Raw genomic sequence first — 115,343 nt, 5'->3', positions numbered from 1 at the left:
TCATCATAAAGCGGTCTAATTCAGCCTCTGGCAGTGGATACGTCCCCTCTTGATCTAATGGGTTTTGAGTCGCTAATACCATAAACGGTGAATCAATAGATAATGACTCCCCATCAATGGTGATTTGTTGCTCTTGCATCACCTCAAGAAGGGCTGATTGCGTTTTTGCGGGTGCACGGTTGATTTCATCAGCCAGTAAAATATTAGTAAATGCTGGGCCTTTTTTGATATTAAATTCACCTGATTTCATATCATACAAACTATGACCAACAACATCTGAAGGCATCAAATCCGGTGTAAACTGCACTCGCGAAAAATCTACATTTAAGCTTTTTGCTAATGCTCTAACCAGTAGCGTTTTGCCAAGCCCTGGAACCCCTTCAAGTAACACATGACCACCCGCAAAGAGTACCGTAAGCACATCTTCAACAATGGCATCTTGACCGACTAACACACGCGAAATGTTATGCTTTACTTGTTTTACTGCATCAGCTGCCTCAACTAAGCTCATGCGATTAGTGTCTAATTCCGTGCTCATAAGGCATTCCTTAATTGTTTAAATCGTTTTATATATTCTGTTCGTTGTTCTTTTGACTCAGGCAACTTGCTCGCAAGCAACTCTGCCACCTGTTGTTTTTCAAAATGAGTTAAATTAGCGATGATCTGCGCCTGTTTTTCAGCACTGAGCATTTTAAAATTAGGTACTCGCGACTCAACTTTGGCGTAAAAATCTTTTTCTAGAGCAGTAAATAACACGGCTTCGTGACCATGCTCAGAATAAAAGTTTGCTACTGCTCGAATATGCTGATTAAAGCTGGTTTTTACATCGAAGTCAGGAGCATAAGAGCGGCCGATGCGACTACTGATGTGCCATACTGCAAGCACAATTAATAACAGCAACGTCACCACACATTGCCAGCTCCAGTGCCATAATTTGGCAAACCAATTTGGGTAAGTCAGGTAAGGGACATAGGTTACTTTTTTAGCCCCTTTACTTAACCAAAGTAATAAGCTGCCATGATCAAGGTGGCGAAGTCGGTAATTAGTAAAAGGTAACAGCGATGGCATCACAATGACCCGACCTTGACCAAACGCAAAGTCACACATCAAGGTGTCGCCGTTATCATTATTGGTATTCACACCGGGGCAGTTTTCAATAAAAAAGGCACGGCTTAGCTCAAGGTCAAGCTGAGTGTTTTCATCAATTGAGAGCGTACTATTTTTATGCCCCTCTTTGAGCATTGCAAAATCATATTCAAAGACATCTTCTTGGCTTTCTACATTAATACCAAGCTGACTAAAAAATACGGTGCTATCAATTGCCAGCTCATCACGTTGCCTGTTTAATACATAAATCAAGCGTCCGCCTTCAGCGACCCAATCAGCCAGCTGTACATCTAACAGGTAAGAATCAGCAAGCACTGCCTCATCCAAAATTAAGATACTTTGCGGGTCTATGTTTAACTCATCACTTTGTGCTTGCTCTGCCAAGCGCTTGTTTTTATTCCAATCGATACCATTGGCTTTAAGTAGCCGTTGAGCCATCGTAAAGTTATCTTTTGCGACATCACTATGAAAGCCAATCTCTATTTCTTTTTTCTGCCAATCTAAAGAGGCAATACCCGCAATAACAAATAAGCTAAACAATACGAGCGCCGCAATAAGCACAACCTTAAGCTTCATGGGCTTGCTCCTTAGTCTCTGCTGTCATAGCTGTAATTTGCTCAATCAGCTCGATAAAGTCGATATCAGGGGTTTTATGGCCCCAAGCGACCGTGACCCACGCAGAAAATAAGCGAGCAAAAATTGCTTGCCCTTGATTTGGCACCCTAGCATCAATTGCACGTTTACATTCGCGCTCAGTCATCGAGCGGTGTAAGCGCACTTCATGTCGTTGCTGCGCCCAACTCAGCGCATGATGAAGCAAATACGCCAGCGCCAAGCGGTGCTGCCCTTGCTCAAAACACTGCTTTGCAGCAGCAATTAAATCAGTAGGTAAATCCTTACTTTTAATTTCTGCAAATAAGGTTGGGATCACTGGCTGTTCATTCACTTTACTGCGCTCAGGCAAGCTTAAGTTGGCAAAAAAGCCACGTTTTTGCATCAGGTAATACACTAGCCAAATAACTAATAAGCCGACCAATACCCAAACTAACACGCCAAACACTTCACCAATGGCAGTAAATACATCGATAAGCCAAGACCAGTCACTATCTGATGAACTCGCTTTTGCTTCGATATTTGGCACCCACGTAGTCTCAGTTTCGATGACATTAGGCTCATTATAAAGAGCAGTAACTTGCTCTTTTACCGCTTGCTTATCGATTTGCTCTGCATAGCTTGTTGATGGTTGCAGCGTAAATGTTGTCAGCAGAAGAAGTGCTACAGCACTGACTACGCCTGCAAGACGGGTGCGAATATTTTTAAATGCCAGCTCGATATCCCAGCCCTCTAGTTCAACTCGGCGGTGTAAATATGCAAGGAAACCGCCAGTAACAAAAAGCGGCGCCACTAATGAAATACTGAAGATATAAATAAAGTTAAACGCTATCTCAACCCAGATTGGCGCTTCAAAAATTTGGTACATGGCTTCTTGTGCAGAGAATGAATGGGGCACAAGTGCAATTGTCAGTGCAGATATTCCCATCAATAAGATAAACTCAAAATGTACACAAAACAGCATCCACAATGTCTGCTTAGGCTTAGTTGAAGCAAACAACACCTGCTTACGTTTGGTTTTGCGTTCACCTGATAGTCGTTCAAGTTGCTCTACGGGGGCTAAAAATGCTCTATTAGGGCTGAGCCTAAAAACGGTTAAATGCGCAAGCATATCAGTCATTTTTAACTGCTTGAGTAACTTTAAGCTACTCATTATGCTGGCTGGCTGATTGAAAACCGCTTTTGACATGTAATCAAGTAATGGTCGCTCAAATACAGGTTTAAGCCACCAAACAACAAAGCCGCCTATGCCCCAGTTTACTAGAAAACCAACAATTAAAAATACGGGCACGGCCATCATCAAATACAAAGAGACCAATGCGACAGCATGCTGCTTAACTAGCAACACTGTTAAATCAAAGGTTTCGTAAGCACTGCGCTTGCGAGGATTGAAGCTAAGACGATTAAGCTCCATAGCGCATTCCCCTGTACAAGCGAAAAATGACATAAGCCCAACAACCGCTGCCAACTAAATATTTAATTTCGTTAGCAATATCACGGGGTGACCAAAATGCTTCGATAAAAGCGGCGATGACTAACATTAAAAATGCGCCAACAATCAGTGGAAGTGCTTTTTGTGCAGCCTGTTTCATCGCATATGCGCGAGTATACTGCCCAGGATTTAACAAGCCGTAACCTATTTGACACCCGGCCGCTGAGGCAATGATGATAGCGGTTAACTCAAATGAGCCATGGGTTATTACAAATGAAAAAAACGGCCCTTCAAACCCAACATTGACAATGTGAGCTGCAACGGCACCAAAATAAAAACTATTGAACAACAGGAAAAAAGCTGCGCCAACGCAGAACAGTACGCCACCTGCAAACATCTGAAATGCAATGCCAATGTTATTGTAGATATAGACCCCGAACATCATTAGATCTTGTGATGCGCCACGCTCAGCCGATTGAACGCTACCACTAGGGTTATACATTTGTTCGATATTAAGCACTGTCCCTTGCCCTAAAAATGTATAAGCGGCATCAGGGTCAATTGTCACCCAAATAAAAGCAACTAAGGCCAATCCCCAAAATGCCAATAAGTTAATGCCAAGCATTAAACGATTTTCATACAGTGCACGTGGAAATGCCGTGCGGGCCACATGCCATATTTCAGAAAATTGATTGCTTCGAGATAAATAAAGGCGCTTTTGTCCTAATTGCACCAGCCTGTTTATTTGCTCAATCAACACTGGGCTGTATTGACGACTTTGCGCAATGGCTAAATCATTACAGACTTTGCGATACAAGTTAGGGAAATTAACAGGTAAAGACTTTGCACTATTTTGCTCGCAAAGCGCTTCAAACTCATCCCAACTGACACTATTTGATTTTACAAATTGAGTTTGCTTCATTGCTTACCCTCCTGATGCGGGTAATCGTTATCGTGTTGAACTTGACCTGCAAAGTGGCGTGCGTAACTAACAAGCTGCGCCTCAATCTCATGCTCTGCGGCAGAAAAAGGAGTAGCTAAAATAGCTGCCAACTCACGGCGCCTTGCATCAGATAGTTCATCATGACGCTCTGCAAAAGCAAGCACCGCTAATTGCTCTTCGGTGGTTAAGCTAATGGTAGGAATATGCACTTCTCCTTGTGATAATTCAGGTCGCGTTGCTAACTCATCATCATAAATGACCATAGTGCCTGCAGCCCAATCACCAATGCGTTTAAAACGGTTGTTAAACAACATAACCACAAGGCCTAAGAAATAGCCTATAGGTAGCATATCGGCTGGACGTAGTAAGTTACGCACTACAATTTGCGAAAAGCTCGCTGGTAAGCCATTGTCTTGCACAACACGGATTTTAAGGCGTTTTTTACCCGGCGTTTGGCCACTTTCCATTTCAAACAGGATGTTATAGCCCCATGAAATTAAAAAGTAAGCAATTAAGATAAGCCCCTGCCCTGCATCACCAAAGAAGGCCAATACAGTACCAACAGCAAGTAGAACCAAACTACGGATAATAAAATCGATAATGTAGGCATAGCTTCTGGCAACAACGCCAGCGGGAGTAATGGCGATATCAACGCCTTCAGGGAGTTTGATGTATTCTCTGTTTTCCAATCCGTGGTTCAACATTAATCTACTACTGATAATTATTATTGTTTTCGTAAGCCGATAATAATGCGCGTTTTTCGTTCCTTTTTCAATGAATTTTGTAATGAGCGAGTTACTAATAAAGCAAAAAACCGGCAAAAAACCGGTTCTCTAATGGACCACAGAGTTATTTTTCTGCGCGTCCCATAAATTTTTGTTCAACGGTGTTGATACGAATACGGTCACCTGTTGAAATATGCTCAGGAACTTGAATCGTTAAACCCGTTGTTAAACGTGCTGGCTTTGAACGTGCACTTGCTGAAGCGCCTTTGATTGAAGGGTCTGTTTCTTCAACAACAAGCTCAACACTTGATGGTAAATCTAAGCCAACTGGTGAGCCATCAATCACAATCACGTGAAGGCCTTGAGTTTCTTCATTAACGAATAAAATCTCTTCGCTGATCGCTTCTTTATTAAGGTTATATGGCGTGTAGTCTTCATTATCCATGAAAACATACTCTTCACCATCAATGTAAGAGAACATTGCTTCGCGACGAATGAGATCAGCAAGCTTTAACATATCGCTGTCTTTAAATGTTTCATCAACTTTACCGCCTGTTACCACATCGTATAAACGCATGCGGTATAAACTGCCACCAGCACGACCTTGTGGTACAGAACGTTGAATATCTTTAACTACTAAAACACGGCCGTTATGCTCGATAGCGGCGCCTTTTTTAACTTCACTTGCCTTAGGCATGGGTGTATTCCTATCGTTTTTTGATGACAGAAATTTACCACGTAATAGCTTTTGTTCAATAAAAATTTACAGTTTAATCTCAGAGCCTTTATTTATATTATTTTTCAGCAAATTATAACGATAGTTGTCTCCAAACTACGAAAAAGCTGCTATGTTTATAACTACGAAAAATGACTTCAAGGATTGGATCATGAATCAACACACAGTACACGAGTATTTAATGAAAAAGCCATTGGTGATGATCACCCAACCATTTGGCCAAGATGTCGACGTTTACAAGGTGAATCATAAAATGTTTGCTACCCTTGCCGAGGGCAAAGAAGGTCAAACTGACGATGAGGGAAACCTTGTATGGTGGCTAAATCTGAAATGCGATCCAGATGAAGCCCAAGCACTGCGTGATATTTTCCCGTCGGTGATCCCGGGTTATCACATGAACAAACGTTTATGGAATACGGTTATTTTAGATGGCACCGTACCACAGGGAGAGATTGAACGAATGATTGATAATTCGTTTGATTTAGTGGTTGCGAATATGCCAGAAAAAGACAGAAAAGCAATTGAGCTTCATCTGTAAAATTGCGCACTGATCACGCTCTGTGATCAGTGCAACTTAAATGAAAATGATGATCGGTATACAAAACACCGCCAATAGCATACGCATCTAGTTGCTTATCGACTAACTGAAAACCACATTTCTCAAGTACTTTTTCTGAACCGATATTACCCTCGGTGACAACCGCTTTAAATTCACGCACAGCATGCTCTGATTTGGCGTAATCAAGCACCGCTTGCAAAGACTCTGTGGCATAGCCACGACCATGAAAGTTAGGCAGTAGCAAATAACCAACTTCTTGACTATCTGGCACTGTTGATGAAGTAAACCCCGTCACACCCACCTCTTTACCCGTACTGGTTTCAACAATAACTAAACAAAGTGGTGAATTCGAATTTGGCTGCCAAGGCTTTAAACGCTCATTAAACTTTGCTCGTAGTTGCGCCTCTGAGGGCTTATCGAAGCACTTCTCTATCACTTGAGCATCATTATGCAAAGTATAAAACAGCGGCCAGTCATCGGCATTTAACAGCCTTAATGTTAATCGCGCAGTGGTGAGAGTCATGGTGATTAATCGCTTTGTAAATAAACCTAGTTATAACAAACTGATTTCGTGAGTTAAATACCACTTATGGCCAATATAGAAGAAAAGCCCACATTTTTTAGACTTAACTTAGTTATACTTCAAAGCCAAAATGACTCCCGTCCGGGAGCTCAACATCAAGTCTTAAGGTACCCCCAGCAGCTTCAACATAGCGCTTTAATGATGATAATCTAACGTCACGACCTGGTTTCTCCATGTCAGATATCGTTGGCTGCTTGACGCCAAGCTCTTTCGCCATCTCACCTTGTGTTAGTTTCATATGTTCACGAAGCTCTGCTAAATGAATATTAAGAAGCATATCTGACGCCGCTTTCTTAGCTTTGGCTACCACTTCTGGTTTTTCATTCGCCAATAACTTTTCCAGTGTTCTAGCCATTATATTTACCTCTTTTCTAACTTATCTAGGTGAGCCGAATATTCACTATCAGCTATCGGGATCATTTGCTCATAAAACCTTTTTTCATTTGAGTTTTTATTACCCGCACAGAGAACAATCGCTTTTCGATTTGTATCAAAAGCAAAAAAAGCACGTATCGGAATCCCTTTACTTTGAATCCTTAGCTCCTTCATATTACTAAAACAAGAACCATACACTGTATCTGCATAAGGTCTTGCTAGCATAGGACCTCGCTCCTGAAGAACCAATAAACACGCAAGTACATTAGTTCGGTCTGTGTCATCTAAGGCGTCAAACCAATTATCGAACCTGTCGGTTGTTTCAACTAACCACATATGAGTCCTCCTTGACCATAGATTTAAATCTATATAGATAATAACATATAGTCAAGATTTAATCCGCTCAACTTCTAACCAAGTTCGAACCAATAAAAAAGCCCCACTCAATGTGAGCAGGGCTTTTAAAATTAACTAATTTAAAGAATTAGCTTTTAGTCGTTTCTGTATCAGCATCTTCTGACGCTTGCTCGTCTTCAACCACCTCTTTGGTTAATTCAACCGGATCGACAGGAGCAGCTTCAACTACTTCAGGCTCTTCGCTTTCTGCTTGGTAAAAACGATCACCCTTTTCAGCCATTGCTTTTAACGTATCGCAAGGTGTGAAAATTGGGTTGTAGTTAGCAAAAGTCGCCATTTCTGAGCTCACTTTTGCTGCACCCAGTTTATCCATATAGCTAAATGGACCGCCTAAGAATGGTGGGAAACCAATACCAAAAATAGCACCAATATCACCATCACGCGGGCTTGCAATAATGCCATCATCTAAACAGCGCACCGCTTCATTTAGCATTTGCGCAACACAACGTTTAGCAATTTCGCTCTTGTTTAAACGAGGTGATGGCGTAACACCAAGTAGCTCGTAAACTGACTCATCCACTTTTTTATCTTTCTTGTCGTAAAGATAAAAACCACGGCCAGTCTTACGACCTAAACGCTTAGAATCGATTAAGCGATTAAAAGCGTCAGGTGCTTTAAAACGCTCGCCCAATTCTTTTTCAAGGATTGGCGCAATTTTAGAACCGATATCAATCCCTACTTCATCAAGTAACGCTAAAGGCCCAACAGGGAAACCAAACTCAACCAATGCTTGGTCAATCTTTTCAATTGGCTCACCTGCAAGCAGTAAATTAGCCGCTTCATTGACATAAGGCGCTAAGATGCGGTTTACATAGAAACCAGCCATGTCTTTAACCACAATCGGTGTTTTACCTTGCTTACGGGCAAAGTTAACAACGCGTGCGATAGTTTCTTCAGACGTACCAGCGTGTGGAATGATCTCAACAAGTGGCATTTTCTCAACAGGTGAGAAGTAATGCAGACCAATTACATTTTCTGGGCGCGCTGCATCTGCAGCAATTTGTGCAATTGGTAATGATGAGGTATTACTTGCAAAAATCGTGTTGTCTTGGCATTCACGTTCTACATCAGCCACCATACCTTGCTTTAAAGCAAGATCTTCAAACACCGCTTCGATAACGATATCAATGTGTTTAAAGCCGCTGTAATCGGTAGTACCGGTAATGCGGTTCATGGTTTGCTGTAGATCAGCTTTAGATAAAATACGACGCTTTTGCTTTTTATCTAAAATCTTATAGCTGTAGTTCATTGCATTGCTAATGCCCTTTTCAGCCACATCTTTAATGCGCACTGGAACACCCGCTTTTACAGCACTAACATGGGCAATACCCGCGCCCATGAGGCCGCCACCTAAAACTGCCGCTTTAGCGATTGCTGGTGCATCATCATTACGCCACTCTTTTTTCATTTCGGTGGTTGCAAAGAAAATACCGCGTAATGCTTTTGACTCATCACTCATTACCAGCGTGGCAAAACCTTCAGCTTCAGTTTTGTATGCTTTTAACTGATCAAGTTCAACACTTGCACGAACCGCTTTAATAATGGCTAAAGGTGCTGGGTAATGACCGCCTGTTTTCTTCAGCACGTTTTCTTGTGCTTTTTTGAAAATAATATTGCGGCCAAATGGGTTCGACTCAAGTAATTGGCTTAAACGATCTAACTTAGGTTTAGTAACCTTCGCCTTACCTTTAAGAGCAAACTCTTTAGCAACATCTAGCAATACGCTATGTGGTACACAGTCATTTACTAAGCCTGTTTTCTTCGCTTGCTTAGCACGCACTTGCTTACCTGTAAGCATCCACTCAAGTGCTTTTTGCAGGCCAACTAATTTTGGTAAACGTTGAGTACCACCACCGCCAGGCAATAAGCCTAACTGGACTTCTGGCAAACCGAGCTTAGTGATATCGCTGTCTGAACACACGCGATAATCACACGCTAAAGCAAACTCTAAACCGCCACCCAATGCAGCACCATGAATAGCACTTACTGTTGGGAAAGGCAGTTTTTTCATATCAAAAAATGCTTGCTGACACATTTCGCTTAACGCTAATGCATCTTCACGGCTATTGGCGCTATCAAGCATTTTAATATCAGCACCGGCGATAAAGTTATCGCTTTTACCACTGATAAATACCATTCCTTTTACTGCTTGCGCTTGTGCGTCTTTGAGTAAGGTTTTTAAATCTTCTGCAAAACTGCTGCGCAGGGTGTTCATTTTCTCACCCGGCACATCAATGGTTACAACGGCTACGCCGTCATCAGCCACTGATAAACTAAATACTGAATCTGTCATTACGCACTCTCCAATACAAAGGCTGCGCCTAAGCCACCCGCTGCACACGCAGTAGTAAGCGCTAAGCCGCCACCGCGACGATTAAGTTCATGTAAGCTTTGCGTGATCAGGCGCGCACCTGTTGCCGCAAATGGGTGACCGTATGCAAGTGAGCCACCTAATACATTGAACTTGTCCATGTTTATTTCGCCGATCGCTTTGCTGCGACCTAGCTTTTCTTGTGCAAATTTATCTGACGCAAACATCTTCATATTAGCCAGTGTTTGCGCTGCAAATGCTTCATGCATTTCGATTAAATCTAAATCAGCTAATGTGATACCAGCTCTATCTAGGGCAATTGGCGTTGAATGCGCCGGACCCATTAGCATATCTTCATGTACACCAATTGCTGAGAAAGCAAAACTGCGTACATAACCTAGAATGTCGTAACCCAATGCTTTGGCTTTACTCTCACTCATCATTAATACCGCAGCCGCCCCATCAGTTAATGGCGTTGCGTTAGCTGCGGTAACTGAGCCGTGTTGACGGTCAAACACTGGTTTTAATTTCGCGTAGCCTTCAACTGTTGAGTTATGACGAATGTTATTGTCTTGCTCAATAAAGCTCTTATAAGGTGCTACATGGGCAGTCATTACTTCGTCTTTCAGTTTACCATCTGCCCACGCTTGGCTTGCAAGGGTGTGTGAACGATGCGCTAAAGCATCTTGATCTTCGCGGCTGATGCTGTGCGTTTTCGCCATTTGCTCTGCTGTTTGACCCATAGATAAACCAGTAGAGTACTCAGCGACCGCAGGCGGAACCGGAAGTAAATCTTTTAAACGTAGTTTAGAGAAAATCTTTAATCGCTGGCCAAGCGTACGTGCCTTGTTTAAATCAACAAGGCTACCGGCTAATTTTTTACTAACACCAATTGGTAATACAGATGATGAGTCAGCACCACCGGCGATACCTACTTGCACTGAACCTGCCATAATTGACTCGGCTACGTTAGCAATGGCTTGAAAACTTGTTGCACACGCACGCGAAACAGAATAAGCATCAACAGAAACAGGCATACCCGTACCTAATACGATTTCACGGGCAATATTTGGCGCTTCTGGCATTTGCACTACTTGTCCAAATACAAGTTGGTCAATTTCAGATTTATCAAAGTTAAGTCGTTCAAGCATTTCGTTGACAACTAACTTACCCATATCAAGGGCTGGTACATGATGGAATGCTGTGGCTTGCTTCGCGAATGGCGTTCGCAGGCCGCTAACGATAGCGATACGATCGCCTTTTGCTGTTTTAAGTATATTTTGCTCAGACATTTATGCTCTCCCGCTGACAGGTCTGACCTGTTTGTTTTTCCTGATTCTAAAACAACCCGTGTACGAATGCCAATAGTAAGTTTTCAACCATAGGCTTTTTTCGGCCTATTTACAAAAAAACACCGTATTTATATGGTAGGCTAAAAATCCTTAAAAAATAACGAACTATTTGAGGATTTTGTGTCTAACACTTGTGTTATAACTTTTGAATCCTTATAACTTGTTAATAGCGCCCACCACGGTACCGCGCAAATAATTTATCGGTACTGAATATAACGCATTGGCGCATAACAAAAACAATTTTTGACTCACGCTTTTAGGACAGTCTTTTTATTATGGCAGTTAACGCATTTTCACAATTAAAATCATATCTAGACACGCAAATTATCGGCCAACCACAATTAACTCAAGCACTGTTAATCGCAATTTTGGCAGATGGCCACTTATTAGTTGAAGGCCCTCCGGGTCTTGCGAAAACGCGTGCTGTCAATGCCTTAGCAAAAGGCGTTGAAGGCAGTTTCCAACGTGTACAATTTACCCCAGACTTATTACCTGCAGATGTAACTGGTACTGATATTTATCGCCAGCAAACCAGTGAGTTCGTATTTGAAAAGGGTCCGTTATTTCATAACCTAATTTTGGCAGATGAAATAAACCGTGCTCCTGCTAAAGTGCAATCAGCCCTACTAGAAGCCATGGCTGAACGCCAAGTAACGGTAGGTAAAAACACCTATCCACTGTCTGATCTATTTATGGTTATGGCAACCCAAAACCCGCTAGAGCAAGAAGGCACTTACCCTCTGCCAGAAGCTCAGCTTGACCGCTTCTTATTGCATTTGAGCATTGATTACCCGGGTGCTGAACACGAATTAGATATCCTACGCCTAACCCGTGGCGAGGCTATTTCTGACAAGCAAGCAACGACACAACAAATTAGTCAAAGTGAGTTATTTGCTGCCCGTAAAGCCATATTAGGTTTGTATTTAGCTGAGCCGCTTGAGAAATACCTAGTACAGTTAATTGTTGCCACTCGTGAAGCAGCTGAGCTTGATGAGCAACTTGGTCGCTGGATTGAATATGGCGCAAGCCCACGTGCAACCATTGCCCTTGATAAGTGTGCCCGCGCGCATGCTTGGCTTGAAGGTCGTGACTTTGTTGCCCCAGATGATATTCAAGCAGTGCTGCATAATGTATTGCGTCACCGTATTATCTTAAGTTACGAAGCACAGGCCGATGGCATCAGTAAAGACGATGTGATCAGCCGTATTTTAGAATTGGTGGCAGTGCCATAAGCTATGTCGAGCCAATTTGATCCAGCGGCGTGGTTAGCAGCGAGTCATAGTCAAGGCGTCAATTTATCACTCAAAGAGTTGATGTATTACAAAGCCAAAGCTCGTTTGCTAGAACTTGCGCCCAAAGTAAAAATCAAAAACAGCTTGGCTGGGCAATACCTTGCGCCTCACAAGGGGCGTGGTATGGAGTTTGCCGAGGTGCGCCATTACCAAGCCGGTGATGACATACGCTCTATCGACTGGCGTGTTACTGCACGGTCTGGCGAAACCCACACTAAGCTGTTTCAAGAAGAAAAAGAACGCCCTGTTTTTGTCTTTACCGACTTTTCTAACTCGATGCTGTTTGGCTCAAAGTTACTGTTGAAGTCAGTGCAAGCAGCGCACATCAGCGCACTGGTTGCTTGGTCGGCGTGTCAACGAGGTGATCGCATCGGTGGTTTGGTGTTTAATCAGCAAGGCCATCACGAATTAAAACCGACCTCTCGAGAAAAAGCCGTGTTAAAGCTGTGTCACAACTTATGTGATATTCACAGCCAAGCTCTGACTAATATCGATCAAACAGCCACCAGCTTATTTAGCGAAAACCTTAAACGTCTTAATCATTTAGCAAAACCAGGAAGCTTGGTTTATATCGTTTCTGATTTTAGTGCCCTTGATGAAGCCAGCTTCAAACAACTTGAAATGCTGAGCAGGCACTGTGAATTGATTGGCTGCCATATTAGCGATCCGTTCGAGCACCAGCTACCTGCTTTTAAACAAACGGTGACCGTGTCTGCGAATGGCCAAGAGCTTGCGTTACCGCTAATGGATAAGCAATTTCGCGAGCGCTTTGCTAAGTCTGCCGAAGCGTCGTTTTCTAATAGATTAAAACGCTTACAAAAATCTGGGCTTAGTTTAATTTCATTCAGTGCAGCCACGCCTCTTGAGCTGCAATTAGTGAGAAAGTAACAATGCAAAAAAATCCGCTAGATGGCTTACATGATGTCATTGCACCGACCGAGGTTGCATGGTGGCCACTTGCTCCAATTTGGTGGCTGATCATCGCCTTAGTTGGTTCGTTATTAATTATCGGCTTAGTGCTTTTATATAAAAACCAGCAGTTTAAAAAAGCCAAAAAACAAGCCATTAAATTAAGTAAAACCCTTAGTGATGATAATGCGCAAGAGCTGCACATTATTTTAAAACGCTTAACTCGTCATTATTACAGCAGTCAGCTTGCTTCTCAGCCTTTGGCTAAGTGGTCAGAAAGTTTATCTAAACTCAGTGGCGACAACTTTAGTTACGACGAACTAATGCCGCTTTATCAACAACAAAGTAATAATGCTGAGCTCGGGGCTAAATTACGCAGTGCTATTAGCAACTTTAAACTCAAGGAGCCAATTAATGTTTGAGTTTAGTTGGCCATGGTGTTTTGTGCTTTTACCTCTGCCTTGGTTATTAAGCCGCTTTATGCCGTTAAAGCAGCAAGGGCAGTTACGTTTACGTATTCCTGGCTTTGCTAAGCTTGGCTTAAATAATCAAGCAGTACAGCAACATAGCCGCAAAGTCTCATTGCTCGAGTGGCTAGTATGGGTTCTATTGGTTGTCGCTATTGCAAACCCAACTTGGCTTGATGAACCTATCACGCTGCCTAATGAAGGCCGCGATATTATGCTGGCGGTGGATTTATCTGGCTCGATGACAGAGCAAGATATGGCCTATCAGAATCAATATGTTGATAGGCTTACCATGGTAAAAGCTGTACTCAGTGATTTTATCGAGCAGCGTCAAGGTGACCGCCTTGGTCTTATCTTATTTGGGGATACCGCATTTTTACAAACCCCCCTTACCCGTGATGTTAAAACGGTGAGCCAAATGCTCAGCGAAGCGCAAATTGGCCTAGTAGGTAGAGCAACAGCCATTGGTGATGCGTTAGGTTTATCCGTAAAACGTTTTGCTAATAAAGATGAAAGTAACCGTATAGTTGTACTATTAACCGATGGTCAAAACACCGCCGGTAACCTTGATCCTGAAGATGCCCTGCTGTTAGCCCGCGAAGAAGGCATTAAGGTATATACCATAGGTGTTGGCTCTGATAACCCTCGTGGTTTCAGCATATTTAATGTGGGTGGGATGAGAGGCGGTAACTTAGATGAAAGCCTACTCACGCGTATTGCCGAGCAAACCGGCGGCTTATACTTTAGAGCAAAAGATGTGGCTGGCTTACAGCAAATTTATCAAGAGCTCGATAAGCTTGAGCCAATTAGTAGCGATGAACAAACGTTCCGCCCACAAATTTCATTGTTTTATATTCCACTGCTTGTGGCGCTAGGCTTAATAAGCATAGCAATGCTCGTCAGTTTTATTCGCCAATTTAAGCAGGAGAGCTAGTATGGATTTTGAATTTATTCGCCCTGCCCTACTTTGGTTATTAATTCCCGCGCTGATTATTTTTAGTGTGCTGTTGGTACGCAACAAAAAAAGCGCCCCCGCTGATTTAATTGCGCCCCATTTGGCGCAGTTTGTAATGAGCGACAATCATAAAAAACAAAGCCAACCGCTTTGGCTAGTTGCTGTATTTACTCTTTTAGCCATCGTTTTTGCAGCAGGTCCAAGCTTTGAAAAGGAACAAGTTCCGGTGTTTCAAGCAAAGAATGCGCGGGTCATTGTGATGGATATGTCGTACTCCATGTTCAGTAACGACATCGCACCAAGCCGATTAGTGCAGGCTAGATTTAAAGCACTTGATATGATTGAGCTTTTCAAAGAAGGTGATACGGCATTAGTGGCTTATGCAGGCTCTGCATTTACTATTTCACCGCTAACTAATGATGCTAGCACTTTGGCTAACCTTATCCCAAGCCTAAGCCCTGATATCATGCCTAGCAAAGGTTCGAATGTTATTGAAGGCCTAGAAAAAGCAGACGATTTACTTAAACAAGCCGGCTATTTAGATGGTGATATTATTTTAGTCACCGATGGGGTTGATAGCCTAGATCAAGAAGATATTAGCCGCTTTACCGCTCAGTCTAGTTATCGTTTAAATGTCTATGGCGTCGGCACAGAGCAAGGTGCGCCAATTAAGCTACCAGAAGGTGGCTTTTTAAAAGATATGCAAGGACAGATTGTGATTCCGACGCTTAATGTTAGCCGCTTAAGTTCGCTTGCGCGCAACAGCGGTGGCAAATTCGCACTGTATCAAACCAGTAATCAGGATATTCAAACATTTGCCCCCACTGCCAATGCAGAAGTACTCAAAGATGAGAAACAAAGCCAAGCATTATGGCGAGTTGATGCAGGTATTTACGGCCTGATTATTTTATTGCCGTTAGCGCTCTTTTTAATTCGCCGTAGCAGCTTAGTGTTTGGCTTTTTGTTTGTTATGCTTCTACCTCAGCAACAGGTTTACGCTGCTGAGTTACCAGACGTATTTAAAAACCAAGACCAACGTGCTCTTGATGCCTATCAGCAAAATCAATTTGAACAAGCCGCCCAAGCACAAAACACACAACTTAAAGGCGCAGCTCTTTATCAGCAAGGTAATTACCAAGCTGCTATGGATGCGTTTAGTGAAGATAAATCTGCAACGGGTTTGTATAACTACGGAAATGCCCTTGCTAAGGCCGGTGAGCTAGAGCAAGCCATAGAAGCGTATAAGCAAGCCCAACAGCTTAAAAATGACTTCACTGAGGCAAAAGAAAACCAAGCCCTCGTTGAACAGTTATTGCAGCAGCAAGAGCAACAACAGCAGCAACAAGATCAACAGCAAAACAATGATCAACAAAACTCTGATGGTCAGCAAGATAACCAACAAAAGCAACAGGGTGAAAATTCACAGCAAGGTGAAAACTCTGAGCAGAGTGAGCAGCAAGATGGCCAACAACCTTCAGAGCAAGGTGAGCAATCAGATCAAAAAGGTGAGCAAAGCGAGTCTAATAGTGACCAGCAAAACAAACCTGAAATGGAATCTGAAAAAGACACGTCGTCACAATCTGGAGAACAACAGCCAGAGCAAGCTCCTGAGCAACAAGAGGCCCAGCCACAGCCATCGCAAAGCGATGAACAAGCTAAACAGCAAGCAGAGCAACAGGCTATGCAAGCACAAGCTGCTGAACTGACCAATGAAGAGAAAGAAAAAGCCCAGCAACTTAACCAGCTGCTGCGTAAAGTTCCCGATGATCCAGCGATCTTATTAAGAAATAAAATGCAATTAGAAGCACAAAAACGAAACTACCAACGTCGTCCACGAGGAGCCGAAAAATCATGGTAATGCGATTATTATGTTGTTTATTGCTAATCGCGGCAGCGCCGCTTTGGGCTGCCACCCAGTTACAGGCAAGTGTTGATAAAAATCCTGTCCTTGCCGGTGAGTTTTTTGTTTTAACCATCTCAGCAGACGATTCTATTAACAGCGAACAACCAGACACTTCGGTGCTATTAAAAGACTTTGTTGTAGGGCCAACCAGTGTCAGCTCACGTACTAATATTATTAATGGTGAAATCAGTAAGCAAACTAACTGGTCTGTAAAGCTGATGACCCGCAAAGAAGGCACTTATACCATCCCTGCCTTTACTGTTGCCGGTGTCAGTTCAAAACCGATTGAGCTAACGGTGGCTAAGCGCAGTCAAACCTCAGAACAAAATAAAGAAGCCTTCATAAAAACAAGCATCAAGCCAACTAGCTTATACGTGCAAGAAGCCGGTGTTTATACGGTTAAATTGTATTTAGACAACAACAAAGAATTGCTGGATGGCAACTTAACTACGCCAGAAATGGAAAACGCTGAGCTAACCCCAATTAACAAACAATCTGAAGACTATGAGTTAATTGATGGCAAACGCTATTTAGTGATCACTCGCGAGTACTTAGTGCAGCCACAAAAAAGTGGTGTAAATACTATTACGGCACCTGTGTTTAATGGCCGTATTCGTCAAAACTATCGCCAAATGGCTGTCTCAGCGATGGGCGAAGATGTTGATGTTGAAATCAAGCCAATCCCAGATAACTACACAGGTGCATGGCTACCAAGCGAACTGGTTAACCTTGATGAGCAATGGCAACCAAAAGACGACACCGTTGAAGTTGGCACCCCTATCACTCGCACCATTACTTTAACTGCATTGGGGGTTACTAAAGAGCAACTTCCTGATATCGATATGCCACAGGTGCAAGGCTTTAGAAGCTACCCTGATGAAAAAGAGAGTAACCATCTGGTACGTGATGGCCGTGTTATTTCTCAGCAAACAGCTTCTTATGCTTTATTACCGCAAACACCGGGCACTTACACATTGCCTGAAATAAAGCTGCCTTGGTTTAATACTAAAATCAATCGTATTAGCTATGCGACCATACCTGCTCGTACATTAACCGTTGTGCCAAGTACAAACCCACTCACACCCACAGCTCCTGCTATCGCGGAGCCACAAACCGCAAGCTCTAATGAACTGGGTGATGCGCCAACTAATATGCAAACGGTCACAAAAGTCACGACCCCTATGTGGCTTATTATCGTGGCAGTGGTCGGCTATGGACTTTGGCTAATCACCTTAGTGCTTTACTTTAATAAAAAGCGTCCTCAGCAACCGACAGCTGAGCCATTACCTACCAGTGGTTCATCAGCATCGTTAAATGAGCTTAAGCAGTTTGCAAAACAAAACAATAACTCTGGGTTTTATAACGCATTGAACCACTACGCAAAACAACAGACTGGTAAAAATGCTGCGGCCATCGAGTGTTTACTAGCATCACTGAAAAACACACAACTTAATGATGAAATTGCTAAATTACGCACTAAACTTTATAGTTCAGCAGATGAACAGGTTGATTTAAGTTTAATCGTCAGCTTGCTAAGCCAAGCCGCAAAGCAAACTAAATCAACAAGTAATGACACTGAATTAAAGAGTCTTTATGATTAACTATTAACCTAAATAGTTGAAAATAAACGGCTAATCTTGAGTTAGCCGTTTTTTTAAGAAAAAAATAATAATCTCAGAAAGTTTTTTTCTGATAGGCAGGTCTTAGTTACTATGACAGAAAAACAAAAGCGATATGAAGCGCTGGTTCATGTCTACCACAGTGAGCTTTTTCGCTTTGCGTATTGGTTGTGTCGTGATCAGAACATTGCTGAAGACTTAGTGCAGGAAACCTTCCTGAGGGCTTGGCGTGCCTTGGATTCACTGCAAGATCAACAAGCAGTTAAACCTTGGCTGTTGACTATTTTGCGCCGCGAGAATGCACGCCGCTTTGAACGTAAACAATTTGATTACGCCGATGTTGAAAACGACACCCTTGTAGATGAACAAAGTTCAACCCTTGATGCTGAAATGGAACAAACAGTGATTCAACGACAAATAGGAAAGTTATCACAAGAATATCGAGAACCATTGCTGCTGCAAGTGGTAATGGGTTGCTCTGGCGATGAAATCGCCGAGATCCTCGATTTAAATAAAAATACTGTCATGACACGACTTTTTCGTGCCAGAAACCAGCTTAAAGAGGCTTTAAGCAGTGATGATGACCAACTTAGAGGAGCATCAAATTAATGGATGAACTCGAGTTTCGCCGCCGCATCCTCGCCGAGCCAAGCACTATTGATAAGGAACTTGAAGCGTTTGCCGAGCAGGACACAGATAAACAGGCGTTTATTGATGATGTACGTGCCTTTGACGATGAACTAAGCAAAGCACTTAACATCCCCGTGCCTGAAAATTTAGCACAGCGAATTATTGATAATACATATAGTTCTGAAGAAGAAAGCGCTGAGCAACCGCTAGACACCATTGTTGAGGCTAAGTCGCGCTTTGCCTTTAATCGACTGTATTTAGCCGCTGCAGCGTCATTTTTAGTGGCAATTAGTGTGTTTTTTGTCAGTAACAAACAACATACGTTATACAGTGTGGGTGAGCATGCCTTTGCGCACCTTTACCATGAAATTGGCTCGCTAGATAAACATGAAGCAATAGATCTTGCTTCGGTAAACGAAAAGTTTGCCACCATTGGCGGTCACTTAGATGAGCTACCAGGTAAAGTAACCTATTTAATGTTTTGTGATTTTCAGGGTAAAAAAGGCCTACACTTGGTATTTGAGTCAGATTTTGGCCCAATGACGGTATTCATTGTGCCTTCTGACGAGCAACCATTTGGCACCGGCTCTGATGATTTCAATGATGAGCGTTTCGCAGGCCACATCAACCGAGGCGATCGGGCTGATACTATCTTAATCGCGAGTATTGGTGCGCCACTTGATAGCTACAATAACATGATCAATGACGCCATTCGCTGGCTGCACTAATACCTACTCGTAGTAACACATATTACAGGCATAAAAAAACCGCAGTCACTGCGGTTTTTTTATCGCTATAAAGCCGATTATTTACAAACGTCTGCTACTGCATTTGCAAAGTAATCAATGTTTGCATCACTGATACCAGCTACGTTTACACGGCTAGAACCAACAATGTAGATTGAATACTCTTTTTGTAAGCGCTCGATTTGCTCTTTATTAATACCTAAGAATGAGAACATACCATTTTGACGGTCAATAAATGAGAAGTCTTGCTCAATGCCTTTCGCAGCTAAGCTTTCTTTGATTAAAGTGCGCAAACCATTAATACGATTACGCATTTCATCAAGCTCGTCATGCCACATTTGCGTCAGCTCAGTGCTACCTAAAATCGTGCTAACAATATCAGCACCATGCGCAGGCGGCATTGAATAGATGCTACGTACAACACTTAATAATACAGAGTTAGAGATATCAGCAGTCGCTGCATCTTTAGCAATGATTGAACATGCACCGATACGCTCGCGGTATAGACCGAAGTTTTTCGAACAAGAAGAACAGATGATTAGCTCATCTACCGCTGCTGCTAATTTACGAAGACCCGCTGCGTCTTCTTCAAGGCTTGAACCAAAACCTTGGTAAGCAATATCAACCAGTGGCGTGAAACCAACTTCAACAGCAAGATCTGCAACTGTGCTCCATTGCTCAGCATTTAAATCCATACCGCTTGGGTTGTGACAACATGCGTGGAATAACACCACATCACCTTTAGGCACTTGCTTAAGGGTATTAATCATGTCATCAAATAAAAGGTCTTTATTTTCGTAATCGTAGTAAGGGTATTCTTTTACTGTTAAGCCCGCCGCTTCAAATAAGCTGATGTGGTTTGCCCACGTTGGCGTAGTTACCCATACTGTCGCATCTTTGTTGCAACGTTTGATGAATTCAGCTGCAACACGTAATGCACCTGTACCACCTGGTGCTTGTGCAGTGCGAACACGATTAGCTAAAAGTGCTGGATGCTCACCCAGTAATAAGTTTTCCATTTTTTGGCAGTAATCTAGGTTACCTGCCAAGCCAATGTACGATTTACTGGTTTCGTTTTCTAAACGAAACGCTTCCGCTTTTTTAACCGCTTTTAATACCGGCGTATTGCCTTGCTCATCCTTATAAACACCTACACCCAAATCGATTTTCTTTGGGTTTGTATCTTGTTTAAAGGCCGCCATTAGGCCAAGAATAGGATCTGTTGGTAATGGTTTTAATTCTGAGAACATTGACTATCTCTTTTTATAGGGGTTAGCGTTGCCACTAGCTTAACATAAAAACCCAGCCTGATTACTAGTTAAATTAGACCAAGAGTTGAGGAATTTTAATACAACAAGCCACAAGTAATGCAAGGGTTTGCTGATCAAAGAAATCATTATTAAATGCTTCCGCATCTATAATACCTAAGCATTCATTTTTGTCTGATAACAGCGGTAGACAGGTCTCTGCTTTCACTTTAGGGTCGCAAGTATAATACTCTCCACCTTGGGCAAGATAATCAGCAACGTTATTGATCACACGACCTTGCTTAGAAAGTGCCACTTGAACATTATTACTAGCTTTAGAAAACGCTTCAGTAAGTGGGAATAATGGACGACTCGGTGCTCCGTGATATACCAATTTTAATAACTGAGAGCCTTCGTCAGTATTGGTTGCTTGGTAAATACCAAACCAATCAACGTGAGTCTGGGCAACGACAAAATCGATGATTTGCTGAAGCTTGGCCAGCTTTTCAGTATTGGTAGCATCCTCTGCAACATAGTCGTTTAATTTGAATGGTTCATCTTGTAAGTAACCAAATAAACTACACGCACCACCCTCGCCTAGCTCAGGAATTTGGTATTCCCAGCGCACTGCAGGTAAAGCTGACTGTGCAAGGTAATGTTCAAGGTTTGATAATTGATCAACAACCAAGCTTTCTGGTAAATCAAGTTGAGCAGTCGATAAGTAGTTAGAAATCATTTAGCCATCCAAACATCTATAATGCCGAGATGATAACATGCGATTTTACTGTGAGCTAGTACTGCTTGCTGTTAATTGATAATAAATTTCGACCTGATTGCCAGCACTATTAAATGTGACGCCAGTCGCAATTTCGCTCAGCAAACATAAACCTCTGCCATGCTCTCGCACTAAGTTTTGTTGCTCAGAATCTTGTTTGTTAAATCCATGTCCCGAGTCACAAATTGTAAAATACAAAGCATACTCTTCAGGGCTATAGCGGATATCAATGATAATTAATGCATCGGTTAAATTAGCTAATGCTTTTTCTCGTTGTTGATAATAAATTAAAAAACCTTCGTCATGATTTTTCACATCAGAGTCTAGTCCTAAAACACCATGATCAAGCGCATTATTATAAGCCTCAGATAAGATAAGAAAAATATTGGCTCGGTGAGCGTTTAAACCTGGTACCCGACTGATTACATTAACAACCTCTAAAACAGGATCAGTGCTTTTAATCTGCTTTGAATTTAAGCTTAAAGAGAAGTTAAATGGCAATTCAGAATAAGGTTCTACCATTTGTTCAGGTTCAGGCACCGGCAAACAATTTAACAACACTAAACTTAAATCGTCTTGCTGCTCGTTACCTTGTGCAAAACGCTTAACTCTTTCGAGCACTTGATGACAGGAAATGTTATCTCTAGAGGCAAGCACATCTTTAAACCGTTTTTCTCCAAAATAAACTTCTCTTGGATTAATCGTTTCAATAATTCCGTCAGTCGCCATAACGATTCGTGATGTAGTTTCAACCTCTGTATGGATCAAAGCGCGTTCAAATTCATCATCCTCTAAAATTCCCAACGCCATATGTTGAGATTCTAATGTACGAATTATATTTCCCTGCTGATCGATGATATAGGTGTCTGGCAGGCCACCTAACCATGCAGAAACACTTTTACCTGTATTGCTAAGCTCTAGAATAGTTGCCGCACAAAACATATGCCCAGGTAATAACTTCGCCAATACTGAGTTAATCTCAGCTGCAATGTCACTTACCGACATGCCCTTACTTACCATCGTATAAAAGACTCTAGATGCCGGTAATGCACCAACAGCAGCAGCTAAGCCATGACCAGTAAAGTCTCCTAGCATACAATACAAGCTGCCAATTGGACTTTGCCCAACCAAAAACATGTCGCCATTAAACATAGCGGCAGGCGATAAATGAAAATCTAAATGGGTAGGGAATGACTGTTGGTTTTCAAGCGCGTTATTAAAAATGTGCTCGACAATTTCATGCTCACGTTCTACTTGATTTTGATGGTACTCAAGTTGTAAATTCTGCTCTCTTGCTTTTTGACTTAGGTTGCGAATGCGGCTGTGTGCTTTAATTTTCGCATTTAAGATTACCTCTTGGAATGGCTTGTGTAAAAAGTCATCCCCACCGACCGCTAAGCAGCGTTCAAAACTTGCTTCGTCTTCTAAAGAGGTTATAAAAATAATAGGTAAGTAAACTTGGCTGTAGCGCTCTTTTATAATTGCAGCTGTTTCAAAGCCGTCCATTACTGGCATAATGACATCAAGCAGTACGATGTCTATCTTTTGTTCATCAAGAAGACTTAAAGCAACAAGTCCATTTTCGGCAGTGAAAACTCGGTAGCCTTGTTGCTCTAACATCACAGTTAATAAACGACGATTTAGCTCTAAATCATCGACTACCAATATATTAAGCATCAATCGATATCAAATTTTTTATCAAAACGAGATATTTGTAAGATTTTCTTTAATTGAGGCTGACAGTTACTTATTTGTATTGTATCAACTTTGCCCGTTAGGTTTTTTTTCATATTGAGCAACATACCTAATGCTGAACTGTCCATATAATCAGTTTCTCTAAGGTCAATAACGACTTTATTGATATTGCTGTTTAAGTCGGCGTATGCCTGACGAAAAGATTGCACCAAATTAAAATCAAACTTTCCTTTTATCTGTACGGTTAAAATAGCGCCATCAGCAGATGTACTGCGCGTCAAACTCATAATAAACTCCTATTTAACAAATCTTTCCGAAGACTTATCTAAATATAACTGCTTAGAACAAATAAGCCAAAAAATAAAACACTTAGGATTAAATTTGTTATCATTTATCTAAGCTTCTACAACGAGATCCACTATGAGCGAAAATAATCTAGTTTACTCAACTTCTACAGGGCGCATTGAACAACCCAAAGAAAGTAAACCTGCACAAAGTAAAATGTTTAAAGATGGTTTTTTACGAATCGAACGCCAAACAAAAGGTCGAAAAGGTAAAGGTGTGATGTTAGTGGTTGGTATTGATAGCCAACAACATGACTTAAAAAAATTAGCCAAAACCATTAAAAGTAAGATGGGTCAAGGCGGTGCAGTAAAAGAGGGTATCATCGAAGTTCAAGGTGATGACAGAGATAAGCTAAAAGCGATTCTCGAAGCGCTGAAATTCAGAGTAAAAATAGCAGGGGGTTAACTTCCCCCCTACTTTATTAATCATTCTTGATTAAATCTAGTGACTGTAAATGCTCATATAACTTAGGTAATTCAGCCTCACTCACAGGCGGACTGAAGTAATACCCTTGCACAACAAAGCAGTTATTATTTTGTAAAAACTCAATTTGCTCTTTAGTTTCGACCCCTTCAGCAACAACGTTAAGCTTAAGTTTTTGTGCCATTGCGATAATCGCAGCAGTGATCTCCATATCATTACTGTCTTCAGGGATATCTTTCACAAAAGAGCGGTCAACTTTTAAAATATCGACTGGGAAGCGTTTCAAATAACTCAGTGACGAGTATCCGGTACCAAAATCATCAATTGAAATTGAAACGCCAAGTGCTTTTAGTTGATGCAGTTGTAAGATCGCCGCCTCAACATGTCCCATTAACATACTTTCAGTCAATTCTAAGTGAATGCGTTTTGGTTCAACACCTGTTTGCTTGATGATTTTATCAAGCGTCGACACCAAATTAGCATCTTTAAATTGACGTGCTGATAAGTTGATTGAAATATTATTTTTTAAGTCTTGGCTTGCTAAACGTGCAGCAAACTCACACGCTTCTTGCAATATCCACGCTCCAAGCTCAACAATCAAACCTGTAGCTTCAGCAATAGGAATGAATTTAGTTGGCGGTATCATGCCTTCATTTGGATGGAACCACCGTATGAGTGCTTCATAGCCAACAACTTGATTCTTGCGACAATCTACTTGTGGCTGATAGTAAACCTGGAACTGCCCCTCACGAATACCTGTACGTAACTCATTTTCAATAAACAAGCGTTCATTGGCAGCAGCATTAAGCTCTTGGCTATAAAAGTGGTAAGTATTACGCCCTTTCGCTTTTGCTTCATACATAGCAAGGTCAGCATGCTTCAGTAGCTGATCTTCCTCTTGGCTATCAAATGGTGCCATCGTGATACCAATACTGGCACTAATTATCACTTCATTGTTACCTAGTTTGATAGGCTCATTAAGAGTACGTTGAATGGTATTCGCCACTTCCATGGCGTGAGTTTGATGCTCAATACCACTTAACAGGACTGCGAACTCATCACCACCTAAACGTGCAATGGTATCTTCGGTGCGTAAACGCTTTTTCAAACGATTAGCAACTTCAACCAATAACTGATCGCCCGCATCATGACCTAGCGTATCGTTGATACGTTTAAATTCATCTAAGTCAAAGTAAAATAAAGCAAATGCATAATGACCACGTTCAGCAAGTGCCATAGACTTGCGTAGCTGCATTCTAAAGAAAGTTCGGTTTGCAAGCCCTGTTAATGTATCAAAATAGGCAAGCTGTTCCATTTTTCGCTGACTTTCTTTCACAAACGAAATATCTTGAGCTGAAGCCACGTAACTGGTGATTTCCCCCCCTTCTTCGCGGATTGGAGAAATACTCAATGAAACCCATACAGATTGACGCTCATTACCCTGTAATAAAGTATCTCCTCGCCAGTAGTTACGGCTACGTAGGTCGATATCAATATCGTCAACTAAAATCGCCATTTCTTGAGAGATAATATTCATCAATGGTGAGCCAATAAAGTGGCGTTCCTCGAAACCCGTCATCTCAACCATTTTCGGGTTCACGTATTTGATTTCAAAGTCTTGATTAGTGATCACAACGCCAGTGCCTGAGAAGGCAACCGCTTTGGATAATCGGTTCGCTGCTTTTTCAGCTATTTCTTTTTCGCTAATGCGCTGATTTAGACCATCGATTAATTTACGAATTTCTATTGCCATGTCTCTAAAAGAGCCATTAAGCGTGCCTATTTCGTCTTTGTTCACTTTAGGAAATTCAGTTTGAAATTGCCCTTTGCCAAAACTAACAACCGCATTTACCAAAGAGTGAATACGACGCAGTACTAATTGATAAAGTGCTTGATGCAATAACAAAGCAACTAAAATAGCGTACAGGATAAACAAGCCAAAGAACTTTACTTTTAGCTCTTCAAGCGCAGAAAGTGCCGACGAGCGCTTTTTATAAATACCAATATACCAATTAAGGTTCTCGACTTTGCGGATATTGATAATATGGGTTTCACCATCTTGTACAAATGAATTTGCAGACTCTGGTAATTTTAAGCGAATGGTTTCAGACACTAATTTTTGTAGATCAGGATTAACAAAATCTTCAGTCAGCAACTTTTTACCTTCACGGCCATATTGCTCAAGCGTTGTTTTATCTAAATCAGGATGAGCTAAGAGCTGACCTTTCGCATCAAACACTAATAAATGTTGCTCACGATCGCCAATAGGCAGCTGTGCCAATAAGGTTTCAAGAGCAATATCACTACCAGTGACACCAAAAAATTCGTTATCAAGATAGATTGGCACAAGCACGCTTACTACCCACTTATGCCAAATAGTATCGTAATACACCTTTGACCATACAGCTTCTCGGCTCGGGTTTGTTGCAGCTTGTGCGTAATTAAATGTCTCGCCTTTGGTAAAGTCAAAATCGCCCGGTACATTGAGCGCCCAATTAGGTGGAGCAATACGTATAAAGTTATCTTTAGTGATTAAATAAAAATTAAAAAAGTCTTGGATAAGCGTTGGTGAGACAATTTTCCATAGCGACTCAGAATCGTTAATCAGCTGCTTATAAAAATTAGAGTACTGGTCTTGTGGAATAAATGAAGCTGATAAACCATCCTCAGAAGTGCTGCGAATACTGCCATCAACTGCAAACTTTATATCTGCGCTGCGGTTATTTTGTAGATGTGACTCATTATGCAGTAGCTGACTACTAACGACATTGTTAGCTTGCTCTGCAATATTTATTTTGGTGTTAATTAAGCGATTGAATTGACGACTCAAGCGTTCACTCGAATGCTTTAAAAGTTCGTGCTCTTCAAAAACAAGCTGTTTTTCTTCTGATTTAAGCATTAAAGCTGCAGCGCAAATACCTGCAATTAAACAAATAGCAGAGATTAACAGCGACAATTTCATACTTAATGAATTCACCCCAAACCGGGATGGCGGTCGTCGATACACCACAGGACTACCTTATTAATAATTGTTATTATTTATTATGCAAAAACAAATATACCAGATTCATTTTTAGATTTATAAATTTTTTATGAAGATTAATGAAATTTCTGAGGAATCTTTCGCTTTGTCCAAAATAGCATGTTTATGCAGTTGACTTTACATAGAAGTATTTTTACATTAGTCCAATGAAACAAAATATCTCTCGCACTTTTTTTTCTTTTTTTAGCTTCTTTAGATAGAGGAGGCTTAACTGTTTGCGAGATAATTTCACCGAATAGCTAAAGCCTCCCTCTTGGGAGGCTTTTTTGTTTGTGCACTGTTTTGGAATGAGGAAACCAACATGAGCATTGATACATTAAATGCGTTACGACACGATATAAATGAAATCGACTCCGACTTACTTGTGTTACTGGCTAAAAGACGCCGTATAAGCCACAGCGTAGTCGAATATAAAATAGCCAATAACAAACCAATTCGTGATGAAGCTCGCGAACAAGCACTACTGGAAAAACTAATCAGTTATGGTAAGTCATTAGGTCTTGACGCTTACTACATTAATAATGTGTTTCAAACTATTCTTGAAGACTCAGTTTTAAACCAGCAAGCCATGCTGCAAAAGAACCTCAACCCAGAAGCTATGAGCGAAAGCCATCGTGTTGCGTATTTGGGTGGGCAAGGCTCATATAGCCAACTAGCCTGCCATAAATATTTTAGCCGCCGCCCTGGCAAAGTGATTGAAATGGGTTGCTCTAGCTTTGAACAGATCACTGGTAAAGTTGAAAGTGGACAGGCTGATTTTGGCTTACTGCCAATTGAAAACACCAGCTCAGGAAGTATCAATGAAGTATTCGACTTATTACAACACGCACAAGTATCAATTGTAGGTGAAGTAACCCATAGCGTTGAGCACTGTTTATTAGCAATGCCAGGTACTGAGCTATCTCATATCAATAAAATTTTTGCTCATCCACAACCTTTTGCTCAATGTAGCCGTTTCATTCAAGGCCTAGGTGACATTCAACATGAAACCTGTGATTCAACCTTCCACGCATTGCAATCTGCGGTTGAAACAGCAAATAGCGCCGCTATCGGCTCAGCTCAAGCTGGCAAAAATGTTGGTTTAGAAGTAATTAAGTCAGGCCTTGCAAACCAAAGCGAAAACCACAGCCGCTTTATTGTTGTCGCCCGTAAGCCGCTACAAGTATCGAAACAAATTCCGACCAAAACCAGTTTAATCATGGCGACTAAACAACAAGCAGGTTCATTGGCTGATGCTTTAATGATTTTTAAACATCACCAAATTAACCTAGTAAAACTAGAATCTCGCCCCGTACCAGGAAATCCGTGGGAAGAAGTGTTTTATGTTGACCTCGAAGCAAACCTTGATGACTTACATGTTAAGCAAGCGCTTGAAGAGCTGAAAGAACACACTCAGTACACACGTGTATTAGGCTGTTACCAAAGTGAGTCTTTGCAGGCTGTTAGTGTGTAATAGCCTGCCTAGATATGACTAATGAAAAGGAGTCTGTCGACTCCTTTTTCGTATAATTTCATCTTAGATACTTGCACCCATAGCCCTGTCTAAGCATAATCTTGAAAACAATTTGAAATTGGATCTTTCATGAATTGGTTAGCAGAATTAGCAACTAAAAGAACACCTTGGTTATTACTAGCGTTTATTTCACTCGCATTTGAAGTCACAGCATTGTTTTTTCAATACAACATGGGACTTGAGCCATGCATCATGTGTATTTATCAGCGCACCGCTGTTTTAGGCTTACTTGCAGCGGGTGTGATTGGTGCGATTAACCCAAAAAGTATGGTTGTTCGCTTAGTCGCATTTGCCACTTGGGGTATCTCAGCAATTTGGGGTTACTTTCTTGCTAAAGAACACATTGCAATGCAAAACAATACCGACCCGTTTGCATTTAGCTGTGCATTTGAACCTAACTTCCCAAGTTTTATGCCTTTGCATGAATGGATCCCTAGCTTCTTTGCTGCCACTGGTGATTGTGGCAATATCGATTGGCAGTTTGCTTCAATGAGCATGCCGGCATGGATGGAAGTGATTTTTGCAGCATTTTCAGTGGTATTTGTGGCTGTTTTAGTTAGCCGATTAGTGAGCAAAAAGTCGCTATAATGATTTATTTTTTTACTAGCCAAATCCCTACTTTAAAAAACTTTAAAGTAAGGCAACGCCAACAGATTATTGCTCTTGCTTTAGCTCATTTAAGCCCGAGCAAAAAGATCATTTTATCGGTATGTAAACTTGCCTTTTTAGCGCCATTATTTTTAGGTTTAGCTTACTTTGAAGGGTGGATGCTTATTCCTTGGTTGCTGTTAGCAGGTTTAAGTTACCCTCTTATCACAACACCTATCGAAAACATGTTCGCGTTAGCGCATTTAGACAAGGCTATCAATGAATTTAAACAGGGCGAATAACGCCCTGTATAGGTGATAACCTGCTATTTATAGTGTAATTTTCCCCTCAAGTTTAGCGAATAGCTTATCACCAATTCCTTTTACTTCTTTTAATTGTTCTAGCGACTTAAACGAGCCTTGCTTGGTGCGATGCTCGACAATCGCTTTCGCTTTTGATTCACCAATACCCGGTAATTGAGTTAGCTGCTCAATGCTGGCTTTGTTTATACTGAGCTTTTGCATTTTAACTTGTGTTGCTTTGGTTGGTGTTTCGGCTGATACCTGTGTAGCAGGTAGTAATGCAAGAGTAGCGGCAAGTAAAATACTTGATAGTAATTTCATAATTTCCTCCATGACGCCCTTGTTTGGACTGATAGTTAGCGATTACCCAACACTCACTCCATCGCTTGTGTTTAACTTTGGGTAACATTTTAAATAAAGCTAATACACAAAGTATTGTCAAATTTACTAAATAAAAATTTTCTCAAGTTACTTGCAAAGTAAGGCTCGAAGCATTACTGTATATAAAAACAGTAACCTTAGCAGCGATTTTACGCTGCAATGCCAGGCTTAAATGCAGGAGAAATCATGGCTGTTGTTGTTAAATATGTTGTAGAAAGAAACGGAGTCGAGCGCATGACGTTTACTACTAAGAAAGAAGCTGATGCGTATGACAAAATGCTCGACATTGCTGAGTCATTAGAACTTATGCTTGAAAAAGTTGATGTACCATTAAGCGAGCAACAAATTGAGTCACTGGCGCTTGAAATGGCAAAAGAAAAAGACCAATTTATGGCGGTACTTAAAGGTGCAAAAGACGCGCCAGCTAAACCTAAAAAAGCAAAGTCAGACGATAACGTTGCTGATATAAAAGAAAAAGCGGCAAGCTAAACGCAAATTTAGATCATAAAAAAGGGCAACATCCGTTGCCCTTTTTTGTGTTTAATCAAAAACTACAGTGACGATTCAACTTCATCAAATAAATCTGTAATTTCTTTTTTTGGCTCAGCCGTCATAAGGCTAACAACAACTATGGCTATTGTTGATAAAATAAAGCCAGGGACAATCTCATAAATGATTGCACTTAATGCTTGGCCATCAATAGTAATTGGCGCGTATATCCAAAACAGCACTGTTGCTGCACCAACAACCATGCCACTAATAGCCCCTTGTAAGTTCATGCGTTTCCAGTAAAGGCTCAGTAGCACCAGTGGACCAAATGCTGCACCGAAACCAGCCCATGCATTACTTACTAAGTCTAAAATAGAGCTATTACGGTCATAAGCTAGGTAAATAGCAAATAAGGCAACTAAGATAACACTAATACGACCAACTAAAACCAGCTCTTTTTGAGATGCACTACGGTTTAAGTAAATTTTGTAGAAATCCTCAGTTAGAGAGCTTGAACACACTAACAACTGTGATGAGATAGTACTCATAATTGCCGCTAAAATTGCTGCCAATAAGAAACCGGCAATTAAAGGATGGAAGATAAGCTCAGACAACACTAAGAAAATAGTTTCTTTATCATCAATAGGCATTTGGTTTTCAAGCATATAAGCAGCACCAAATAGACCAGTTAGCACAGCACCAATTGCTGATAGCGTCATCCACGACATACCCACACGACGCATGGTTGGCATATCTTTCACTGAACGTACAGACATAAAACGCACAATAATATGTGGCTGACCAAAATAACCAAGGCCCCATGCCATTGCTGAAATAATCGCTATAGTCGAACCACCTGCAAACCAATCCATCATATTAAGTGCATGAATTTCTGATTCTTTTGGTGAGCTTAATAATAAGTCATAGCGTGCATTGGCAAGTGTATCCATAACTGGCTGATCAAGCATGGTAAACGTCGCAATTGGCACAGCCAGCAGCGAGATAAACATGATACAACCTTGTACAAAGTCAGTCAGGCTCACGGCTAAGAAGCCACCAAACAAGGTATATAACACGACGACACCTGTTGTGATGTATAGACCCATTTCGTAGCTCATATTAAATGAGTTTTCGAACAACTTACCACCTGCAACAACACCTGATGAGGTATATAAAGTAAAGAAAACAATGATTACAATCGCAGAGATAACACGCAGAATATTCTTATTATCATCAAAGCGGTTTGCGAAGTAATCAGGAATGGTGATTGAGTCATTCGCCTTTTCTGTGTAAACACGCAAGCGAGGCGCGACTAAGAAGTAGTTAGCCCAAGCACCGAGTACTAGACCAATGGCAATCCAAACCTTACTTAAACCAAACAAGTACATTGCACCTGGTAGGCCCATTAGCAGCCAACCACTCATGTCAGATGCGCCAGCTGAAAGCGCAGCAACACTTGGTGATAAATTACGACCACCTAGCATATAGCCTGATACATCGTCGGTAGATTGCTTATAAGCATATAGCCCAATCCCCAACATGACGATGAAGTACAATGCTAACGAAATTATCATTCCTGTTTCCAAATTAGCCTCCAAAAGTTGTTTAATGTTGGCTTTTAATCCGAATAATGACTCGCAAGTTATTTAATTTAAAGACATTATTGGGGTAAAAACCTATATCACCCACGACTATATCATGCTTACCCCCCTTAACTCCAATCAAGCAGATAAATGACAAAGCTCAATTTTTCAACTTTTATCTAACATTTTTCTTATATTTAATCGCAAGTTATAGAATTTATCTGCAAATTATCCTAGTCTTTAATTCTTAATAAAATAATAACTTTTCCTCGCAAATGAACATTTAGCTAATGCTATTTCAGGCACAATGCAATATATTGCGAGAAGTAAATGAATTAACAGATGTGGACATGTTTGGACTATGTATTTTTACGCTGCACGCCAACCTATTTTAGACAGGGATAAAAAACTAATTGGCTACGAGCTTTTATTTCGAGATGGCGTAGACAACGTTTTTCCTGATATTGATGGCGATGAAGCAACGTCACGACTTATTGAAGGCAGCCAATTTAATTTTGGTTTAGAGGATTTAACGGATAACAAACCTGCTTATATCAACTTTACTCTAGAAACCTTGCAAAAGGGTTATCCACTTTTACTTGGTAAAGAGCAGGTGGTAGTAGAGATATTAGAAACAATCCAACCAGGTAAACGCCTACTGGCATTAGTTAAAGATCTAAAAGAAAAAGGCTATATACTTGCACTTGATGATTACATTCACCAACCTGTATGGCGACACTTTTATCCTTACATCGATATTATTAAGATTGACTTTCTAACTTGTGATGTAGACTCAATAAAAGCGATCATCGAGGCTATTAAGCCGTATCCACACATAAAGTTGCTTGCTGAGAAAGTTGAAACATACGAAAAGTATCAGCTTGCCCTAGAAATGGGCTTTAGCTACTTCCAAGGGTTTTTCTTTTCAAAACCTGAGATGGTACAAAGCAAAACTTTGCCGCCATCAGAGATGGCTCTTGCCGAGCTTCTATATGAAACATCGAGTATTGATCTAAACCTCAGAAAAATCACTGAGGTGTTTGAACGTGACGTTAACTTATCTTATAAGTTGCTACGCTACTCAAACTCAGCGGCCTTTAAACGTCGCGCTGAAATCAGCACAATTAAACAAGCGCTTATTGTATTAGGAAGTGAAGAAATTAAACGTTTCTTATCACTTTTATTTGCAGCGCAAGTCGCAGCAGATAAGCCAGCCGAACTAATTCGCCTTTCATTGACCCGTGCTCGGTTTGCTGAATTATTGGCAATCAGCCACGGCAAAATGCGAGATACTGGTATGGCATTTTTAACGGGTATGATGTCGTTAATGGATGCAATCCTCGACGAAGATATGCCAAGTGTAATGAACAAGTTACCGCTGACTATTGAAATTAAAGATGCGCTACTCAAAGATGAAGGCTTATTAGCAACGTATTTAAAGCTGGTAAAATTTTATGAGCAAGCAAATTGGGAAAAAGCGAAAGAAATCCAACAACAACTTGGACTTAAACCTGAAGAAGTACCGGACGCTTACCATGATGCATTAAGTTGGTCTAATGACCAGATGAGTGTGTTTGGGGACTGATGAATACCCATCCCTTAACGATATAAAAATGCCAGCAATTGCTGGCATTTTTATTTAACACTTTTAAAGATTTTCTAAGAAGTCTTCGTCAAAGTCATCTGGTTCTTTTTCTAGTGGCGGATTACCATCATGTAGCTCATATAATTGACGCTGGAAGTAGATATCCTTCATGAAGATATAAGGGTCTAGCGACTCATTTAATAGGCTCTCTTGTGGCATTAATGAAGCACGGGCTTCAACCGCTTTAAGTGCAAACACTAATATTGTTTGAGGTGTTGTTAGTGTTATTTCAGGTAATACGAAATTATCAACAACATCACCAGTTAAGTTTCGTGCGGTACTTGGTCCCATACCAGGGATCATCAAGTAAGCACCATCACCCACTCCCCATACACCAAGAGTTTGGCCAAAATCTTCATCGACAATTTCTAAGCCCAGCGATGAAGCAACATCAAAAAAACCGAGTAGACCTACTGTAGAGTTCACTAAAAAGCGCGCTAAGCTAATACCCATATTACCAGGCTTACCCTGCAGACCAGCATTGACCATATCCGTTGGTGCGGTGATGTTATCGGTAAAATTAACAATGCTACGTCTTACCGGTGTTGGCGTTACTGTAACGTAGCCAACAGCTGCTGGGCGAAGAATATAGGCGTCAAGCACGTCCATATTAAAATCATACATAGGACGGTTAAACGACTGTAACGGATCTCGCTCATCCGCTTTTTCTTCGGGTATTTGTGCGCATCCTGCAAGCACTACAAAAAAGATAAAAAATATACTGTGCCTAAACATCGGCTATCCTTACGGTATTAACTCATTAATTAGCAACGCGTACTCTTTAACGTTCGCACGTTCTAAAATACCCGACTTGCCTTCCAACTCGCCGCTAGAAGTTACCACAGTTGCATCTTTTGATAAACGCGCAGTTAAAATAATTTTATCGACACTTGATAAATTCAGACCTTCAACCATTGCATTCGAATCACTCAATGTCACTGTTAGCGGAAAGCTGTATTCCGTCATTTTTACCACGGCTAATGGCATCTGTGGGCCACTGGCTGCTTTTGCAAAAACAAACAAGGTGCCGTTTTGTGGCTGCGAATCTGCTAGAGCTGAGTCTAAATCAACTGTGATGCGAATTTCACTGTGTGAAGCCTCTGCAATTTCTGTATTTGTAACTTGCTGCTGATTATTTAAGTGAGCATCAATTTCAGCAATACGCTCTGCAATCATGCTATAACGCGGATCATTTTGCTGCATACTTGCAAGCAGTACTTCAAACGCAGTTTTAGCTTGCAGCCAATCTTTACGCTCATAAGCAATCAGAGCTAACAATGAGATTGCATCAATATTGGTCGGCTCTGCTTTTAACACTCTCGATAACATCGTCGCTGCACGTGACATATTCGCATCACTGCCTTCCATTAGCAGAACTTGCGAGTAGCTGATCAGCACTTGCTTGTTATCCGGGTTCATTTTTAGCACTTTATCAAATGACTGCATCGCCATATCAAATTCATTTAATGACATCGCAACACGACCTAGCAGCATCCACGCCACTTCATCATCACCACTTTGATCAAGCTTAGTACGCAATGCTAAAGCAAATGCTTGCAACTCATTCGGTGTCAATGGCTCACCATCTTGCATTACGGCACGTTCACCATACGACTTAAGGTTCGCCATCGCGTCATGCCAGCCTTTTATTTGCTGCTGACTACCCGTGTAACCGTAAAAGATAGCCGTTAAAACAATTAAAAAGCCAGCGCCAGTAAGGGCAAAAATACGGTTGTTACCTTTACTATTTAGCGCTTTTTCCGGAGACAGCTCATTGAGCAAACGACGTTTTTGTTCGATAACTGATTCGTCGTGCATTTGTGCATCAATACGTTGGTTATCTAAGTCTGTTTTAAGCTCATCTAAACGTTGATGATAAATTCGGATTAACTCCGAGTTTGCATTGTGATCAAGGCGTTGAATACGTTCGCGTTTAAAAAAAGGAACGACAACAAATAGCAATGCAACCAGTGTGAGTAAAACAAAAGAAGCCCACATTAATGCCATCTAGCTTTGCTCCTGACGTTGATTTTGTTCAATTAAATTTGCAAGTAGTGCCTCGTCTTGCTCTGTCCATGTTTGTTTTACCGATGCCTTACGTTGGCGTAAAACAATAAACCCAAAGCCAAGTACCACAATCAATACTGGCAATACCCATAATACTAAGGTTGCCGGTGTTACGGGTGGATCGTAATGTACGAAGTAGCCATAACGGTCAATCATATAATCGATGACTTCATCTTTAGTTTTGCCATCTTTTACCAGCGCTAACACTTTGTCGCGCAAGTCTTTGGCTACAACCGCGTCTGAGTCGGCAATGTTTTGGTTTTGACATTTAGGACAACGCAGCTCTTTGGTAAGCTCACTGAAGCGTACAGCTTGCTCTTTGTCATCAAATTGATATTTGTCTTGCTCTGCAAATGCACTAAACGTGATAAGCAAACTTGCTAAAAAAATCACGAGTCTCATTACTGTAACTCCTGCATTAACGGTGCGAATTTGGCTCGCCACACACGCGGATTAATATCGCCGGTATGGTGCAGCAAAATGGTGCCTTGCTTATCAACTAAGAAGGTCTCTGGCGCGCCAGACACCCCTAAATCAAGGGCTAATGTGCGCTTTAAATCTAAGATATTGAACTGATATGGGTCGCCAGCACGATTAAGCATACTGGTAACGTCTTCGCGTAGAGCGTTAATATCAAACTGGCCATCAAAGTCAGGGTCGTAGCCTTGCTCGTAGTATAAGCCAACAATCTTAACGCCCTGCTCTCTAAGCTCAGTTAAATAGCCCAACTCAGCTAAACAGGTCGGGCACCATGTGCCCCACACATTGAGTAAGTAAACTTCACCTTTTAAATCACTATCTGTCCAACGCGTTGACTCATCCATCAAGTCTGGCAAGTTGAAAGCTGGCATAGCCTGCCCAATACGCCCAGTTTGCAGCTCACGCGGGTTAGCAAACAAGCCTTGATATAAAAACACACACAGTAAAACGAAAACCAGTAAAGGTGCTAGTGCGAGTAGTTTACGGTTCATGCTGATGCCTCCTGCTTAGTCGATTTTTGGCGATAGCGTTTATCACCAAGCACTAAAAAGCCTGCCAGTGAAATCAAGATACCACCGAGCCACATCCAACGAACATAAGGCTTATGGTAAATACGTAACGACCACGCACCTTGGCTTAATTGCTCACCCAGTGCTAGGTATAAGTCACGCGTAAAGCCAGCATCAACAGCTGCTTCTGTCATAAACTGCATGCCAATGTCATAACGGCGTTTTTCAGCATGTAAAACGGTTACTTGTTTATCATTTTTCAGCACAGTGACAACCCCAGCATGGCCGCTATAGTTAGCGCCGCGAATAGACTTAACACCATCAAAACGGTACTGGTATTCATTTAAAGCCACAGTGTCACCCGGCTTCATTGATACATCACGCTCTACTGAATAAGCAGAGGTGAGCGTTACACCTGCAATCACGAACGCTAAACCAACGTGACCTAATACCATCGCCCAATAGCTTAGTCCTAAACGTTTAAAGCCTTCACCTAAGGTTTTGTGAATGGTTACTTTTGCTGCTAAATCAACCACTGTAGTAACAACAATCCATACCGCTAGCGTAGTTGCAATAAAGGTAATTGGCGCAATTACATCGTAACTTGAATATAACCACGCTGCCGTTGCAACTAGGCTAACTACAGCCGATAGTGCAAATTTGTTTTGCAACATTGACCATTTATTTTGTTTCCAGCGTAACAGCGGACCCATACCCATTAAAATGGCAAACGGTACCAGTAAAATAGCAAACATCTTATTGAAGAACGGCTCACCAATCGAAATGCTACCTAAGCCAAGTTCTTTATGGATCATTGGCAGTAATGTACCTAGCAATACAATCAGTGTTGCCACAACTAAGAAAATATTATTTAACCAAAGCGCAACTTCACGTGAGGCAAACTTATAACGGCCTTCACTTTTCACCTGCGAAACACGCAGTGCATAAAGCGATAAACCACCACCAACTACAATGGCTAAGAAAGCTAAAATAAACATACCGCGGTTAGGATCTGAGGCAAAAGCATGCACAGATACAATGATACCCGAGCGAACAATAAAGGTACCCAGTAAGCTTAACGAGAATGCTGCAATAGCCAGTAATACGGTCCACGACTTAAATACACCACGCTTTTCGGTGGTTGATAATGAGTGCAGCAATGCGGTTGCCACAAGCCATGGCATTAATGATGCGTTTTCAACGGGATCCCAGAACCACCAGCCGCCCCAGCCAAGTTCAGAGTATGCCCACCAACTACCAATGGTAATACCAAGTGTTAAAAAGCCCCATGCTGTCATAGTCCAAGGACGAGACCACTTAGCCCAAGTATTATCAAGCTTACCAGTAAGTAACGCTGCAATAGCGAATGAGAATGACACAGATAAACCTACATAGCCCATATAAAGCAATGGCGGGTGAATAATCATACCTGGGTCTTGCAATAACGGATTTAAATCGCGACCTTCAACAGGGAAATACGGTAATAAGCGCTCAAATGGGCTCGACATTAACAAGGTGTATAACATAAAGCCAACACCTAAAAAGCCTAGTACACCAAGTACACGAGCACGTAATACCCAAGGTAATGATTGCGAGCGCATAGCTACTACGGCTGTCCAACCCGCTTGCATCACTAACCAAAGTAATATCGCCCCTTCATGACCACCCCATGTCGAGGTTATTTTGTAGTACCAAGGTAAGGTGCTACTTGAATGATAAGCAACATACGAAACAGTAAAGTCGTCGGTTAAACTAGCATAAACAAGTGCCGCAAAAGACAAAAGCACAAATACGAACTGTCCAATTGCCAGTGATGGGGCGGCACGCATTAAACGTAAATTGCCGGTATGCGCCCCCCACATAGGAAAAATACACAATAGAACACTGAGCACCATGGCCAGTGTTAAAGAAAAATAACCGAGTTCTGGGATCATATTAATTGCCGTTATCTAAGTTATACGTCGGTTTTTCGTGCTTGATACCCTTCACTGCTTCAGCAACTTCTGCAGGCATGTATTCTTCATCATGCTTTGCAAGTACTTCAAAGGCATCAATTTCATTGGCTTTAACTAACACGCCCTGCGCCACAATCCCTTGGCCTTCACGGAATAAGTCCGGTAAGATCCCTTGATAATTAATTGTCACCATAGGGCCTTTATCAATCAGTTTGAAGCTTACCTTTAAGCTTGATTCGTCACGAACAACTGAGCCTGGTACGACCATGCCACCAATACGTAACTTTTGACCAATATGCGGTTTTTCTTTATTTGGTCCTTTACCATCAACAAGTTCACTTGGGGTATAGAATAAATTGATGTTTTCTTGCAGTGCATACAGCACTAAACCAATCGTTGCACCCACACCAAAAATAATGGCTACAACTGCTAATAAACGTTTTTTACGTCTTGGATTCATTGCCCTGCCTCTTGCTTCGCTTTCTTAATGCGCTCTTCACGTTGTGCTTGCTGCTTTACTGAAGAGAAAATACGTTTTGTATCGTTTAACGAACTAAATAAAATACCGAGTAAAATTAATGCACAGCTACCAAAAGACAACCATACATAAAAGCCATAGCCACCCATGGCAATAAAATCTGCAAAAGAATCAAACTGCATGATTAACCTCGCTCAACCATATCACGCACCCAAGGGCGATGCTTTTCACGTTGAAGAATTTCGTTTTTAAGGCGGATTAACGTCACCACACCAACAAAACCTGCAAACGCAACAATGTTAACCATTAATGGCCAAAACATGCTTGGATCAATGGCTTTAGTATCAAACTTTGTAATGGTTGCACCTTGGTGTAAGGTATTCCACCACTCCACCGAGAAGTGAATAATCGGTAAGTTGATAACCCCAACAATGGCTAAGATACAAGCAGCACGCCCCGCTGCTTTTTTATCTTCAAAAGCATGATAAAGCGATAACACACCAAGGTATAAAAATAACAGAATTAACTCAGAGGTAAGACGTGCATCCCACACCCACCATGCGCCCCACATAGGCTTACCCCATGCTGCACCGGTAATTAATGCTATCGCTGTCACACATGCCCCAACAGGTGCAATTGCAATCACTGCAAGTTCTGCATTACGTAATTGCCATACTAGTGCGATCACTGCTGCAATCGCCATTGAAGAGTAAGCGCCCATAGATAAAATAGCTGAAGGCACATGGATAAAAATAATTCGGTAGCTGTCTTTTTGTTGGTAATCGGCTGGGGCATAAGCAAGCCCCCAGACCCATCCAACAATCATACAAACCACCGTAACGACGGCGAAATAAGGCAGTAAGGTGTTACACAATTGGTAAGCACGATCTGCTTTTGCGTAGGGATGTAACCACTTCCACATATTAACTTACACTCACTTTCAATGCTGACGATATGGCAATTGGTGCCGCTATAATCGCTACGATTAGCATGGCACCAAGGATTGCAAGCTGTCCGCTATAGGCAAGCTCCATAGAGCTGGTATCAATAGCCGAGGTTGCAAAAATTAGTACAGGGGTATACAAAGGCAAAACAAGCAAACTCATTAAAATGCCGCCTTTTTGTAGTCCCACAGTGAGTCCAGCGCCAATTGCTCCAATGAAGCTAAGCAATGGCGTACCTAACAATAAGGTCAGAACGGTTGCTAAAAGCGCTGAACTTTCTAAATTCAATAACAAAGCAAATACCGGAGTCATTAACACTAAAGGCAACCCCGTTATCACCCAATGCGCTGCCACTTTTGCAAGGACAGTTAACGGTAAAGGGTATGATGAAGCAATTAATTGCTCTAGTGTTCCGTCGTGATAATCATCACGAAATAGCTTATCTAGGCCTAACATGGTCGAGAGTAACGCAGCGACCCAAATAATGCCCGGCGCCATACGAGCAAGTAGACCGGGTTCAGGGCCAATTGCTAACGGAAAAAGTGTAATAACAATAAGAAAAAACAAGATAGGGTTAACGATTTCAGCACGCTGACGAAACGCTAATTTAAGATCTTTAGAAAAAACCGCAGAGAATAATTGCCAATACGAATGCTGTTTTACCATCAGTGGCGATACTCCAAAGTCACTGTTTGTAGGTCACTAAAATGTGTCGTTAAATCTTGGTGGGTGGTTAATAGAATCGCGCCGCCAGCATTTAGGTGCTCAACAAAGCGTTCTTGTAAAAATGCAACACCGCTTTTATCAAGGGCTGTAAATGGCTCATCAAGGATCCATAGTTTGGCACTGTTTAACCACAGTCTTACGAGAGCGACACGGCGCTGTTGCCCAGCTGACAACATACGAACAGGCACATCCTCAAGACCTACCAAGCCTATTTTTGCTAAGATCGGATACAAGTCTTGTTTGCTATCGTAGCCATTAATTTTTAGCCAAAATGCGACATTCTCAAGGGCGGTAAGCTGTGTATTTACCCCAGTTTTATGGCCGATGAATAATAACTCTTGTGCATATTCATCATAGTATTTTGTAATTGAGCGATCTTGGAACAAAACATCGCCTTCATCCGCCATAGCGAAACCCGCGATAATACGCAATAATGATGTTTTACCAGCCCCATTCGGACCAGCTAATTGCATAATTTGTCCCGATTTCAAGCTGAAATTAAGATCCGCAAACAAACAACGATCTTGCTTGATGCAGGTGACGGCCTTAATGTGTAACAAGATGATGATTCTCTATACCCAAAATTAGGCGTTAGTCTACCATAATGATAGGGTAATACGAATATTGCTTTAAAACGATTAACTTATATTTGATCTAAAATAATGAATAAACAAAGCCAGTTGACTCTCAGCACTCAGCTTAATCTAGACCCAAAAGCAATCAGCAGTGCATCACAGCAATCACCTAATGATGCCTTGAAAATGCTGGCTGAACAGAGCCTAACTGCCCGTAATATCGTGATTGGTAAGCACAGTGTGCAAATGGACGTGCTAATCAATAACTCATGGCAAACATTACGCTTATCAACAGAGCAAGAAAATCTTAAAACTGAGCGCTTTTTAGCGGCCAATATTCAATTAAGTAGTGATGGTAAACAGCTGACTATCACACCAGCACCACTGACGATTACACTTGGCAAAAGCCAGCAATTACAAGCACTGCTGAACTTGCTAACGCAAGGGAGTGCAAATACAAATATGCCGCACCCAGCTCAGATTGCGCCAAGTAAACCTTTACTACAACTACCGGCATTAAAAGCTGAGTTTGCTCTTAATAATAGTCTCGCTGCTCTTTTAAAAGCTGAAGCACCACTTAAAGCCATTTTACTGCCTGTTAGCAACCAACAAAATAGCTTTAATTTAAACATTATTAATCGCTTTGGGGATTCACTCCATCAGCAAAGTGTTAGCCAACAAAAAGTAGCTGAGTTGGTGGCTAAGCTAACCCCTGAAATGAATTTAAAATTAGCTGGGCAACAAGTACAGTTAAGCGTTGCAAACAAGCAAAGTAATGAATTAACTTTACCGCTACCTACAATATCGCCAAAACAAGCTAAGCAAATTCAAGCCCAGTGGCAATTTCACCCTCATGCATTAAAACTAACCCCCCAGCAAGTTAAAAATACTGTTGAACTTATAAATAAAGCGCCTGTGCAACAAGTACTGTTAAAGAACTCGCTGTCAGAGACATTCAATCAAGCATTAAAAAGCCAAGCAGTTGAACCTAAGAAAACGTTGATAGCGCCATCGAGCAGCTCACATTCACCCATTAGCTCTTGGCTAAAAGACAGTTTTGCTGATTTAAAAACGCGTATTAGTGATGCAGTACGCTATTTTGAAAAGCTCCCTGCTACCAGCAAAGCGGCTGTTAACCAGTCAACCCATCAGCTGATTGAAAGCAAAAATACGATTAGCCAACTAGGTTTTAATGCTCAAAAAATTGATATAGTAAAGTTTGCAGCTGCTCAACAAAGCGCGCACCAACACATTGCGCTCCAAGTAGCGCAAAAACCCAATGGGCCAGTTACAGCTAATACGCCACCACCTGCGGCTAAACAAACAGAGCCATTAACCGAAAGTCAGCCTGCAAAGCAAGTTAGTTTACCCGTGAGCTATAACAAGGCAGTACCTTTAATACAGTTACTACAACGGTTAAAAGTCAGTTTAGAGCCGCTTGTTAGCGCACAAAATCAAGCGACTCAGTTGGCTACAAACCATAGCAAAGCACAACTCCCTGTATTGAGCATAGACAATGCTATGCAAAAAGCACCTGCAGACAACAAGTCAATTAACAGTTCTGTTAATACACTAAACTCTGACAAAGCAGAATCTGAACAGCTTGCCCCAGTTAAAAGTAACCTTGCTAATTCAGTACTGAAAAATATGAGTGAGCAAACTAAACAGCATAACTTCGTGACTCGAGCACCCAATGAGCAAACCGTAGGGTTACAAAAAGTTGTTCAACAGCAAACTCAATTACATGCCCCCTTCTTAGCGTTGAAAGAGCCGAACTTGAGTCAGCCATTATTGCCGATAAGGCCAATCGAAGCCACGCTGATTGCTAAGCTATTACCGCTCCCTGAAAGTAAACCGTTAGCAAGTATGCCTCTGCCAGTGCAATTAACAGAGAAACTTGTAGCCCTGAGCGAACAAAACACATCGTCTTCGGTAGATTTAAACAGGCTCGTTAATCAAGCATTTAATCGCATGATCTCGAGTCAAAACATGCACCCTACAACGGTTGAACGAGAGCTTTTAAGTATCCTCAGGCCAACAGCACTGCCTAGTCAAACTCAGCAGGCAAGCTTCAGCCAAGGGTTAGAACAACTAGCAGTGGCTTCACTTGCCGCGCCAATTATTAATCAAGCACCAACCAACCTTAGTTTTAATAATCAAACTGGTCTTGATGCCTTACTGCAAGTGTTAGTGCCCAACTTTAAAGCCGTTAACGGCAATAAATTACTCGAGCAACTACAGCAGCCTGCGATGCAAGCCATGGCGGCTGAAGCCTCGCAACTGAAAAACACTCTAGCTCAGGTGCAAACAACGCCCATCAATCAGCAACAAGATAACAGTGCTTTCGCGCAGTTTTTCTTACCTATGAAATTACCTCCTGAAACAGGGCAAACAGAAATCAGCTTAGGACAATATAAAAAGCCAAGTAAAAATAAACTCGAAGCTAAGAATGTCTGGTTTGTGCGATTGAATTTTGATTATGCACAGCTTGGCAAGTTACAAATTACCGCAGAGGTGATGGATAAAGCAGTTGATTGCCAATTGCTCGCTTCTTCACAAGAAGTGACAGCACTTGCTCATCCGCATTTAGAAACACTGCGTCATAAATTAGCAGGCCATGGTTTAAATGTAGGTGAGTTAAACTTGCAACAAGGGACATCAAACCACCAAGCTTTTTATAAATCCCATGCGATTATTAACATTAAGGTGTAATTTTTATGAGTGAACAAGCGGTGCATAAATCAGCAATTGGCTTACTCTACGAAGCGGGTAGCTCGCCACGAGTAACCAGTAAAGGCTTTGGTGAATTGGCTGAAGAAATCGTCAAACTTGCTGAGCAAAAAGGCATTTTGATACATCAAGATGCGGACTTAGCTCAAACCTTATCGCATCTTGAGTTAGGTGAAGAAATCCCGAAAGAGCTCTATTATGTTATTGCCGAATTAATTGCTTTTTCGTACGTATTACGTGGTAAGTTTCCACCGGGATGGCAAGACTTTCAAGGTAAGCTCAACATCAAAGCTTAGCTCAAATAAAAAAGCGCCTATTCGGCGCCTTTTTGTTTATGAAGTGACATGAGTAGCTCAGCTTCGGCTCTGGGTAATTCGCATTCACGAATTATTTCTTCTAAATCAGCGCCTAGCTCAACCATTTTAACCGCTCGCGAATAAATTTTCGCATTCGGATCATCATATTTTTGTGCATCTTGTAGCTGTTCAAGCTCTTTACTTTTTTCTTCAACAGCAACAACACGTTTGCCAATACTTAGCATGCCAGCTCGCATTTCAGCCACTTCGCTACGTAAAATACTCAATTGCTGTTGAGCTTCTTGTAACTGTTTTTGCTTAGCTTGAATCGCCGCCGCTTGCTTATTGTTATTGACAAAAATAAGCCCCAAACACACTAATACAAGTAAGATTGAGGCACCAAACAAAGAGTATAACAGCATATAATTTCCAAACGCTTATAGTGCGCTTAGCTCGTCCCACTCATCGTCATTTAATAATTTATTAAGATCAACCAAGATCAGTAACTCACCATCACGGTTAGATACACCTTGGATAAACTTAGCACTTTCTTCTGTGCCAATATTTGGCGCACTGTCAATTTCAGAGCTACGTAGGTAAACCACTTCAGCAACACTATCGACTAAAATACCAATCACTTGCTTTTCAGCTTCAATGATAACGATACGAGAGTTATCAGTGACCTCAGCACCCATTAAACCAAAACGTGCACGCGTGTCGATAACAGTAACAACATTACCACGTAAGTTAATAATACCTAACACATAAGAAGGCGCACCTGGCACAGGAGCAATTTCGGTATAGCGAAGTACTTCTTGTACTTGCATTACGTTAATGCCGTACGTTTCTTCTTCAAGTTTAAAGGTTACCCACTGTAACACTTCATCGTTGCTATCAGCGTTTTTATTTGCTGACAGTAGTCTTTCTTCACTCATGCTATTACTCCGTAAAAATAGTTACTGCTCACGGCTGTCTAAGCCCTGCTCTAGCAATTGATTTAAATTTTCAACGTCAATCAAGGCGCACATTTTCTCTTTGATAACACCTGCAAGCCAAGGCCGCTTACCTGATTTTGCTCGCCATTTTACATCTTCTTTACGAAGCGTAATATTATTTACGAGCTTTTCAGCCAATAATCCCCATTGACTGTCACCTAAGGTGATTAAATACTGATAATCTAATGATTGTTCTAATTTTTCATCATACTTTTCTGGCATAACCCAACGTGCAGTATCAACAACATTTAGTTTTTCTTCACGGTTTAGCATGACACCTTTAAACCATTTTGGTTTACCAAATAATTGGTTAACCTCTGCCAGCTGATGAATTCCCCCTAATGCTTTTAACGGTACAGCAAGGGTTAACCCTGCAACCTCAAAGAATAATGCCTGAAATTCACCATCAAAATAGTCTTCTTGACGATCAGACGAGGTTTTTGCAACCAGTTCAGCTTTAGGTTCTGCGACTATATCTTTGATATTAGCTTGGTTCTCGGTTTTCTCAAGCTCTTTAGTCGGTTCTGGGGGTGGTAAAACAGGTTCTGGAGTAGGCTGAACGTCTGTCAGCTTTTCTTCTGTCTTAGTTTCAGGCTCTTTAACCTGCTCCAGCAGCTTTGCGACTGGCTCAAGATTTTGGTCTGTAGGCTCATCTTCACACAACAAAGCGCCCAAATATTGGGTCATCACTTTTTCATTGGCAAATAAATGCTTACTCATCTTTAACCTTGTGCAACTAAGTAATCAAGCAGGGCGCGATAGGCAAAAACGCCACGCGAACGCGGGCAAAATTGAATCGGCACTTGCTGTGCTAAACTAGCATCTCTAAACTTTGTATCGACAGGAACCACGCCTGACCATACTTTATCTTTGTAATTATCCTGCAGAGTCTTGTAAGCTTCAAGTGATGCTTTAGTACGTTTATCGTACATTGTAGGAATAATTGTATATTGGTACTGTTTTGCTTGCGATGTTTGCATCAGCTCCATGGTGCGCATCATACGATCAAGCCCTTTTAAGGCCAAAAATTCTGTTTGTACTGGTACTAAAATTCGCTCACTAGCTGCAAGAGCATTGACCATCAAAACACCTAAAACAGGCGGGCAATCAATAATTGCATAGTCATAATGGTCGCTAATTTTGGCAAGCGCTTTTTTTAGTATTAAGCCCATGCCATTTTTATTGCCCATGCTTCTATCAAGCGTCGCGATTGCCATCGTCGCAGGTAAGATATCTAGGTTTTCAAGTGTTGATGGACATAGAGCCTGCAAAATTTCTTCACTGGCCATGCTGTTACCACGCGCGAAAATATCATACACGCTGACTTCTAAGTCTTCTGAATCTATACCAAAATAATAAGTCAATGATGCATGCGGATCGGTGTCAATAAGTAACACGCGTTTTCCTTGTAAAGCGAGAATACCAGCAAGGCTAACGGCTGTTGTTGTTTTCCCTACCCCACCTTTTTGATTCGCTACGGTCCAAACTTTCACATCACACCTTATTATTGTTCATTGCGCGTGGTAATCCTAATTCCACCATGTGGTAATTGAATCACTTTAATGCTGTTATCATCGCTTGGCAACTCAATTTCTGTCGTCTGTTGCGGTTGGTTTTGTGACTCTTGTTCTGCGTTTTCTGGCTCTTGTGGTGGTAAACCATATTTAGACAACGCAACAACCACTTTGCGGTTTTCTGCGCGTCCTTGCTCAGTGTCATTACTTGCAAAAGGTGAATATTGCCCGTAACCTTCAATAGCCATACGCGCAGGGTTAATACCTAAACTCTCAAGCTCAACTAGGACAGATGTCGCCCTCGCTACAGATAGCTCCCAGTTAGAGCGAAACATCTCATTACGAATACCTTCGTTATCGGTATAACCACGCACACGAATGTAATTATCAACTGGTGCAATAATATCTTTCACTAAACTAACAACTTGTTTTGCACGCTGCTGTGCAACAGCACTGCCCGATGAAAACAACATACCAGAGCTTAGTTCAATGATGAGCCAATCTTGATGAAGCTCTAAACTTGCTTCGCCATCACGAATTTCATCAATGAGCGCAGACTGTAATTTAGTAAGTAAGCTGTCGAGAGGCTTGCCGAGATGTTTTTTCTCAATATTGCTGGTTTCGCTTTGCCCATCGAGTAATTCAGGGCCTTGCTCATCTTTACGAATGCTCTCACCGTATAGAATGTCGTTCTCAGGGCTGACTCTGTCAGTTAGTATGCCTGTGCCGTTAACCCCAGTGCCAACCTGTTGTTGCTGACGAGCAGACTTTTCAAACACCTGCTCTAGTGAATCTGAGAGAATTTGAAAATCTTCATTTTTACTAATTGCGATCGCATACATGACCACAAAAAAAGCAAACATGATGGTCATATAATCGGCATAAGAGACAAGCCAGCGTTCAGTATGTTGGTTTTTTGACGTGTTATGACGCAGACGACGGCGCATCATAATAAATTACTCGTCAACTAAGCTTGGGCGCTCTACACGGTACGCCTCAAGTTTTAGTTCGATATTTAGTGGGCTTTCACCTTGCGAAATAGCAATAATGCCTTCAGCAAGTAGTTCATGATACAGCATTTTTTGTTCCACTTGCTGCTTAAGTTTATTCGCCATTGGCAAGAATAATAGATTCGCTAAACCAACACCGTAAATAGTAGCGATAAACGCAGTAGCAACACCAGCACCCAGTTTTTCAGGATCCGTTATAAATTGCATGGCCTGAATCAAACCGAGTACTGCACCTAAAATACCAATTGTAGGGCTATAACCGCCCATAGCTTCATAAACTCGACTTACCTCGAGTAAGCGTTCGCGTTCAAGCATTAAATCAATTTCAAGCGTATCTCTAAGCTTTTGCTCATCAATACCATCAACAAGTAGACTCAAGCCCTTTGCCGCATACGGGTCTGAGTGCGACAGCGCTTCCGACTCAAGGGCTAAGTAACCTTCTTGACGTGCTTTATGTGACCAACGCTTTACTTGCTCGATTGCTGCATCAATATCATGATATGGCGGAAAAAACACCCAATGACTGATCTTAAGTGTTTTAGTAAAAACACTAGCAGGAGTCTGAAGCATGACAGCCCCAAGCGTACCACCAAGCACGATGATAAGCGCAGGACCATTAAACAGTGCAGAAACAACCCCGCCCTCTAATGCATAACCAAAGGCGATGGCACTTACTGCGACAATTAAGCCAAAGAAAGACAGTTTATCCACAACCAGTCTCACGCGTTAAACGATTCGCAACATCTGCGAGAGCTAAGCTTTCACTCGCCAAGCCGGCATTAGCAACAGCTTGTGGCATACCATACACCACACTGGTTTTTTCATCTTGCGCCCAAATAGTCGCACCGACTTGCTTAAGCATACGCGCACCATCACGGCCATCTGCGCCCATGCCCGTTAACACTACAGCTAGCACATCACCGCCGAAGGTTTTTGCAGCACTTGCAAAAGTCACATCAACACTCGGCTTGTAAGTAATACGCGGACTATCGTCTTCAAATACTCGCAGAGTGCGAGAACCACCACGCCCCTCTATTAGCATTTGTTGGCCACCTGGCGCTAAGTAAGCGGTGCCAGGCACTAAACGGTCACCATTTTGCGCTTCTTTCACATTGATTTTGCATAAGCCATTTAGCCTTGCAGCAAAAGCTGGCGTAAACGCAGCTGGCATATGCTGAATAAGCAAAATAGGATGTGGGAAATTAGCTGGCAGCTGAGTCAAAATTGTTTGCAGTGCCACAGGTCCACCGGTTGATGTACCGATAGCAACCAATTGATATTTCTTGCCCGAAGCGCGAATATTACTCGTATTCGATGACGATGCAGCCGGCGAACTTGCAGCAGCAGGACGGCTAAAACTGCGATCAGGCTGGACAATACCGCTACTGCTTGTAGCGCCACTACTTCTTAGTGTAGGAGTCGGAGTTGATCTCGAAATAGGTGCAGGTCGCGAGAAACGAGAAATGCGACGGCGACCAATTTCTTTTACTTTATTTTGTAAAAGCGCGATTGCATCTTCATTATTGCGTGCAATGTCTTCGAACTTTTTCGGTAAAAAATCAAGGGCCCCAGCATCCAATGCATCTAGGGTTGCTGTTGCGCCATCACGGGTGAGTGATGAGAACATTAAAATAGGAGTCGGTGTTGCTGCCATTATTTCTTTCACGGCACTAATGCCATCAAGAACCGGCATTTCAACATCCATAGTAATTACATCAGGTTTTAATTCACGGGCTTTATCGACCGCTTCACGACCGTTTACGGCAAAACCAATTACTTGAATATTGCTGTCTTGCTCTAAAATTTCGCTGACTCTGCGGCGAAAAAAGCTTGAATCATCAACAACTAATACTTTGACTGCCATTGGCACTCTCTTGTTTTATATCACTTAAAGTGCAGTTAAACGCTGCACTTTATTATTTATTATTAGCCAACGTAGTGTTTAAGCATGCTAGGTACGTCGAGGATCAATGCAATCCCACCATCAGAAGTAATTGTCGCACCAGCCATGCCTGGCGTACCTTGCAATAAGGCATCTAAAGGTTTGATAACAACTTCTTCCTGGCCAATTAACGAGTCAACCACAAAGCCCACTTGTTTAGTACCGATTTGCACAATAACTACGTGACCTTCAGCTTTACGCTCTTGGCGGTTGGCACCTTTTACTAACCAATGTTGTAAATAGAAAAGCGGGATCGCTTTTTCACGCACAATTATTGTCAGTTGACCATCAACGACATTAGTTTTAGTTAAATCAAGATGGAAAATTTCACTCACACCAGCAAGTGGTAAAGCAAATGTTTGCTCGCCAACAATAACCATAAGAGTCGGTAAAATAGCCAGTGTTAATGGCACCTTGATTTCTAATACAGTACCTACACCCAGCTCTGACTGAATATTGACAGAGCCATTTAACTGGGTGATTTTTGTTTTTACTACATCCATGCCGACGCCGCGGCCTGAAATATCAGATATCTCTTCTTTGGTTGAGAAACCAGGCGCAAAAATTAAGTTGTAAGCTTCGGTATCCGACAAGCGGCTTGCTTGGTCGTGATCAATCACACCTTTGCTGATAGCAATTTTTTTCAACTTCTCAGCATCCATACCTGCACCATCATCACGAATGGTCAATAAGATATGATCGCCTTCTTGCGAAGCAGAAAGAGTGACTGTACCGGTACGTGGTTTACCTGCGGCTTCACGCACATCTGGCATTTCAATACCATGGTCAACAGAGTTACGAACTAAATGCACGAGCGGATCGGCAAGCGCTTCTACTAAGTTTTTGTCTAAATCGGTTTCTTCACCAACCAGCTGCAGGTTAATGTCTTTTTTCAAGCTGCGAGCTAAGTCACGCACAACGCGTGGGAAGCGGCCAAATACTTTCTTAATTGGCTGCATGCGGGTTTTCATCACTGCACCTTGCAGGTCTGCAGTTACCACATCTAAATTAGAGATGGCTTTACCCATTGATTCGCTGTTACTGTTATTTGCAAGGCTAACCAAACGGTTGCGTACTAATACCAGCTCACCCACCATGTTCATGATTTCGTCCAAGCGCTTGGTATCAACACGAACCGTTGTTTCAGCTTGTGGTGGTGGCGCTTTTTTCGGTGCAGCAGAAGCTGCTGGTGCTTTTGCAGGAGCTGGAGCCGGTTTAGGTGCAGCTGCGGCAGGCTTAGGAGTAGGTGCCGGTTTTGATGCTGCAGGCTGTGCCGGTTTTGCAGGTTCAGCTTTAGGTGGTTCAGGCGCTTTTTCTGGCGCAGCCGTTTCTAAAGACTGTGGAGCTGTACCTTTACCATGTAATTCATCAAGCAACGCCTCAAACTCGTCATCGCTAATTTCATCGTCTGAGTCACTGCTTGTAGTATCTACTGCTGGCGCTTGAGGAGTTGGTTGTGCAGATTTTACTGTTTCAGGTTTGGCTATATTTTCTTGTTTTACTTCACCAAAATTACCAACACCATGTAATTCGTCTAATAAACTGTCGAATTCATCATCGGTGATGTCATCACTATCACTGCTAATAGCTTCAGGAGCAGCCGCTGCTGGCCCTTGACCTTTACCATGTAATTCATCGAGGAGGCTTTCAAACTCATCTTCAGTAATTTCATCAATATTCTGTGGTTCTGCCTTACTATCAGCAAGACCGCCGCCATCAAACAACATATCAAACGCAAATGGATCATCTTCATCAATATTGTCTGCTGCCGTGTTAGCTGTTACTTCAGGTGCATCAACAACAGCCTCTTCAACAGCAGGTTCTTCAGGTGCAACTGCTACATCGTCTGCTACTGATACATCTTCACCTGCAAGCTCTTCCGCTGTAGGTGGTTGGCTTAATTTATGAAGAACGTCTAGAAGCGCAGGATCTGCAGGCTCTGGTTGCTCACGATTTTGAATCGTTGCGAACATTTCGTTGATGGTATCCAGAGCTTGTAAAATAACATCCATAAGCTCGGGAGTGACACTGCGAACACCTTGGCGTAATAAATCGAAAACATTCTCTGCACCGTGACACGCATCAACAAGTTCAGTCATGCTTAAAAAGCCTGCACCGCCTTTGACAGTGTGGAAGCCTCTAAAAATGGCGTTTAAGAGATCTTTGTCTTCGGGATTGTTCTCAAGCTCAACTAATTGCTCTGACAAAAGCTCTAAGATTTCTCCTGCCTCAACAAGGAAATCCTGTAAAATATCTTCATCGACTTCAAAGCTCATGCAGCTACTCTCCTCTTAGAAGCCCAGACTTGATAATAGATCATCGACTTCATCTTGTCCTGAGACAACATCATCACGAGAGTCTTTATCAATAATCGGCCCTTCAGGACCTGCTAGTGTATCACTTGTTGCAGGTGCTTTTTCTATGGCCTGTTTTTCTTGTTGTTGATGACCATCTTCTTGACTGCCAAACACAGTTAAGAGATTAATTAAACTGTCTTCTACTTCTCGCACTAACTCAATGACGCGACGGATTACTTGCCCCGTCAAATCTTGATAGTCCTGTGCCATCAGCACATTGGTCATCAAGCCCTGTAGCTCATCGGTTTTAGTATGCGAGTTATTCATAAAATTATCTAAGCTATGACATAGCTTTTTAAACTCACCGAGCTCTATTTCTCGGCTCATTAAACGATCCCACGTTGGTTTAATCGTCGCTATTTCATCTGCAAGTTGTTGCGCTATAGGTAAACTAGCTTCAACTGCATCCATGGTTTTGTTAGCGGCGCTTTCTGTCATTTCCATAACATAATTTAAGCGCTGCTTAGCGTCTGGGATCGCATCGGTAGTTAAATCTGAAAGACGAGTATCTAGATCAAAGTTTTTTAGCGCTTCATGTAATTGTCGCGTCAGTTTACCGATTTCAGCAAACAGCTCTGATTGTTCTTTTGATGCTGTTTCAAGTATCAGCTGATCAGCTTTTTCTTGTTCACCATTTTCAAGAAACTCAACAAGTTGACGAGCTTGCTCTAAACTTATTTGAGGCGCAGCTAGTGCTGACATAAGCCTCTCCCCTTAGATTAACCTAAACGTTCAAACACTTTTTCCAATTTGGTTTTAAGTGTCGCAGCAGTGAATGGTTTAACGATATAGCCATTAACACCCGCTTGAGCAGCAGCAACAATTTGTTCTTTTTTCGCTTCAGCTGTCACCATTAATACAGGAATATGCTTAAGGCTATCATCAGCACGAATTGCTCTTAACAAATCAATGCCTTGCATACCTGGCATATTCCAATCTGTTACAACAAAATCAAATTCTTGATTTTGTAGCATTGGCAATGCTGTTGACCCATCGTCAGCTTCCTGCACATTGGTAAAACCTAAATCCCTTAATAGATTTTTAATGATACGTCTCATTGTAGAAAAATCATCAACAACAAGAATTTTCATGTTTTTATCCAAAACATCCTCCGGTGAGGTTTGAACCTATATTTACTTACTACTAATTAATCCAGTCATTGATTTTTGCTTTGAGCTTAATCATCGCCTGACCATGTATCTGACTCACACGCGATTCACTAACATCGAGTATGTGTCCTATTTCTTTTAAGTTCATTTCGTCGTTGTAGTACAAAGACAAAACAAGTGCATCTCTTTCTGGTAACGATTGGATAGCCGTTAATAGAGACTGGTTAAACCGCTCATTTTTAACGTTATTAAACGGTTTGTCTAGTCCTAAATCCTGACCTACAGGTGTAATGACGTCTTCATCAACGCCTAAGTCCTCTATACCTAATACTTTACTAGAATTTACATCATGTAGAATATGATGGTACTCATCGAGCGTTATATCAAGTTTTTCAGCGACTTCTGTATCTTTAGGTTCACGATTTAGCGTGCTTTCTAATTCGGAAATGGTTTCAGCCACAAGGCGAGCATTTCGGTGAACTGAGCGTGGTGCCCAGTCACCTCTACGAATTTCGTCTAACATCGCACCACGAATACGAATTCCAGCGAAAGTTTCGAAACTAGCCCCTTTGCTAGCATCAAAGTTTTTTGATGCTTCAATTAGGCCTATCATGCCTGATTGAATTAAATCATCGAGTTGGACACTGGCAGGTAAACGAGCAATTAGATGGCACGCCACTTTTTTAACTAAAGAGGCATGTTTTTCAACAATCGCATTTAAGTTTTGTGCTGATTGATATCCCATCGCTTTATTCACCGATGTTGTCATAGTTAGCCGTTTACTAGTTTTTCAATGAAAAATTCTAAATGGCCAGAAGGTTGATTAGGGATCGGCCACTTAACTGCTTTTGTTGCTAATGTTTTAAACGCCACCGCAGCTGGTGAGTTTGGAAATAATTCAACAATCACCTTTTGACGTCGCGTAGATTTACGCATGTTCTCGTCATAAGGAATGGTAGCTACCAACTCCATTGAAACGTCTAAAAAGCGATCCGTTACTTTTGAAAGTTTAGCAAATAATTCTTGCCCTTCACGCAAACTGCGCACCATATTAGCAACAATTTTAAATTTATATACGCCATGCTCACGGCTAAGCACTTTAATAAGCGCATAAGCATCGGTAATTGAGGTAGGTTCATCACATACAACCACAACAACGTCTTGGGCTGCACGAGAAAAGCTTAATACCATGTCAGAAATACCTGCGGCGGTATCGACAATTAAAATATCAAACTCGGTGTTTAACTCGCTAAAAGCGCGAATAAGACCTGCATGCTCAGATGGCGTTAATTCAACCATACTTTGCGAACCAGAGGTCGCTGGTACAATTTTGATGCCTGCAGGGCCTTCAACGAGAATTTCGTCAAGCTCACACTCGCCTGACAAAACATGAGATAAGTTACGTTCAACACGAAGGCCAAGCATCACGTCACAGTTTGCCAAACCTAAATCGGCATCTAGTACTAATACACGATTTCCTTGCTGCCCTAATGCGATTGCGGTGTTGAGTGAAACATTGGTTTTACCCACTCCACCTTTACCGCCAGTCACAGCGATAACTTTAACGCCACTATTATTATTTTGATTCATTTTGCGCAGGCCGCTTGCTTGATCTAATACTGTGTTAATCATACATCCCTACTGTGTTCGACGCTACTGCTTGACGTCGTGAATGTTGTGCTTTTGCTCGTTTTAAATACAATTGTTCAGCTTTTTTCACTAGTTTTTCAGCATTCGCTACGCGAATATCTTCAGGAACACGCTGACCGTTAGTAAGATACCCTATTGGCAGGCGATTTTGAATCGCTATACTAATAATCTCACCTAAACTTAAAGATTCATCCAATTTAGTGAAGATACAGCCACTTAGATGAACCTTTTTAAAGTGTCTTACGGTTTCTTGCAACACATTTATCTGTGCTGTCGCACTTAATACTAAATAACTACGAATATCAACACGCTGATTACGCATTAAGGTGTTTAATTGCTCAGTTAAACGTAAATCACGTTGGCTCATACCCGCTGTATCTATTAATACTAGACGCTTATTACGTAAATGGTATAGCACTTCAGCTAATTCATTCGCATCTTTTACCTGCTTAACACCACAGCCAATAATACGACCATAAGTAGCCAATTGTTCGTAGGCACCAATTCTATATGTATCAGTGGTGATCAACGCCACTTTATCAGCACCATATTTTTGTGCACCCAGTGCAGCTAATTTCGCAACAGTCGTTGTTTTACCAACACCCGTTGGGCCCACTAATGCGAATACACCACCTTGACGTAGGATTTCGTTATTCGTTGTATGCATTTGGTTTTCAACCATTTGCAGTAATGCTTGCCACGCTTGTTGACGTGATACATCGTCAGGAATGAAACAGGCCATTTGCTCAGCAACATCACGTTCAATGCCCATACCCGCTAAGCGGTCAATCATACATGCACGAGTCGGATCGCGGCGAGCCATATCCTGTTGCATTAAGCCAGATACTTGGTGTTCAAGTAATTGACGAATCGCATTCATTTCTTCCCGCATAGTCGTCATTTCTGATTGATTCGCAGGTGCTGAGTTTTTATGCTCAGCGGGTGAATCTAAATCATCAAAACCTGAATCTAAATCGTCATCAAAACCAAGGCTATGAGCTTGAGTTTGTACACGAGGTGCTGCCTGCGGTTGATAACGAGGAGCTTGCTTATATTCAGGCTGTTGCTGCTCAAAGCTTGGCTCTTTTGCTTGATAGTGTTCACTCGTATCAATACCAGATTGACTAAACATTGACGCAAGCTCTGGCGAACGAGGGCGTGGGGCTTGACGCTCAAGTAACGCTTGAAGGCTATCAGCAACTTTCGCTTGCGGCTCAGGTTTAGCACGCATTGGCTCAGGTTTAACAAAGTTATGCTGTGGAGCAGGTGCTGATTGTGCCACTGCTGGTTTAGCTTCGGCTTTCGGGGCTGCTTTGTCGTAATCAACAGCTGCAACGATTTCAACGCCGTTAGCAAGCTTTTTGTTCGACATAATAACCGCATCAACACCTAGTTCATCTTTCACTTCTTTCAGTGCTGTGCGCATATCTTTAGCAAAAAAACGTTTAATTTTCATGGTTCAACCCCTTTACTATCCTATTGTTGGCCTACTGAGCTGACAATCTTAATCTGTCTTTCGTCTGGTACCTCTTGGTAAGACATCACCCTTAAACCTGGGATGGTGTACTTAACGAAGCGAGATAACACAGTTCTTAACATTCCTGACGTTAACAGTATCGAAGGTTCACCGGCCATTTCTTGGTTTTGATGCGCTTCATTCAATGATTGTTGAAGTCGCTCTGCAAGGCTTGGCTCTATTCCGGCACCTTCGTCACCTGCATTCTGAAGTGACTGATGCAACATCTGTTCCAACTCAGGCGCCAAGGTTATGACAGGGATCTCAGAAGACATACCAACAGCATCTTGAACGATCAATCTGCGCAGTGAAATTCGCACTGCAGCCGTTAGTACATCAGGGTCTTGGCTACGTGGGCCATACTCAACAAGGGTTTGAACAATCGAGCGCATATCGCGAATTGCCACCCCTTCATTGAGTAAGTTTTGTAGCACTTTTACGATAGTAGTGAGTGGTAATACGTCAGGAACCAGTCCTTCAACTAAACGTGGATGACTCTTCGCTAACATATCTAATAAGTTTTGCACTTCTTCATGACCAAGCAGTAAAGCTGCGCTATTAGTAAGTAACTGACTAATATGAGTTGCAACCACAGTTGCTGAATCAACGACTGTGTAGCCAAGTGATTGTGCTTCATCTTTTTGATCTGGTTTGATCCAAACAGCATCTAATCCGAATGCAGGGTCTTTTGTGGCAACCCCTTTGATTGGACCAAATACTTGGCCTGGATTAATCGCTAACTCATCACCATGCTTAAGCTCACCCTCACCGCTTGAAACACCCATCATAGTGATTCTGTAAGCGTTAGGGTCCAGTTCTAAGTTATCGCGAATATGCACAGGAGGTACCAAGAAACCAAGCTCCTGAGACAGTTTCTTACGCACACCTTTGATACGATTTAATAGTTCACCACCTTGAGATTGGTCAACAAGTGGAATTAAGCGATAACCCACTTCTAAACCAATAACGTCAACCTGTTGAACATCATCCCAACCCAGTTCTTTTTGCTCTTGTTTATTAGCAACACCTGTTCCTGGTGCACCTCCATTTGCTTCTTGCTCTGCTTTTTCGGCTTCTGTTTTGGCTTTTTGTTGTTGCGTGAAGTAAGCAAGGTAACCCAGTAATCCACCTAAGCTTAAAAATGCAATATGCGGCATACCTGGCACTAGACCCATGATGATCAAAATACCTGATGCGATATACAAAGACTTTTCGTTACCTAGCTGAGTCTTAACTTGGTCGCCCATGTTGTGCGATTCATTTTGACGGGTAACAACGATTGCAGTACCGATTGACAGTAACAATGAAGGCAGTTGTGCAACTAGACCATCACCAATGGTTAGCAAGGTGTACACTTCCATCGCACGGCTGAACGATAAATCATGTTGGATCATACCAACAAATAAACCACCAACGATGTTAATCACTAGAATAACGATACCCGCTATTGCATCGCCTTTTACGAACTTACTCGCACCATCCATTGAACCATAGAAATCTGCTTCGCGGGTAACCTCTTCACGGCGTTCACGGGCTTGCTCTGCACTGATAAAACCAGCGTTTAAATCAGCATCAATCGCCATTTGTTTACCCGGCATTGCATCAAGAGTAAAGCGAGCTGATACTTCAGAAATACGACCTGCACCTTTGGTGATAACCACAAAGTTAATAATGATTAAAATCAGGAAGACCACTAAACCAACTGCATAGTTACCGCCGATAACCACCGAACCAAAGGCCTCGATAACTTTACCGGCTGCATCACCGCCGTTATGACCTTCGAGTAATACTACTCGGGTACTGGCGACATTCAGCGCTAAGCGCATGATGGTTGCAATCAGTAGAACCGCAGGGAACATACCAAATTCAAGGGGTTTCATGGTGTAAACTGTAACCAGTAACACCACCAGTGCTAACGCGATATTAAACGAAAATAGAATATCTAAAAGAAATGGCGGCAGGGGTAAAATCACCATACCCAGCGCAGCAAGTACCATTAACGGCGTGCCGATACCCTTCGCATATTCTTTTTTATCTCTGTTAAGTTGTTGTAATACCGCTTTAAATTCCATAATTCAACAATTTCAAAAAATTGACACTACACGGAATTTGCAATAACTATTCCAAGTTATATATTTACTGTTTAGTATTTGTAGGCATCGGGTATTGGGAGCTTTTTATTGAGTGGTACAGGACGTTTACCGCGCCCTTTTTGGAAGCGTTTTAACTGGAAGACATAAGCTAACACTTGTGCAACGGCAGTGAATAGCTGATCAGGTATTTGATGACCAACATCGGTGGTGTGATACAGCGCACGAGTAAGCATGGGTGATTCAACAATTGGCACGTCATTCCCCTTGCCCACTTTACGAATTTGCATAGCAAGCTCGTCCACGCCTTTGGCAAGAACAATAGGCGCACCCGCTTTAGCTGTATCGTATTTTAGTGCTACAGAATAATGGGTCGGGTTAGTTACGATCACATCTGCATCAGGCACGTCTTGCATCATACGCCTTTGCGACATTTCACGCTGAGTACGGCGAATACGCGCTTTTATTTGCGGATCACCCTCAGAGTTTTTAAATTCGTCTTTTACCTCTTGTAAGGTCATTTTTAACTGTTTATGGTGTTTGTGACTTTGATAAGGAGAATCTATTGCAGCAATAATGATTAACGTACAAGTTAACCCCAAGAACATCCAAGATAGTATTTCGAGTGCATGGATAAAATTTCCGGGCGCGCTTTCAATGCTTAGGTGCAGTATTTCATCAAAGAAAGTATTAATTAAGAACACAGCAAAGCCTGCAACCACTACAAATTTTAAAATAGACTTAACTAGCTCTACTCCTGCTTGAGGGCCAAGCATACGCTTAATACCTTTAGCTGGCGACATCTTACTTGCTTTTGGTGCTGCCGCTTGCCAACTAAAGTTATAACCCCCCAGTAAAGTATTCCCAACAAAAGCGGCTATGACGATGATCAACACAAACATTGCCATAGGGAATAACAATGCATCCGCAACAATTCCCCACACTGAAAACATCTTAGTGGTGTCGTAGGTTTCATTACGGTTAAGGCTTAATAAACGTCCCATTATATTATAAAGACCTTTACCAATTTCAGGGCCATACAATAAGAGTGAAACTGCAGAAAAAATAAGCACAAACATGGTACCTAGCTCTTTTGAGCGGGCAACCTGACCTTTCTTCTTGGCATCATCAATTTTTTTCTGCGTGGGTTCTTCGGTTTTTTCTTGACCAGAATCTTCAGCCATGGCGCGCTCCTAAGGTGTACAACCAACAAGGCTGCACATTAACTCAACCATTTTTAACCACTGAAACTCAAATTGAGTCATAAAGTTGCCTAATGTTGCCCAAATAATCACAAGACCAGCTACTAAGGTAAACGGAAAGCCAATTGAGAAAATATTTAACTGCGGTGCCGCTCGGGTCATTACACCAAACGACATGTTAATAACAAGCATGGCTGTCAGTGGAGCTAAAGCAAGCACCAAGGCTGTGGTGAACATCCAACCACCCCAAGTAACGATATCCCAGTAATGATCAACCGCCCACCAATTGCCATCAATTGGTAGCACTTCAAAGCTATGAATGACCATTTGAATCATCATTAAGTGGCCATTGAACACAAAGAAAAGCAAGGTCGCCAAGATTAGATAAAATTGTCCCACAGCGGGTACACTCAGACCATTCGATGGATCAACTACGGACGCAAAACCAAGACCTGTTTGCATCGCGAGTATTTGCCCAGCAAGAACAAAAGTATTTAGCAATAAAACAGATGCAAACCCAATCGCCACACCAATAAGCATTTGCTGAATGACCACAAGAATCATCTCAAACGAAAAAAGATTGTTGAAAGTCGCAGGGGGCAGCATAGGCACAGCAACAAAGGTTACAACTACAGCTAAACCAAGCTTAATTCGGCTTGGTACATTCTTCGCACCAAGGCCTGCCATAATCATTATCATTGAGCTAATACGCACTAATGGCAGCAAAAAGTCGCTGAGCCATTGAATAATGACCGCAAATGGAAATTCCATTTAGCCTGCAATCTCCGGTATAGACATCACTAAACGGGTAAAATAGTCCATAAGCTCTTGCGTGAACCAGTGACCACCTATAATAAGTGCGCTTATGGTAATTAGCAAACGAGGTAAAAAGCTTAAGGTTTGCTCATTGATTGATGTTGCCGCTTGGAAAACTGCTACGACTAGACCGACTAATAAGCCAGGTACTACGATTGCAGACACTAACTTTATAACTAAAAATAGCGCGTCACTGAGTATATCGACAAAAATTTCGGGTTCCATTTTGTCTCTCCTACCTAATTATGTGCCTTGAATTGCATTGTTACACCCCGAGCCCAAAGCTCTTCGCCAGCGTGCCCATCACAAGGCTCCAGCCATCCACCAACACAAACAGCATGATCTTAAACGGCAAAGATACAATCATCGGCGAAAGCATCATCATACCCATGGCCATTAATACGGAGGCCACCACTAAATCAACTATCAAAAATGGGATAAAGAACATAAAACCAATGATAAAGGCCGTTTGCAATTCGCTGGTAACAAACGCTGGGATCAATACAATCAGCGGCGTGTCTTCTGGCGAATCTAATTGCTCATAACCAGCTATTTTCGCAAAGGTCTCTAAATCTTTTATACGAACTTGCGAGAGCATAAACGCTTTCATTGGCTCTTTGGCAAGTTCTAATGCTTGCACTGAAGTAACTTGCTCATTCAAGTACGGCTCAATAGCGCGCTCATTCACCTGCTGATAAATTGGCGCCATAATAAAAATACTTAAAAACAGCGACATGCCTAACAAAATTTGATTCGATGGTGTTTGTTGTAAGCCTATTGCTTGGCGTAATATCGCCAGAACCACAATAATCCGTGTAAATGAGGTCATCATAATGACCGCTGCTGGAATAAAACTCAGTGCCGTCATGATCGCTAATACTTGTAGCGTCACTGAGTAATCTTGAGAGCCATCAGGGTTGGTGGTAATGGTCAGTGCTTCTATGCCTTCAGCGTTAACCGACGGCAAAAACAACACACTTGCTAAAATAAGTATCCACTTGATCATAGCGTTAATTCTTTTTATTTGAAGGTGATTGTGGGTTCAGTAACTTTCCAAATTTCTTGGCAAGTTCTGGCAGTTCTTTTTCTTGTAATGGTGTTTCTAGTTTATGCAGATAGTTAATACTGTGCGGGGTCACACCAATTAAGTGCTGAGCGTTATCGATTTCAATGACCATCAAGCGCTCACGAGAGCCCAAAGGCAAACTGCGCACTACTTTAAATTCATCACTATTAGCAAGATTTGGATTTAGTTTTTTAACCAAAAAAGCCAAAGCAATGATAACCACCAGCACTAAAAGCAAAGACATCACCATAGACAGTAAATCTGCCGTCGGTGATGCCGTAGGAAATGCAGTGCTCGACGCACTTGTTAAAGCAACTAAAGCATTCATCGTAACTTTTTAATACGCTCAACTTGGCTAATAACGTCAGTTAAACGAATACCGAACTTATCGTTTACAACGACCACCTCACCATGCGCAATCAGCGTGCCGTTAACCAATACATCAAGCGGCTCACCAGCGACTCGGTCTAGTTCTACCACCGAACCTTGGTTAAGCTGTAATAAGTTACGAATGTTGATTTTTGAACGGCCCACTTCCATAGAAATAGTAACCGGAATGTCCAAGATGGTATCAAGTTTTCGCTTTTCGTCGCCCGATAGCTCATGTCTTTCATCTTTTAATTCATCAAGCTCTGCCACAGCAGCATCGCCTGAGCCACCCTCAGCCTCTTCAGCTTCGGCTAGTGCCGCGGCCCATTCGTCCATTGTATCTTGATCATCACTCATTATGTTTAACCTTATAAATCGACTACCAGTCTAAATCTACACCTTCAGATAGATGTAGATCTTCTTCTAGTTCTGCTAATTCTGCATCTGAATCCAGTTTTTTGCCACCTTTTGTGAACACATGTAGTTCTGACTTAACTGATTCAGGGCGTTTAATTTTTTCGCTAATTTGTAGTGCCACATTGTCACGTGAGCGGCCCATTTTCGCTCTAAATGTCGGCAGTTCTTCTACAAATACGGTGATATGCTCTGGCATTTCAACTGGGATAATATCGCCAGCTTTAAGCTCCATAATCTGTTGTAGCGTTAAATCAACCTCAAGCAATTGAGTCGATAGGTCGACTTCTACATCCATGATCTCATCACGTAATGCTTTACTCCAACGTAAGTCGGTGTCTTCGGTGTCTGATTGCACACCGGCATCGAGCAATTCGCGAATAGGCTCAAGCATTGAATACGGTAATGCGATATGGAAATCACCACCACCACCATCTAGCTCAATATGGAAGGAGCTAATAACAACCACTTCAGTTGGACTTACGATGTTCGCCATTGCTGGGTTAACTTCTGAGTCAAGGTACTCAAAAGATACATCCATTACCGGCGCCCATGCTTCTTTATAATCTTCGAAGATAATTTTAAGTAGCATTTGAACAATACGTCGTTCTGTTGGCGTAAATTCACGGCCTTCAATTTTTGCATGATAGCGGCCATCACCACCAAAAAAGTTATCCACTAAAATGAATACTAATCGGGCTTCCATGGTAATTAAGCCAGTGCCCTTCAACGGACGAAAACGTACCATGTTCAAACTGGTTGGCACGAATAAGGTATGGATATATTCGCCAAATTTAATCATTTGCACGCCGTTGATTGACACCTCAGCGGTGCGGCGCATCATGTTAAATAGGCTAATTCGCATATGACGGGCAAAACGTTCATTCACGATCTCCAAGGTCGGCATACGACCACGGACAATACGATCTTGTGATGAGAAGTCATACTGTAAGGTATTACTGTCTAAGTCATCACCTTCGTGAATATCTTCCTCTTCGACTTCATCAACGCCGTGTAAAAGCGCATCAATTTCGTCTTGAGATAATAAATCGCTCACGCTGACCCCTTATTGCATCACAAAGCCGGTGAATAATACCCGCTCTATCACTTTGCTACCTTCAACATCACTTAATGCTGATTGTACTTTTTCAAGTGCAGCAACACGCACTGACTCTTTACCTTCACTGGTACCTAATTCATCTGCGGTCGTTGTTGAAAGAACGCCAAGTAAGGTACTTTCGATAAGTGGAATATGCTTTTTGGCAGTTTCTTCATTCACTTCACCGCGAACAAGTAGCTGAACTTTTATTTGTACAATACGGTCGCGACTCGCACCGGGTACATTAAATACAAATGGGCGTGGCATTGCGACATAGAGAGCCGAACCAATCTGTGCGGAGCTCGATGGTGCAGCAGCCTCAGTCACTGTGGTTTCATCTGCTAGGCTCTCTTCAGGGGCATCATCACCCATAAATAAAAAGTAACCTGCGGCGGCGCCAACTATCAACACTACAGCTGCAATGATGATAATCAGCTTCTTTTTGCCTTTACCCGTATCTTCTATTTCTAAATTTGCTTCTTCGGCCATTGTTACTTCCCTCAAAGTTACAGCAAGTTGTTTATCACACTGTAACTATTTTATTTCTTATAATAGCAGGACTTATGCATAGTAATCTATTGATGATGAAGATTGTTGTCGAGAAGTTTCTGCGCTTTGCGCTGTTACTTCTGGCTGTTGCTCCTCAGCTTGTTGATTTCCTGCAAGCTGCCCTTGCCCAGACTGCTCTTGTTGTTGCTCAGGGTTACCTTGCTGAATACTACTTTCACCAAGTTCAATACCTTGCTGCGCAAGCATTTCTCGCAAACGTGGCATTGATTGCTCTAAAGCTTCTTTAGCCTGCTGATTTTGAACAACAAAATTAATTTGCGCTTGTTCAGCATCGCTACGTATACGAATTTGCATACTGCCCATTTCTGGTGGGTCTAAGCGAATTTCCGCTTCTTTGTTATTTATATTTAGTAACGCACTAACTCGCTCTTGAAGCATCTTTGCGGCGTCACTCTTTATAATATTGATCGCTTGCATTACACCAGGGTCAATGCTCACCGATTTAGAGTGAGCCTGAGTTTGTGTCGTTGCTTGAGTCTGCATTGTTTGTGCGTCTAGTGCTTGCTCATATTGCTGATGAGCCACCTCATAGGCACCCGGTTGTGTTGCTGCATTGGCTTGAGTCGTTAACTGAGTAAATAACTGAGCTACACGCGAAGGCACAGCTTCTTGTGTACGTTCGGTATTAATTTTTGTATCAAGCTCTAAAGTTACTTCTTCACTAGTTGCAGCCTTTGTAACATCGGCTGTAACCTGCGCAGTATTGTTTTGTTTTGTATTATTATTTTCAGCATTGACTGTGGCGGCGGTTATCGGCATCGCTGTGTTGACTATTGCAGGAGCATTAATAGCCTCTTTGAGCACAGTTTGTGCCGCAGAAAGTTTTTCGTACTGAGCAGTACCCGGCGTTAACGTTTGCAGTTGAGTATTCACTTTATTTAACAGTGCTTGCTGCTCATCTTTCGTCAGTGCAGTGATTTGCTTTTCGATGCTAGTCGGCAGTTTAGTATCAAGCGCTTTATTATCAGCTAATTTAGCATCTTGTTTTGTCAGGCTTTCATCAGCAATGTCTTGCTCTACAGCAAATTGTGATACAGGGTTCTGTGCAGTTTGTGTTGTAGGCTTACTACTCATCACATCAGTCAATAGCGACTTGATTGTTGCCAGCTCATCAGCGCCAAGCTTATTGTCAACTTTTAGTTGATTGGTTTGTTGCTCAAGTTGCTTTTGTTGATCAGTGCTGAGCGACAAACCTTTAGCGAACTCACTTACAGCCTGCCCGTCGCCACTTTGTAGTTTGGCAAGCAGGTTAACGATTGACTTATCAGTTACTGGTTTATCTGATGCTTTTGCCGCGCTTGCTTCAACGCTCTTCGGAGCTACCTGCTCAGTAGCTAGGTTTACTGCTGGCTTATCAACGTTGCCATGCGCTTGCTTTGTCGTCACTTCAGCCGCTTTTGCATCAGTTTGAACGCTATTATTTGCATCGCTAAGCATCTTATTTAAAACAGCTTTGCTTTTATCATTTGCGCCAAGTTCATTTCCATCAGCTGTTTTTACAGCGTCTAAATCAACAGTGGTTTCTTTACTGTCAGTTGCTTGTGTTGCACTGGCAAAGTTAGCTACCTGAGGTTTTGTATCCGGTGTATTAACAGCTGAAACACCCTGCTTTTCTTTGTCTGTTAATGGGCCATCAACAATAGGGGTCACGCTATCTTTTGGCGGTAAATCACCAATCGCTTTTAGTTGGCTATCTACCGCTGTCGCAACTTTAGACTTATGTAATAAACTTGCGATTGAGTTGTCACCTTCTGCTGCGACTTTTGAATCATCGGTTTGCGCAACGTCTGTCATAGGTGAAGGTATTACAGGTGTAATGGTATCGATTGGGGTTGGTTTTTTATCAACAACTACAGGGCTAAAGTCATTATTTTCAATCAATTTATTAACACGTGTACTCATAGCTTGAGCCGCATTAATTTGCGAAAGCAGTGAGTTATCTTCACCTTCTACAAGTGCAAGTTCATCGCTTTGCTCTTTAGTTACAGCTTCATTATGAATATCTGGACTTGTTTTAGGCTGCTGATCTGTAGATGTGGGAGCAGTTGCAGCTTTAGCATCAGTCGCTGTATTCTCATCACCTGGTTTTGCATCTGATTTAGGTTCTTCAGATGTACTGATAGCTTTAGGTTCATCAACTGAGTCAGCATCTGCATCACTTTTTGCTTGCGCGTTTGCCGCTTCACTTGCTTCTGTCAGTGAAGTTAAAAAACTTAAGCCCGATGCTTTGTTGTTAGACTCTGAGTCTTTGCCTGAAAAACCAGTACCTTGCTCAGTTTTAACCTGCAAATTGATATCACTGATCGCCATAATTCACCTAAACCTAGTCATCTAAAGTAATGAGGCAATTTGCCGCCGCAAGTGCCAAAATTAATGCTACTGGTTAGGTAAATGCAATTAACATGCCTAAAAAGGAAGTATTTTAAAGAAGTGCATTTTTAAGTTGACGCTGATAAAACTGATTTGCAGCAAATTCATCCAGCATTTTTTGTTCTGCTTTTGCCACTTGCATCGCTTGTTTTTCAGCTTGCTTTTCGATTAACTTCGCTACTGCTTTTGCTTTCACTTGTTGCTTTAACCACAGTGCTTTTCGCTGTGTCACAACTTGTTTTGCGGTATTCACTGTACTTGCTTGCTGGCGTATCGCTTCTTCAATTTTTGCAATAAAAGCATGATATTGGCTGAAGCCAGCACTAGACAAACCAGAGCGTCCTTTCAAATGTAACTGCTGAGAATACTCTAAACGAAAGTTATTAAGCCCTTGCAGTTTTTGTTGATTACTTTGTAAGTGCTGCTGTGCTTTTAAATAATCCATGCGTAAAGACTCTTCTTTATCGCTCTCAAGCTTTAACAATAAATCAAGTTTACTTTTAGCCATTAACCTTGCCCTAATAACTGCGCTAGACCTTGCAGACCTTCATCATAACTGATCACATCTTTCATACCTTGTTGAAGGAATTGATTGACTCGCGGCATCATATTAATTGCTTGGTCGAGCATAGGATCGGTGCCTTTTTGGTACGCCCCTAAGGTGATCATATCTTTGTTTTGTTGATACATTGAATACACTTGCTTGAGCACACGCGCTTGTTGCATATGCGCTTCAGATACAACCTGCGGCATTACACGAGAAATCGACTTTTCAATATCAATAGCCGGATAGTGACCACTGTCGGCTAAATCTCGAGATAAAACAATGTGGCCATCTAAAATAGCGCGGGCAGAGTCAGCAATTGGGTCTTGCATATCATCGCCCTCACTAAGTACAGTAAAAAACGCAGTAATGGCACCTTGCCCTTCACCACCATTACCGGCACGCTCCACCAGCGCAGGTAATTTAGCAAATACTGAAGGCGGATAACCTTTCGTAGCCGGAGGCTCACCAACCGCTAAGGCAATTTCACGTTGTGCCATGGCATAACGGGTAACCGAGTCAAGTAATAACAACACGTTAAGTCCTTGATCGCGAAAGTATTCCGCAATGGTCACTGCACTTTCACAGCCTTTTAAACGCATTAATGGTGACGCATCCGCAGGGGCTGCAACTACCACTGAGCGCTTACGCCCTTCGACTCCTAAAATTTCTTCAATGAATTCTTTTACCTCACGACCACGTTCACCCACAAGGCCAACCACGATTACATCTGCTTCAGAACCACGAGTCATCATACCTAGTAGCACTGATTTACCAACACCAGAGCCTGCAAACAGACCCATACGCTGGCCTTGACCCACGGTAATAACGGAGTTGATGGCTCGTACACCTACATCCATAGGTTGACTGATTGGTCGTCTTGCCAGCGGGTTAATTGCGTTTTGCGCAAACTTTAAGTGATGCTCAGCATTAATAGCACCTAAGCCATCAAGTGGCCGACCAAGGCCATCTACTACGCGGCCAAGCAAGCTCATGCCTACAGGCAATCCTGTTTCGTTTACTTTTGGGATAACTCGCGCACCTGGTAGTACGCCAGAGATGTGATCATTTGGCATTAAGTACAGTGTTTGGTCATTAAAGCCAACAACTTCAGCATCAACAAAGCCGTTAATGGTTTCAATTTTACATTGACTACCAATAGGTGCTCTAAGCCCTTTTGCTTCTAGCGTTAAACCAACAACACGCGTCAGAATACCGGCAACAGCCGGTTTTGGAGCCTTGATATGTTTTTCATAGCGCTGTAAGCGTTCGCTAAGAGTCATTGATTGAGCACTCATAATGAGCCTAAAAAGTGTTAGATACCACTGCTATGCAAAAAGTTTTCCAACGTTTCTTTGACGCGAGTTTTTATCGTCATATCAAGGGATGATTGCGGGGTTTTAATTTCGCAGCCACCACGTTCTAAAGTCGGTTCTGCAACTAACTGCCAATGGTTATCTGCGATAGTTTGTTCGCCATAACTTTCGGTAATTAAAGTAATATCATCAGGATGTAAGTGAATACGTACTTTCGCTTGCTCTTCACCTAACGCATCAATAGCTTGCTTCAAAGCATGTAAAATGACTTCAGGTGAGGTTTTAATTTCTTGGTAAACTAAGACTTCAGTTAACATAACAGCTATTTGCACTAACTGCTTTTCGGCACTTTCATCGACTTTAGATAATGGTTGAGAAAGGCTATCAAGTAAGCTTCTTAAGTTGGTGAGCTGCTCTTCTAAAATAGGCTTAATTTCTTCTTGGCCCTGCTCCTTACCAAGCTCAACTCCTTCTTTAAAACCAGCTTCTTTCCCCTCATGCGCGCCTTTTTCAAAACCATCTATATAGCCTTGTTCATGACCTTGCTTTAGTCCTTCTTCATAGGCATCTTGACGGATTTTTTCAAGTTCAGCCATGGTCAATGACGGAATTTCAGGCTCTTCTGGCTGCTCTTCGGCCTGCTGCTTTTGCTGCTCTTTACGATATAAGTCAGCTAAAGGCGTGCCATACGCCGTTGAGCGTCCAGCGAGCTTTGTTGTATCTTGCGTCACTTCAGGAATTGGCCAGTTTTCCAATAATTCATCGGCAGCTTCACTGGCATGCACTGGGCGTCCTGTATGAAATGAAGACTTACTCATGGCTTACAGGAACTCCTCACCACCACCGCCACCAAGCATAATTTCGCCTGAGTCAGCTAAACGTCGTGCCGTAGAAAGAATTTCTTTCTGTGCCGCTTCTACTTCGCTAATACGAACAGGGCCCATTGCCTCAAGATCATCTGCGAGTAATTCAGCGGCACGTTTTGACATATTGCCCAAAATCTTCTCTTTTAATGCTTCGTCAGTACCTTTAATTGCTTTCATTAATACATCTTGCTGTACTTCACGAAGAATTGCTTGAATACCACGGTCTTCAACATCCATTAAGTTCTCAAAGACAAACATAAGGTCTTGGATTTGCTGTGACATCTCTTCATCGTGTTCACGGATTGAATCCATTAACTGACCTTCAACATTGGTATCTAGGTAGTTCATGATATCAGCGGCCGCTTTCAAGCCACCCATTTTCGCAGCTTGCGCACCAGCTTGACCTGCGAACTGTTTCTCCATGATTTCATTCAACTCTTGCAATGCTGCTGGTTGAACTTCTTCAAGGTTTGCAATACGCATGGTTAAATCTAAACGCACTTTTTCTGGGAATTGCGACAAGATTTCCGCTGATTGCTCTGGCTCTAAATAAGATAAAACAATGGTTTGAATTTGCGGGTGCTCGTTGCGAATGATATTCGCCACTTGCTTTGAGTCCATCCACTTCAATGAATCAAGACCTTTCGCCCCTGAGCCCATAACAATTTGGTCAATAAGGCTGGCAGCCTTGTCTTCACCAAGCGCTGCTGTAAGGGCTTTTTTAATAAAGTCTTCAGACTGGAAGCCAATGGTACTGAAGCTTTGAATTTGCTCAATAAACAAATTATGGACTGCGCTAATTTTCGCTTGCGATAAATCATCTAGTGCGGCCATTGCCATACCCACTTTTTGCACTTGCTTTGGCTCTAAGTGCTTAAGGATTTGCGCAGCATCTTCTTCTGATAAGCTCAGCAATAAGATTGCCGCCTTATCAACACCGTCTAATTTATCAACATCAAACGCCGGTGGTAATTGTTTTTGTTCTTGATCAGTCATCTTCTGTTAACCACGCTTTCACTACTTGAGAAGACAGTTCTGGTTCATTTGCAACCAATGCACGAACTGCTTTGAGTAAATCTTCATCGCCATGTAAGTCTGGCAGCTGTAGTGTACCATCACTTGAGAATCCTACAGCAGCAGAGTCAAAGTCTTTATTTAGCATATCTAGCGTGCTATCACCAATATCTACACCTGCACTTAATGCATCTTCATCATATTCTTCTAGTGTATCGTCTGGGTAAATTAGACGTTTCAGCATAGGTCTTACAACAAAGACAATAAGTACGATGATAACCAGTGCACCTAATGCTAAGCGTAGCATCTTCATGAACCAATCTTGCTCCCAAAGTGGAACTTCAATCGCTTCACCTGTATCTTGTCTTACAAATGGCACTGTGACGACTTCAAGTGCATCACCGCGTTGCATATCAAACCCAACACCACCTTGTAGTAAGCGACGAATATTTGACAATGCTTCGACAGAGCGAGGAACCATAGTTGTTTCACCGTTTTCACCTACTTGTGGTACATAATCAACGGCAACTGACACACTGATGCGGCGGATAACACCGGTTTGCTGGCGCTTATGCGAAATTGTGGTATCAAGTTCGTAGTTACGTGTTGCTTCTTTATGCGAACGACTTGGGTTCGTTGCTGAGCCTGCACTACCTTGGCCAGCGACCTCAGGAATATTAGAGTTAACTGGCGGCTGATTCGTTAGCGCACCTGGAATGCCCACAGCAAGACCACCAATGTTGTTTTCTTCGAACGTGGTTTCACTGCGCACAGCGGGTAAGTCTGGGTTATAACGTTTTTGTGTTTCTTCGACTGCACTAAAATCCATATTTAAGTCGACTTGCGCTGTGTAGTTACCTAAACCTACAACTGGAATAAGGATGCTATCGATTTTATTTAAGTATTCTTCTTCACGCTTACGCTCAATTTCATACTCTTTTCGAGAGCGAGCAGCAAGTGAGTTTTGTGAACCTGAATTCAGTAAACGACCATTTTGATCAGTCACAGTTACGCGCTCTGGCGATAAACCTTGGACTGCTGAGGCAACAATATCAACTACTGAGTCAACTTCTTCACCATCAAGCGTACGGCCGCGTTTTAAGGTGAGTACTACCGTCGCTGAAGGTTGTTTTTCACGACGAGCAAATACGTTTTCTTTTGGAATAGCTAAAAGTACTTTGGCGCGAGTAACATTTTTTAGCTCTTCTATGGTACGTGCAAGCTGTTGCTCACGACCATGTTTTAAACGTTCACGTTCAAGGCGTTGGCTTACACCAAACCCCATGTCTTGCATGATGATGTCAGTACCTGAGCTTGGCGCTTGCTCTAGGCCTTCACGAGCCATCAATAATTTGATGTTTTGGTATTCACCTTCTTCAACAGAGATGACGTTACCATCAAGTTCGTAATCAATCTTTTGAGCATCTAAAAAGTCCAGCGTTTGAATAAGCTCTTCCGTTGGCATTTTGCCAAGCGGACGCATATCAGGCTGACGAGCCCAAATAATAATAAAAATTGCGATAGCCAAACAGATTGCTAAAGCAATCACTAAAGTAGCCTGGCGTAAAACGTCTACACCATTTAAGGCACTTAGGTAGCCTGACTTTTGCTCTTGTTGATCGTCAGTATCGGTTGCATCGATACCGCCGCCTGCTAAGGCTAGATCAGTTGATTGATTAGATTGCGCCACAATAATTCTCCACTACCTAGTTACACAGGCATGTTCATAATTTCTTTATAAGCTTCAACAAGTTTATTGCGAACCTGTACCGTCGCTTCAAAGGCAACTGATGACTTTTGCGAAGCAATCATTACGTCCGCAAGTGAAACACTGCGATCGCCCATTTCAAGCGCGGTTACCTTTTGTTTTGCTTCTTGTTGTAAACCATTCACTGTATCAAGTGCATTGGTAAGTAAATCACCAAACTGTGCCGATGAAGTTGGCTGAGTTTGTGTTGGTAAATTATTAATTGAGTTACTACGACCAACTTCTGAAGCCATAGATTGCATTTCTTGAAATAATGCGCTGTTTTGAACTTTCATAATACTCTCTGACAATGCAGTTTACTTATGCACTGATAAAGCACAAACCGTGCCATAAAATAAAATAAATATTTTCAACAACTTAACTCAATAAATTTACTTGTCAGAGTTTTGACAGCAAACAAGCTCACAAAAATGCGAGCTTGTTTGACTAACTTTTGGAAGGAGTTTATGCAGGTAAGGCGATACCCAAGTCTCGCATTTGCGCCAGTTTATAACGTAACGTGCGCGGACTGATACCTAAGGTTTCTGCAACCTCTTTACGCTTACCATTACAGCGCGCTAAGGTTTCTAAAATAATACGATGCTCTTTGTCTTTCAGCTCGTCTTTATAATTACCCTGCTCACTCACTTGCGGTACGGTATCTAGATTAACTTCAACAGGCTGTTCTTGATAAACTGGTGCGTTGTGTGGTGGCGTAGCGACTGGCTTGATATCCGCCGTAAGCAACTCTTCAATAAAGACATCATCTTGATGAATACTATTACCATCGCATAATATCAACGCCCGTTGAATAACGTTATCGAGCTCTCGTACGTTACCTGGCCAAGCATGCGATAGCAGCTTTTGTTTCGCATCCTCACTTAGTTGAGCTATAGGCTCTTTACTTTTCAGGCAATGACGCTCTAGTAAATGCTCTGCCAATACAACAATGTCACCAGGACGCTCGGCTAATGGTTTCCACATTAGCGGGAATACATTTAAGCGATAATATAAATCTTCCCTAAATAGATTTTCGCTCACCGCTTCTTTCAAATCTCGGTTACTTGTAGCAAGTACGCGAACATCAAGCTCTATGGTTTTACGACCGCCTAAGCGCTCTACTTCGCGCTCTTGAAGTACACGCAGTAATTTTGCTTGTAAGCCTAAATCCATCTCAGTGATTTCATCAAGTAAGATGGTGCCACCTTGAGCTTGTTCAAACTTACCCGGACATGCTTGAATAGCGCCGGTAAACGCCCCTTTTTCGTAACCGAATAAGGTTGCTTCAAGCATGTTTTCAGGAATAGCAGCGCAGTTAATAGCCACAAAGGGGGCATCGCTACGATTTGATTTATCGTGGATAAAACGAGCCAACACTTCTTTACCCGAGCCACTTGGGCCGAGTACCATGACACTGGCATCTGAGCGGGCAACTTTGCTCGCGAGCTCTAATAGCTTAATACTCGATGGATCGGCAACGATTGGGCCATCGGTTTCTTTTTCCTTTTCAGGTAGATAACGACTCACCATGTTAAGGAGCACTTCTGGAGCAAACGGTTTTGCCATGTAATCAATCGCACCTAAACGCATTGCTTCTACAGCATCATCAATGGTGGCATAGGCTGTCATCATTAATACCGGCAGCTCAGGATAATTAAGTTTAATGCTACGTAATAGGTCAAGGCCACTCATGGCGCCCATTTGCACATCACTAACAACCAATGAATAGCTATTTTGCTTAAGCAAGATCATCGCTTGTTCAGCGCTATCTGCAGCAACGCAATCAATACCCGACATCTCAAGGGTATCGATTAGCGCTTCTCGTAAACCTGCGTCGTCTTCAACGACTAAGATAGAGTTAGTATTCATTTTGCCTCCGCTGAGATTGGTTCTGCACTAATTGGCAAGATCAAACTAAAACATGCTCCCCCATGAGCATTATTTGTCACTTCAACCCGTCCTTGGTGCGCATTGGCGACTGAACTTACAACTGCAAGTCCAAGCCCCGTGCCCTGGCTTTTGGTAGTGTAAAAAGGTTCGAATAATTTGTTGACATGGCGTAAATCAACACCCGGGCCATTATCACTGACACTGATACGAACACAGTTTTCGCTACTTTCGTCACGTTCGGCACTCAGGGTTACCACAGCCTCAGAGCCAATAATTTGAATACTGTTGTGGATCAGGTTTTGAATAGCACTCGCCAGAGCCGTTTTATTACCCATAATTTCAATATCTGGCTCAGGCAAGTTCACGCTAAGTTCACTGTTATTTTGCGCAACCATAGCATCAGCACCGGCTTTTACTTCATTAAGTAATTGCTGCATTGAAACACTTTCGACCACTTGTTGCTCACCACTTTTGGCAAATAGCAGCATGTCGTTCACTTGGGTTTCTAAATCTTTTAAACGCGACATTAACTTTGTATGAAAGTTGCCACGCGAGCTTTCTGGCAATCGCTTTGAGCCTAAGTTTGCGGCATACAACATGGCTGCTGATAACGGTGTTCTAACCTGATGAGCAAGCGAGGCGACCATTTTGCCAAGCGCACTTAAGCGCTGCATATGTGCTACCCGCTTTTGTAAGCGCCTGGTTTCAGTTAAATCTGTCATTAAAATTAACTGCCCAGGCTCTGGAGTAAGCGCAGTAATATCAAGCTTAATTAAACGCCCATCTCTAAGTGATACTTCATGGCCATCGTCTTGCTTTGGTCGAAATGAGCGTTGAATAACGCTAAACCACTTTTCACCTTCAAGGGGTTCTCCTAGCATATCAATGGCGATTTGATTGGCTTTTGCGATCATACCTCGGCCATCCAAAACCACCACACCCGCAGGCATGGTATCAACCAAATGACCTAACCAACTGGCTTGTTGGCGCAGCTCACTCAATTCACCCACATACTCTTCTTGTTGTAAGCATGGGTTATATTGTTTGGCTGTGATAAATTGTGGTTTTAGGACATTTGCTAAGGCCATAATCGATACTCAAAAAATCGTGTCTACCTAGCTAAATGCACAATCCGTACCAAATTTATTTTTGTTTTATTTCAATAAATTAAAGACAAAACAACACTGACAAAAAAATGACAATCGCGAGGGAATAATGCAAAAAGAACACCATTGTCGTTGCCCATGGCTCGATACCAGCAAAGAAGATTATGTGGCCTATCATGACCAAGAATGGGGGGTGCCACTATATGATGATCACCGCTTATTTGAATTTATAACCTTAGAGTCAGCACAAGCGGGACTGAGTTGGTATACCATACTTAAAAAGCGTGATGGCTATCGCAGTGCCTTTAAAAACTTTGTTGTTGAAGATGTTGCCAGAATGACCGAAGACGACGTCGAAAGTTTAATGCAGTTTGAAGGTATTATTCGTAATCGCGCTAAAATCGCCGCCACTATCAATAACGCGCAACGTTTTATTGAGATTCAAAAAGAGTTTGGCAGTTTCTCAAATTACCAATGGCAGTTTGTTGGTGGCAAACCATTGGTAAACAATCTTGATAAATTAGAGGATTACCCGGCTATTACTGAAGCCTCTACAGCATTCGCCAAAGATTTAAAAAAGCGCGGCTTTAAGTTTTTAGGCCCGACGACGGTGTATGCCCACATGCAGGCCTGTGGCATGGTAAATGACCATAGCAATGATTGCTTTAGAAAAGCTGAGATAATTAGTGAATATTAAAGAGATAAAACCGAGGAAGAAACCTAACGCGGCTTAATCGCGCGTTAGGTTATATTTCTTCATTTTTTCGACCAGTGTGGTGCGGCGAACACCTAAAATTTCTGCTGCACGTGCAACAACATAATCGTAGCGCTCTAATGCTTGGCTGATTAAGCTGATTTCTAGCTCAGCTAGGTATTCTTTGAGCTCAATTCCTTCATCTGGTAATAAACCTGAGTCAGCCGTTGTTGCTGGGGTATCAAGCTCTTCCTCATCATAATCACTAAAGCCGGTACTGAAAATATCGTTGAAAGCATCTCGCTCCATCAACTCTTCAGGGTACTCAGGCTCATAAGCCTCAACTTCAATATAACGATATTTAGCTGGTAGGTCTGGTACATCAACCACTTTGTCTGGGAACATGATCACCATGCGCTCAACTAAGTTAGCAAGCTCACGAATATTCCCCGGCCACGCATGCTCTTTTAAGCTTTGAATCGCACGCTCAGTGAATTTGGCCGTTGTGCCACTTTGCTCGTTCACACGACGCATTAGCTCTTTTAGAAGTAGAGGAATGTCGTCGGCACGCTCACTTAGCGAAGGGTTTTCAATTGGAAACACGTTTAAACGATAAAAAAGGTCTTCACGGAAGTCGCCCTGTTCAATCATTTCTTCAAGATTACGGTGAGTCGCAGCAATAATTCGTACATCAGCTTGAATAGGCTTAGTACCCCCTACTCGCTCATAGCTACGCTCTTGCAACACACGCAGTAGTTTAACCTGCATTTGCAAAGGCATATCACCAATTTCATCTAGAAACAGTGTACCGCCTTGCGCTAATTCAAAACGCCCCTTTCGCGCAGAAATAGCGCCCGTAAACGCGCCCTTTTCATGGCCAAATAGCTCACTCTCAAGTAGTTCACCAGGGATAGCACCACAGTTTACCGGCACAAATGGCCCGGTATTGCGTTTAGAGAGTAAATGAACGTTACGTGCAACAACTTCTTTACCTGTGCCTGACTCACCTAAGATCAGCACGTTGGCATCGGTTTTTGCTACTTGCTCAATTAAAAAGCGCACATCTTTTACAGCTTCTGTTTCACCGACTAAACCATCAAATGATTTGTTAGATTTCGCTTGTTTATGGTCACCCGGTAGCATGCGCTGATATTGCTGACAATCATGCAATAGCTGAGTAGTTACATCATGATTAAATGGCTCACAAATTAAACCTACTACATTAGCAATACTTAGCAGCGGTTTGAGTGTTTCACCAATTAATAAAAACGGAATGGCAGGAAACTGTTTGATCACAGCCTCGTGATTTAGCTGCTGTAAAGCACCAAGAATGACCATGCATTCTTGCTGTTGATGTTTTTCGCAAAAAGACTGTAATGAAGTCTCATCAACTAATTGTGCAGTTTCACCAATGAAGGTAAGTGCTGCATGTAAACCTATCGCACGATTATTATTATTGTCTAAAATTAAGATCATTATTGGCGAACCACAGTTACCACGAGGTTAGTTAATTTCTAAATTGTAAGCGAGTTTAGGAGGGATGCAAGCGCTAAGCGGCAATTTATTGACATCAACGCCAAAAAATAGTCACTTAGCACTAAAATTTAATACTAAAGAATTAAAGTAAGCCTAATATAGATTCGGCTGAACGATTTGCCTGACCACGTAGGGCAATCGATGCTTGCGATAAAATATCATTAGCTACTTGATCAGACACAGCTTTTGCATAGTCAGTATCTTCTATTCGGCTTTGGCTCGCAGCAATGCTCTCTCGCTGGTTACCTAAACCTTTTATCGTACTCGCCAAGGTGTTTTGAAAAGCGCCTAGCTCAGCTCTTTGCGTGTTAATTTCCTCTGCAGCTTGGTCGCTAATATCAATGGCAGCTTGTGCCCCTGCTTGGGTTGAAATATCGATCCCCGCAATAACTGAAGCAATACTACCATCAGATGGCGTCACTGATTGTGTGGTGTTGGCATCAGGACCCACTTGAAACGACACTTGCTCACCATCAAATAAAGGTTTACCACCGAATGTGGCATTTTCGAATGTTTCTGATATTTGCGTTTGTAATTGCGACACTTCTTCTTGGAGTGCAGCCCTATCACTGTCTGTGAGCGCACCATTACCCGATTGGATAGACAGCTCTCGAATGCGAGAAACGGCATCATTTACACCAGATAGATTTGACTCTGTTACTTGCGAGTAAGAAATGCCATCGTACGCATTATTAATTGCTTGACTGTAGCCATCTTGCTGCGATGTTAATCTATCAATAATTTGCAGTGCAGCGGCATCATCTGCCGCTGAATTTACTTTTTTACCTGATGCTAGTTGCTCAGCAAGCTTATTGCCCGTTTGCTGAGTTTGGTTTAAAAACCCGGTATTGGGTGATTGAATTTTCATGGCGGCCTCCGACAAACCGATTGCTTAAATTATAGCTTAATTTGCCAAAATTTGCACTTTGTACCATGGTTTAGATAAATTAACTTGGCATCTGACTTGCTAGTGTACTAGTTAATAGTTAAATTACTGAGAATTGTGTCAAAATTCTCACTTTGCGTACTTCACTTTTATAAACAACTACGCCAATGATAAATAACTTAGGTAACGCTATGTTCGACAATAAAACGATTTTAATTACCGGTGGTACTGGTTCATTCGGCAAAAAATACGTCAAAACGCTACTAGAACGCTATAAACCTAAGAAGATCATTATCTTCTCACGGGACGAACTAAAGCAGTTTGAAATGCAGCAAGAGTTTGACCAACCCTGTATGCGATACTTCATTGGTGATGTACGCGATAAAGAAAGGCTTCGTCGTGCTATGCGTGGCGTAAACTATGTGATTCACGCTGCAGCATTAAAACAAGTACCCGCAGCTGAATACAACCCAATGGAGTGTATCAAAACTAATATAAATGGGGCTGAAAACGTTATTGATGCCGCCCTTGATAATAACGTAGAAAAAGTCATTGCACTGTCAACTGATAAAGCCGCAAACCCAATCAATTTATATGGTGCGACTAAACTTGCATCAGACAAGTTATTTGTTGCTGCTAACAATATTGCTGGCGGCCATAAAACAACCTTTGCTGTAGTAAGATACGGTAATGTAGTGTGTTCGCGTGGCTCTGTTGTGCCTATTTTCCAAAAGTTTATCGACCAAGGCCGCGACCATATACCAATTACTCATGAAGAAATGACTCGCTTCTGGATTAGCCTGCAACAAGGTGTTGATTTTGTATTAACTAACTTTGAGCGTATGTTAGGTGGTGAAATTTTCGTTCCAAAGATCCCTTCAATTCGTATTACTGATCTTGCCAAAGCCATGGCACCTGACTTACCAATTAAAATAATCGGTATTCGCCCAGGTGAAAAGTTACACGAAGTTATGTGTCCTGCCGACTTATGCTTTGAAACGTACGAATATAGCGATCACTTTGTTATCGCTCCGGGTATTAAATTCAGTAGTCGTAGCAATGATTTTACTGAAAATGCACTGGGTGAAAAAGGCGAGCAAGTTGCCCAAGGTTTCGAGTATAACTCACTAGATAACCCTGATTATATGAGCATTGAAGAAATTAAAAACTTCAATGTCAAAGCGTTACTGTAATACTTCATTATGGCGAATAAGGTAATTCCTTACGGCAAACAAAGTATTTCTCAAGATGACATCAACGCCGTAATTGATGTCTTAAAGTCTGACTGGCTAACGCAAGGACCTGCTGTTCCAGCATTTGAAAGTGCCATTGCAAAATATTGTGGTGCTCACTATGCCTGTGCTACTAACAGTGCGACTTCAGCGTTACATATTGCTTGCCTTGCCTTAGACGTAGGTAAAGGCGACATTGTATGGACGTCGCCAATCTCCTTTGTCGCATCGAGTAACTGCGCGCTGTATTGTGGCGCAGAGGTCGACTTTGTTGATATCGACCTTGAAACTGGCAATATGTCTGTTGCAGCGCTTAAAGAAAAACTGACATTAGCCAAACAAAGCCAGCGACTCCCTAAAGTCGTGATCCCTGTTCATCTAGCTGGTCAGTCATGCGATATGGCAGCAATCAATGCACTTGCCAAAGAGTATGGTTTTAAGGTTATTGAAGATGCCTCGCATGCTATTGGCGCCAAGTACAAAGATAAGCCTGTTGGCAGCTGTGTTTATTCAGATATTACTGTGTTTAGCTTTCATCCAGTTAAGATAATCACATCTGCTGAAGGTGGCATGGCGGTTACCAACTGTGAAGCGCTAGACAAAAAAATGAGCCGCTTGCGAAGTCATGGTATTACTAATATTCCTGAAGAAATGACCGAGTCAAGTCACGGCCCTTGGTATTATCAACAGTTAGAGCTTGGTTTTAATTATAGAATGACTGATATGCAAGCCGCTTTAGGACTGAGTCAGTTAAAGCAGCTAGACAACTTTGTATCAGTGCGAAACGACATTGCAACAACATATAACCATGCATTTGCAAACTCAACGGTAGCTCATTTAACACAATCGAATGAGTGTTACTCTAGCTACCATTTATATATTGTTCGTTTAACACAGTGTGATATAGAAAAACACAAGTCAGTCATTACAGGCATGCGCGAGCAAGGAATTATTGCTCACTTGCATTATATACCTATCCATTTACAGCCTTATTATCAAGCTTTAGGCTTTTCTGACGGTGATTTCCCTAATGCAGAAACCTACTACAAACAGGCTGTTACTATTCCTCTGCACCCAACTATGACAGCAGATGAGCAAAAAGCTGTAATTACGGCATTCTTTAACCTAGTGAATTAAACAAGGAATTAGAGCTTTCATGTTAGCAGACATATCTTACGAAAGTTTAAAACAGGCATACTCTTCTGTTGGTATCACCGAAGGAAAAGTTGTTTATGTTACTGGAGATATCACAAAAGTTGGTATTTCTCTTTCTTTGAGTAAGTTCGAGCTGTTAAATTTACATCTTAAGGTGATTATGGATTTGATAGGCCCAGAAGGTACAATTGTAGTGCCAACTCATAGCTTTTCACTTTGTAATACTAACATTCCATTTTCACTAAAAAATACACCTTCTGAAACCGGTGCTTTTAGCGAATTTATCAGAAATCAAACAGGAAGCATTAGACAGCTTCACCCTTTCTCGTCTCGCACCGCAATAGGAAAAGAAGCATCTTACATTTGTGAAAACACAGCCCCCCATAGTTATGGTATGCACACTCCTTTTTCTAGGATGCTGGAGCTTAACAGTATTTTTATTTCCGTAGGTATTCACCCAAAACAAATTGTCAGCCTTGTTCACCAATGTGAGTCTGACATGAACGTACCTTACAGGTATACAAAAGAGTTCATACATCCAATTGAAACTGGGCAGCACACAGAAATGAAAGCTTTTTATCATCTAGTAACGTATCTAAACTGCGATATAAAAAGAGATAAAAATGTCAAAATATTTGAAAATTTCGAAAAACAATTTAAATTGAATCACTCTAAAATGTGCCATGGCAGCGTCTGGGGCTTCAATATGAGAGAGTTTTATAAAGCAACGACTGAGCTGATGAGAGATGATATTTACAGTTGGCTTGCGGAGCCACCGAATAGTCGCCCCTACCAAGCTTAATGCATTTATTTATTATCTAAAAACTCTATTAACTCAGAAACAGTACCTAACTTAGACAACTGTTCATCGTTGATGTCTATACCTAGCTCTCTCTTAATTTTTAAGACTATAGTCATAACATCTATAGAATCCAGTCCAAGTTCAGCAAAGCTTGATGAAAAATCCGCTTCGTTACTAAGATCCACACTTGGGTTTTGAATTAAAATTAACTCTTTTATGATTTGTTTATTTTTCATATTGCTCACATAAATGCTTTTTAATTAATGCTCTACTTACTTTACCAGAACGTGTTCGTGGTAGCTCACTTAATGTAAATAGCTTATTCGGTCTAAAATTTGAATCAGTATCTTTCAAATGTTTTGCTACATCCTTGAGAGTTACTTTAGTTTCTCCTTCTACACATAAAACAATAATACTATCTTTAACTTTACTGGGATCTTCCATACCAAGTACTGTAAAAGCATTGCTCTTAAATAACGTCACCAGTTTAGATTCTATTTCATCAGGGTGCACTAAAACACCATTATAATTTATTACATCATCACTTCTTCCTGAAAAGACTAGATAACCTTGCTCATCTAAGTACCCAACATCAGAAGTTATAAACCAACCATCTTGAAGCTGACTATTCCATAGCTCATCATCGAGATACCCTAAGCATAAATTACTTCCTCTAATTGCTATTCGCCCACTTTCGAAAGGGGGTAAAGCACAGCCTTGATCATCAATAATTTTTAACTCAGAGCATTCTGAAGCAGGTCCTTCGGTCTTAACCTTATCTAAATTACGGTTTAGCTCAAAGAATGTTACTCGCATAGCTTCACTTAACCCATAATGGAGAAATATTCTTGTTTTAGGCAGTGAATTACATAATTCAATTCGGAAAAAGTGATCAAATCTCATTGCGCCAGTTTGTAGCCATTTTAGGTTGTCTGCAACTGCCGCCAACTCACTTTTGCCTACTTGTAGTAAAGCTGCTAACAAAGAAGGTGCCGTTGATAATGCATTACAATCATACTTACTAAACAATGATGAAATTGATAAAGGATTACTAAGCTGAGTTGGTAATACAATTCTTCCGCCGGCCATCAGGACACTATGGCATCGCCCAAAACCAAATGCATGATCTATTGAAGCAAAAACTAATTCTGCAATTCCCTCATCAACCTCCATCTTACTATTCATGAATGCACAAATATCGTTGATGCCACACTGAGATAATCTTACCCCTTTCAATTTGCTGGAAGTCGTTCCAGAAGTAAAAATAACCATAGCTTCTTGATCAAATGAAACATCAATATTCTTTGGCTCTAATTGAGGGTAAGATTCAATAAACAATGCAGCATCACTAGTTTCCAATGCCCCCTGTTGTCTCTGTGGATCAATAAAGGGAATAGGTACTATGCTAACCCCACATTTTGCACCAGCATAATAAGAAAAAAGGAGCTCAACAGGTGAAAAATTTGATACTGCGACTCTTTGACTAGGCTTTATATTTTTTGATTTTAAAAAAGTAGCGAATTTATCTATTTCAGTATGAAACTCATCATAGCTATATTCTTTATCGTCAAACGAAACCGCTATTTTCGTACCTTTTTTGTTAGCTATTTCTGTATAAATACTTGTTAACATTATTTGTCCTTTAGCTCATTCAAAAAGAGATTCACTTTTTTCACAAAGCGCTCATTGAAAGATGACATTCTATAATTTCCTTGAAACGAATGCGCCTTAGCTATACTGTTTTGACTGTCCTGAACCATTAATTGGACTTGCTCGGGGTTTGCACTACCAAGTCCTTTCCTTAAAGAAATAAGAGAAGGTATGTCAATGTTAGAATTAAATACCTGATCCGGAATGTTTGGCAAATCAATATTCAACTGCTGTGCTGCTAACTTTATACTATCAAGAGTAAAACCATCTTGCTCTTCATCACAAGCATTCCTTACTGCCCTACCGATGATTTTATGAGCACTACGATTATCTAAGTCCGAAAATTTGACCAGCATATCGCATAAGTCTGTTGCAACAATAAATTTGTCAGCCGCAGCTTCTGCAAGCTTATCCTTGTTAAATTTAGATGTAGATAAAATCCCGGCAAAAAGGTCGACACACTGAATAGCATAATCTAAAGCCTTTGGTAGTTCTCCATAAGCATAGAGTCGGTTATCAGGCTGCCCACTAATAGTCTGATTTGTTGATAAAATATTTGTCATCATGCCATTAAAGGTTCTAGCTTGACCACGAATGAATGCTAACCCATATGGATTTTTCTTTTGTGGCATTATGACACTTGTGCGGGTAAAGCCATCAGCTAACTCAAGGTAAGAGAATTCTGCGCTATTCCAAATAATAAACTCTTCACTGATTCGATTTAAGCTTGTCATTATCGAACAAAGACTCGTCATCACATCAATACACATATCTGGTGCCCACATCGCATCCCGAGTGTGAGTTAATATGCCATCAAATTCCAGCAACTCGGCAATAAACTCTCGATTCATCTCAATTTGAGAGCCATTAACACTCCCTGAACATGCAGGAGATAAATTCACCATTTTTATAGCTGTTTCTATGCGACCAATGTCTCTTAATAGCGGTCTTTGAAACCCTTGTAAATAATGGGCTAAAGTAGTGGGCTGTGCATGTTGTAAATAGGTAAAGTCTGCCATAAAAGTATTTAAATGTTGTGAAACAACGTGATTAAATACCTCACATAACTGAATTAACTTTTCATGAAGGCAAAATAATTTTTCGCGGCAAACCATTTGCCAAGCTATTGTACTAGCTTCCCTTCGAGCACGTCCGATGTGAACATAACCACTATCAGGGCCAATTTGCTGTTGCAAATATTTATCTCTGTTATTGTAACTATCTCCTACAGCAGGATCTAAAGGAATGTTTTCAGTTCCTTGTAGGTGGACTTCAAGAAGACCTGATAGCAACTTTCTTCCTTTTGATGAAGAAATTACTCCCCCTTGAATTAAAGTCATGACATGACTCATATCCGCTATACTTAAGTTGCTCATAATATATGGGCTACATTCAAGTTCATATTGAAATGCACTGTTATATAAGCGTTGATCTGGACCTTCTTTAAAGCGAGAACCCGCACCTAAAAAACTATTACTCATTATTTCACCTCTATTTCTGAACAGTTTTCAAACTGCGGTTCTACGATCAGGTCACGAACAACTTTCGTGCAATTGTAAGGGGTTATTTCAAGCTCATTGCCAAATTCGGAAACTAACTTTGCTACATTTTCACTGCAAGCTAACATCACTTTGCCATTAACTTTTAAACGACAACTACCACACAACCCTATTCGGCAGTTTTTATCGAAAGCCAGAGTGCTATCAAATTCATACAGGACTCTCATAAGCAAATCGAGAAGAGTCTCTTCATTGCTATAGCTAAGAGTGAAAGGTTGTAAGATTGATGGACTCACTGTTTCTTTGTTAAAACGATAAATGTTTAATGTTATTGTGTTCATTAATTATGAAATCCTAATTAACTCACATGCCATTCCACCTAACTCGTGTTTATAGGTTAGTGTAGCCATTTCAAAAAAATTGCCTTCTGATGGGAAGTCATCACGATAATGGGCTCCTCTTGATTCAGGCCTACAAAGAGCCGCTCGACATATAGCCTCTGAGATTAAAAGCATATTTTTGAGTTCAACATATTGTTTTATTTGCTGATTATAAAAGTGAGTGCGGTCGCTAATTTTTATATCTAAATACCTTCGATTCAAGTCGGCTAATATTTTCAACTGCTCTTTCAACCCATTTTCATTTCTTATTACTCCGGCGTTTTGAGACATTGTCGCTTTCAAAGTGCTCAGAATTTCTCCCATTTTCTCTTTGCTATCCCCAAACGGAAAAGTAAACTCCTTGAAAGAGGCATTTTGGTAATTAGCCTTTTTTTGGAGCTTTGCAGCATTTTGTCCAGCTAGACGACCAAAGACAACCACTTCAAGCAACGAATTCCCACCGATTCGGTTTGCACCATGCACACCATTACAAGCAGCTTCACCCGCAACAAATAAACCATTTATTATATCGCCCATGCAGTTAAGAACTTGACCATTAATATTACAACTAACCCCCCCCATTAAATAATGAGCTGAAGGTATTATAGAAATTTTATCCTTAGTTACATCGGCATTTAGGTAAGTAGCCGCTATCAAAGAGGCTTCTTTCAAAGCAAACTTTTTTTCCTCTGGAATGTTTGTTAAGTCAAGATAGAGTTCAGAGCCTGGGTGATTACTTAATTCTTTTGCAATTGCTATAGACACTTTATCTCTACCAGCCAACTCCTTTTTCTCTGGATAGTAACGTGACATAACATTGTCATTTGAAATTGAGACTATTTTACCACCAGCACCTAGGACAGGTTCAGGTATTTGTATACCACTATTTCGTAAACCCAAAGGGTGAAACTGAACAAATTCCATATGCCTTAATGCAGCACCAGCATTGAATGCGAGGGACAGGCCATCACCAGTTGTAGAAACAGCATTTGTATTATATTTATAGCTATTCAAACCTCCCCCAGTAGACAATACCACTGAATTAGCAAAAATTTTGAATAGCTGAGTATTCCGCAAGTGTAAAACTTGAGCGCCAATAACTTGACAAGTTTCTTGGATTAACTCTACAGCCATCATCTGATCTAGTAAGGTGATTAGTTCATTCTTTTTTATTTGCTTGATTAAAGCGACCATAATCGCAAGCCCGGTCCTATCTTTACTAAAGCAAGCTCTGGGAATATTAGAACCCCCGAAGGCTTTGTTTTTGTAGTGCCCTGACTCATCTTTACTAAACTGCACACCTAATTTTTCTAACCAATGAAGATTTTCAGGAGCAGACTCGCACATATACTCAATACAGTCTTTACTAGCAACTCCTCTACCCGCATTAAGACAGTCATTTATATGAGCAAAAGCATCGGGTTCATTTATGGCAACATTTACCCCTCCTCTGGCACTGACTGAATGAGAGTGTAGAGGCGGAATCTTTGATATTAAAATTACTTTCTTACCTGCATAAGCTGCCTCTAACGCAGCGCAACAACCAGCGATGCCTGCACCGATAACTAAAACTTCAGCATTAAGTGATGTTAATTTACTCAACTAAGCTCCTAGATATCAAATCAGTTAAAAAATAAGTATTTTTGCTAAAACCTAATCTATTATGAAGTAAAATAAAACAAACAGATACAGTAATTCAGGCATAGATAATGCTTAAGCTATCATATATTTTAAAAAAGGATTAGATATGAAACTCATCGACCAAAGACCAACTAAACCGCGCCAAACAGGTAAAACTAATGTGCTTGATAAGGGGTTGGGTTTAGAGCAGCTCAAAATGCAATTAGAAGCCTGCGGTGAATTCATAGATGTTATCAAACTTGGCTGGGGAACATCATTAATTACTCCCAATTTAGAAGCAAAATTAGATTTAATTAAATCTCATGGTATAGAACCTTGCCTTGGTGGTACCTTGTTCGAATATTGTTACTTGACTAATAAAGTGGATGAATACATCGATTTTCTTAAACAACATAAATTATCTTTAATTGAAATATCTGACGGTACAATTTCAATCCCACAAAAAGAAAAAAACGAACTAATTAGCCGATTTGCTAAAGACTTTACTGTGCTTTCTGAAGTGGGCAGTAAAGATGATAAGGTGGTTGTTTCTCCATCAAAGTGGGTAGAGCAAATAAAAAGTGAAATTAATGCTGGAGCAAAAAGTATTATTTTAGAAGGAAGAGAAAGTGGAACAGCTGGCTTATATCGAGGTGATGGCGAAATAAGAATGGGATTAGTCGAGGAGGTAATGGAATCAGGTGTTGAAATCGACAAATTAATCTTTGAAGCCCCCAAAAAAGCCCACCAAGTTTTCATGATTAAGCAATATGGCCGAGATGTAAATATGGGAAATATTGCATATGAAGATGTTATCTCTCTAGAGACACTTAGACTAGGGTTGCGCTCTGATACTTTGTGCTCAATTCATCTCAAATAAAATTTTCTAAACTTCGGCCGATATAATTAAAAGTAATTTAATTCTGAAGTGATGGAGTTATGATGTTGGACACAAATATAGATATCGACTTAATCAATAAACGCATGGTTAGCTGGACTGCTAGCCAACGTATAAGCTGGGCTCTAAAAAACTTACCTAAACAACATATCGTTAGTACTAGTTTCGGTGCCCAAGCTGCTGTTATGCTCCATTTAATGACATTCCATAAGCCTGATATTTTAGTTGTTTTTATTGATACGGGTTACCTATTTGATGAGACAATTGAATTTTCAAAACACCTAACATCTACACTTAACTTAAATTTGAAAACATTTAAGCCATTGCTCGATAGAGAAAAATACGAAAAAAAATTTGGAAAAGTTTGGGAAAATGGTTTAGAGGGCTTGGAACTTTACAATCAAAACCGGAAAGTTGAGCCTATGCAACGCGCATTAAATGATTTACATGCGGCAACATGGTTCTCCGGAATAAGGAAGGAACAGTCACCCACACGTGAACAAAAAATGTTTGTTGAATTATCAAATAATCGATACAAAGTGTCTCCTATTCTAGATTGGACCTCCGAAGATATTGATAGCTACATAAAAGATAACTCTCTAGAGTACAACCCCCTGTGGCATAAGGGATATATTTCAATCGGTGATACTCACACTACTAAATCAATATATGAAGTAGAAAGCATAGAACAAACACGCTTTTTTGGATTAAAGCGTGAGTGTGGCTTACACGAATAAAGACTGGACAATAAATGAAAATAGCGATCATTCCTGCCCGTGGTGGGAGTAAGAGAATACCCAAAAAAAATATTAAGCTGTTCTGCGGTAAACCTATTATCGGGTACGCAATAACAACAGCTATTAGCAGTGGTTTATTTGACAAGGTGGTTGTATCTACTGACTGTTTTGAAATAGCTGAAATAGCAAAGCAATTTGGAGCTGAGGTTCCCTTCATGCGTGACCCTGCACTAGCTGATGATTTCGCTCCTACCAGAGAAGTAGTTCAAGATGCCTTAAACTTTTTTGAGCAAACACAAAGCATTGATTACATTTGCTGTATTTACCCAACTACTCCATTTATAAATCCAGAACAGTTGATAAATTCATTTGATATGCTCAATCAGTCAAACAAGAAAAATGCTTGTTTCAGTGCTACTGAATTCCATTACAGCCCATATAGGGGATTTACCCAGACAGAAAACGGACTTGAGCTTTTATTTCCTCAACACGTCAGCAACAGATCGCAAGATTTACAGAAAGCTTACCATGACGCTGGACAGTTTTATTGGTATAAAACAATCAACGATAAGGAAATTAAAAAAGTTATAGATTCATCTGACGCACTAATACATATATTACCTCACTATTTAGTTCATGATATAGATACTCAAGATGATTGGGTTAGAGCTGAATTGTATTATAAAGCAATGAAACAGAATTAATGGCTATTGGATTTAATTTTGATGCTAACTCAAGTGTTGGTTATGGACACCTTAACCGATGCAATGAAATAGCTAAAGAACTAAAAAAAAGAAAACAAAAAACCATTGCAATTGTCGGAAAAAATTTCAATAACTCATTTATAGATCTACACTTTGATGAGGTCATAAAAATAAATAGTAGCTTTTCAGATGCTGGTGAAATTGCGCAAATATGTATTGAAAAGAATATTCCCAAACTTTTAATTGATCATTATCAATGTGATGTGATCTTCCAGGAAACTCTAACTTCCTATGGGATTATGTTTGGTCAATATGATTTTAAGTGCGAAGGAAGTTATTTAGGTAAGTTTGTAATAAATATAAACCCTTGTGCGAATAAAGGCTGGTACAAAAAGGCGGTACTAAATAGAGAAATCAAGCTGCTTTGCGGCGCTAAATTTGCCATCATAAACCCTAATTTGGTTACTAAACCTTTAGAGGGTGAGGGTGTATTTGTTTGCATGGGCGGTGGTAATGATAATGGTGTTGCCGCCAGCATAATCAACCAGGTTAGTAGGGTATACAAAGGTGAGATCCACCTTGTAGCATCATCCTTATCTAGCTCAGTTCCTTTAGTAGAAAAGCTAAACAACGCTAACATTACAACTCATGTCGACTTAAGTGATTATTCAGAAATAATAAAACGCTGTCATTATGCTATTGTTTCTGCAGGCACCTTAAGCTATGAAATGGCATATATTGGTATACCATTCAGTTGTGGTTACTTCGCTGAGAATCAAATAAAAATAGCTAACTCTTGGCAACAATCAGGCTTAGCACATAGTTTAGGTTGTCTAACAAACAAAATAAGTGGGCAACCCTTTAAGGAACTTCTGAATAACATTTCTCTTAAAAAACCACGAAAGCCACTTATAGATGGGTTAGCAGCAAAAAGAATAGCAGAGGTATTGCTTACATGACCAAAATCCCTTTAAACGAACTTTTATCTGTATTTGATGATATTAAAACACAGAATATTCATAGTGACATTCAAGCAAAATGTACAGATTTTTGTTGGGGAACAGGAGATGAATGCATCGTACTCGCAGCAAATAAAAAATACTTCCAACAAGCTATAAACAATAGCAATGTAGTTTGCATAATTGCTCCTGAAGTAATCATTCAGACTGATAAAGCGGTGATAACAACTAATAGATTCGATGATCTATTTCATTACATTCATAATACTTACTTCTCAACAAAAGAATTAATAACCCACTATGTGAGCCCAACAGCTTCAATTAGTGAAAATGCTGTTATTTGCCCTCCTGTTCACATTGGTCATAATACAACCATTTGTTCAGGAGCATATATTGGAAAAAACACGGTGTTAAATGATGATGCATACATAGCCCAAAACTGCACTATTAGCACCGAAGGAATGCTTGCGAAGTCAATAAATGGCATAAAAAAGCATATTACTCATTATGGTTCAGTCATTATTGGTAAAGGATGCTACATACATGCAAATTCAAACATTTCAAAAGGATTGTTTTACTCGGGAAAAACACTTATCGGTGATTATTGCCACATAGGAATTGGCGTAAACATTGCTCATGATGTTGTTATCGGACAATCCACAGAAATTAGTGGTAACTCAAATATTGCTGGTAGATCAACGATAGGAAGTGATGTGTGGATTGGCGCCAATTGTACGATATCAAACTGGGTTAAAATTGGAGATAAAGCAAAGGTTAGAATTGGTTCAACTGTTGTATGTGATATACCCGAAAAAGCTGATGTTTCGGGTAACTTTGCAATAAAACACACTATTAACCTCAGAAAATTCATAGAAGACCAGGCAAACTAACACTATGTTTAATAAATCAATTGTAATAGATAATTTCAACATTCAAAACCACTCAAAACCTTATTTAATTGCAGAGATATCAGGTAATCATGACAATGAGATTGATCGTGCTAAGAAGTTAATATTAGCAGCGAAAGAAAATGGTTTTGATGCTGTAAAAATTCAATACTTTACTGCTAATGATATGACATTGGATATCAGTGAAGGTGACTTCATTGTAAAAAGTGGTTTGTGGAAAGATCGTAGCTTGTTTGAACTTTATGAACAAGGCGCAACCCCTAAGGAGTGGCTCCCCATTTTATTTGATTATGCGAAAGAGATAGGTATCACTCTATTTTCTTCCGTATTTTCTCATGAGGGACTTTGCATTTTAGAAGAGTTAGGCTGCCCTGCATACAAAATTGCTTCTTTTGAAGCAATGGACCTAGATTTAATTGAGGCAGCTGCTAAAACGCTAAAACCTGTGATTATTTCAACTGGTATCATAGATAAAGTTGGAATAGAGGAGGTATTAGACACATGTAAAAAAGTAAGGAATAGAAATATCGGTTTAATGCATTGTATAAGTAACTACCCTGCCCCTTATGACAAATTTAACTTATCAACAATCGCTGATATGCAACAAAGCTTTGAAATCCCTATTGGGCTTTCTGACCATAGTACGGATGAAATATGTTCTCTTATTGCTATTGCCAACGGCGCTTCGATGATCGAAAAGCATATTACCGTAAGTCAAAAAGACGGAGCAATTGACTCTGAGTTTTCTTTACCTATTTCCCTAATGAAAGAATTCACTGATAAATTACGAAACGGTTTCGCCACTATTGGTAAGGTTGACTACAGTAACTCGTCACCACGCAAAAACTTCCGTTCACTATATGCTGTTAAAGATATCCCAAAAGGACAACTTATCACTAGTGACATGATAAGAAGTATTCGCCCTGGCCATGGCTTACCCCCAAAAAACAAAAACAAAGTATTAAAGTGTACAGCAAAACAAAATATTAATGCAGGAACCCCTTTAGATTGGAGTCTACTATGTCAAACTTTAAAGAATTAGACGGAGAAGCACTACATCAAATCGCACAGGAGTTATTTCCTATTTGCAGAAGCATTACCGGTAATGGTGTTAGAAAGACTTTAGATATTATTGATAATTATATTGAGGGGTACTCATTAGTTAGGCATGAGGTACGTTCCGGTACCCCAGTATTTGATTGGACAGTTCCTAAAGAGTGGAGTATCGAAGAAGCATGGATAAAAGATTCTAAAGGGAATACCGTAGTAAATTTTAAAGACTCAAATTTACATGTACTTGGCTACTCAACCCAAGTCGATAAAATAATCCCGCTTAATGAGCTACAAAAACATCTGCATTCATTGCCTGAACAGCCTGAAGCAATTCCTTATGTTACATCTTATTATGAGCCTCGATGGGGGTTTTGCATAACAGACAAACAAAGAAAGTCTCTAACTGAAGATGATTACCACGTATTCATTAACAGTAATCATTTCGATGGTTCCTTAACCTATGCAGAACTTCTTATCCCGGGTAAAAGTAAAAAAGAAATTTTAATATCTAGTTATGTTTGTCACCCCTCACTCGCAAATAATGAACTTTCAGGCCCCCTTGTCTCTTTGGCTTTGATCAACTGGTTAGCAAAAAGTGAGAATAACTTTTATAGTTATCGCTTTGTTTTTACAACGGAGACTATTGGCACTATCACCTATTTAAGCCGTAATTTAGAACATTTAAAAAATAATATTACTGCAGGCTTAGTTTTAACATGCATAGGGGATGACGGCGACTATTCAACTGTACAATCACGTTATGGCGATAACTTGAGTGACAAAGTCGTTCAAAAGGTATTAAGTGAAAACTATAAAAATGACGCAAAGATATACTCTTTTTTAAAAAGAGGAAGTGATGAACGCCAATATTGTGCACCCAATATCGATTTACCAATTACTTCTATAATGAGGACAAAGTATGGAGTTTATCCTGAGTACCATACTTCATTAGATGACTTAACTTTTATGACCCCCTCTGGTTTAAAAGGTGGGCTAGACTTTGCTAAGAAGTGTGTTCAATTATTTGAAAAAAATCACAAGTATATTACAACTAAGTTATGTGAACCTAAATTAAGCAAATATAACTTATATCCAACTCTTAGCAAAAAAGGTTCATCAAATATTGCTAGGAATCTTCTTAATATTTTAGCTTACTGTGACGGAAAAAATGATGTTATAGACCTGGCTAACATTCTTGGAATCAGCACTGATGAAGTTATAAACTTAATAAAGATTGCATTAGAAAATAAATTAATAGAAGCGCTTTGAATAAAACGCTTCTTTCTTCACTCCAGTCCCCAGTCACATGGCTTATCATAACTCTCAGGGAAATCAGCTTCCATTTCGTCTAAATACTCATTCCACATGTCTAGACCCTCTTTAAACCAATTAAGTGTCAAGTTATCATCCTCATAGCTATACAAAAGAGTTATCAATGGGCAATGATAATATAACAAAGAGCCTTTGAATAATTGAAAGTAGTAACTATAACGCCCCCCTCTCAAAGAATACACATACCTCGATTGGCGTCGAAGAATATCTAAACAATCTTGACGACTCGAAAAGCTTGATTGAGATATATCTTTTATGTGTTTTGCAATAGTAGAGAAAGCTTTTAAGTCAAGCATTTGATAATCATCATCCTTTACTGACTCACTGATAAACTGAGTATTTTTTATATATTCAACAACCTCATTTTTATCTGTAGAAAGGCTAGGAATTAAGACTTCTTCTTCTGTTAGTGGATAAGCTCCTTTTAGTTTTGCACCATGGCCAACATTATAGTAATTAGAGTTTGGTTTATGTTTAATTAATAATTCCATTTGATTTTTAGAAACCATATAGAAATTATTTGCATAAACTATATTCCCAAGATTCCCTTCGACTTCATGATCGTAACCGCTGAGAGGCTTAAACTGTCGTTTTAAAGATGAATCATTGTAAATAGAGTACTTAGAATGATGCTCCCCAGAACCTGTTATCGCATTATCCACACCAATTAAATAGATATTTTTGAACCCAAATGAACTAGCATAAGACAAAGCTGTATTTGCAACTAAAGGGTTTGAATAGGGAATTATTTCTCTACGCAACAACCCATTCCCTATTCTAGCCAAAGCATAATAGTCTGAACCTGCTTCGTTCCCCTTTATTGCAAGACCTGTCCATTTATAAAGCTCAGGAGTATGTGAGTAAATAACATTAGTTGTTAATAAATTTAAATCCGAATAATCTTCTTTCTTTTGAGTCTCAAGCAAAATTTCATAATTACGTTTAGGACGCTCGATTAAAACATGAAAGTCTGGCTTTATACCCATTTTAAGCAGTGAACCTAAGGCGGTTCCTGCAGCCAAAATAATTGCATTATCTTTATTTTGTCTTAGTAATTCTTCCGCACTATCTAATGATGGTCCATTACCCACGACAAAAACAGGTATTTCAGCTACATCATCAGCTACAACATTATCACTTATCCAAAATGGCAAGTTACTATTCATATGTTTAATTGTGTGAGCTATGCTAGTAACCGCATCATTGTAAAAACCAAAGCCATTCTGAAATTGATAAAACTGCTTAAAGAAATTTGAAATTAATGAGTTTAATTCTTTATTTGGGTAGTGTTGATAGCAAAAGGTTTTAGATATTGAAAAAGCTCCAATATCTTGTACAACTTTGTAAAGTGAATCAAAGAAGTTTTCATAGCTAATTCCTAAATGTATAAATAAACAACCTAATGAATCATCTATTCTTTGAATAATTACATCCCACTCTATACAAAAAAGACTTGCAAAAAATAGTTCAAAGTCAGGTTCCACGATGTGGATATAATCAAACTCAACCTTATCAAGCATATATTCAAGATGGTATCCTAAACCAATACCAAAAATCATTGCGCTAGGGAAGCGATCTGGCAGTTGTTTCAATGTATCAGGTTTTTGTTCTCTTATATTAGCTAGTAATTCACTAATTTTATTCATGTATTTGACATGAATGCGATTGTCTTTCTTCTTTTTTCTGAAATCATATTTAACCGCACTAATAGCAGGTTTATTTAGGTTTCTTTCAACTTGTTCAACGCATTGGGAGTAAGGGTTATCACTATATAAAGGTACTTTCTCACCTTTTTTAACGAAATTTGCTTTAAGTTCTTGGGTTACATGTAAACAAAAATCATCCCGAGTTTTATAATTTTTAATCGCTTGAGCAATTTCAGGATAGTACTTTTCAAAAGCAGTTAAATTATTAGTAAACCGAATGTTAGCCTGCTCAGCAAACTTCTCTTCATTTATCTGTTGCTGCAAAGAACTATCAAGTTTTTCTGCGAGCGACTCGATTTGCTGTTCTAAGCTCGATTCTTTAGTCATATGGCTCTCATTTAATACTTTTATAAATGTCTAATTTTTTTTGCGTTTTGAGATGTGTGCCCAAAGATTTTGCTGTTTCGACCTTCAAAGCTGCGACTTTTGTCACCAAGTTATTAAAATCATTTAAAATTGATTCAAGACGACTAACATCTGTATTTGACATGTAAGACGAAGCAAAACACTGTTCCAGTAATTTTTCGATCTGTTTAGTATTTGCAACGGCATCGTCAATATTCATATTTTCAATATTTTTTAACAAAGAACAGATGCAAGTATCTAGTTGATCTAAGCGCTCAGCCAACATTAGCATCAACACCGTTTTCACTCAGTGTTTGCTGACGAATATCATTTGGGATTGAATCCCATGCAGATTTGATTTCTTTTAATAAGCTCGAAACTTCATCTATAACGGTTGGATCATTCTTAATGCTCGCATCAAGAAGGCGGTCTAGCATATATGAGTATAATGCATAAAGGTTTTCTGTAACCTCACCGCCAACTTCAAAATCTAAGCACCCTCTTAATGCTTCAAGAATCGCAGATGCCTTGGATAAATGCTCACTTTTAGCTTCAAGATGCTTTTTCTCAATTGCAACTTTAGCTAATACCATTTTTTCTAATGCCCCAGCCATTAACATTTGGATTATTTCATAACGATCAGCACCCGCGACTCGCGTTTTTAGTGCTTCTTTCTGGTAATTTTTTACTTTCGCATTATACATAATTCACCTAAAAATAATTGCTGGAGATGTTAGTTGCTACATTAAGACTTTGATTTAGTGAACCCTGGTAAACTAGATAACTGAGCGCTCAAATAAGTTTGGGTTGATTGCATCTGAGCCAATAGTACATCTAGACCAGAATACTGTTTACGGAGCCTAGCTTCTAGCTCAGTCATTCTGTATTCATGATTAGCGACATCATCCTCTAGATCGTCTAACTGAGCGTTTAAGTTTGTTTCTCTTTGTTTAATTATACCGTTAGAGTCAACATAGTTTTCTAACAAAGTTTCAAATTGTGTAGCTAACCCGTTTTCACCTGCAAAAGCCTTGCCAATATCATCATAATTTTCATCCATAGCTTCGTTCAAACTACGAACTAAGGACGATTTTTCTAAATAACCGTCTTTATCTACACCTAAACCAATATCAAAGATACTTTCAAATGGGCCCGCATCTGTTAAGTTGACAGATAAATTATTGACCAACTGGGACTGTAAAGAGCGAATCGTTGCATCACCATTGAGTGGCTTACCCACCCTTGATTGAAAGCCTAACTGCCCTATTACATTGTTATAATTCGCTATAAATTCATCTACAAGCTTGGTGACACTTTCACGATCAACCTGAACTGATAACTTTGCAGTTTCACCATCGACACTTTCTCTTTTAGCTGTAATGGTCATGTCTTGAACAGCATCTTTAAACGTGTTGGTATCATTGGTAATAGTAATACCATCAACTTTTATCGAAGCGTCTTTAGCTTCATCACCTGACCCAATAGCAATACCACCAGCAGTAACACCATCGTTAGCAAGTGTCGAAACATTATCAAGTTCAGCAGTATCGTTCGTAATTACTAAGTCATTACCAGTACCTGTAACAGATGAAGTTAGGACAAGCTTAGACTCTGTACCTGTGTTAATAATATTGGCAGTTACGCCAAAATTATCATCTGAATCATTTATAGCATCACGCAATTCAGCAAGAGTTGCACCTGCATCGAGTGTTAAGTCAAAGCTCTTATCACCAGCAGCAAAAGATAAAGTACCACCTGATGCGGTAACCACATCATCAGTGGATGCAAAGAGGCCATCATTAGAAGTAGCTCTACTACCCTGAGCAAGCTCAACCACTTCAATATTGAAGTCCCCAGGAGAGATATCTGAAGTTGGTGTTACTGATATCAGATCTCCATCATCACTAGTAGGCTGTTTGATAGTTGCAATTCTTTTGTTAAAGTTATCTGGATCAGCTAACTTCTCGATGGTATCTTGCAATTTAGAAAGAGCAGATTTAATTTCACCTATGGCTGAAAGCTCTACCTGTAAAGACTCTTCTTTTGCAACAAATGCGTTCATTTTAGGAGTGTTTTCAGCACTTACGGTTGCTGAGATAATGCTCTCAAGATCTAAGCCAGAGCCGATTCCAGCTGAAGTAATTAACGGCATTGTAACCTCCTGAAAATATTACATTGTTATGCTGAATGATTAAATAGCATGCCTTTATTAGTTAATTTATCGGCAAATTCATCCAAAGCTTTAGCCACTTCTCGAAACTCTTCTGTGGGTATCTCACGGATCACCTCTTCACTTTCTTTATCGAGAACTTTAATGATCGGTGGTTCACCTAGCTCATCAAACTCAAAAATTAAGTTCGTTGCAGTTACCGGTATATATTTATTAAGCTTCTCAAGATTTTCTTTTACTTCGGCAATCATATCCTGCTTTTCTTGACGCTTTTTACTTGAAACTTCATCAATATTTACAGGTTCTCTACCTGCAATTTCTGTGCCTTTATTAAGCTTCTCTTCATCTAATACTGATTTTACAGAAACACTGTTTGTAGTATTAACATTGTCTGAAGCTCTAGCTGCGGAATTAATATCTATCATTTCTATCTCCAGATGTTATCTATTAAATTATAAGTCACTGCACTGAAAATTTCCTCTGTACAGCGACTTAAAACTTAGACTAACCTAGTAACGAAAGAGCTACTTGTGGGCGCTGATTTGCTTGACTTAAGATAGAACTACTTGCTTGTTGTAAGATTTGCATCTTAGTCAAGTTAGCAGTTTCTGTTGCAAAATCAGTATCTTGGATACGTGAACGTGCAGCAGTTAAGTTTTCAGCTATATTTGATTGATTTCGGATTGTTGATTGGAAACGATTTTGAACCGCACCTAATTCAGCGCGTTTTTTATCAACAACAGCGATCATTGCATCCATACCTGCTAATACTTGCTGCGCATTAACTTGTGAAGATACGCTAATAGTTGTTGCGCCGAATGCAGAGAAGCCAACTGTTGCTGCTGTTAAACCTGTACCAACATCACTAATACCTGCTGCTAGTGTCGACATACCTTTTCCTGTCACACCTGAAGCGACTTGGGCTATGCCCGACATAGTAAAACCACCATTAGCAGTTAGTGAATTTGCTGTACCACCAACATTTTTCATGCTAAAGCTAATTGTTTGAACTGCATCAGCACCGACTTGGAAGCTGGCATTATAAGTTCCATCGAGAAGGTTTTGACCACCGAAGGTAGTATCTTCAGCCACTCGATTAACTTCTGAAGCTAATGAACGAATTTCTTCTTGAAGAGCAAGACGATCTTCATCAGTATTCGAACCATTCGATGCTTGTTGTGCAAGCGTACGAATACGTTGGAACATTGATGTTACTTCGTCTAGTGCCCCCTCAGCAGTTTGTGCAAGAGAAATACCATCGTTCGCATTTCGGTTACCTTGATTAAGGCCGTTAACTTGTCCTGTTAAACGGTTAGTGATCTGCATACCCGCTGCATCGTCTTTCGCACTATTAATACGTAAGCCTGATGATAGTCGTTGGAATGAAGTGTCTAGGGAGTTGCCAGATTTCATCAACTGACGCTGTGCGTTCAAAGAACTCACATTAGTATTTACATAGATAGCCATGTTAGCCTCCGCTTTATCTTTTAATAGCTAAACAGCGGGATACCCCTACCCTGCTATTTAACCGACATAGAGTCCTAGATTGATAGTTCTCTAAATCAGTTATCGTCTGATAAAGCGAAAGCTTTAGCTTTATTTGTAAATTTTTTAACTCTTTTTTAAATTTTAACCTTGTAACAAACTCAAAGCAGCTTGAGGTCTTTGATTTGCTTGGCCTAAAATTGTTTGGCTTGCTTGTTGAAGAATTTGATTTTTTGTCAAATTCGCCGTTTCAGCCGCGAAATCAGCATCTTTAATTCGTGATTTTGCAGCACTTAAATTCTCAGAAATATTCGCTTGGTTTCGAATAGTCGATTGAAAGCGGTTTTGTACAGCACCCAATTCAGCACGTTTTTTATCTACCACAGCAATCATAGAATCCATAGCTGCGAGCACTTGCTGAGCATTTACTTGAGAAGATACACTTATTCCACTTGCAGTAATATTACTAAAACCTGCTGTAGCTGCAGTTAATCCCGTGCCTATATCACTAATACCTGCAACTAATGTAGACATTCCTTTTCCGCTAACGCCTGAAGCAATACCAGCTATACCCGACATAGTAAAACCACTATTTCCAGTTAGTGAATTAGCAGTACTTCCAACATTTTTCATACTAAAACCGATAGTCTGAACGGCATCAGCACCAACTTGAAAACTAGCTGAGTAACTACCATCAAGAAGGTTTTGACCACCGAAAGTAGTGTCTGCAGCAATACGATTTACTTCAGCAGATAACTGACGAATTTCTTCTTGAAGAGCAAGCCTATCTTCATCCGTATTTGAACCGTTTGCTGCTTGTTGTGCAAGAGTCCTAATTCGCTGAAAGCTTGAAGTAATTTCCTCTAATGCCCCTTCAGCAGTTTGCGCAAGTGAAATACCATCGTTCGCGTTACGGTTACCTTGATTCAAACCTAGAATTTGTGACTGTAAGCGGTCAGAGATTTGCAAACCAGCAGCATCATCAGCCGCACTGTTAATGCGAAGACCTGATGAAAGACGTTTAAAAGAGGTATCAAGATCTGTACCTGTTCTATCCAACTGTCTTTGTGCGTTTAATGCACTAACATTAGTATTTACATATAAAGCCATAATAAACTCTCTTCTTTTCTGTCAAAGTTAAGTCACTTTAAAAGTGAATTTGACAAAGTGACTTGTTACAGCGGCAAACCTGAGTCGCCTGGGGCAAAAAACTGCCACTTTGCGGATTAATTAGTTAACTTGAAAAGATAAGAGCAATTAGTAGGCCAACTATTCGAAAAAATAATGAAAAAGGCTCCATCTGGAGCCTTTTTAAGAGATAAGTTTAAGAGTGGGTTCAATTGACACAAATTATGGCATAATTTGTGCTTTATATTTTATGTTCTTACAAATGTTAGAACACTACTGTCAGGATTTTGAGCGCCTCCGCTTTATAATCCTAATCTAGCGCCTTTGTTAATACCCCATTAGACAAAGGCGCTTTTCTTTTAAGTCAAAGTTTTGACTTCACTTTAACTCAAACTATTAACCTAGTAAGCTTAATGCTGCTTGAGGACGTTGATTCGCTTGGCTTAAGATTGTTTGGCTAGCTTGTTGTAAGATTTGCATCTTAGTTAAGTTAGCTGTCTCTGTCGCAAAGTCGGTATCTTTAATACGAGACTGAGCTGCACTTAAGTTTTCAGAGATATTAGCTTGGTTACGAATCGTTGATTGGAAACGATTTTGAACCGCACCTAGCTCTGCACGCTTTTTATCAACTACCGCAATCATTGCATCCATACCAGCCAAGATTTGTTGTGCATTAACCTGAGAAGACACGCTGATTGTTGTTGCACCAAAAGCTGAGAAGCCAACAGTTGCAGCAGTCAAACCTGTACCTACATCACTAATTCCTGCAGCAAGAGTGGACATACCTTTTCCTGTAACTCCAGAAGCTACACCGGCAATACCTGACATTGTAAAACCACCGTTAGCAGTTAGTGAATTTGCTGTACCACCAACATTTTTCATGCTGAAGCTAATTGTTTGAACTGCATCAGCACCGACTTGAAAACTTGCAGAATAAGAACCATCAAGCAGGTTTTGACCACCAAAAGTAGTATCTTCAGCCACACGATTTACTTCTGATGCTAAAGAACGGATCTCTTCTTGTAGTGCTAAACGGTCTTCATCAGTGTTTGAACCATTTGCAGCTTGTTGTGCAAGCGTACGAATACGCTGGAACATTGATGTTACTTCATCAAGAGCACCCTCAGCTGTTTGTGCTAAAGAGATACCATCATTTGCGTTACGGTTACCTTGGTTAAGGCCGTTAATTTGTGATGTTAAACGGTCTGAAATTTGTAGACCAGCCGCATCGTCAGCTGCGCTGTTGATACGAAAACCTGATGATAAACGCTTGAATGAAGTGTCAAGTGAGTTACCAGAATTCATTAATTGTCTTTGAGCGTTTAATGAACTAACATTTGTATTTACATAAAGTGCCATGATATTTCTCCCGAAGTAAACTTATCATTTACTCTCAAACTTACTCTAATTAAGCCGTAGCGGTTATTTGCTACGTTGCTTGGTTAATTAAGTTATCGGTCCGGTAAAAAAATCCTTTAGTGAATTTTTAAACAATTTTTCATTTTTTATTTAACGCGCTGTATTTAAAGGAAAAATATTTTAAAACTTTAGCTAAACATGGCTGCTGGTTACCTTGAAAGCCGCTATCACGATGTTTTACTAAAGATATAAATACTAAAAAGAAAGCACTAAAAGCACTTTTAAAGTGTGAATCTTAAGGAAGGTTTTATAGGTTAAGCTCATAAAATGAGCTTAACCTATAAAAATTATAAGTAATCAAATAAAGAAAGGTTAGCCAAACGGCCAAATGTTGCCTGTGCAGCTTGCAGTGATGTTTCTTGTTTGGTGAGTTCAGTAATCGCTTCAGCCATATCAAGCTCAACAAGCTCAGCTTTTGCAGCTTTATTGCTAGTATCTAAGTCACCGTTTGATTGTTCAATTTTCTTGGCTGTATTTAAGCGACCACCCAAACCTGCCTGTACAAGTGAAACCTGATTTTTAGCATTATCGAGTTGTACAATGGCATCTGCTAAAACTTGATCAAACTCTTCCTGGGTTAAATCAGGATTGGTTAGTCCTGCTATCAGGTCATCCAAAGTATTTAACGCATTCTCTTTTTGTGGTGCTTCAAGGTCAACATCAACTTGGCCGTTTGCAACAGGCGAAACAGAAATTTCCATACCTTGATATTCAATTTTGCCGTCTTCAAAGCTGCCACTATCAATCGTTACACCCGCTTGCTGCACAACAAATGTATTAGGTGTGCCTGTGGTAGTAATAAAGCTGAGTGTATTAGCATTTGCGGCTGCGGCAGGATCAGCGTTGTAATTTGCCTGATGAAACTTATCGAAATCAGCTTGCTCAGTAACATAAATTTTTGAGCTTGTGATACCGCCTGACACAGTGCCATCGTTTGAGGCCACATTTAATCGAGCATTTACTTTTTCGAACGTATCAAAACCATTGTCACTTGATTTAATTTCTACACCTTCAGCTACTTTGATTTTGTGTTGCCCCTGATCGCCACCATATTCATAGCGTCCAGACGTACTATTAAAGGTGTAAGACGGAGTATTATCTTGGTAACCCGAAAAGATAAATTTACCGTCTTCGGTCTTTGCATTCATCAAATCAAGTACCGTACTTTGCAATGCTTTAACTTCTTCAGCAATACCTTCACGGTCGATATCACTATAGGCACCGTTACCAGCTTGAATAGATAACGTATACGCAGACTCAAGTGCGCCTTTAATATTTTGCAGCACACTTTCTTCTGTCGTTAGGCGGCTATTCAGCATAGTAATGTTTTTTGTGAACTGTTCATTACCCTGAATGCGATCGTTATAAAGTAATGCGCGAGCCGTTGCGGAAGGATCGTCAGCAGCAGTTAATACACGCTTTTGGGTATTAACCTGCTCTTGTGCTTTGTTTACGTTTTGCTGTGAGTTAAGAATAGAATTAAGGTTATTCTTATACATCATGTTATTTGAAATACGCATAATTACCTCGCCGCACTTAATAAGGTGTCAAAAATAGTACGTGCTGTTGAAAGTACCTGTGCCGATGCTGCATAGGATTGCTGAAAGCGCAGTAAGTTTGCAGCTTCTTCATCAAGGTTTACACCTGATAGTGATTCATACCAAGCTTCAGACTGATCAGCTAGTGCTGTAAAAGCCGCACCATTGGTTTGAGCTTGACTGGTCACAACACCAATATCAGTGACAATGCCTGAATAGGCTTGATTAAACGTTTTATGATTATCAGCAGTACTACTTGCTTCAACATTTTGACGCACTAGCTCACCATTTTGTAAATCGGCCAATAGCAAACCATTACGGTTATCATCAAAACCACCAGTGTTAAACTCTACTGTGAAGGTGTCACCTGTTGCAGGTGATCCTTCAATGTTAAAGTCAAACCCATAGGTATCATAAGGCGCGCCAGCTTGGGCAAGAATATTTTCAGCAGGTGGTGTAATAGTAAAGGTCGATGTACCGTTCCCGTCCGTAATTTGATATTCGTTAGCATTCGCCGTTTTCACGAGTGTGATATCGCCATTCGCCAAGCTAGGAGGTGGCCCCACGGTAATACCCGTTGAGTTATCAATATCTGAAACTGTACCAGCAGAAATACTTGCATCACTGGTGTTATTAATATCAGTAGCAGTTCGAATAGGTGATGCTAACGCTAAATCTTCAGGGCGTTCAGTTGCAAGCTCGAGGGTCGTTGCAGCTTGTGAATTTAGCTTCACCATAAATTGGTCACCTGTATTCGCAGCACCCGATACATTAAGCTGTAAACCAAATGAGTCACTTCCTGCAGGTGTAATTGTTGAAGAATCAATGATCCCCCCCACGATATTTGCTGTAGCAGGACTACCTAGCGGCTCACCTTTATTATCAATAGGCTGGATTTCAACTGTTGAAGCACTCGTATAAGTTACAACAAAGTCACTAGCAGGCAATTCACTGCCGAGTCCCGGCTCAACCGTTGCCGTCATTGTTGATGTGCCCGTATTAGCTTGATAACCGAACGCATCAACCGTTGGAATAGCAAAAATATCACCACCAATTTCACCATTGGCGTCCATACCTAAGCTATTTTGTTGGTTAAAGGCATCGGCTAACGCTAAGCCCATTTGACCAAGTTGATTTTGCGCTGGCACTAAAATATCGTCACGAAATGCCAGTAAGCCACCAATTTTGCCTTTCAATTTACTTACATCAACATCAAGCGGCACGGCTTTGCCACCGTTTACATCAAGTTTTAATTCTTTAAAGTTCGGATCAGGGTCACCACTGAATGAAAACAGGTTAAATGTGCCGCTTTGCATGACAAGTGCTTGACCTGAGCCTAAATAAACTTGTTTTTCGCCGTTGTTGCCATCGAGTGTTTCAATATCAATCAGCTCAGATAAGTCACGAATTGCTTTATCACGTTCGTTATACAAACCACTCGACGATGACTCACGTTCAGTGCCATGAACAGATGCAATCTTGGTATTTAGTTCGCTGATGCTTTGAATTAAGTTATTTGCTTCATCAGAGAAGATTTCTAGCTGCTCATTTACCACGGCTTTTTGGTCAACCACAATGCTCGACAATCTGTCCATTTGATCAATTAAGTTTTGTGCATCCGTCATGACCAGTGAACGAGCAACTGTTGATGACGGTTGATTTAAGCTTTCTTGTACGTTGTTAAAAAACGAGTTGATACTGGTTGATAAGCTGTTTGACTCTTCAGAAAACAAGCTATCTACTCGGCTTGCTTCAGTTACAAACTGATCAAAGAATGCTTTATTTGAGGTATCTCTATTTAATTGCTTTTGTGCAAATTCATTCAGTAAGCGATACGTTTCACCACGACCGACTTGGTTATCGATCATGGTTGTGAACTCAGTACGCTCACGCACATAGCCCTCGGTATTAACGTTGGCGATGTTTTTACTGGTGGTTTGTAAAAGCTCAGAGTTAGCTCTTACACCGGCATTTGCTATGTCATATAAGCTAAATGACATGAGGGTCTACTCCTTAACGTACCAATGAAGCAGCGACGCTTTGAAGCTCAACGCGCTTCAATACCTGCTTAATTTTATCGGCATAATTTGGATCAGTTGCATATCCTGCTTTTTGTAACGAATCTAAAAAGGCTGCAGGCTCTGCGGTATTATTAAGTGCTTCTTGATAACGTGGATTTTCATTTAAGAAATCCACAAAGTCGTTCACACTGTCTTTAATCGATTGATAAGAGCGAAAACTTGCTTGCTTTTTAACTGGCACACCTTGTTCAAACTCAAGCGTGACTTTGCTTGCTTTATCACCTTGCCAGCTCCTATCCGATTTAATATTGAATAAGTTGTTACTACTTGTGCCATCAGCTTTACTGATGATGTGTTTACCCCAGCCCGTTTCAAGTGCTGCTTGAGCAACCATTACAGCAGGGTTTAAACCAATTTTCTCAGCCGCATTTTTAGCGTGCTCCCAAACAGAGCTAATGAAAGACTCAGCATCTTCAAAGCGGTTTTCTGTTTGCTCGTTCGCAGCGGTATCTGCAACAGCGTTTGGCTCAGCTTTAATCTTGTGACTGTCGCTTGTTGCACCGGTTGCGCGCTTATCACTGTCGAACTCAGCCGTCGTTATAAGCACAGAACCTGGAGTAAACTGTTTACCATCTGGCGAGAGTTGTTGAACGATTAAGTCAGCTAGGCCTAGCGAGCCGTTTGATGAAAGCTCAACCGATAACTGTTGGTCATGCATCTCTTCAAAAAACTTAACGCCGCTTGAATTAAATGGGCTATCCTTATCTTCAAACGCTTCATTTGCTTTACGCATGCTTTTCAGCAGCATTTGAGTGAAGATAGATTCAAATTGTGCCGCCGCTTTTTTCAGCGCCTCTTTTGACGCATCGCTAGAGGCATCACTTTTTAGAGCACTTTGACGTAGCGAGTCTAAGTTGCCTAAATCAAAAAAGTTTTGCTTGTCGAGATGATTAGTATCCATCAGCTTTTTGACACAATAGTTAATAATGAAAATTAAAATGCAAAAATTGCGCCAATAAAAAACTTTATAAATGAATGGCTAATAACTGATACAGGAATGGAGTAACTTCAGGGCCAAGATTTTGACTGATGTTTATATGCTGAACGATTTAAGAATCACTAAAACAAAAAACGCGCTCGACAGCGCGTTTTAATTTAAATGATAACCAGTTGCCCGTTTATCGCCCCCGCTTCTTTTAAAGCTTCAAGGATTGCCATTAAATCACCCGGTGCGGCCCCCACCTCATTGATTGCGCGTACGAGATCATCAAGATTAACACCTGGATTAAATACAAAAGCACGTGAATCATCTTCGTTCACATCAATAATACTTTGATTGGTAACGGTAGTTTCACCATCACTTAAAGCATTTGGCTGTGACACATTTTGCTGCTCAGCAATCGTAACCGTTAAACCACCATGAGTTATTGCCGCAGGCTGTAGCTTCACATTTTTGCCAATCACAATTGTACCTGTGCGGGAGTTAACAATAATTTTTGCTGCTGTGTCTGCAGGCTTAAACTCTAAGTTTTCAAGGGTAGATAAATACGCAACACGTTGAGATGCATCTCGCGGTGCTAACACTCGCACTGACGCTGCATCAATTGCCTGAGCACTGTCAGGCCCCACCAAATCATTAATCGTTTGCTCTAGGCGTTTTGCTGTTGTGAAATCTGGGCGATTTAAATTAAAGGTAATATAGTCACCTTGCATAAACGGGCTCTTAATAGCACGCTCTACAATGGCACCGTTTGGAATACGACCAACAGTGGGTGTATTAATAATTACACGGCTACCATCAGCCCCTTCCGCACCTAGACCACCAACAACTAAGCTGCCTTGTGCAATCGCATAGGTATTGCCATCAACCCCTTTTAAAAAGGTTTGTAATAAGGTACCACCACGTAAACTACCCGCACTACCAATAGACGAAACCGTAATATCAATGGTTTGACCCGGTTTTCTAAATGCCGGTAACTCTGCATGCACAGCCACAGCGGCAACATTTTTGATTTTAGGTTTTAAGCTATCTGGTAAGGTGATACCAAAACCATTTAACATGGCTTTAAAGCTTTGTTGAGTAAATCGGCTTTGTTCACCTGTGCCAGGCAAACCGACAACCAAACCATACCCCACTAATTGGTTAGAGCGTACGCCCTCAACCATAGATACATCTTTGACTCGCTCAGCCTGTGCAGAAAACTGCAGGCTAATTAAGCAAAGAGCGATGATGTATTTAAACCCATTCATGACTTTATTCCTCTAAAATGGGAAAAGCGAACTACTAAAGAAACGAGACAGCCAACCTGCACTTTGCGTTTCTTGAATTTGCCCTTTACCTGAGTATTGAATTCGCGCATTAGCAATACGATTGGAAGTTACCGTGTTATCTGCTTGCACATCTTCAGGACGAACTAAACCTTCTAGGCGAATAAATTCTTCACCAGTATTCAAAGTGAGCCATTTTTCACCACGAATAACCAAGTTCCCATTCGGTAAAACACGCATCACATTGACAGAAATATCACCAAATAAGCTATTTGATTGGTTAGACTTTGAATCGCCTTTAAACGATGCCCCTGAGCCAATACCAAACTGAATGCTGTCGCCACCAATGTTAACCGGGTTTCCGCCAAGCCCAATAACAGGGTCTAAACTAGCATCTGTTTCTTTGTCGGTTTCAGTTTTTGCCGCTTTAGTTGCTTGGGTAGACTCTTGCAATTTAACAGTGATGATATCGCCGGCGCGTAATGCCTTTTTATCTGAGTACAAGTCATTTGCCGAATAACTATCAAACAACGAACCTGTTGGTACCACTTGTTCAGTACTTGGTTCCGGATACATAGGCGCATAGTAAGGGTCATCCTGAACCACATGATGATTTTGCGTTGTCATACAACCACCCAGCATCAATGCTGCTGATGTGACTAAGATAATATTACGCATGCTGCCTCCTACCCATTAAAGTTGCTGATTGATGTAACTAAGCATTTCATCAACAGCTGAAATCACTTTTGAATTCATTTCATAAATTCGTTGCGTTTCAATCAAGTTAACAAGCTCTTCCGTTACATTCACGTTAGAGGTTTCAAGGGAACCTTGAACCACAGTGCCTAAACCATCGATACCAGGATTACCTTGCACAGGTGCGCCACTCACAGCGGTTTCTGTGTATAAGTTTTGCCCCATAGGCTCAAGACCCGATGGATTAATAAAATCACTAATGGTGAGCTGACCGATGACCACGTTCTCTGCTTGACCTGAAATACGCACTGATACTTCACCGTCTTGTGAAACAGTAATTGATTGTGCATCGTCTGGTACGTTCATTTCTGGCTGTAATGGAAAACCCGCGCCGGAAGTTACAATGCGACCATCTTCGTCAGTCGTGAATTGACCATTACGTGAATAGGCAATATTGCCATCTGGTAATTGCACTTCAAAAAAACCTGGGCCTGAGATCATCCAGTCCAATGAATTTTCAGTGGTAAGCATATTACCTTGTGAAAAGTTCTTTTGGTTAGCAACCACTTTGGCACCGGCACCAAGCATTAAGCCTGACGGCATTTCAGTGTCTTGCGATGAGCGGCCACCTGGCTGGTTAATGTTTTGATATAGTAAATCTTCAAATACGGCGCGGCTTTTTTTGTAGCCTACCGTGCTGGCATTCGCGAGATTATTTGAGATCACCGAAATATCGGTTTGCTGGGCGTCAAGCCCGGTTTTACTGATCCATAATGCAGGATTCATAACTCTACCCTCTCAGTCATCTTAAACAATGCGTAACAGCTGATCTTGACGCTCATCGAGCTCTTCGGCTGTTTTCATCAATTTAACTTGTAATTCAAATTGGCGTTGATTGCTGATCATATCGACCATTTCATGCACTGGGTTTACGTTCGACATTTCAAGCGTTCCCGACAATACTTTTACGTTAGGTGAAATGTCACAAAAGCCACAAAGGTCATTGACCAACATGTCTTCTTTTGGTCGAAATAAACCGTCATTGCCTTTTTCAAGCTGAGTGTTATCAGCCTCAATCACTTTTAAGCGATCAACCACTTCCAAAAAGTTAGCAGGCGCACCTTGCGGGCGAACCTGAATAGCGCCATCTTCACTAAACTCAACTTTTTCAATAGGCAATGGCAAAATGATTGGACCACCTTCGCCAATTACTTGACGGCCATGGCTGGTGATCAATGCGCCATCTGGAGTAATGTTTAATGTGCCAGTTTTGGTGTACGCCTCATTGCCGGATGCATCTTGTACGCTCAACCAACCACGGTCGCTCATCGCGATATCAAGCTCACGGCCAGTTTCAACAAAACCACCCGATTCCATATTAGATCCTGGGCGTTCTTGCATTGCAAACACCCTAGATGGCAGACCTTCACCAAAGGCTTGCATAGAGCGAGCTTGTGCAAAATCAGCTTTAAAGCCAGTGGTGTTAGCATTAGCAAGATTGTTGGCCTTGAGCTCAAGACCTCGCAAACTTTGCTTAGCACCCGACATGGCAATGTAGACCATTTTGTCCATAACATTGACTCACTAAAAATACGATAATTAGGAAATGCAATAAAAGTGCCAAAGTAAAATTGACGCTAAAATAGAAGAGAAAAATGAATAGTAAGAATGAAAAAAGGCTGCCAATAGAGGAAGCAGCCTTCGTGTCGGATTAAGCTTAGAACCGTTAAGATTAACGGATCTGTAGGATGTTTTGTTGTAGTGTTGAGTTAACCTCAAGCGCACGTGAATTTGCTTGGAAGTTACGCTGAGCACTAATTAAGTCAACAAGTTCATTGGTTAAGTTAACGTTTGATTGCTCAAGCGCTGATGAGTTAATTGAACCTAGAGTACCTGAACCTGGTTCACCCGCAATCGGCTCACCTGACGTTAAACTCTTCTTCCAAGATGTATCACCAACTTGTTGCAAGCCCTGTGAATTTGAGAAGCGTACCATAGCAACTTGACCTAGGAACGACGTATCTCCATTACTGTATGACGCAACAATTTTACCGTCAGAACCGATATCAATTCCTGATAGACGACCTACAGTCGCACCATCTTGCTCTAATGCTTTTACTTCAAAGTTACTTGCGTATTGAGTTGGAACTTTATTTGCTGTTGCCGCTTCATCACGCCAGTTAATAGTCACATCATCAGGGAAACTTGCACCATTCGAAAGTAAATCAGAAAGGCCTGTCGCAGCACCTAAACCACTCGGTAACGTTAATGGATTAAATGTTGTATCAGTATTCGCTGTACCATCTGTACTTTGTGGTAAGCCACTGGCATCAAACTGAAACGTTGATAATGGTGTATAAGGTGTTGTGGTTTGCTCAACACCTGTTGCATCAAATGGCTTTTCATCTAATGTAGCGTATACTTCCCACTCATTTTCATTACCAGTCACTGTAGAATCAGTTTTCACAAAGAAGAACTGTAGAATATGCGGTTCACCTAATGAGTCATACACCGTTGTCGATGTAGAGCTGTTATAAGTTGCACTTGTTTCTGGATCGAATGGTGTCACAGTTGGCGCAGAGGCACGTGAATCAAGGTTAAATGACGAATAGACATTCGTGGTTGCACGTGGTGAACCTGATGCATCTGGAATTTGTAGCGCAGAAGATGTACTTAAGCTTACAGAGGTTGTGTCACCGGTTGCTTCATCAACAGGGAAACCTTGTAAGTAATTACCGCTCGCATCCACAATAAAGTTATCTTTATTAAGTTTGAACGCACCAGCACGCGTGTAAGTAAAATCTTGTGCACCTAAGTCATTCGCCATTGCGAAATAACCTTCACCAGTAATTGCTAAATCAAGTGAGTTATTTGTGAAAGAGAGTGAACCTTGGTGGAATTGTTGTGCCACCATTGTTGTTCTTACACCGTCACCATTTTTTGTTTTACCAGAACTAAATACTGATGATGCGTATACATCAGCGAACTCTGCACGAGACTCTTTAAAGCCCGTAGTGTTAACGTTAGCAATATTATTTGCTGTTACGTCTAAATCTTTTTGTGCGGCTGCTAAGCCTGTTAATGCAATATTGAAGCTCATAACTCACCTCTAACCTATCTCTTAGCCTAAGCTAACCCAAACCTTTTATACTTATGCGATTTCAGCTATATCAGTTAGCCTAACCGCACCCTCTTTTGTATTTACGATAATGCCGCTTGCGCCATTAATATTGACACTTTCAATATTCTTAAAGGTCGCCATAGGCATACTGCTGTAGTCTCCATTTACAAAGCCTTCAGCACTGATGTCATACTCGCCTTCAGGGAGCACATTGCCATCGTTATCTTTACCATCCCACTCAAAACGCAGTGCGCCCGCAGACTGAGAACCTAATTCAATGGTTCGTACTAACTGACCTGAAGAATCTGTTATTCTTAGCGTTAAAGATTCAACGGCTGTCTCAGCAACCACCGACCCTTTAGCAAGGTTTTCACCGTCAAAGTCAATGGTGTCAGACTCTAATAACGCTTGCTTACCAACCAAAGTGGAAGCCTGTAACGCAGAATTTGATGTCATTGATGCAGTCAGTGAGTCAAACTTCTCGTTTAAGTTTGAAATACCTTCAGCCATAGTAAAGTTCGTCATCTGCGCGATCATTTGATCATTATCAGCAGGGTTACTCGGATCCTGGAACGACAACTGCTGTGTTAACAACGAAAAGAAATCTTCCTGAGAAAGTGTGTTGTTGTCTTCCTCAGTTGTTTGCGTATTGCTTTGATTCCAACGCAAGCTATCCATATAGGATGATGATGCAGAGCTGATGTCGTTACTCATAACTTATCCTCGATTACCGTTGTCCTAACAACAGTGTTTTACTTAACATTTGCTTAGCTGCATCAGCAACTTGCACATTTGTTTGGTAAGAGCGAGAGGCAGAAATCATATTTGCCATTTCTTCTACAACATTAACGTTAGGTTTGTAGATATAACCATTTTCATCCGCACTTGGGTGATTCGGGTTATATTCAATTTGTAGCGGCTTATCGCTCTCTACAATACCTAAAACTTTAACGCCTACAGAAGAGCCCTGAGGATTGCTTTGCGATGCTGACGCTTTGGTCAACTCTGCAGCAAAAACAGGATGGCGCGCTCGGTATGTCTGGTCTTGGCTAGAGCTAATCGTGTTTGCATTCGAAATATTACTCGCTGTGGTATTTAAGCGCACATTTTGTGCACTCATACCCGTGCCTGAAATATCAAAAACATTATATAAACTCATGATTAAGCTCCTTGACTACCGAGGGCTTTTTTAAGGCCTTTAATTTTACTACTCATAAATTGCAGGCTTGCCTGATACTCTAATGAGTTCTGTACATACAAGTTTCGTTCCACTTGTATATCTACAGAGTTACCATCGCCTGTATCTGCTTGATTTGGCGTACGAAACATTTCTGCACCGCCAACAAAACGACTGCCTCCGGCAATATGTTTAGCATCGGTTCTTACCATGCTATTGCCGCCTTGTTGGTTGCTTTTTGCCGCTTTTAATGCCGAGGCAAAATCAATGTCTTTCGCTTTATAGCCCGGCGTATCAGCATTAGCGATATTGGTCGCTAATAACTCAGCGCGTTGTGAACGGATCAACATTGCATGGGGGTGAACACCAAATGCTTTATCAAAACTGATAGCCATAACCATCTCCAAAAAATTGACTCTAGAGTGATTAATGCAAAAGCTAAGCCAATAATGAAGGGGATATTTTACTTACGTAAGATATTGAATAATAGATAAATTTAGCAACCTAAGAGCTAGGTTGCTAAGAAAGGTTTACTTTTTCTGGTAGATGATGCCTGGATTACAACGAACCATCTCAAAGCTATCACTTAAGCCCGCCATTGATTCTGACGCACCTAAAAAGAGGTAACCTTTAGGGTTTAGGGCTTGAGCAAATTGCGAGATAATTTTAGCTTTTACCTCTGGTGAGAAGTAAATGAGCACGTTACGGCAAAATATAATGTCAAACTTGCCCATTAAAGCGTATGAATCCAGTAAGTTAAGGTGTCTAAAGCTGACCATTTTACGTATAGGGTCAATGACTTGAGCCATTCCATTGCCGCTGTCTTTAAAGAACTTTTGACGGCGTTCCATCGACAAACCACGCGCAAGCGCTAGCGAGTCATACTCAGCGTTTTTGCACATATCAAGCATGGTATTAGAGATATCAGTGCCGATTATTTGCGCCCCCATCTTTAATACACCTGGGTTTTTTGACTGAAACTCGGCAACCGACATGGCAATTGAATACGGCTCTTGTCCTGATGAACTTGCCGCTGACCATATTTTTAATGGTCTACGCACATCTTTAAGCTCAGGAAATAATTTCGTTTTCAATAACTCAAACGGATACTGGTCACGAAACCAAAGCGTTTCATTGGTTGTCATTGCATCAACCACAGCGGCACGAAGCTGCCTCTCATGAGGACTCAGTGTTTTACTTACCAACTGCGATAAAGACTCGACATTAAAACGCGCCATAAGTGGAGCGAGACGGCTTTTAACTAAATAAAGTTTATTATCGCCAAGCACAATGCCGCATTGTTGCTCTAAAAAAGAGCGAAATTGATCGTATTCGCTTTGTTGTAAATGCTTATTTTCCAAAGTAATACCACCTATAAACTATTAATCACAATGAACCCATTTTTTTACAGCAGTCGCTAGTTCATCTGGGTTAAATTTAGCAATAAAATCGTCAGCTCCCACTTTCTCAATCATTGCTTGGTTGAATACACCACTTAAAGAAGTATGTAAGATCACATGCAAAGGTGATAATTTTGGATCGGCCTTTATCTCGGCGGTTAAGGTATAGCCATCCATTTCTGGCATTTCAACATCTGAAATTAATAAGCCAACTCGCTCAGTAATATCGTTCTGGCAATCAAGTTGAGCTATTTCTCTTAGTCTTAGTAAGGCCTCTTTGCCATTTTTAGCAAGCTCAGTTTGTACACCAAGTGGCTCAAGCGCTCGTTTTACTTGATTTCTCGCGACAGCAGAGTCATCAGCAATAAAGACGATTCTTTCACCTAAATCTTTCTGGAACTCACCTTCACCAACAACATCTGCGCTAACTTCAGTGTTCACTGGGCAGATTTCATTTAGGATCTTTTCAACATCCAAAATCTCAACCAGTTCGTTTTCTATTTCTGTGACTGCTGTTAGGTAAGAATAACGTCCAGCTCCCGAAGGTGGTGGCATTATTTTTTCCCAGTTCATATTTACGATACGTTCTACACCACCAACCAAAAACCCTTGTACTGAACGGTTGTATTCGGCAATGATGATAAAGCTGTCTTTTATGTTTTCAATTGCAGGACCACCGACAGCCATTGATAAGTCAATAACAGAAATAGTTTGTCCACGAATATGCGCAACACCGCGAATATAGGCATTTGATTTTGGCATGTTCGTAAGTGGCGGGCATTGCAAAACCTCTCTTACTTTAAACACGTTAATACCAAAGCGCTGACGCCCTCTGAGTTTGAATAATAGTAATTCAAGGCGGTTTTGCCCAACCAACTGAGTTCGCTGGTTAACTGAGTCTAAAATGCCTGCCATTTCAATCTCCTAAAGATAAACAATCAGAGCTGGAACAATAATTGCCTTCTTTGTGTTAAAGCTACATAAGGTTACGAAGCGTCTGTTTTTTGACGCAAAATATTTATACCTTGTTTTCAACAATAAGCATAGTCGAAACAATATGAGTTTGTTAAAAAAAAGCCGAAGATACAGTGTTTTTTATTTTCTTTCTAGCCTGTTGTTTGCAACACAACTACAAGCAGAAGTCTATAACAACGAGCAACTTCAACAGATCGCTGTTGATTTTGTGAGTGAACACATGCCTGACTTGAACACAACACCACAGATAAGCGCTTTGCCTCTGGATAGTCGCATTCCTGATAGGTTATGTGAGTCGCCATTAAACAAAGAGTTACCAACAGAGCCTCCTTTTAATCGGCAGGTCACGGTACAACTTAAGTGCCAAGACATAAATAGTTGGACCCAATACGTTCACGTTAGAATTATAGAACTTGAGCCAGTCGTTGTTGTTACAACGAGTCTTACTCGAGGTGAAGTTATTCGTGCCGAACATTTACGCCTAGAAATGAAACCTAAGCAATTTGTTAGAACGCAATACGTTCAAGATGAGTCTATACTTATTGGCAGTCGCAGTAAGCGAAATTTACGCGGTGGTACACCTATTGTTATGAGCCAAGTTTGCATGGTTTGCAAAGGCGATAACGTAACTATCTATGCTTCGTTACGGGGCTTAAGGATCAAAACCACCGGAATTGCGCTAGAAGATGGCACGTTAGACGAATTAGTACGTGTAAAAAATAAAAAATCAGGTAAAGTATTAAATGCGCGTGTGGATGGAGTCGAGTCTGTACAGGTAAATATTTAATTTTAACTATTTATGCTAAAGTATCCGC

115 protein-coding genes and 1 pseudogene (1 of these 116 running past the window's edge) are annotated in these 115,343 nt (G+C 40.9%); 29 read left to right on the top strand and 87 right to left on the bottom strand.

Annotated features, from left to right (window positions below; genetic code table 11):
• The 6 genes from BIZ38_RS10120 to yeiP all read right to left on the bottom strand — a co-directional run.
• On the bottom strand, positions 1-538 hold the 5' portion of the coding sequence (locus BIZ38_RS10120) for an AAA family ATPase (protein ID WP_054553208.1). It extends 446 nt beyond the left edge of the window; only the first 538 of its 984 coding nucleotides appear in the window; it begins with the start codon at positions 536-538; the stop codon falls past the left edge of the window.
• Positions 535-1,683, bottom strand: coding sequence for a DUF4350 domain-containing protein (locus tag BIZ38_RS10115; protein ID WP_187490206.1), 1,149 nt, complete (start codon positions 1,681-1,683; stop codon positions 535-537). Before BIZ38_RS10115 ends, BIZ38_RS10120 begins: the two co-directional genes overlap by 4 nt.
• Complete coding sequence (locus BIZ38_RS10110; protein ID WP_166341648.1) at positions 1,673-3,133, bottom strand: hypothetical protein; 1,461 nt, start codon at positions 3,131-3,133, stop codon at positions 1,673-1,675. The genes BIZ38_RS10115 and BIZ38_RS10110 overlap by 11 nt, the downstream gene beginning before the upstream one ends.
• Positions 3,123-4,073, bottom strand: coding sequence for a stage II sporulation protein M (locus tag BIZ38_RS10105; protein WP_187490205.1), 951 nt, complete (start codon positions 4,071-4,073; stop codon positions 3,123-3,125). The genes BIZ38_RS10110 and BIZ38_RS10105 overlap by 11 nt, the downstream gene beginning before the upstream one ends.
• A complete protein-coding gene (locus BIZ38_RS10100; RefSeq protein ID WP_187490204.1) occupies positions 4,070-4,798 on the bottom strand; it encodes an RDD family protein in 729 nt (242 codons plus the stop codon). The genes BIZ38_RS10105 and BIZ38_RS10100 overlap by 4 nt, the downstream gene beginning before the upstream one ends.
• A gap of 145 nt (positions 4,799-4,943) precedes the next feature.
• Positions 4,944-5,516, bottom strand: a complete 573-nt coding sequence (gene yeiP / locus BIZ38_RS10095; RefSeq protein ID WP_054553213.1) for an elongation factor P-like protein YeiP — start codon at positions 5,514-5,516, stop codon at positions 4,944-4,946.
• Positions 5,517-5,706: 190 nt separating this feature from the next.
• Here yeiP and BIZ38_RS10090 point away from each other — a divergent pair, with 190 nt between their 5' ends.
• Entirely contained in the window at positions 5,707-6,093 is a 387-nt protein-coding gene (locus tag BIZ38_RS10090; protein WP_054553214.1) for an MmcQ/YjbR family DNA-binding protein, read from the top strand.
• Between the two features lie 13 nt (positions 6,094-6,106).
• Here the strand turns inward: BIZ38_RS10090 and BIZ38_RS10085 are convergent, their stop codons facing one another.
• The 5 genes from BIZ38_RS10085 to fadI form a co-directional block, all read right to left on the bottom strand.
• On the bottom strand, positions 6,107-6,637 hold the full coding sequence (locus tag BIZ38_RS10085) for a GNAT family N-acetyltransferase (protein ID WP_054553215.1): 531 nt from the start codon (positions 6,635-6,637) through the stop codon (positions 6,107-6,109).
• A gap of 112 nt (positions 6,638-6,749) precedes the next feature.
• On the bottom strand, positions 6,750-7,052 hold the full coding sequence (locus tag BIZ38_RS10080) for a helix-turn-helix domain-containing protein (RefSeq protein ID WP_054553216.1): 303 nt from the start codon (positions 7,050-7,052) through the stop codon (positions 6,750-6,752).
• Positions 7,053-7,057: 5 nt separating this feature from the next.
• The gene (locus tag BIZ38_RS10075; protein WP_187490203.1) at positions 7,058-7,408 is read right to left on the bottom strand and encodes a type II toxin-antitoxin system RelE/ParE family toxin; all 351 of its coding nucleotides are present in this window, start codon (positions 7,406-7,408) and stop codon (positions 7,058-7,060) included.
• Between the two features lie 148 nt (positions 7,409-7,556).
• A complete protein-coding gene (gene fadJ / locus BIZ38_RS10070; protein ID WP_187490202.1) occupies positions 7,557-9,782 on the bottom strand; it encodes a fatty acid oxidation complex subunit alpha FadJ in 2,226 nt (741 codons plus the stop codon).
• Positions 9,782-11,092, bottom strand: a complete 1,311-nt coding sequence (gene fadI, locus BIZ38_RS10065) for an acetyl-CoA C-acyltransferase FadI (RefSeq protein ID WP_054553218.1) — start codon at positions 11,090-11,092, stop codon at positions 9,782-9,784. Before fadI ends, fadJ begins: the two co-directional genes overlap by 1 nt.
• A gap of 335 nt (positions 11,093-11,427) precedes the next feature.
• Here fadI and BIZ38_RS10060 point away from each other — a divergent pair, with 335 nt between their 5' ends.
• The 8 genes and pseudogenes from BIZ38_RS10060 to BIZ38_RS10025 all read left to right on the top strand — a co-directional run bounded on the left by BIZ38_RS10060 (position 11,428) and on the right by BIZ38_RS10025 (position 19,655).
• Positions 11,428-12,384: an AAA family ATPase gene (locus BIZ38_RS10060; RefSeq protein ID WP_054553219.1), complete on the top strand. Its 957-nt coding sequence runs from the start codon at positions 11,428-11,430 to the stop codon at positions 12,382-12,384.
• A 3-nt stretch (positions 12,385-12,387) separates the two neighbouring features.
• On the top strand, positions 12,388-13,332 hold the full coding sequence (locus tag BIZ38_RS10055) for a DUF58 domain-containing protein (protein ID WP_187490201.1): 945 nt from the start codon (positions 12,388-12,390) through the stop codon (positions 13,330-13,332).
• 2 nt (positions 13,333-13,334) lie between these two features.
• Positions 13,335-13,775, top strand: a complete 441-nt coding sequence (locus BIZ38_RS10050; RefSeq protein ID WP_187490200.1) for a DUF4381 domain-containing protein — start codon at positions 13,335-13,337, stop codon at positions 13,773-13,775.
• Complete coding sequence (locus BIZ38_RS10045) at positions 13,768-14,754, top strand: vWA domain-containing protein (protein ID WP_187490199.1); 987 nt, start codon at positions 13,768-13,770, stop codon at positions 14,752-14,754. Before BIZ38_RS10050 ends, BIZ38_RS10045 begins: the two co-directional genes overlap by 8 nt.
• A 1-nt stretch (position 14,755) precedes the next feature.
• Positions 14,756-16,633 carry a vWA domain-containing protein gene (locus tag BIZ38_RS10040; RefSeq protein ID WP_187490198.1) on the top strand — a complete coding sequence of 626 codons (1,878 nt, stop codon included), beginning with the start codon at positions 14,756-14,758 and terminating at the stop codon, positions 16,631-16,633.
• Positions 16,627-18,279 (top strand): BatD family protein, encoded by a 1,653-nt coding sequence (locus BIZ38_RS10035; RefSeq protein ID WP_187490197.1) that lies wholly within the window; start codon positions 16,627-16,629, stop codon positions 18,277-18,279. The genes BIZ38_RS10040 and BIZ38_RS10035 overlap by 7 nt, the downstream gene beginning before the upstream one ends.
• Positions 18,280-18,357: 78 nt before the next feature.
• A pseudogene (locus tag BIZ38_RS10030) lies at positions 18,358-18,906 on the top strand (sigma-70 family RNA polymerase sigma factor); the annotation flags it as partial.
• On the top strand, positions 18,906-19,655 hold the full coding sequence (locus tag BIZ38_RS10025) for a DUF3379 family protein (RefSeq protein ID WP_187490196.1): 750 nt from the start codon (positions 18,906-18,908) through the stop codon (positions 19,653-19,655). The pseudogene BIZ38_RS10030 and the gene BIZ38_RS10025, both read left to right, overlap by 1 nt.
• Before the next feature lie 77 nt (positions 19,656-19,732).
• Here BIZ38_RS10025 and BIZ38_RS10020 read toward each other — a convergent pair whose 3' ends face one another.
• The 4 genes from BIZ38_RS10020 to BIZ38_RS10005 form a co-directional block, all read right to left on the bottom strand.
• Positions 19,733-20,923, bottom strand: a complete 1,191-nt coding sequence (locus tag BIZ38_RS10020; protein ID WP_054553227.1) for an amino acid aminotransferase — start codon at positions 20,921-20,923, stop codon at positions 19,733-19,735.
• Between the two features lie 73 nt (positions 20,924-20,996).
• Positions 20,997-21,656 carry a GAF domain-containing protein gene (locus BIZ38_RS10015; protein WP_187490195.1) on the bottom strand — a complete coding sequence of 220 codons (660 nt, stop codon included), beginning with the start codon at positions 21,654-21,656 and terminating at the stop codon, positions 20,997-20,999.
• Between the two features lie 45 nt (positions 21,657-21,701).
• On the bottom strand, positions 21,702-23,372 hold the full coding sequence (locus BIZ38_RS10010; protein WP_187490194.1) for a fused response regulator/phosphatase: 1,671 nt from the start codon (positions 23,370-23,372) through the stop codon (positions 21,702-21,704).
• The gene (locus tag BIZ38_RS10005) at positions 23,372-23,677 is read right to left on the bottom strand and encodes an STAS domain-containing protein (protein ID WP_054553230.1); all 306 of its coding nucleotides are present in this window, start codon (positions 23,675-23,677) and stop codon (positions 23,372-23,374) included. Before BIZ38_RS10005 ends, BIZ38_RS10010 begins: the two co-directional genes overlap by 1 nt.
• A 133-nt stretch (positions 23,678-23,810) precedes the next feature.
• On the opposite strand from BIZ38_RS10005, the gene BIZ38_RS10000 reads away from it, so the two are divergent.
• Positions 23,811-24,140, top strand: coding sequence for a stress response translation initiation inhibitor YciH (locus tag BIZ38_RS10000; RefSeq protein ID WP_187490193.1), 330 nt, complete (start codon positions 23,811-23,813; stop codon positions 24,138-24,140).
• 16 nt (positions 24,141-24,156) lie between these two features.
• Here the strand turns inward: BIZ38_RS10000 and BIZ38_RS09995 are convergent, their stop codons facing one another.
• Entirely contained in the window at positions 24,157-27,168 is a 3,012-nt protein-coding gene (locus tag BIZ38_RS09995) for an EAL domain-containing protein (protein ID WP_138618581.1), read from the bottom strand.
• A 334-nt stretch (positions 27,169-27,502) separates the two neighbouring features.
• Between BIZ38_RS09995 and BIZ38_RS09990 the strand changes: the two genes are divergently transcribed.
• The 3 genes from BIZ38_RS09990 to BIZ38_RS09980 all read left to right on the top strand — a co-directional run bounded on the left by BIZ38_RS09990 (position 27,503) and on the right by BIZ38_RS09980 (position 29,604).
• A complete protein-coding gene (locus BIZ38_RS09990; RefSeq protein WP_054553232.1) occupies positions 27,503-28,654 on the top strand; it encodes a chorismate mutase in 1,152 nt (383 codons plus the stop codon).
• 129 nt (positions 28,655-28,783) lie between these two features.
• Positions 28,784-29,302: a disulfide bond formation protein DsbB gene (dsbB, locus tag BIZ38_RS09985; protein WP_187490192.1), complete on the top strand. Its 519-nt coding sequence runs from the start codon at positions 28,784-28,786 to the stop codon at positions 29,300-29,302.
• Positions 29,302-29,604, top strand: a complete 303-nt coding sequence (locus BIZ38_RS09980; protein ID WP_054553234.1) for a DUF6170 family protein — start codon at positions 29,302-29,304, stop codon at positions 29,602-29,604. The genes dsbB and BIZ38_RS09980 overlap by 1 nt, the downstream gene beginning before the upstream one ends.
• Before the next feature lie 27 nt (positions 29,605-29,631).
• Here BIZ38_RS09980 and BIZ38_RS09975 read toward each other — a convergent pair whose 3' ends face one another.
• Complete coding sequence (locus BIZ38_RS09975; protein ID WP_054553235.1) at positions 29,632-29,925, bottom strand: ComEA family DNA-binding protein; 294 nt, start codon at positions 29,923-29,925, stop codon at positions 29,632-29,634.
• Positions 29,926-30,171: 246 nt separating this feature from the next.
• On the opposite strand from BIZ38_RS09975, the gene BIZ38_RS09970 reads away from it, so the two are divergent.
• Entirely contained in the window at positions 30,172-30,474 is a 303-nt protein-coding gene (locus BIZ38_RS09970) for a YebG family protein (RefSeq protein ID WP_054553324.1), read from the top strand.
• A gap of 62 nt (positions 30,475-30,536) precedes the next feature.
• Here BIZ38_RS09970 and putP read toward each other — a convergent pair whose 3' ends face one another.
• Positions 30,537-32,048, bottom strand: coding sequence for a sodium/proline symporter PutP (putP, locus tag BIZ38_RS09965; protein WP_054553236.1), 1,512 nt, complete (start codon positions 32,046-32,048; stop codon positions 30,537-30,539).
• A 370-nt stretch (positions 32,049-32,418) separates the two neighbouring features.
• On the opposite strand from putP, the gene BIZ38_RS09960 reads away from it, so the two are divergent.
• The gene (locus BIZ38_RS09960) at positions 32,419-33,642 is read left to right on the top strand and encodes an EAL and HDOD domain-containing protein (RefSeq protein ID WP_054553237.1); all 1,224 of its coding nucleotides are present in this window, start codon (positions 32,419-32,421) and stop codon (positions 33,640-33,642) included.
• A 63-nt stretch (positions 33,643-33,705) separates the two neighbouring features.
• Here BIZ38_RS09960 and BIZ38_RS09955 read toward each other — a convergent pair whose 3' ends face one another.
• The 10 genes from BIZ38_RS09955 to ccmA are packed head-to-tail and all read right to left on the bottom strand — an operon-like array spanning position 33,706 to position 41,421.
• Entirely contained in the window at positions 33,706-34,437 is a 732-nt protein-coding gene (locus BIZ38_RS09955; RefSeq protein ID WP_138599025.1) for a VacJ family lipoprotein, read from the bottom strand.
• A gap of 9 nt (positions 34,438-34,446) precedes the next feature.
• Positions 34,447-35,709, bottom strand: coding sequence for a c-type cytochrome biogenesis protein CcmI (gene ccmI / locus BIZ38_RS09950; RefSeq protein WP_054553239.1), 1,263 nt, complete (start codon positions 35,707-35,709; stop codon positions 34,447-34,449).
• The gene (locus tag BIZ38_RS09945) at positions 35,710-36,171 is read right to left on the bottom strand and encodes a cytochrome c-type biogenesis protein CcmH (protein WP_187490191.1); all 462 of its coding nucleotides are present in this window, start codon (positions 36,169-36,171) and stop codon (positions 35,710-35,712) included.
• Complete coding sequence (locus BIZ38_RS09940) at positions 36,171-36,740, bottom strand: DsbE family thiol:disulfide interchange protein (protein WP_138599028.1); 570 nt, start codon at positions 36,738-36,740, stop codon at positions 36,171-36,173. The genes BIZ38_RS09945 and BIZ38_RS09940 overlap by 1 nt, the downstream gene beginning before the upstream one ends.
• Positions 36,737-38,692, bottom strand: a complete 1,956-nt coding sequence (locus BIZ38_RS09935) for a heme lyase CcmF/NrfE family subunit (protein ID WP_187490190.1) — start codon at positions 38,690-38,692, stop codon at positions 36,737-36,739. The genes BIZ38_RS09940 and BIZ38_RS09935 overlap by 4 nt, the downstream gene beginning before the upstream one ends.
• 1 nt (position 38,693) lies before the next feature.
• On the bottom strand, positions 38,694-39,173 hold the full coding sequence (ccmE, locus tag BIZ38_RS09930; protein ID WP_054553243.1) for a cytochrome c maturation protein CcmE: 480 nt from the start codon (positions 39,171-39,173) through the stop codon (positions 38,694-38,696).
• Positions 39,170-39,373: a heme exporter protein CcmD gene (gene ccmD, locus BIZ38_RS09925; RefSeq protein WP_054553244.1), complete on the bottom strand. Its 204-nt coding sequence runs from the start codon at positions 39,371-39,373 to the stop codon at positions 39,170-39,172. The genes ccmE and ccmD overlap by 4 nt, the downstream gene beginning before the upstream one ends.
• A gap of 2 nt (positions 39,374-39,375) precedes the next feature.
• Complete coding sequence (locus tag BIZ38_RS09920; RefSeq protein ID WP_054553245.1) at positions 39,376-40,113, bottom strand: heme ABC transporter permease; 738 nt, start codon at positions 40,111-40,113, stop codon at positions 39,376-39,378.
• Position 40,114: 1 nt separating this feature from the next.
• Positions 40,115-40,801: a heme exporter protein CcmB gene (gene ccmB, locus BIZ38_RS09915; protein WP_187490189.1), complete on the bottom strand. Its 687-nt coding sequence runs from the start codon at positions 40,799-40,801 to the stop codon at positions 40,115-40,117.
• Positions 40,801-41,421 (bottom strand): cytochrome c biogenesis heme-transporting ATPase CcmA, encoded by a 621-nt coding sequence (gene ccmA, locus BIZ38_RS09910; RefSeq protein ID WP_138599030.1) that lies wholly within the window; start codon positions 41,419-41,421, stop codon positions 40,801-40,803. Before ccmA ends, ccmB begins: the two co-directional genes overlap by 1 nt.
• A 102-nt stretch (positions 41,422-41,523) precedes the next feature.
• Between ccmA and BIZ38_RS09905 the strand changes: the two genes are divergently transcribed.
• Together BIZ38_RS09905 and BIZ38_RS09900 are read left to right on the top strand one after the other, a co-directional pair.
• Positions 41,524-44,148: a flagellar hook-length control protein FliK gene (locus BIZ38_RS09905; protein WP_262387592.1), complete on the top strand. Its 2,625-nt coding sequence runs from the start codon at positions 41,524-41,526 to the stop codon at positions 44,146-44,148.
• Between the two features lie 5 nt (positions 44,149-44,153).
• The gene (locus BIZ38_RS09900) at positions 44,154-44,462 is read left to right on the top strand and encodes an EscU/YscU/HrcU family type III secretion system export apparatus switch protein (protein ID WP_054553249.1); all 309 of its coding nucleotides are present in this window, start codon (positions 44,154-44,156) and stop codon (positions 44,460-44,462) included.
• 17 nt (positions 44,463-44,479) lie between these two features.
• Here BIZ38_RS09900 and BIZ38_RS09895 read toward each other — a convergent pair whose 3' ends face one another.
• From BIZ38_RS09895 to BIZ38_RS09745, 31 genes are all read right to left on the bottom strand, one after another.
• The gene (locus BIZ38_RS09895; protein ID WP_054553250.1) at positions 44,480-44,884 is read right to left on the bottom strand and encodes a DUF2802 domain-containing protein; all 405 of its coding nucleotides are present in this window, start codon (positions 44,882-44,884) and stop codon (positions 44,480-44,482) included.
• Positions 44,885-44,899: 15 nt separating this feature from the next.
• Positions 44,900-45,397 (bottom strand): chemotaxis protein CheW, encoded by a 498-nt coding sequence (locus BIZ38_RS09890; RefSeq protein ID WP_054553251.1) that lies wholly within the window; start codon positions 45,395-45,397, stop codon positions 44,900-44,902.
• A gap of 21 nt (positions 45,398-45,418) precedes the next feature.
• Positions 45,419-46,177 carry a chemotaxis protein CheW gene (locus tag BIZ38_RS09885; protein WP_055020708.1) on the bottom strand — a complete coding sequence of 253 codons (759 nt, stop codon included), beginning with the start codon at positions 46,175-46,177 and terminating at the stop codon, positions 45,419-45,421.
• A 2-nt stretch (positions 46,178-46,179) separates the two neighbouring features.
• Entirely contained in the window at positions 46,180-46,950 is a 771-nt protein-coding gene (locus tag BIZ38_RS09880; RefSeq protein ID WP_054553253.1) for a ParA family protein, read from the bottom strand.
• 11 nt (positions 46,951-46,961) lie between these two features.
• Complete coding sequence (locus tag BIZ38_RS09875; RefSeq protein WP_138599031.1) at positions 46,962-47,921, bottom strand: flagellar motor protein MotB; 960 nt, start codon at positions 47,919-47,921, stop codon at positions 46,962-46,964.
• Positions 47,922-47,927: 6 nt separating this feature from the next.
• On the bottom strand, positions 47,928-48,692 hold the full coding sequence (locus tag BIZ38_RS09870) for a flagellar motor protein (protein WP_138599032.1): 765 nt from the start codon (positions 48,690-48,692) through the stop codon (positions 47,928-47,930).
• Positions 48,685-49,845, bottom strand: coding sequence for a chemotaxis response regulator protein-glutamate methylesterase (locus BIZ38_RS09865; protein ID WP_138618591.1), 1,161 nt, complete (start codon positions 49,843-49,845; stop codon positions 48,685-48,687). Before BIZ38_RS09865 ends, BIZ38_RS09870 begins: the two co-directional genes overlap by 8 nt.
• Before the next feature lie 62 nt (positions 49,846-49,907).
• Positions 49,908-52,199, bottom strand: coding sequence for a chemotaxis protein CheA (locus tag BIZ38_RS09860; RefSeq protein WP_054553257.1), 2,292 nt, complete (start codon positions 52,197-52,199; stop codon positions 49,908-49,910).
• A 15-nt stretch (positions 52,200-52,214) separates the two neighbouring features.
• The gene (locus BIZ38_RS09855; protein ID WP_138599034.1) at positions 52,215-52,982 is read right to left on the bottom strand and encodes a protein phosphatase CheZ; all 768 of its coding nucleotides are present in this window, start codon (positions 52,980-52,982) and stop codon (positions 52,215-52,217) included.
• Positions 52,983-52,999: 17 nt separating this feature from the next.
• On the bottom strand, positions 53,000-53,383 hold the full coding sequence (cheY, locus tag BIZ38_RS09850; protein ID WP_016708035.1) for a chemotaxis response regulator CheY: 384 nt from the start codon (positions 53,381-53,383) through the stop codon (positions 53,000-53,002).
• 40 nt (positions 53,384-53,423) lie between these two features.
• On the bottom strand, positions 53,424-54,134 hold the full coding sequence (locus BIZ38_RS09845; protein WP_054562345.1) for an RNA polymerase sigma factor FliA: 711 nt from the start codon (positions 54,132-54,134) through the stop codon (positions 53,424-53,426).
• A 26-nt stretch (positions 54,135-54,160) separates the two neighbouring features.
• A complete protein-coding gene (locus tag BIZ38_RS09840) occupies positions 54,161-55,021 on the bottom strand; it encodes a MinD/ParA family protein (protein WP_054553259.1) in 861 nt (286 codons plus the stop codon).
• Positions 55,014-56,495 carry a flagellar biosynthesis protein FlhF gene (gene flhF, locus BIZ38_RS09835; protein ID WP_187490188.1) on the bottom strand — a complete coding sequence of 494 codons (1,482 nt, stop codon included), beginning with the start codon at positions 56,493-56,495 and terminating at the stop codon, positions 55,014-55,016. The genes BIZ38_RS09840 and flhF overlap by 8 nt, the downstream gene beginning before the upstream one ends.
• Before the next feature lie 20 nt (positions 56,496-56,515).
• On the bottom strand, positions 56,516-58,627 hold the full coding sequence (gene flhA / locus BIZ38_RS09830) for a flagellar biosynthesis protein FlhA (protein WP_187490187.1): 2,112 nt from the start codon (positions 58,625-58,627) through the stop codon (positions 56,516-56,518).
• Between the two features lie 71 nt (positions 58,628-58,698).
• Positions 58,699-59,829, bottom strand: coding sequence for a flagellar biosynthesis protein FlhB (gene flhB / locus BIZ38_RS09825; protein ID WP_054553262.1), 1,131 nt, complete (start codon positions 59,827-59,829; stop codon positions 58,699-58,701).
• 9 nt (positions 59,830-59,838) lie between these two features.
• Complete coding sequence (gene fliR / locus BIZ38_RS09820) at positions 59,839-60,618, bottom strand: flagellar biosynthetic protein FliR (RefSeq protein WP_054553263.1); 780 nt, start codon at positions 60,616-60,618, stop codon at positions 59,839-59,841.
• Entirely contained in the window at positions 60,619-60,888 is a 270-nt protein-coding gene (fliQ, locus tag BIZ38_RS09815) for a flagellar biosynthesis protein FliQ (protein WP_054553264.1), read from the bottom strand.
• 40 nt (positions 60,889-60,928) lie between these two features.
• Positions 60,929-61,669 carry a flagellar type III secretion system pore protein FliP gene (gene fliP / locus BIZ38_RS09810; RefSeq protein ID WP_054553265.1) on the bottom strand — a complete coding sequence of 247 codons (741 nt, stop codon included), beginning with the start codon at positions 61,667-61,669 and terminating at the stop codon, positions 60,929-60,931.
• 4 nt (positions 61,670-61,673) lie between these two features.
• A complete protein-coding gene (gene fliO, locus BIZ38_RS09805; RefSeq protein ID WP_054553266.1) occupies positions 61,674-62,057 on the bottom strand; it encodes a flagellar biosynthetic protein FliO in 384 nt (127 codons plus the stop codon).
• Entirely contained in the window at positions 62,054-62,455 is a 402-nt protein-coding gene (fliN, locus tag BIZ38_RS09800) for a flagellar motor switch protein FliN (RefSeq protein ID WP_054553267.1), read from the bottom strand. The genes fliO and fliN overlap by 4 nt, the downstream gene beginning before the upstream one ends.
• A 22-nt stretch (positions 62,456-62,477) precedes the next feature.
• Positions 62,478-63,569 (bottom strand): flagellar motor switch protein FliM, encoded by a 1,092-nt coding sequence (fliM, locus tag BIZ38_RS09795; RefSeq protein ID WP_054553268.1) that lies wholly within the window; start codon positions 63,567-63,569, stop codon positions 62,478-62,480.
• A gap of 9 nt (positions 63,570-63,578) precedes the next feature.
• Positions 63,579-64,100 (bottom strand): flagellar basal body-associated protein FliL, encoded by a 522-nt coding sequence (fliL, locus tag BIZ38_RS09790; RefSeq protein ID WP_054553269.1) that lies wholly within the window; start codon positions 64,098-64,100, stop codon positions 63,579-63,581.
• Positions 64,101-64,172: 72 nt separating this feature from the next.
• On the bottom strand, positions 64,173-66,491 hold the full coding sequence (locus BIZ38_RS09785; protein WP_187490186.1) for a flagellar hook-length control protein FliK: 2,319 nt from the start codon (positions 66,489-66,491) through the stop codon (positions 64,173-64,175).
• A gap of 112 nt (positions 66,492-66,603) precedes the next feature.
• Positions 66,604-67,059 (bottom strand): flagellar export protein FliJ, encoded by a 456-nt coding sequence (gene fliJ / locus BIZ38_RS09780; protein ID WP_054553271.1) that lies wholly within the window; start codon positions 67,057-67,059, stop codon positions 66,604-66,606.
• A complete protein-coding gene (gene fliI, locus BIZ38_RS09775) occupies positions 67,059-68,393 on the bottom strand; it encodes a flagellar protein export ATPase FliI (RefSeq protein WP_187490185.1) in 1,335 nt (444 codons plus the stop codon). Before fliI ends, fliJ begins: the two co-directional genes overlap by 1 nt.
• A gap of 17 nt (positions 68,394-68,410) precedes the next feature.
• Entirely contained in the window at positions 68,411-69,229 is an 819-nt protein-coding gene (gene fliH, locus BIZ38_RS09770; RefSeq protein WP_187490184.1) for a flagellar assembly protein FliH, read from the bottom strand.
• Positions 69,230-69,232: 3 nt separating this feature from the next.
• Complete coding sequence (gene fliG, locus BIZ38_RS09765) at positions 69,233-70,273, bottom strand: flagellar motor switch protein FliG (RefSeq protein ID WP_054553274.1); 1,041 nt, start codon at positions 70,271-70,273, stop codon at positions 69,233-69,235.
• Positions 70,266-71,981, bottom strand: coding sequence for a flagellar basal-body MS-ring/collar protein FliF (gene fliF / locus BIZ38_RS09760; protein WP_054553275.1), 1,716 nt, complete (start codon positions 71,979-71,981; stop codon positions 70,266-70,268). The genes fliG and fliF overlap by 8 nt, the downstream gene beginning before the upstream one ends.
• Positions 71,982-72,001: 20 nt before the next feature.
• Positions 72,002-72,334 carry a flagellar hook-basal body complex protein FliE gene (gene fliE, locus BIZ38_RS09755; protein ID WP_054553276.1) on the bottom strand — a complete coding sequence of 111 codons (333 nt, stop codon included), beginning with the start codon at positions 72,332-72,334 and terminating at the stop codon, positions 72,002-72,004.
• A gap of 169 nt (positions 72,335-72,503) precedes the next feature.
• On the bottom strand, positions 72,504-73,907 hold the full coding sequence (locus tag BIZ38_RS09750) for a sigma-54-dependent transcriptional regulator (protein WP_187490183.1): 1,404 nt from the start codon (positions 73,905-73,907) through the stop codon (positions 72,504-72,506).
• Positions 73,904-75,016 (bottom strand): sensor histidine kinase, encoded by a 1,113-nt coding sequence (locus tag BIZ38_RS09745; RefSeq protein WP_187490182.1) that lies wholly within the window; start codon positions 75,014-75,016, stop codon positions 73,904-73,906. The genes BIZ38_RS09750 and BIZ38_RS09745 overlap by 4 nt, the downstream gene beginning before the upstream one ends.
• Before the next feature lie 127 nt (positions 75,017-75,143).
• Between BIZ38_RS09745 and BIZ38_RS09740 the strand changes: the two genes are divergently transcribed.
• Complete coding sequence (locus BIZ38_RS09740) at positions 75,144-75,731, top strand: DNA-3-methyladenine glycosylase I (protein ID WP_187490181.1); 588 nt, start codon at positions 75,144-75,146, stop codon at positions 75,729-75,731.
• A gap of 33 nt (positions 75,732-75,764) precedes the next feature.
• Here BIZ38_RS09740 and BIZ38_RS09735 read toward each other — a convergent pair whose 3' ends face one another.
• Together BIZ38_RS09735 and BIZ38_RS09730 are read right to left on the bottom strand one after the other, a co-directional pair.
• Positions 75,765-77,204: a sigma-54 dependent transcriptional regulator gene (locus tag BIZ38_RS09735; protein ID WP_187490180.1), complete on the bottom strand. Its 1,440-nt coding sequence runs from the start codon at positions 77,202-77,204 to the stop codon at positions 75,765-75,767.
• 142 nt (positions 77,205-77,346) lie between these two features.
• Positions 77,347-78,132, bottom strand: a complete 786-nt coding sequence (locus tag BIZ38_RS09730) for a flagellin (RefSeq protein ID WP_187490179.1) — start codon at positions 78,130-78,132, stop codon at positions 77,347-77,349.
• A gap of 209 nt (positions 78,133-78,341) precedes the next feature.
• On the opposite strand from BIZ38_RS09730, the gene pseB reads away from it, so the two are divergent.
• Genes pseB through BIZ38_RS09715 form a run of 3 tightly spaced genes read left to right on the top strand, consistent with a single transcriptional unit; the run spans position 78,342 to position 81,339 of the window.
• Entirely contained in the window at positions 78,342-79,343 is a 1,002-nt protein-coding gene (gene pseB, locus BIZ38_RS09725; RefSeq protein WP_138619159.1) for a UDP-N-acetylglucosamine 4,6-dehydratase (inverting), read from the top strand.
• Between the two features lie 9 nt (positions 79,344-79,352).
• A complete protein-coding gene (gene pseC, locus BIZ38_RS09720; RefSeq protein ID WP_187490178.1) occupies positions 79,353-80,519 on the top strand; it encodes a UDP-4-amino-4,6-dideoxy-N-acetyl-beta-L-altrosamine transaminase in 1,167 nt (388 codons plus the stop codon).
• Between the two features lie 19 nt (positions 80,520-80,538).
• Complete coding sequence (locus BIZ38_RS09715; protein WP_138619163.1) at positions 80,539-81,339, top strand: AAC(3) family N-acetyltransferase; 801 nt, start codon at positions 80,539-80,541, stop codon at positions 81,337-81,339.
• A gap of 5 nt (positions 81,340-81,344) precedes the next feature.
• Here the strand turns inward: BIZ38_RS09715 and BIZ38_RS09710 are convergent, their stop codons facing one another.
• From BIZ38_RS09710 to BIZ38_RS09690, 5 genes are read right to left on the bottom strand one after another with little or no spacing between them, the layout of a single operon-like run.
• Complete coding sequence (locus tag BIZ38_RS09710) at positions 81,345-81,575, bottom strand: acyl carrier protein (protein WP_054562192.1); 231 nt, start codon at positions 81,573-81,575, stop codon at positions 81,345-81,347.
• A complete protein-coding gene (locus BIZ38_RS09705) occupies positions 81,565-82,971 on the bottom strand; it encodes a class I adenylate-forming enzyme family protein (protein WP_187490177.1) in 1,407 nt (468 codons plus the stop codon). Before BIZ38_RS09705 ends, BIZ38_RS09710 begins: the two co-directional genes overlap by 11 nt.
• Entirely contained in the window at positions 82,971-84,470 is a 1,500-nt protein-coding gene (locus BIZ38_RS09700) for an argininosuccinate lyase (protein ID WP_138619167.1), read from the bottom strand. The genes BIZ38_RS09705 and BIZ38_RS09700 overlap by 1 nt, the downstream gene beginning before the upstream one ends.
• On the bottom strand, positions 84,470-84,829 hold the full coding sequence (locus tag BIZ38_RS09695; RefSeq protein WP_138619169.1) for a 2Fe-2S iron-sulfur cluster-binding protein: 360 nt from the start codon (positions 84,827-84,829) through the stop codon (positions 84,470-84,472). The genes BIZ38_RS09700 and BIZ38_RS09695 overlap by 1 nt, the downstream gene beginning before the upstream one ends.
• A gap of 3 nt (positions 84,830-84,832) precedes the next feature.
• Positions 84,833-86,470: an L-aspartate oxidase gene (locus tag BIZ38_RS09690; protein WP_187490176.1), complete on the bottom strand. Its 1,638-nt coding sequence runs from the start codon at positions 86,468-86,470 to the stop codon at positions 84,833-84,835.
• Positions 86,471-86,615: 145 nt separating this feature from the next.
• Here BIZ38_RS09690 and BIZ38_RS09685 point away from each other — a divergent pair, with 145 nt between their 5' ends.
• The 7 genes from BIZ38_RS09685 to BIZ38_RS09655 all read left to right on the top strand — a co-directional run bounded on the left by BIZ38_RS09685 (position 86,616) and on the right by BIZ38_RS09655 (position 93,016).
• The gene (locus BIZ38_RS09685) at positions 86,616-87,368 is read left to right on the top strand and encodes a phosphosulfolactate synthase (RefSeq protein WP_138619173.1); all 753 of its coding nucleotides are present in this window, start codon (positions 86,616-86,618) and stop codon (positions 87,366-87,368) included.
• Positions 87,369-87,430: 62 nt separating this feature from the next.
• Entirely contained in the window at positions 87,431-88,123 is a 693-nt protein-coding gene (locus tag BIZ38_RS09680) for a phosphoadenylyl-sulfate reductase (RefSeq protein ID WP_262387591.1), read from the top strand.
• Between the two features lie 14 nt (positions 88,124-88,137).
• Positions 88,138-88,827 carry a pseudaminic acid cytidylyltransferase gene (gene pseF, locus BIZ38_RS09675; protein ID WP_187490174.1) on the top strand — a complete coding sequence of 230 codons (690 nt, stop codon included), beginning with the start codon at positions 88,138-88,140 and terminating at the stop codon, positions 88,825-88,827.
• The gene (locus BIZ38_RS09670) at positions 88,827-89,786 is read left to right on the top strand and encodes a hypothetical protein (RefSeq protein WP_138619179.1); all 960 of its coding nucleotides are present in this window, start codon (positions 88,827-88,829) and stop codon (positions 89,784-89,786) included. Before pseF ends, BIZ38_RS09670 begins: the two co-directional genes overlap by 1 nt.
• Complete coding sequence (locus BIZ38_RS09665; protein WP_055197949.1) at positions 89,783-90,676, top strand: DapH/DapD/GlmU-related protein; 894 nt, start codon at positions 89,783-89,785, stop codon at positions 90,674-90,676. Before BIZ38_RS09670 ends, BIZ38_RS09665 begins: the two co-directional genes overlap by 4 nt.
• Before the next feature lie 4 nt (positions 90,677-90,680).
• Positions 90,681-91,736 (top strand): pseudaminic acid synthase, encoded by a 1,056-nt coding sequence (gene pseI, locus BIZ38_RS09660; protein ID WP_187490173.1) that lies wholly within the window; start codon positions 90,681-90,683, stop codon positions 91,734-91,736.
• Complete coding sequence (locus BIZ38_RS09655) at positions 91,715-93,016, top strand: DUF4910 domain-containing protein (protein ID WP_187490172.1); 1,302 nt, start codon at positions 91,715-91,717, stop codon at positions 93,014-93,016. The genes pseI and BIZ38_RS09655 overlap by 22 nt, the downstream gene beginning before the upstream one ends.
• 17 nt (positions 93,017-93,033) lie before the next feature.
• On the opposite strand, the gene BIZ38_RS09650 is transcribed toward BIZ38_RS09655, so the two are convergent.
• The 21 genes from BIZ38_RS09650 to BIZ38_RS09550 all read right to left on the bottom strand — a co-directional run bounded on the left by BIZ38_RS09650 (position 93,034) and on the right by BIZ38_RS09550 (position 114,468).
• Complete coding sequence (locus BIZ38_RS09650) at positions 93,034-95,112, bottom strand: 6-hydroxymethylpterin diphosphokinase MptE-like protein (RefSeq protein ID WP_138619187.1); 2,079 nt, start codon at positions 95,110-95,112, stop codon at positions 93,034-93,036.
• Positions 95,113-95,119: 7 nt separating this feature from the next.
• Entirely contained in the window at positions 95,120-95,416 is a 297-nt protein-coding gene (locus BIZ38_RS09645; protein WP_171043852.1) for a hypothetical protein, read from the bottom strand.
• Positions 95,406-95,834 (bottom strand): flagellar export chaperone FliS, encoded by a 429-nt coding sequence (gene fliS / locus BIZ38_RS09640; protein WP_138619191.1) that lies wholly within the window; start codon positions 95,832-95,834, stop codon positions 95,406-95,408. The genes BIZ38_RS09645 and fliS overlap by 11 nt, the downstream gene beginning before the upstream one ends.
• A 41-nt stretch (positions 95,835-95,875) precedes the next feature.
• The gene (gene fliD, locus BIZ38_RS09635; protein ID WP_187490171.1) at positions 95,876-97,282 is read right to left on the bottom strand and encodes a flagellar filament capping protein FliD; all 1,407 of its coding nucleotides are present in this window, start codon (positions 97,280-97,282) and stop codon (positions 95,876-95,878) included.
• 26 nt (positions 97,283-97,308) lie between these two features.
• Entirely contained in the window at positions 97,309-97,725 is a 417-nt protein-coding gene (locus tag BIZ38_RS09630; protein ID WP_138619195.1) for a flagellar protein FlaG, read from the bottom strand.
• Between the two features lie 79 nt (positions 97,726-97,804).
• Entirely contained in the window at positions 97,805-98,767 is a 963-nt protein-coding gene (locus BIZ38_RS09625; protein ID WP_138619197.1) for a flagellin, read from the bottom strand.
• A gap of 162 nt (positions 98,768-98,929) precedes the next feature.
• Positions 98,930-99,895, bottom strand: coding sequence for a flagellin (locus BIZ38_RS09620; protein ID WP_138619199.1), 966 nt, complete (start codon positions 99,893-99,895; stop codon positions 98,930-98,932).
• A gap of 414 nt (positions 99,896-100,309) precedes the next feature.
• A complete protein-coding gene (locus BIZ38_RS09615) occupies positions 100,310-101,272 on the bottom strand; it encodes a flagellin (RefSeq protein ID WP_138619201.1) in 963 nt (320 codons plus the stop codon).
• A 347-nt stretch (positions 101,273-101,619) separates the two neighbouring features.
• A complete protein-coding gene (flgL, locus tag BIZ38_RS09610) occupies positions 101,620-102,852 on the bottom strand; it encodes a flagellar hook-associated protein FlgL (RefSeq protein WP_187490170.1) in 1,233 nt (410 codons plus the stop codon).
• A gap of 2 nt (positions 102,853-102,854) precedes the next feature.
• The gene (flgK, locus tag BIZ38_RS09605) at positions 102,855-104,870 is read right to left on the bottom strand and encodes a flagellar hook-associated protein FlgK (RefSeq protein ID WP_187490169.1); all 2,016 of its coding nucleotides are present in this window, start codon (positions 104,868-104,870) and stop codon (positions 102,855-102,857) included.
• Between the two features lie 13 nt (positions 104,871-104,883).
• Positions 104,884-105,852: a flagellar assembly peptidoglycan hydrolase FlgJ gene (flgJ, locus tag BIZ38_RS09600; protein ID WP_187490168.1), complete on the bottom strand. Its 969-nt coding sequence runs from the start codon at positions 105,850-105,852 to the stop codon at positions 104,884-104,886.
• A 194-nt stretch (positions 105,853-106,046) separates the two neighbouring features.
• Positions 106,047-107,141: a flagellar basal body P-ring protein FlgI gene (locus BIZ38_RS09595; protein ID WP_054553304.1), complete on the bottom strand. Its 1,095-nt coding sequence runs from the start codon at positions 107,139-107,141 to the stop codon at positions 106,047-106,049.
• A gap of 12 nt (positions 107,142-107,153) precedes the next feature.
• Positions 107,154-107,837, bottom strand: a complete 684-nt coding sequence (flgH, locus tag BIZ38_RS09590) for a flagellar basal body L-ring protein FlgH (RefSeq protein WP_054553305.1) — start codon at positions 107,835-107,837, stop codon at positions 107,154-107,156.
• Positions 107,838-107,852: 15 nt separating this feature from the next.
• Positions 107,853-108,641, bottom strand: coding sequence for a flagellar basal-body rod protein FlgG (flgG, locus tag BIZ38_RS09585; protein ID WP_054553306.1), 789 nt, complete (start codon positions 108,639-108,641; stop codon positions 107,853-107,855).
• 21 nt (positions 108,642-108,662) lie between these two features.
• Complete coding sequence (locus tag BIZ38_RS09580; protein WP_054553307.1) at positions 108,663-109,427, bottom strand: flagellar basal body rod protein FlgF; 765 nt, start codon at positions 109,425-109,427, stop codon at positions 108,663-108,665.
• Between the two features lie 160 nt (positions 109,428-109,587).
• Positions 109,588-110,955: a flagellar hook protein FlgE gene (gene flgE / locus BIZ38_RS09575; RefSeq protein WP_054553308.1), complete on the bottom strand. Its 1,368-nt coding sequence runs from the start codon at positions 110,953-110,955 to the stop codon at positions 109,588-109,590.
• A gap of 51 nt (positions 110,956-111,006) precedes the next feature.
• Complete coding sequence (locus BIZ38_RS09570; protein WP_054553309.1) at positions 111,007-111,690, bottom strand: flagellar hook assembly protein FlgD; 684 nt, start codon at positions 111,688-111,690, stop codon at positions 111,007-111,009.
• Between the two features lie 13 nt (positions 111,691-111,703).
• On the bottom strand, positions 111,704-112,135 hold the full coding sequence (gene flgC, locus BIZ38_RS09565; protein ID WP_036970207.1) for a flagellar basal body rod protein FlgC: 432 nt from the start codon (positions 112,133-112,135) through the stop codon (positions 111,704-111,706).
• A gap of 2 nt (positions 112,136-112,137) precedes the next feature.
• Complete coding sequence (gene flgB, locus BIZ38_RS09560; protein ID WP_054553310.1) at positions 112,138-112,548, bottom strand: flagellar basal body rod protein FlgB; 411 nt, start codon at positions 112,546-112,548, stop codon at positions 112,138-112,140.
• Positions 112,549-112,683: 135 nt separating this feature from the next.
• On the bottom strand, positions 112,684-113,514 hold the full coding sequence (locus BIZ38_RS09555; protein ID WP_054553311.1) for a CheR family methyltransferase: 831 nt from the start codon (positions 113,512-113,514) through the stop codon (positions 112,684-112,686).
• A gap of 21 nt (positions 113,515-113,535) precedes the next feature.
• A complete protein-coding gene (locus BIZ38_RS09550) occupies positions 113,536-114,468 on the bottom strand; it encodes a chemotaxis protein (RefSeq protein WP_054553312.1) in 933 nt (310 codons plus the stop codon).
• 142 nt (positions 114,469-114,610) lie between these two features.
• Between BIZ38_RS09550 and flgA the strand changes: the two genes are divergently transcribed.
• Positions 114,611-115,315, top strand: a complete 705-nt coding sequence (gene flgA / locus BIZ38_RS09545) for a flagellar basal body P-ring formation chaperone FlgA (RefSeq protein WP_054553313.1) — start codon at positions 114,611-114,613, stop codon at positions 115,313-115,315.
• The last annotated feature ends 28 nt before the right edge of the window (positions 115,316-115,343 follow it).

It is taken from the genome of Pseudoalteromonas sp. BZK2, assembly GCF_014349195.1.
In the GTDB taxonomy this organism is placed as follows: domain Bacteria; phylum Pseudomonadota; class Gammaproteobacteria; order Enterobacterales; family Alteromonadaceae; genus Pseudoalteromonas; species Pseudoalteromonas simplex.
Note: the sequence above shows the minus strand (reverse complement) of the source record. Positions and strands in the feature narration are given on the sequence as shown.

Excerpts from the sequence above, each read along its gene's own strand:
- BIZ38_RS10115 (WP_187490206.1), bottom strand. The coding sequence starts at position 1,683 with ATGAAGCTTAAGGTTGTGCTTATTGCGGCGCTCGTATTGTTTAGCTTA.
- BIZ38_RS10110 (WP_166341648.1), bottom strand. The coding sequence starts at position 3,133 with ATGGAGCTTAATCGTCTTAGCTTCAATCCTCGCAAGCGCAGTGCTTAC.
- BIZ38_RS10105 (WP_187490205.1), bottom strand. The coding sequence starts at position 4,073 with ATGAAGCAAACTCAATTTGTAAAATCAAATAGTGTCAGTTGGGATGAG.
- BIZ38_RS10100 (WP_187490204.1), bottom strand. The coding sequence starts at position 4,798 with ATGTTGAACCACGGATTGGAAAACAGAGAATACATCAAACTCCCTGAA.
- yeiP (WP_054553213.1), bottom strand. The coding sequence starts at position 5,516 with ATGCCTAAGGCAAGTGAAGTTAAAAAAGGCGCCGCTATCGAGCATAAC.
- BIZ38_RS10090 (WP_054553214.1), top strand. The coding sequence starts at position 5,707 with ATGAATCAACACACAGTACACGAGTATTTAATGAAAAAGCCATTGGTG.
- BIZ38_RS10085 (WP_054553215.1), bottom strand. The coding sequence starts at position 6,637 with ATGACTCTCACCACTGCGCGATTAACATTAAGGCTGTTAAATGCCGAT.
- BIZ38_RS10080 (WP_054553216.1), bottom strand. The coding sequence starts at position 7,052 with ATGGCTAGAACACTGGAAAAGTTATTGGCGAATGAAAAACCAGAAGTG.
- BIZ38_RS10075 (WP_187490203.1), bottom strand. The coding sequence starts at position 7,408 with ATGTGGTTAGTTGAAACAACCGACAGGTTCGATAATTGGTTTGACGCC.
- fadJ (WP_187490202.1), bottom strand. The coding sequence starts at position 9,782 with ATGACAGATTCAGTATTTAGTTTATCAGTGGCTGATGACGGCGTAGCC.
- fadI (WP_054553218.1), bottom strand. The coding sequence starts at position 11,092 with ATGTCTGAGCAAAATATACTTAAAACAGCAAAAGGCGATCGTATCGCT.
- BIZ38_RS10060 (WP_054553219.1), top strand. The coding sequence starts at position 11,428 with ATGGCAGTTAACGCATTTTCACAATTAAAATCATATCTAGACACGCAA.
- BIZ38_RS10055 (WP_187490201.1), top strand. The coding sequence starts at position 12,388 with ATGTCGAGCCAATTTGATCCAGCGGCGTGGTTAGCAGCGAGTCATAGT.
- BIZ38_RS10050 (WP_187490200.1), top strand. The coding sequence starts at position 13,335 with ATGCAAAAAAATCCGCTAGATGGCTTACATGATGTCATTGCACCGACC.
- BIZ38_RS10045 (WP_187490199.1), top strand. The coding sequence starts at position 13,768 with ATGTTTGAGTTTAGTTGGCCATGGTGTTTTGTGCTTTTACCTCTGCCT.
- BIZ38_RS10040 (WP_187490198.1), top strand. The coding sequence starts at position 14,756 with ATGGATTTTGAATTTATTCGCCCTGCCCTACTTTGGTTATTAATTCCC.
- BIZ38_RS10035 (WP_187490197.1), top strand. The coding sequence starts at position 16,627 with ATGGTAATGCGATTATTATGTTGTTTATTGCTAATCGCGGCAGCGCCG.
- BIZ38_RS10025 (WP_187490196.1), top strand. The coding sequence starts at position 18,906 with ATGGATGAACTCGAGTTTCGCCGCCGCATCCTCGCCGAGCCAAGCACT.
- BIZ38_RS10020 (WP_054553227.1), bottom strand. The coding sequence starts at position 20,923 with ATGTTCTCAGAATTAAAACCATTACCAACAGATCCTATTCTTGGCCTA.
- BIZ38_RS10015 (WP_187490195.1), bottom strand. The coding sequence starts at position 21,656 with ATGATTTCTAACTACTTATCGACTGCTCAACTTGATTTACCAGAAAGC.
- BIZ38_RS10010 (WP_187490194.1), bottom strand. The coding sequence starts at position 23,372 with ATGCTTAATATATTGGTAGTCGATGATTTAGAGCTAAATCGTCGTTTA.
- BIZ38_RS10005 (WP_054553230.1), bottom strand. The coding sequence starts at position 23,677 with ATGAGTTTGACGCGCAGTACATCTGCTGATGGCGCTATTTTAACCGTA.
- BIZ38_RS10000 (WP_187490193.1), top strand. The coding sequence starts at position 23,811 with ATGAGCGAAAATAATCTAGTTTACTCAACTTCTACAGGGCGCATTGAA.
- BIZ38_RS09990 (WP_054553232.1), top strand. The coding sequence starts at position 27,503 with ATGAGCATTGATACATTAAATGCGTTACGACACGATATAAATGAAATC.
- dsbB (WP_187490192.1), top strand. The coding sequence starts at position 28,784 with ATGAATTGGTTAGCAGAATTAGCAACTAAAAGAACACCTTGGTTATTA.
- BIZ38_RS09980 (WP_054553234.1), top strand. The coding sequence starts at position 29,302 with ATGATTTATTTTTTTACTAGCCAAATCCCTACTTTAAAAAACTTTAAA.
- BIZ38_RS09975 (WP_054553235.1), bottom strand. The coding sequence starts at position 29,925 with ATGAAATTACTATCAAGTATTTTACTTGCCGCTACTCTTGCATTACTA.
- BIZ38_RS09970 (WP_054553324.1), top strand. The coding sequence starts at position 30,172 with ATGGCTGTTGTTGTTAAATATGTTGTAGAAAGAAACGGAGTCGAGCGC.
- putP (WP_054553236.1), bottom strand. The coding sequence starts at position 32,048 with ATGATAATTTCGTTAGCATTGTACTTCATCGTCATGTTGGGGATTGGG.
- BIZ38_RS09960 (WP_054553237.1), top strand. The coding sequence starts at position 32,419 with ATGTATTTTTACGCTGCACGCCAACCTATTTTAGACAGGGATAAAAAA.
- BIZ38_RS09955 (WP_138599025.1), bottom strand. The coding sequence starts at position 34,437 with ATGTTTAGGCACAGTATATTTTTTATCTTTTTTGTAGTGCTTGCAGGA.
- ccmI (WP_054553239.1), bottom strand. The coding sequence starts at position 35,709 with ATGGCATTAATGTGGGCTTCTTTTGTTTTACTCACACTGGTTGCATTG.
- BIZ38_RS09945 (WP_187490191.1), bottom strand. The coding sequence starts at position 36,171 with ATGAGACTCGTGATTTTTTTAGCAAGTTTGCTTATCACGTTTAGTGCA.
- BIZ38_RS09940 (WP_138599028.1), bottom strand. The coding sequence starts at position 36,740 with ATGAACCGTAAACTACTCGCACTAGCACCTTTACTGGTTTTCGTTTTA.
- BIZ38_RS09935 (WP_187490190.1), bottom strand. The coding sequence starts at position 38,692 with ATGATCCCAGAACTCGGTTATTTTTCTTTAACACTGGCCATGGTGCTC.
- ccmE (WP_054553243.1), bottom strand. The coding sequence starts at position 39,173 with ATGAATCCAAGACGTAAAAAACGTTTATTAGCAGTTGTAGCCATTATT.
- ccmD (WP_054553244.1), bottom strand. The coding sequence starts at position 39,373 with ATGCAGTTTGATTCTTTTGCAGATTTTATTGCCATGGGTGGCTATGGC.
- BIZ38_RS09920 (WP_054553245.1), bottom strand. The coding sequence starts at position 40,113 with ATGTGGAAGTGGTTACATCCCTACGCAAAAGCAGATCGTGCTTACCAA.
- ccmB (WP_187490189.1), bottom strand. The coding sequence starts at position 40,801 with ATGGTAAAACAGCATTCGTATTGGCAATTATTCTCTGCGGTTTTTTCT.
- BIZ38_RS09905 (WP_262387592.1), top strand. The coding sequence starts at position 41,524 with ATGAATAAACAAAGCCAGTTGACTCTCAGCACTCAGCTTAATCTAGAC.
- BIZ38_RS09900 (WP_054553249.1), top strand. The coding sequence starts at position 44,154 with ATGAGTGAACAAGCGGTGCATAAATCAGCAATTGGCTTACTCTACGAA.
- BIZ38_RS09895 (WP_054553250.1), bottom strand. The coding sequence starts at position 44,884 with ATGCTGTTATACTCTTTGTTTGGTGCCTCAATCTTACTTGTATTAGTG.
- BIZ38_RS09890 (WP_054553251.1), bottom strand. The coding sequence starts at position 45,397 with ATGAGTGAAGAAAGACTACTGTCAGCAAATAAAAACGCTGATAGCAAC.
- BIZ38_RS09885 (WP_055020708.1), bottom strand. The coding sequence starts at position 46,177 with ATGAGTAAGCATTTATTTGCCAATGAAAAAGTGATGACCCAATATTTG.
- BIZ38_RS09875 (WP_138599031.1), bottom strand. The coding sequence starts at position 47,921 with ATGATGCGCCGTCGTCTGCGTCATAACACGTCAAAAAACCAACATACT.
- BIZ38_RS09865 (WP_138618591.1), bottom strand. The coding sequence starts at position 49,845 with ATGGCAGTCAAAGTATTAGTTGTTGATGATTCAAGCTTTTTTCGCCGC.
- BIZ38_RS09860 (WP_054553257.1), bottom strand. The coding sequence starts at position 52,199 with ATGAGCTTTGAAGTCGATGAAGATATTTTACAGGATTTCCTTGTTGAG.
- BIZ38_RS09855 (WP_138599034.1), bottom strand. The coding sequence starts at position 52,982 with ATGTCAGCACTAGCTGCGCCTCAAATAAGTTTAGAGCAAGCTCGTCAA.
- BIZ38_RS09845 (WP_054562345.1), bottom strand. The coding sequence starts at position 54,134 with ATGGGATATCAATCAGCACAAAACTTAAATGCGATTGTTGAAAAACAT.
- BIZ38_RS09840 (WP_054553259.1), bottom strand. The coding sequence starts at position 55,021 with ATGATTAACACAGTATTAGATCAAGCAAGCGGCCTGCGCAAAATGAAT.
- flhF (WP_187490188.1), bottom strand. The coding sequence starts at position 56,495 with ATGAAAATTAAACGTTTTTTTGCTAAAGATATGCGCACAGCACTGAAA.
- flhA (WP_187490187.1), bottom strand. The coding sequence starts at position 58,627 with ATGGAATTTAAAGCGGTATTACAACAACTTAACAGAGATAAAAAAGAA.
- flhB (WP_054553262.1), bottom strand. The coding sequence starts at position 59,829 with ATGGCTGAAGATTCTGGTCAAGAAAAAACCGAAGAACCCACGCAGAAA.
- fliR (WP_054553263.1), bottom strand. The coding sequence starts at position 60,618 with ATGGAATTTCCATTTGCGGTCATTATTCAATGGCTCAGCGACTTTTTG.
- fliQ (WP_054553264.1), bottom strand. The coding sequence starts at position 60,888 with ATGGAACCCGAAATTTTTGTCGATATACTCAGTGACGCGCTATTTTTA.
- fliP (WP_054553265.1), bottom strand. The coding sequence starts at position 61,669 with ATGATCAAGTGGATACTTATTTTAGCAAGTGTGTTGTTTTTGCCGTCG.
- fliO (WP_054553266.1), bottom strand. The coding sequence starts at position 62,057 with ATGAATGCTTTAGTTGCTTTAACAAGTGCGTCGAGCACTGCATTTCCT.
- fliN (WP_054553267.1), bottom strand. The coding sequence starts at position 62,455 with ATGAGTGATGATCAAGATACAATGGACGAATGGGCCGCGGCACTAGCC.
- fliL (WP_054553269.1), bottom strand. The coding sequence starts at position 64,100 with ATGGCCGAAGAAGCAAATTTAGAAATAGAAGATACGGGTAAAGGCAAA.
- BIZ38_RS09785 (WP_187490186.1), bottom strand. The coding sequence starts at position 66,491 with ATGGCGATCAGTGATATCAATTTGCAGGTTAAAACTGAGCAAGGTACT.
- fliJ (WP_054553271.1), bottom strand. The coding sequence starts at position 67,059 with ATGGCTAAAAGTAAACTTGATTTATTGTTAAAGCTTGAGAGCGATAAA.
- fliI (WP_187490185.1), bottom strand. The coding sequence starts at position 68,393 with ATGAGTGCTCAATCAATGACTCTTAGCGAACGCTTACAGCGCTATGAA.
- fliH (WP_187490184.1), bottom strand. The coding sequence starts at position 69,229 with ATGAGTAAGTCTTCATTTCATACAGGACGCCCAGTGCATGCCAGTGAA.
- fliG (WP_054553274.1), bottom strand. The coding sequence starts at position 70,273 with ATGACTGATCAAGAACAAAAACAATTACCACCGGCGTTTGATGTTGAT.
- fliE (WP_054553276.1), bottom strand. The coding sequence starts at position 72,334 with ATGAAAGTTCAAAACAGCGCATTATTTCAAGAAATGCAATCTATGGCT.
- BIZ38_RS09750 (WP_187490183.1), bottom strand. The coding sequence starts at position 73,907 with ATGAATACTAACTCTATCTTAGTCGTTGAAGACGACGCAGGTTTACGA.
- BIZ38_RS09745 (WP_187490182.1), bottom strand. The coding sequence starts at position 75,016 with ATGGCCTTAGCAAATGTCCTAAAACCACAATTTATCACAGCCAAACAA.
- BIZ38_RS09740 (WP_187490181.1), top strand. The coding sequence starts at position 75,144 with ATGCAAAAAGAACACCATTGTCGTTGCCCATGGCTCGATACCAGCAAA.
- BIZ38_RS09735 (WP_187490180.1), bottom strand. The coding sequence starts at position 77,204 with ATGATCTTAATTTTAGACAATAATAATAATCGTGCGATAGGTTTACAT.
- BIZ38_RS09730 (WP_187490179.1), bottom strand. The coding sequence starts at position 78,132 with ATGAAAATTCAATCACCCAATACCGGGTTTTTAAACCAAACTCAGCAA.
- pseB (WP_138619159.1), top strand. The coding sequence starts at position 78,342 with ATGTTCGACAATAAAACGATTTTAATTACCGGTGGTACTGGTTCATTC.
- pseC (WP_187490178.1), top strand. The coding sequence starts at position 79,353 with ATGGCGAATAAGGTAATTCCTTACGGCAAACAAAGTATTTCTCAAGAT.
- BIZ38_RS09715 (WP_138619163.1), top strand. The coding sequence starts at position 80,539 with ATGTTAGCAGACATATCTTACGAAAGTTTAAAACAGGCATACTCTTCT.
- BIZ38_RS09710 (WP_054562192.1), bottom strand. The coding sequence starts at position 81,575 with ATGAAAAATAAACAAATCATAAAAGAGTTAATTTTAATTCAAAACCCA.
- BIZ38_RS09705 (WP_187490177.1), bottom strand. The coding sequence starts at position 82,971 with ATGTTAACAAGTATTTATACAGAAATAGCTAACAAAAAAGGTACGAAA.
- BIZ38_RS09700 (WP_138619167.1), bottom strand. The coding sequence starts at position 84,470 with ATGAGTAATAGTTTTTTAGGTGCGGGTTCTCGCTTTAAAGAAGGTCCA.
- BIZ38_RS09695 (WP_138619169.1), bottom strand. The coding sequence starts at position 84,829 with ATGAACACAATAACATTAAACATTTATCGTTTTAACAAAGAAACAGTG.
- BIZ38_RS09685 (WP_138619173.1), top strand. The coding sequence starts at position 86,616 with ATGAAACTCATCGACCAAAGACCAACTAAACCGCGCCAAACAGGTAAA.
- BIZ38_RS09680 (WP_262387591.1), top strand. The coding sequence starts at position 87,431 with ATGTTGGACACAAATATAGATATCGACTTAATCAATAAACGCATGGTT.
- pseF (WP_187490174.1), top strand. The coding sequence starts at position 88,138 with ATGAAAATAGCGATCATTCCTGCCCGTGGTGGGAGTAAGAGAATACCC.
- BIZ38_RS09670 (WP_138619179.1), top strand. The coding sequence starts at position 88,827 with ATGGCTATTGGATTTAATTTTGATGCTAACTCAAGTGTTGGTTATGGA.
- BIZ38_RS09665 (WP_055197949.1), top strand. The coding sequence starts at position 89,783 with ATGACCAAAATCCCTTTAAACGAACTTTTATCTGTATTTGATGATATT.
- pseI (WP_187490173.1), top strand. The coding sequence starts at position 90,681 with ATGTTTAATAAATCAATTGTAATAGATAATTTCAACATTCAAAACCAC.
- BIZ38_RS09655 (WP_187490172.1), top strand. The coding sequence starts at position 91,715 with ATGTCAAACTTTAAAGAATTAGACGGAGAAGCACTACATCAAATCGCA.
- BIZ38_RS09650 (WP_138619187.1), bottom strand. The coding sequence starts at position 95,112 with ATGACTAAAGAATCGAGCTTAGAACAGCAAATCGAGTCGCTCGCAGAA.
- BIZ38_RS09645 (WP_171043852.1), bottom strand. The coding sequence starts at position 95,416 with ATGTTGGCTGAGCGCTTAGATCAACTAGATACTTGCATCTGTTCTTTG.
- fliS (WP_138619191.1), bottom strand. The coding sequence starts at position 95,834 with ATGTATAATGCGAAAGTAAAAAATTACCAGAAAGAAGCACTAAAAACG.
- fliD (WP_187490171.1), bottom strand. The coding sequence starts at position 97,282 with ATGCCGTTAATTACTTCAGCTGGAATCGGCTCTGGCTTAGATCTTGAG.
- BIZ38_RS09630 (WP_138619195.1), bottom strand. The coding sequence starts at position 97,725 with ATGATAGATATTAATTCCGCAGCTAGAGCTTCAGACAATGTTAATACT.
- BIZ38_RS09625 (WP_138619197.1), bottom strand. The coding sequence starts at position 98,767 with ATGGCTATCTATGTAAATACTAATGTGAGTTCTTTGAACGCACAGCGT.
- BIZ38_RS09620 (WP_138619199.1), bottom strand. The coding sequence starts at position 99,895 with ATGGCTTTATATGTAAATACTAATGTTAGTGCATTAAACGCACAAAGA.
- BIZ38_RS09615 (WP_138619201.1), bottom strand. The coding sequence starts at position 101,272 with ATGGCACTTTATGTAAATACAAATGTTAGTTCATTAAACGCTCAAAGA.
- flgL (WP_187490170.1), bottom strand. The coding sequence starts at position 102,852 with ATGCGTATTTCAAATAACATGATGTATAAGAATAACCTTAATTCTATT.
- flgK (WP_187490169.1), bottom strand. The coding sequence starts at position 104,870 with ATGTCATTTAGCTTATATGACATAGCAAATGCCGGTGTAAGAGCTAAC.
- flgJ (WP_187490168.1), bottom strand. The coding sequence starts at position 105,852 with ATGGATACTAATCATCTCGACAAGCAAAACTTTTTTGATTTAGGCAAC.
- BIZ38_RS09595 (WP_054553304.1), bottom strand. The coding sequence starts at position 107,141 with ATGAATGGGTTTAAATACATCATCGCTCTTTGCTTAATTAGCCTGCAG.
- flgH (WP_054553305.1), bottom strand. The coding sequence starts at position 107,837 with ATGCGTAATATTATCTTAGTCACATCAGCAGCATTGATGCTGGGTGGT.
- flgG (WP_054553306.1), bottom strand. The coding sequence starts at position 108,641 with ATGAATCCTGCATTATGGATCAGTAAAACCGGGCTTGACGCCCAGCAA.
- BIZ38_RS09580 (WP_054553307.1), bottom strand. The coding sequence starts at position 109,427 with ATGGACAAAATGGTCTACATTGCCATGTCGGGTGCTAAGCAAAGTTTG.
- flgE (WP_054553308.1), bottom strand. The coding sequence starts at position 110,955 with ATGAGCTTCAATATTGCATTAACAGGCTTAGCAGCCGCACAAAAAGAT.
- BIZ38_RS09570 (WP_054553309.1), bottom strand. The coding sequence starts at position 111,690 with ATGAGTAACGACATCAGCTCTGCATCATCATCCTATATGGATAGCTTG.
- flgC (WP_036970207.1), bottom strand. The coding sequence starts at position 112,135 with ATGAGTTTATATAATGTTTTTGATATTTCAGGCACGGGTATGAGTGCA.
- flgB (WP_054553310.1), bottom strand. The coding sequence starts at position 112,548 with ATGGCTATCAGTTTTGATAAAGCATTTGGTGTTCACCCCCATGCAATG.
- BIZ38_RS09550 (WP_054553312.1), bottom strand. The coding sequence starts at position 114,468 with ATGGCAGGCATTTTAGACTCAGTTAACCAGCGAACTCAGTTGGTTGGG.
- flgA (WP_054553313.1), top strand. The coding sequence starts at position 114,611 with ATGAGTTTGTTAAAAAAAAGCCGAAGATACAGTGTTTTTTATTTTCTT.